At 69.3% G+C, this 111,425-nt stretch carries 102 protein-coding genes, 2 tRNA genes and 1 pseudogene (1 of these 105 running past the window's edge); 54 read left to right on the top strand and 51 right to left on the bottom strand.

The genetic code is table 11. The annotated features are described in order from the left end of the window. From NBY65_RS27840 to NBY65_RS27810, 7 genes are all read left to right on the top strand, one after another. Positions 1–921 carry a hypothetical protein gene (locus NBY65_RS27840; RefSeq protein ID WP_150038843.1) on the top strand — a complete coding sequence of 307 codons (921 nt, stop codon included), beginning with the start codon at positions 1–3 and terminating at the stop codon, positions 919–921. 125 nt (positions 922–1,046) lie between these two features. Next, positions 1,047–1,172 carry a type B 50S ribosomal protein L36 gene (ykgO, locus tag NBY65_RS27835; RefSeq protein WP_150038842.1) on the top strand — a complete coding sequence of 42 codons (126 nt, stop codon included), beginning with the start codon at positions 1,047–1,049 and terminating at the stop codon, positions 1,170–1,172. Between the two features lie 148 nt (positions 1,173–1,320). Then, on the top strand, positions 1,321–2,754 hold the full coding sequence (locus NBY65_RS27830; RefSeq protein WP_150038841.1) for an FAD-linked oxidase C-terminal domain-containing protein: 1,434 nt from the start codon (positions 1,321–1,323) through the stop codon (positions 2,752–2,754). After that, a complete protein-coding gene (locus NBY65_RS27825; RefSeq protein ID WP_150038840.1) occupies positions 2,751–4,016 on the top strand; it encodes an FAD-binding protein in 1,266 nt (421 codons plus the stop codon). The genes NBY65_RS27830 and NBY65_RS27825 overlap by 4 nt, the downstream gene beginning before the upstream one ends. A 136-nt stretch (positions 4,017–4,152) precedes the next feature. Next, complete coding sequence (locus NBY65_RS27820) at positions 4,153–4,419, top strand: hypothetical protein (protein WP_150038839.1); 267 nt, start codon at positions 4,153–4,155, stop codon at positions 4,417–4,419. Positions 4,420–4,423: 4 nt separating this feature from the next. Further along, entirely contained in the window at positions 4,424–5,725 is a 1,302-nt protein-coding gene (gene glcF, locus NBY65_RS27815; RefSeq protein WP_150038838.1) for a glycolate oxidase subunit GlcF, read from the top strand. Positions 5,726–5,989: 264 nt separating this feature from the next. Further along, positions 5,990–6,541, top strand: coding sequence for a tetratricopeptide repeat protein (locus NBY65_RS27810; protein ID WP_150038837.1), 552 nt, complete (start codon positions 5,990–5,992; stop codon positions 6,539–6,541). Between the two features lie 11 nt (positions 6,542–6,552). Here the strand turns inward: NBY65_RS27810 and NBY65_RS27805 are convergent, their stop codons facing one another. Next, a complete protein-coding gene (locus NBY65_RS27805) occupies positions 6,553–6,816 on the bottom strand; it encodes an acyl carrier protein (protein WP_150038836.1) in 264 nt (87 codons plus the stop codon). Between the two features lie 305 nt (positions 6,817–7,121). Between NBY65_RS27805 and NBY65_RS27800 the strand changes: the two genes are divergently transcribed. After that, positions 7,122–8,381 carry a glycosyltransferase family 4 protein gene (locus NBY65_RS27800; protein ID WP_150038835.1) on the top strand — a complete coding sequence of 420 codons (1,260 nt, stop codon included), beginning with the start codon at positions 7,122–7,124 and terminating at the stop codon, positions 8,379–8,381. Between the two features lie 10 nt (positions 8,382–8,391). Further along, positions 8,392–9,489 carry a glycosyltransferase gene (locus NBY65_RS27795; protein ID WP_150038834.1) on the top strand — a complete coding sequence of 366 codons (1,098 nt, stop codon included), beginning with the start codon at positions 8,392–8,394 and terminating at the stop codon, positions 9,487–9,489. Between the two features lie 99 nt (positions 9,490–9,588). Here the strand turns inward: NBY65_RS27795 and hpf are convergent, their stop codons facing one another. The 10 genes from hpf to NBY65_RS27745 all read right to left on the bottom strand — a co-directional run bounded on the left by hpf (position 9,589) and on the right by NBY65_RS27745 (position 16,988). After that, on the bottom strand, positions 9,589–10,191 hold the full coding sequence (hpf, locus tag NBY65_RS27790) for a ribosome hibernation-promoting factor, HPF/YfiA family (protein ID WP_150038833.1): 603 nt from the start codon (positions 10,189–10,191) through the stop codon (positions 9,589–9,591). Between the two features lie 84 nt (positions 10,192–10,275). Continuing rightward, positions 10,276–11,754 carry an RNA polymerase factor sigma-54 gene (rpoN, locus tag NBY65_RS27785; protein WP_150038920.1) on the bottom strand — a complete coding sequence of 493 codons (1,479 nt, stop codon included), beginning with the start codon at positions 11,752–11,754 and terminating at the stop codon, positions 10,276–10,278. 175 nt (positions 11,755–11,929) lie between these two features. Beyond that, positions 11,930–12,679: an LPS export ABC transporter ATP-binding protein gene (gene lptB, locus NBY65_RS27780; protein WP_150038832.1), complete on the bottom strand. Its 750-nt coding sequence runs from the start codon at positions 12,677–12,679 to the stop codon at positions 11,930–11,932. Then, on the bottom strand, positions 12,676–13,611 hold the full coding sequence (locus NBY65_RS27775) for an LptA/OstA family protein (RefSeq protein WP_150038831.1): 936 nt from the start codon (positions 13,609–13,611) through the stop codon (positions 12,676–12,678). Before NBY65_RS27775 ends, lptB begins: the two co-directional genes overlap by 4 nt. After that, positions 13,608–14,276 (bottom strand): LPS export ABC transporter periplasmic protein LptC, encoded by a 669-nt coding sequence (gene lptC, locus NBY65_RS27770; protein ID WP_150038830.1) that lies wholly within the window; start codon positions 14,274–14,276, stop codon positions 13,608–13,610. The genes NBY65_RS27775 and lptC overlap by 4 nt, the downstream gene beginning before the upstream one ends. A 10-nt stretch (positions 14,277–14,286) precedes the next feature. Continuing rightward, positions 14,287–15,312: a KpsF/GutQ family sugar-phosphate isomerase gene (locus NBY65_RS27765; protein WP_150038829.1), complete on the bottom strand. Its 1,026-nt coding sequence runs from the start codon at positions 15,310–15,312 to the stop codon at positions 14,287–14,289. 155 nt (positions 15,313–15,467) lie between these two features. Beyond that, a complete protein-coding gene (locus tag NBY65_RS27760; protein ID WP_150038828.1) occupies positions 15,468–16,124 on the bottom strand; it encodes a ribonuclease D in 657 nt (218 codons plus the stop codon). A 192-nt stretch (positions 16,125–16,316) separates the two neighbouring features. Then, the gene (locus NBY65_RS27755) at positions 16,317–16,580 is read right to left on the bottom strand and encodes a GlsB/YeaQ/YmgE family stress response membrane protein (protein ID WP_150038827.1); all 264 of its coding nucleotides are present in this window, start codon (positions 16,578–16,580) and stop codon (positions 16,317–16,319) included. 101 nt (positions 16,581–16,681) lie between these two features. Then, a tRNA-Leu gene (locus tag NBY65_RS27750) sits at positions 16,682–16,768 on the bottom strand. Positions 16,769–16,901: 133 nt separating this feature from the next. Further along, a tRNA-Leu gene (locus tag NBY65_RS27745) sits at positions 16,902–16,988 on the bottom strand. Positions 16,989–17,180: 192 nt separating this feature from the next. On the opposite strand from NBY65_RS27745, the gene NBY65_RS27740 reads away from it, so the two are divergent. The 5 genes from NBY65_RS27740 to NBY65_RS27720 all read left to right on the top strand — a co-directional run bounded on the left by NBY65_RS27740 (position 17,181) and on the right by NBY65_RS27720 (position 26,180). Then, on the top strand, positions 17,181–18,128 hold the full coding sequence (locus NBY65_RS27740) for a complex I NDUFA9 subunit family protein (RefSeq protein ID WP_150038919.1): 948 nt from the start codon (positions 17,181–17,183) through the stop codon (positions 18,126–18,128). A gap of 395 nt (positions 18,129–18,523) precedes the next feature. Further along, positions 18,524–19,975 carry an NAD(P)-dependent oxidoreductase gene (locus NBY65_RS27735; protein WP_150038826.1) on the top strand — a complete coding sequence of 484 codons (1,452 nt, stop codon included), beginning with the start codon at positions 18,524–18,526 and terminating at the stop codon, positions 19,973–19,975. 200 nt (positions 19,976–20,175) lie between these two features. Beyond that, positions 20,176–20,700 (top strand): DUF2059 domain-containing protein, encoded by a 525-nt coding sequence (locus NBY65_RS27730; RefSeq protein WP_150038825.1) that lies wholly within the window; start codon positions 20,176–20,178, stop codon positions 20,698–20,700. A 50-nt stretch (positions 20,701–20,750) separates the two neighbouring features. Next, positions 20,751–25,289, top strand: a complete 4,539-nt coding sequence (gltB, locus tag NBY65_RS27725; protein ID WP_150038824.1) for a glutamate synthase large subunit — start codon at positions 20,751–20,753, stop codon at positions 25,287–25,289. Positions 25,290–25,511: 222 nt separating this feature from the next. Further along, the gene (locus NBY65_RS27720) at positions 25,512–26,180 is read left to right on the top strand and encodes a glutathione S-transferase family protein (protein WP_150038823.1); all 669 of its coding nucleotides are present in this window, start codon (positions 25,512–25,514) and stop codon (positions 26,178–26,180) included. A gap of 37 nt (positions 26,181–26,217) precedes the next feature. Here the strand turns inward: NBY65_RS27720 and NBY65_RS34150 are convergent, their stop codons facing one another. Beyond that, positions 26,218–26,649, bottom strand: coding sequence for a tetratricopeptide repeat protein (locus tag NBY65_RS34150; RefSeq protein ID WP_408894702.1), 432 nt, complete (start codon positions 26,647–26,649; stop codon positions 26,218–26,220). 286 nt (positions 26,650–26,935) lie between these two features. Further along, positions 26,936–27,091, bottom strand: a pseudogene (locus NBY65_RS34145) (hypothetical protein); the annotation flags it as partial. On the opposite strand from NBY65_RS34145, the gene NBY65_RS27710 reads away from it, so the two are divergent. Further along, positions 27,090–27,965 carry an SDR family oxidoreductase gene (locus NBY65_RS27710; protein WP_150038821.1) on the top strand — a complete coding sequence of 292 codons (876 nt, stop codon included), beginning with the start codon at positions 27,090–27,092 and terminating at the stop codon, positions 27,963–27,965. The pseudogene NBY65_RS34145 and the gene NBY65_RS27710 overlap by 2 nt on opposite strands. A gap of 257 nt (positions 27,966–28,222) precedes the next feature. Here NBY65_RS27710 and NBY65_RS27705 read toward each other — a convergent pair whose 3' ends face one another. Then, positions 28,223–28,987 carry an alpha/beta fold hydrolase gene (locus NBY65_RS27705; RefSeq protein WP_150038820.1) on the bottom strand — a complete coding sequence of 255 codons (765 nt, stop codon included), beginning with the start codon at positions 28,985–28,987 and terminating at the stop codon, positions 28,223–28,225. A 44-nt stretch (positions 28,988–29,031) separates the two neighbouring features. On the opposite strand from NBY65_RS27705, the gene NBY65_RS27700 reads away from it, so the two are divergent. From NBY65_RS27700 to pdxY, 6 genes are all read left to right on the top strand, one after another. Next, positions 29,032–30,198 (top strand): glycosyltransferase family 4 protein, encoded by a 1,167-nt coding sequence (locus tag NBY65_RS27700; RefSeq protein ID WP_150038819.1) that lies wholly within the window; start codon positions 29,032–29,034, stop codon positions 30,196–30,198. Then, on the top strand, positions 30,195–31,112 hold the full coding sequence (locus NBY65_RS27695) for a glycosyltransferase family 9 protein (RefSeq protein ID WP_150038818.1): 918 nt from the start codon (positions 30,195–30,197) through the stop codon (positions 31,110–31,112). The genes NBY65_RS27700 and NBY65_RS27695 overlap by 4 nt, the downstream gene beginning before the upstream one ends. Before the next feature lie 149 nt (positions 31,113–31,261). Further along, positions 31,262–31,945, top strand: a complete 684-nt coding sequence (locus NBY65_RS27690) for a class I SAM-dependent methyltransferase (protein WP_239002631.1) — start codon at positions 31,262–31,264, stop codon at positions 31,943–31,945. Between the two features lie 114 nt (positions 31,946–32,059). After that, complete coding sequence (gene thrS, locus NBY65_RS27685) at positions 32,060–33,994, top strand: threonine--tRNA ligase (RefSeq protein WP_150038815.1); 1,935 nt, start codon at positions 32,060–32,062, stop codon at positions 33,992–33,994. Between the two features lie 140 nt (positions 33,995–34,134). Further along, complete coding sequence (gene infC, locus NBY65_RS27680; RefSeq protein ID WP_150038918.1) at positions 34,135–34,656, top strand: translation initiation factor IF-3; 522 nt, start codon at positions 34,135–34,137, stop codon at positions 34,654–34,656. A gap of 316 nt (positions 34,657–34,972) precedes the next feature. Then, positions 34,973–35,833: a pyridoxal kinase PdxY gene (gene pdxY, locus NBY65_RS27675; protein WP_150038813.1), complete on the top strand. Its 861-nt coding sequence runs from the start codon at positions 34,973–34,975 to the stop codon at positions 35,831–35,833. A gap of 55 nt (positions 35,834–35,888) precedes the next feature. Here pdxY and NBY65_RS27670 read toward each other — a convergent pair whose 3' ends face one another. Next, a complete protein-coding gene (locus NBY65_RS27670; protein ID WP_203330345.1) occupies positions 35,889–36,410 on the bottom strand; it encodes a hypothetical protein in 522 nt (173 codons plus the stop codon). A 343-nt stretch (positions 36,411–36,753) separates the two neighbouring features. Continuing rightward, positions 36,754–37,500 carry a gamma-glutamylcyclotransferase gene (locus tag NBY65_RS27665; RefSeq protein WP_162530362.1) on the bottom strand — a complete coding sequence of 249 codons (747 nt, stop codon included), beginning with the start codon at positions 37,498–37,500 and terminating at the stop codon, positions 36,754–36,756. A 181-nt stretch (positions 37,501–37,681) separates the two neighbouring features. Here NBY65_RS27665 and NBY65_RS27660 point away from each other — a divergent pair, with 181 nt between their 5' ends. Next, on the top strand, positions 37,682–37,999 hold the full coding sequence (locus tag NBY65_RS27660; RefSeq protein ID WP_239002630.1) for a hypothetical protein: 318 nt from the start codon (positions 37,682–37,684) through the stop codon (positions 37,997–37,999). A 65-nt stretch (positions 38,000–38,064) separates the two neighbouring features. On the opposite strand, the gene NBY65_RS27655 is transcribed toward NBY65_RS27660, so the two are convergent. From NBY65_RS27655 to NBY65_RS27640, 4 genes are all read right to left on the bottom strand, one after another. Continuing rightward, positions 38,065–38,499, bottom strand: coding sequence for a CBS domain-containing protein (locus NBY65_RS27655; protein ID WP_150038808.1), 435 nt, complete (start codon positions 38,497–38,499; stop codon positions 38,065–38,067). A gap of 200 nt (positions 38,500–38,699) precedes the next feature. Beyond that, positions 38,700–40,487 (bottom strand): glucan ABC transporter ATP-binding protein/ permease, encoded by a 1,788-nt coding sequence (locus NBY65_RS27650; protein WP_150038806.1) that lies wholly within the window; start codon positions 40,485–40,487, stop codon positions 38,700–38,702. A gap of 227 nt (positions 40,488–40,714) precedes the next feature. After that, complete coding sequence (locus NBY65_RS27645) at positions 40,715–41,887, bottom strand: glycosyltransferase family 4 protein (RefSeq protein WP_150038804.1); 1,173 nt, start codon at positions 41,885–41,887, stop codon at positions 40,715–40,717. 2 nt (positions 41,888–41,889) lie between these two features. Next, positions 41,890–42,627: a polysaccharide deacetylase family protein gene (locus NBY65_RS27640; RefSeq protein WP_150038802.1), complete on the bottom strand. Its 738-nt coding sequence runs from the start codon at positions 42,625–42,627 to the stop codon at positions 41,890–41,892. A 333-nt stretch (positions 42,628–42,960) separates the two neighbouring features. On the opposite strand from NBY65_RS27640, the gene NBY65_RS27635 reads away from it, so the two are divergent. The 3 genes from NBY65_RS27635 to NBY65_RS27625 all read left to right on the top strand — a co-directional run bounded on the left by NBY65_RS27635 (position 42,961) and on the right by NBY65_RS27625 (position 45,622). Further along, positions 42,961–43,530: a TRAP transporter small permease subunit gene (locus NBY65_RS27635; protein WP_150038800.1), complete on the top strand. Its 570-nt coding sequence runs from the start codon at positions 42,961–42,963 to the stop codon at positions 43,528–43,530. Further along, positions 43,527–44,984 (top strand): TRAP transporter large permease, encoded by a 1,458-nt coding sequence (locus NBY65_RS27630; RefSeq protein ID WP_150038798.1) that lies wholly within the window; start codon positions 43,527–43,529, stop codon positions 44,982–44,984. Before NBY65_RS27635 ends, NBY65_RS27630 begins: the two co-directional genes overlap by 4 nt. 80 nt (positions 44,985–45,064) lie before the next feature. Continuing rightward, the gene (locus tag NBY65_RS27625; RefSeq protein ID WP_239002629.1) at positions 45,065–45,622 is read left to right on the top strand and encodes a hypothetical protein; all 558 of its coding nucleotides are present in this window, start codon (positions 45,065–45,067) and stop codon (positions 45,620–45,622) included. A 62-nt stretch (positions 45,623–45,684) separates the two neighbouring features. On the opposite strand, the gene NBY65_RS27620 is transcribed toward NBY65_RS27625, so the two are convergent. From NBY65_RS27620 to NBY65_RS27605, 4 genes are all read right to left on the bottom strand, one after another. Continuing rightward, positions 45,685–46,803: a TRAP transporter substrate-binding protein gene (locus tag NBY65_RS27620; protein WP_150038796.1), complete on the bottom strand. Its 1,119-nt coding sequence runs from the start codon at positions 46,801–46,803 to the stop codon at positions 45,685–45,687. 135 nt (positions 46,804–46,938) lie between these two features. Continuing rightward, complete coding sequence (locus tag NBY65_RS27615) at positions 46,939–48,252, bottom strand: ArsB/NhaD family transporter (protein ID WP_150038794.1); 1,314 nt, start codon at positions 48,250–48,252, stop codon at positions 46,939–46,941. A gap of 63 nt (positions 48,253–48,315) precedes the next feature. Continuing rightward, positions 48,316–49,293 carry a glycosyltransferase family 2 protein gene (locus NBY65_RS27610; RefSeq protein ID WP_150038792.1) on the bottom strand — a complete coding sequence of 326 codons (978 nt, stop codon included), beginning with the start codon at positions 49,291–49,293 and terminating at the stop codon, positions 48,316–48,318. After that, positions 49,290–49,661, bottom strand: a complete 372-nt coding sequence (locus NBY65_RS27605; RefSeq protein ID WP_162530361.1) for a hypothetical protein — start codon at positions 49,659–49,661, stop codon at positions 49,290–49,292. The genes NBY65_RS27610 and NBY65_RS27605 overlap by 4 nt, the downstream gene beginning before the upstream one ends. An 18-nt stretch (positions 49,662–49,679) precedes the next feature. Here NBY65_RS27605 and NBY65_RS27600 point away from each other — a divergent pair, with 18 nt between their 5' ends. Continuing rightward, complete coding sequence (locus NBY65_RS27600) at positions 49,680–50,786, top strand: acyltransferase family protein (protein WP_162530360.1); 1,107 nt, start codon at positions 49,680–49,682, stop codon at positions 50,784–50,786. A 91-nt stretch (positions 50,787–50,877) separates the two neighbouring features. On the opposite strand, the gene NBY65_RS27595 is transcribed toward NBY65_RS27600, so the two are convergent. The 4 genes from NBY65_RS27595 to NBY65_RS27580 form a co-directional block, all read right to left on the bottom strand. Continuing rightward, positions 50,878–52,524 (bottom strand): serine aminopeptidase domain-containing protein, encoded by a 1,647-nt coding sequence (locus NBY65_RS27595; protein ID WP_150038788.1) that lies wholly within the window; start codon positions 52,522–52,524, stop codon positions 50,878–50,880. Positions 52,525–52,951: 427 nt separating this feature from the next. Continuing rightward, a complete protein-coding gene (locus NBY65_RS27590; protein WP_150038786.1) occupies positions 52,952–53,392 on the bottom strand; it encodes a VOC family protein in 441 nt (146 codons plus the stop codon). Between the two features lie 34 nt (positions 53,393–53,426). After that, positions 53,427–53,618 carry a hypothetical protein gene (locus NBY65_RS27585; protein ID WP_150038784.1) on the bottom strand — a complete coding sequence of 64 codons (192 nt, stop codon included), beginning with the start codon at positions 53,616–53,618 and terminating at the stop codon, positions 53,427–53,429. Positions 53,619–53,721: 103 nt separating this feature from the next. Then, positions 53,722–54,594: an SMP-30/gluconolactonase/LRE family protein gene (locus tag NBY65_RS27580; protein WP_150038782.1), complete on the bottom strand. Its 873-nt coding sequence runs from the start codon at positions 54,592–54,594 to the stop codon at positions 53,722–53,724. Positions 54,595–54,789: 195 nt separating this feature from the next. Here NBY65_RS27580 and NBY65_RS27575 point away from each other — a divergent pair, with 195 nt between their 5' ends. Both NBY65_RS27575 and NBY65_RS27570 read left to right on the top strand, forming a co-directional pair. Then, positions 54,790–56,043 (top strand): NupC/NupG family nucleoside CNT transporter, encoded by a 1,254-nt coding sequence (locus tag NBY65_RS27575; RefSeq protein ID WP_203330343.1) that lies wholly within the window; start codon positions 54,790–54,792, stop codon positions 56,041–56,043. Between the two features lie 6 nt (positions 56,044–56,049). Beyond that, on the top strand, positions 56,050–56,526 hold the full coding sequence (locus NBY65_RS27570) for a hypothetical protein (RefSeq protein WP_150038780.1): 477 nt from the start codon (positions 56,050–56,052) through the stop codon (positions 56,524–56,526). Between the two features lie 88 nt (positions 56,527–56,614). Here NBY65_RS27570 and rpsD read toward each other — a convergent pair whose 3' ends face one another. Beyond that, entirely contained in the window at positions 56,615–57,232 is a 618-nt protein-coding gene (gene rpsD, locus NBY65_RS27565; RefSeq protein WP_150038778.1) for a 30S ribosomal protein S4, read from the bottom strand. A 207-nt stretch (positions 57,233–57,439) separates the two neighbouring features. Here rpsD and NBY65_RS27560 point away from each other — a divergent pair, with 207 nt between their 5' ends. Genes NBY65_RS27560 through NBY65_RS27550 form a run of 3 tightly spaced genes read left to right on the top strand, consistent with a single transcriptional unit; the run spans position 57,440 to position 60,055 of the window. After that, on the top strand, positions 57,440–57,649 hold the full coding sequence (locus NBY65_RS27560) for a hypothetical protein (RefSeq protein ID WP_150038776.1): 210 nt from the start codon (positions 57,440–57,442) through the stop codon (positions 57,647–57,649). 54 nt (positions 57,650–57,703) lie between these two features. Next, entirely contained in the window at positions 57,704–58,471 is a 768-nt protein-coding gene (locus tag NBY65_RS27555) for an enoyl-CoA hydratase (RefSeq protein ID WP_150038774.1), read from the top strand. A gap of 48 nt (positions 58,472–58,519) precedes the next feature. Beyond that, complete coding sequence (locus NBY65_RS27550; RefSeq protein ID WP_239002628.1) at positions 58,520–60,055, top strand: peptide chain release factor 3; 1,536 nt, start codon at positions 58,520–58,522, stop codon at positions 60,053–60,055. 19 nt (positions 60,056–60,074) lie between these two features. On the opposite strand, the gene NBY65_RS27545 is transcribed toward NBY65_RS27550, so the two are convergent. The 11 genes from NBY65_RS27545 to NBY65_RS27495 form a co-directional block, all read right to left on the bottom strand. Further along, entirely contained in the window at positions 60,075–60,875 is an 801-nt protein-coding gene (locus NBY65_RS27545) for a bestrophin-like domain (RefSeq protein ID WP_150038770.1), read from the bottom strand. Positions 60,876–61,319: 444 nt separating this feature from the next. Then, positions 61,320–62,324, bottom strand: coding sequence for an ABC transporter ATP-binding protein (locus NBY65_RS27540; RefSeq protein WP_150038768.1), 1,005 nt, complete (start codon positions 62,322–62,324; stop codon positions 61,320–61,322). Next, positions 62,321–63,292 carry an ABC transporter ATP-binding protein gene (locus NBY65_RS27535; RefSeq protein ID WP_150038765.1) on the bottom strand — a complete coding sequence of 324 codons (972 nt, stop codon included), beginning with the start codon at positions 63,290–63,292 and terminating at the stop codon, positions 62,321–62,323. Before NBY65_RS27535 ends, NBY65_RS27540 begins: the two co-directional genes overlap by 4 nt. Positions 63,293–63,295: 3 nt before the next feature. Beyond that, entirely contained in the window at positions 63,296–64,177 is an 882-nt protein-coding gene (locus tag NBY65_RS27530; protein WP_239002627.1) for an ABC transporter permease, read from the bottom strand. Then, positions 64,174–65,115, bottom strand: coding sequence for an ABC transporter permease (locus NBY65_RS27525; RefSeq protein ID WP_150038763.1), 942 nt, complete (start codon positions 65,113–65,115; stop codon positions 64,174–64,176). The genes NBY65_RS27530 and NBY65_RS27525 overlap by 4 nt, the downstream gene beginning before the upstream one ends. Positions 65,116–65,121: 6 nt before the next feature. Beyond that, the gene (locus tag NBY65_RS27520; RefSeq protein WP_150038761.1) at positions 65,122–66,507 is read right to left on the bottom strand and encodes an amidohydrolase family protein; all 1,386 of its coding nucleotides are present in this window, start codon (positions 66,505–66,507) and stop codon (positions 65,122–65,124) included. Then, the gene (locus tag NBY65_RS27515; protein WP_150038759.1) at positions 66,504–68,087 is read right to left on the bottom strand and encodes an ABC transporter substrate-binding protein; all 1,584 of its coding nucleotides are present in this window, start codon (positions 68,085–68,087) and stop codon (positions 66,504–66,506) included. Before NBY65_RS27515 ends, NBY65_RS27520 begins: the two co-directional genes overlap by 4 nt. Before the next feature lie 69 nt (positions 68,088–68,156). Then, on the bottom strand, positions 68,157–69,029 hold the full coding sequence (locus tag NBY65_RS27510; protein ID WP_239002626.1) for a polysaccharide deacetylase family protein: 873 nt from the start codon (positions 69,027–69,029) through the stop codon (positions 68,157–68,159). Between the two features lie 7 nt (positions 69,030–69,036). Continuing rightward, on the bottom strand, positions 69,037–69,864 hold the full coding sequence (locus NBY65_RS27505) for an ABC transporter substrate-binding protein (protein WP_150038756.1): 828 nt from the start codon (positions 69,862–69,864) through the stop codon (positions 69,037–69,039). 15 nt (positions 69,865–69,879) lie between these two features. Next, positions 69,880–70,650, bottom strand: a complete 771-nt coding sequence (locus NBY65_RS27500) for an amino acid ABC transporter ATP-binding protein (RefSeq protein WP_150038754.1) — start codon at positions 70,648–70,650, stop codon at positions 69,880–69,882. Then, positions 70,647–71,498 carry an amino acid ABC transporter permease gene (locus NBY65_RS27495; RefSeq protein WP_150038752.1) on the bottom strand — a complete coding sequence of 284 codons (852 nt, stop codon included), beginning with the start codon at positions 71,496–71,498 and terminating at the stop codon, positions 70,647–70,649. The genes NBY65_RS27500 and NBY65_RS27495 overlap by 4 nt, the downstream gene beginning before the upstream one ends. Before the next feature lie 362 nt (positions 71,499–71,860). On the opposite strand from NBY65_RS27495, the gene NBY65_RS27490 reads away from it, so the two are divergent. Next, a complete protein-coding gene (locus NBY65_RS27490; RefSeq protein ID WP_150038750.1) occupies positions 71,861–72,358 on the top strand; it encodes a YgjV family protein in 498 nt (165 codons plus the stop codon). On the opposite strand, the gene NBY65_RS27485 is transcribed toward NBY65_RS27490, so the two are convergent. Both NBY65_RS27485 and NBY65_RS27480 read right to left on the bottom strand, forming a co-directional pair. Beyond that, positions 72,355–73,803 carry a cytochrome P450 gene (locus tag NBY65_RS27485; RefSeq protein ID WP_150038748.1) on the bottom strand — a complete coding sequence of 483 codons (1,449 nt, stop codon included), beginning with the start codon at positions 73,801–73,803 and terminating at the stop codon, positions 72,355–72,357. The two genes, NBY65_RS27490 and NBY65_RS27485, sit on opposite strands and share 4 nt — an antisense overlap. Positions 73,804–73,959: 156 nt before the next feature. Then, on the bottom strand, positions 73,960–75,642 hold the full coding sequence (locus NBY65_RS27480; RefSeq protein ID WP_338110372.1) for an ABC transporter ATP-binding protein: 1,683 nt from the start codon (positions 75,640–75,642) through the stop codon (positions 73,960–73,962). A gap of 411 nt (positions 75,643–76,053) precedes the next feature. Here NBY65_RS27480 and NBY65_RS27475 point away from each other — a divergent pair, with 411 nt between their 5' ends. Next, positions 76,054–77,106, top strand: a complete 1,053-nt coding sequence (locus NBY65_RS27475; protein ID WP_150038744.1) for a glycosyltransferase family 4 protein — start codon at positions 76,054–76,056, stop codon at positions 77,104–77,106. A 133-nt stretch (positions 77,107–77,239) separates the two neighbouring features. Then, positions 77,240–78,298: a glycosyltransferase family 4 protein gene (locus NBY65_RS27470; RefSeq protein WP_150038742.1), complete on the top strand. Its 1,059-nt coding sequence runs from the start codon at positions 77,240–77,242 to the stop codon at positions 78,296–78,298. 93 nt (positions 78,299–78,391) lie between these two features. Here NBY65_RS27470 and NBY65_RS27465 read toward each other — a convergent pair whose 3' ends face one another. Continuing rightward, positions 78,392–79,795: an aspartate aminotransferase family protein gene (locus NBY65_RS27465; RefSeq protein WP_150038740.1), complete on the bottom strand. Its 1,404-nt coding sequence runs from the start codon at positions 79,793–79,795 to the stop codon at positions 78,392–78,394. Positions 79,796–79,918: 123 nt separating this feature from the next. Here NBY65_RS27465 and NBY65_RS27460 point away from each other — a divergent pair, with 123 nt between their 5' ends. After that, the gene (locus NBY65_RS27460; protein WP_150038738.1) at positions 79,919–82,225 is read left to right on the top strand and encodes a molybdopterin-dependent oxidoreductase; all 2,307 of its coding nucleotides are present in this window, start codon (positions 79,919–79,921) and stop codon (positions 82,223–82,225) included. A gap of 153 nt (positions 82,226–82,378) precedes the next feature. Here NBY65_RS27460 and NBY65_RS27455 read toward each other — a convergent pair whose 3' ends face one another. Continuing rightward, on the bottom strand, positions 82,379–83,734 hold the full coding sequence (locus NBY65_RS27455) for an FAD/NAD(P)-binding protein (RefSeq protein WP_203330342.1): 1,356 nt from the start codon (positions 83,732–83,734) through the stop codon (positions 82,379–82,381). Between the two features lie 34 nt (positions 83,735–83,768). Then, positions 83,769–84,494: an orotate phosphoribosyltransferase gene (locus NBY65_RS27450; RefSeq protein WP_150038734.1), complete on the bottom strand. Its 726-nt coding sequence runs from the start codon at positions 84,492–84,494 to the stop codon at positions 83,769–83,771. 57 nt (positions 84,495–84,551) lie between these two features. On the opposite strand from NBY65_RS27450, the gene NBY65_RS27445 reads away from it, so the two are divergent. From NBY65_RS27445 to NBY65_RS27430, 4 genes are all read left to right on the top strand, one after another. Beyond that, positions 84,552–85,601, top strand: a complete 1,050-nt coding sequence (locus NBY65_RS27445) for a mitochondrial fission ELM1 family protein (RefSeq protein WP_239002624.1) — start codon at positions 84,552–84,554, stop codon at positions 85,599–85,601. 148 nt (positions 85,602–85,749) lie between these two features. Next, a complete protein-coding gene (locus NBY65_RS27440; RefSeq protein WP_150038732.1) occupies positions 85,750–86,820 on the top strand; it encodes a tartrate dehydrogenase in 1,071 nt (356 codons plus the stop codon). Positions 86,821–86,890: 70 nt separating this feature from the next. Then, entirely contained in the window at positions 86,891–87,130 is a 240-nt protein-coding gene (locus NBY65_RS27435) for a hypothetical protein (RefSeq protein WP_150038912.1), read from the top strand. Beyond that, positions 87,115–87,597 carry a DUF2147 domain-containing protein gene (locus tag NBY65_RS27430; RefSeq protein WP_150038730.1) on the top strand — a complete coding sequence of 161 codons (483 nt, stop codon included), beginning with the start codon at positions 87,115–87,117 and terminating at the stop codon, positions 87,595–87,597. The genes NBY65_RS27435 and NBY65_RS27430 overlap by 16 nt, the downstream gene beginning before the upstream one ends. Positions 87,598–87,678: 81 nt before the next feature. On the opposite strand, the gene NBY65_RS27425 is transcribed toward NBY65_RS27430, so the two are convergent. Then, a complete protein-coding gene (locus NBY65_RS27425; protein ID WP_162530358.1) occupies positions 87,679–88,137 on the bottom strand; it encodes a response regulator in 459 nt (152 codons plus the stop codon). Positions 88,138–88,724: 587 nt separating this feature from the next. Then, complete coding sequence (locus NBY65_RS27420) at positions 88,725–89,174, bottom strand: GIY-YIG nuclease family protein (RefSeq protein ID WP_150038726.1); 450 nt, start codon at positions 89,172–89,174, stop codon at positions 88,725–88,727. 206 nt (positions 89,175–89,380) lie between these two features. Between NBY65_RS27420 and NBY65_RS27415 the strand changes: the two genes are divergently transcribed. After that, positions 89,381–90,085 carry a peptidoglycan DD-metalloendopeptidase family protein gene (locus NBY65_RS27415; protein WP_250265748.1) on the top strand — a complete coding sequence of 235 codons (705 nt, stop codon included), beginning with the start codon at positions 89,381–89,383 and terminating at the stop codon, positions 90,083–90,085. Between the two features lie 86 nt (positions 90,086–90,171). Here NBY65_RS27415 and NBY65_RS27410 read toward each other — a convergent pair whose 3' ends face one another. Next, complete coding sequence (locus tag NBY65_RS27410; protein WP_162530356.1) at positions 90,172–90,663, bottom strand: GNAT family N-acetyltransferase; 492 nt, start codon at positions 90,661–90,663, stop codon at positions 90,172–90,174. A 270-nt stretch (positions 90,664–90,933) separates the two neighbouring features. Between NBY65_RS27410 and NBY65_RS27405 the strand changes: the two genes are divergently transcribed. The 3 genes from NBY65_RS27405 to hydF are packed head-to-tail and all read left to right on the top strand — an operon-like array spanning position 90,934 to position 95,286. Further along, complete coding sequence (locus tag NBY65_RS27405) at positions 90,934–92,646, top strand: glutamine--tRNA ligase/YqeY domain fusion protein (RefSeq protein WP_150038719.1); 1,713 nt, start codon at positions 90,934–90,936, stop codon at positions 92,644–92,646. A gap of 14 nt (positions 92,647–92,660) precedes the next feature. Beyond that, positions 92,661–94,049, top strand: coding sequence for an aspartate ammonia-lyase (locus tag NBY65_RS27400; RefSeq protein ID WP_150038717.1), 1,389 nt, complete (start codon positions 92,661–92,663; stop codon positions 94,047–94,049). A 4-nt stretch (positions 94,050–94,053) separates the two neighbouring features. Continuing rightward, positions 94,054–95,286, top strand: coding sequence for a [FeFe] hydrogenase H-cluster maturation GTPase HydF (hydF, locus tag NBY65_RS27395; protein WP_150038715.1), 1,233 nt, complete (start codon positions 94,054–94,056; stop codon positions 95,284–95,286). Positions 95,287–95,369: 83 nt separating this feature from the next. On the opposite strand, the gene NBY65_RS27390 is transcribed toward hydF, so the two are convergent. Further along, the gene (locus tag NBY65_RS27390; protein ID WP_150038713.1) at positions 95,370–95,567 is read right to left on the bottom strand and encodes a hypothetical protein; all 198 of its coding nucleotides are present in this window, start codon (positions 95,565–95,567) and stop codon (positions 95,370–95,372) included. 134 nt (positions 95,568–95,701) lie between these two features. Here NBY65_RS27390 and NBY65_RS27385 point away from each other — a divergent pair, with 134 nt between their 5' ends. From NBY65_RS27385 to NBY65_RS27375, 3 genes are all read left to right on the top strand, one after another. Continuing rightward, a complete protein-coding gene (locus tag NBY65_RS27385) occupies positions 95,702–96,493 on the top strand; it encodes an enoyl-CoA hydratase (protein ID WP_150038711.1) in 792 nt (263 codons plus the stop codon). 20 nt (positions 96,494–96,513) lie between these two features. Next, positions 96,514–97,368, top strand: coding sequence for a VOC family protein (locus NBY65_RS27380; RefSeq protein ID WP_150038709.1), 855 nt, complete (start codon positions 96,514–96,516; stop codon positions 97,366–97,368). Positions 97,369–97,546: 178 nt separating this feature from the next. After that, positions 97,547–98,965, top strand: a complete 1,419-nt coding sequence (locus NBY65_RS27375) for a glycosyltransferase family 4 protein (RefSeq protein ID WP_239002639.1) — start codon at positions 97,547–97,549, stop codon at positions 98,963–98,965. A gap of 65 nt (positions 98,966–99,030) precedes the next feature. Here NBY65_RS27375 and NBY65_RS27370 read toward each other — a convergent pair whose 3' ends face one another. Beyond that, on the bottom strand, positions 99,031–100,278 hold the full coding sequence (locus tag NBY65_RS27370) for a polyhydroxyalkanoate depolymerase (protein ID WP_150038705.1): 1,248 nt from the start codon (positions 100,276–100,278) through the stop codon (positions 99,031–99,033). Between the two features lie 541 nt (positions 100,279–100,819). Between NBY65_RS27370 and NBY65_RS27365 the strand changes: the two genes are divergently transcribed. The 6 genes from NBY65_RS27365 (at position 100,820) to NBY65_RS27340 (ending at position 108,827) form a co-directional block, all read left to right on the top strand. Continuing rightward, positions 100,820–101,998, top strand: coding sequence for an acetyl-CoA C-acyltransferase family protein (locus NBY65_RS27365; RefSeq protein WP_150038703.1), 1,179 nt, complete (start codon positions 100,820–100,822; stop codon positions 101,996–101,998). A gap of 114 nt (positions 101,999–102,112) precedes the next feature. After that, positions 102,113–102,517: a hypothetical protein gene (locus NBY65_RS27360; RefSeq protein ID WP_150038701.1), complete on the top strand. Its 405-nt coding sequence runs from the start codon at positions 102,113–102,115 to the stop codon at positions 102,515–102,517. A gap of 110 nt (positions 102,518–102,627) precedes the next feature. Then, complete coding sequence (locus NBY65_RS27355; protein ID WP_162530355.1) at positions 102,628–103,014, top strand: FixH family protein; 387 nt, start codon at positions 102,628–102,630, stop codon at positions 103,012–103,014. Between the two features lies 1 nt (position 103,015). Further along, on the top strand, positions 103,016–104,278 hold the full coding sequence (locus NBY65_RS27350; RefSeq protein WP_150038697.1) for a TolC family protein: 1,263 nt from the start codon (positions 103,016–103,018) through the stop codon (positions 104,276–104,278). Next, complete coding sequence (locus NBY65_RS27345; protein WP_150038695.1) at positions 104,275–105,642, top strand: efflux RND transporter periplasmic adaptor subunit; 1,368 nt, start codon at positions 104,275–104,277, stop codon at positions 105,640–105,642. Before NBY65_RS27350 ends, NBY65_RS27345 begins: the two co-directional genes overlap by 4 nt. Beyond that, positions 105,639–108,827: an efflux RND transporter permease subunit gene (locus NBY65_RS27340; protein WP_150038693.1), complete on the top strand. Its 3,189-nt coding sequence runs from the start codon at positions 105,639–105,641 to the stop codon at positions 108,825–108,827. The genes NBY65_RS27345 and NBY65_RS27340 overlap by 4 nt, the downstream gene beginning before the upstream one ends. A 78-nt stretch (positions 108,828–108,905) precedes the next feature. On the opposite strand, the gene NBY65_RS27335 is transcribed toward NBY65_RS27340, so the two are convergent. After that, positions 108,906–110,441 (bottom strand): TSCPD domain-containing protein, encoded by a 1,536-nt coding sequence (locus tag NBY65_RS27335; protein ID WP_150038692.1) that lies wholly within the window; start codon positions 110,439–110,441, stop codon positions 108,906–108,908. A gap of 153 nt (positions 110,442–110,594) precedes the next feature. On the opposite strand from NBY65_RS27335, the gene NBY65_RS27330 reads away from it, so the two are divergent. Both NBY65_RS27330 and mlaD read left to right on the top strand, forming a co-directional pair. Beyond that, positions 110,595–110,951: an NADH:ubiquinone oxidoreductase subunit NDUFA12 gene (locus NBY65_RS27330; protein WP_150038911.1), complete on the top strand. Its 357-nt coding sequence runs from the start codon at positions 110,595–110,597 to the stop codon at positions 110,949–110,951. A gap of 14 nt (positions 110,952–110,965) precedes the next feature. Next, a protein-coding gene (gene mlaD, locus NBY65_RS27325; protein WP_150038690.1) for an outer membrane lipid asymmetry maintenance protein MlaD crosses the window boundary here: on the top strand, positions 110,966–111,425 show its 5' portion. 38 nt of this gene lie beyond the right edge of the window; 460 of the gene's 498 nt are visible here — the first part of the coding sequence; the start codon lies at positions 110,966–110,968; the stop codon falls past the right edge of the window.

The raw sequence follows: 111,425 nt of genomic DNA, 5'->3' as shown, positions 1-111,425 counted from the left end.
ATGTCCTTCGTTGCAGTCCGATCCTGGCTTCGCCGGCTCTCTCCGCCACCGGTGATGATGGCCCTGTCGTCGCTGCCGGAACCGGCTCCGGTGCCGGTGTTGGCGGAGCCGGATCCGCCGGATCCGCCGGAGCCACGCTGGACGAAGCCGCGCATCGCGGTGGCCGATTCGTTGTGGGGGGACGGGTTCGGCCTGCCCGGGGGCGAAGACGAGATCCTGCGCCTCGCCGCGCCGCTCGGCCTGTCCAGGGCCGCCACGTTGCTGCTGCTCGGCGCGGGTGCCGGCGGACCGGCCCGCGTGCTGGCGGGAACGCTGGGGGCCTGGGTTTCCGGCCACGAGGCCGATCCGGCCCTGGTCGGGGTCGCCGCCCGCAAGCTGTCCCAGGCCGGGGCCGACATCGCCCGCCGCGCCGAGGTGGCGCCCTGGGATCCGGCGGCGCCGGCCTTGCGCCGCCGGGGGTTCCATCATGCCCTGACCCTGGAGGCCTTGCGCGGCACGCCCGACCGGCCGGTGGTCCTGCAGGCGCTGCTGGCGGACCTTGCCGGGGCGCTGCGCCCGGGCGGCCAACTGGTGCTGGTGGAGCTGGTGGCGGGGGAAAGGCGTGATCCGGCCGATTCCCGGCTGGCCGAGTGGGCCCGGTCGGAAGGGCGCTCGCCCGGGCTGGTCACGGCTGCCGGGCTGACCACGGCGCTGGCCGGGGTGGGCTTCGATGTGCGCGTTGTCGAGGACATCTCGGTGCGCCACCGGCGCCTGGCGATCGAGGGCTGGGTGAGCCTGCTGCGCGGGCTTGCGCAGGATCGGCCGGCGCCGGCGCGGGCCGCCGCCACCGTCGCCGAGGCCGAGATCTGGCTGCAGCGGCTGCGGCTGATGCAGGCGGGGCATCTGCGCCTGATGCGCTGGCACGCGCTCGGCCCCCGCTGAGGGCCGGCATCCAGGCCCGGACACCGCCGGGATCGTGCCGCCGCGGGTCCGACGGGCTTGACAGGAAAGGGGGCGGCCCCCTATTGCGCCGCGCTTGAATTCCTTCGTGAACAAGGCTTCCACCCATGCGCATCCGCAACAGCCTGCGATCGGCCAAGACCCGCGACAAGAACTGCCGCGTCGTGCGTCGCCATGGTCGCGTCTATGTCATCAACAAGAAGAACCCGCGCATGAAGGCCCGCCAGGGCTGAGTGCCGCTGCCGGGCGCACCGCCCGGCACCCTGCTGCGTTGGACGCAACGCCCCGGAGCCCCCTCCGGGGCGTGCGTCGTCTTGCCCGGCGCTCACCTTGCCTTCACATTCGGGGAATAAAAAGCCGGCAGACAGGAGGATCGCTGTCATGATCGCCCAGCCCCCGCCCAAGCAGGATGTGCTCGCCCGCCGCGACGCCATCGTCGCCGGTCTGCGCAAGTTGCTGCCCTCCGCCGATGCGGTGATCGCCGAACCGATCCGGCTCAGGCCGTACGAGACGGACGGGCTCACCGCCTATCGCCAGGTGCCGCTCGCGGTGGTGCTGCCGGAAACCACCGAACAGGTGGCCGCGGTCATGGCCTATCTGCACAAGGAAGGCGTGCGCGTGATCCCGCGCGGCGCCGGCACCTCGCTCTCGGGCGGGGCGTTGCCGATGGCGGATGCGGTGGTGCTCGGCATGATGCGGCTCAATCGCATCATCGAGGTCGATTTCGCCGACCGGCTCGCGGTGGTGCAACCGGGCGTGACCAATATCGGCATCACCCAGGCGGTGGCCGGGCAGGGGTTCTTCTATGCGCCCGACCCGTCGAGCCAGCTCGCCTGCATGATCGGCGGCAATGTCGGCATGAACTCCGGCGGCGCGCATTGCCTGCGCTACGGCGTCACCGCCAACAACCTGCTCGGCCTGAAGCTGGTCACCGTCGAGGGCCAGGTGATCGAGGTCGGCGGTGGCCATCTCGATGCCGCCGGGTACGACTGGCTCGGCCTGCTCACCGGCAGCGAGGGCCAGCTCGCGGTGATCACCGAAGTCACCGTGCGCATCCTGCGCGGGCCGGAAGGGGCGCGCGCCATGCTGGCGGCATTCCGTTCCAACGAGGTCGCCGGCGCCTGCGTCGATTCGATCATTTCCTCCGGCATCATCCCGGTGGCGCTGGAATTCATGGACCGTCCGGCGATCCATGCCTGCGAGGCCTTCGCCCATGCCGGCTATCCGCTCGACGCCGAGGCGCTGCTGATCATCGAGGTGGAGGGCAGCCCCGCCGAGCAGGACGATCTGCTCGGCCGCATCAAGGAGATCTGCGGCCGCCACGATCCGATCAGCCTGAAGGTCTCGTCCTCGGTCGAGGAGAGCGCGGCGATCTGGAAGGGCCGCAAGGGGGCTTTCGGCGCGGTGGGGCGGATCAGCCCGGATTACCTCTGCATGGACGGCACCATCCCGACCAGCCGCCTGCCCGAGGTGCTGCGCCGCATCGGCGAAATGAGCGAAAGCTACGGCCTGCAGGTGGCCAATATCTTTCATGCCGGCGACGGCAACCTGCACCCGCTGATCATGTTCGATGCCAATGATCCCGAGAGCTTCCGCAAGGCCGAGCAGTTTGGCGCCGATATCCTGACGCTTTGCGTCGAGGTGGGCGGCTGTCTGACCGGCGAGCATGGCGTCGGCGTGGAGAAACGCGACCTGATGGGCGTGCAGTTCACCGCCACCGAACTCGACCAGCAGCGGCGGGTGAAATCCGCCTTCGATCCGGGATGGCTGCTCAATCCCGCGAAGGTGTTCCCGTTGCAGGCAGCGGCCGAATGAGCGCCGGGGCCTCCTTCACAACCGATCCGCCTCGCGGCGCGGCCGTGGCGGCAACGGGCGCTTTCGACGCGCCCATCGACGAGGCCGGCGTGGCCGCGGCGCTGCGCGCCGCCCATGACGCGGCGGAGCCGGTGCTGGTGCGCGGGGCCGGAACCAAGCTTGGCATGCTGCGCCCGGTGCAGGCGGCGCGCACGCTTTCGACCACTGGCCTGACCGGCATCACCCTCTATTCGCCGCAGGAGCTGGTGCTCTCGGCCCGCGCCGGCACGCCGATCGCCGAGCTGGAAGCCGCCGTCGCGGCGAAAGGCCAGCAGATCACCGCCGAGCCACCCGATTTCTCCGCCCTGCTGGGCAGCACGGGCGCCCAGACCCTGGGCGGGGTGGTCGCCGCCAATCTCTCCGGGCCGCGGCGCGTGGCCTGGGGGGCGATGCGCGACCACGTGCTGGGCCTGCGTGCGGTCAACGGCATGGGCGAGGTGATCCGCTCCGGCGGGCGCGTGCTCAAGAACGTCACCGGGCTCGATCTCGCCAAGCTGCTGACCGGCAGCCACGGCACGCTCGGGGTGATCACCGAGGTCACCTTCAAGGTGCTGCCGGTGGCCGAGCAGCGGGCGACGCTGCTGCTGCCGGGGCTCGATCCGGTGCGTGGCGTGGCGGCCTTGTCGGCGGCGCTGGGCTCGCCCTATGGCATTTCCGCCGCTGCCTACCTGCCTGCCGGGATGGCGGCACGGATTCCGGCCCTGGCCGGGATCGGCCAGCCGGTGGCGCTGGTGCGGCTCGAGGATTTCGCCTCCTTCGTCGCCTATCGCTCCGAGCGCCTGCGCAGTGATCTCGCGGAATTCGGTGCCGCCGAGATGCTGGACGATGCCACCACACGGGCGGTCTGGACGGCGGTGCGCGACGCGACGCCGCTGGTCGCGGAGCCCGGGGCTATCTGGCGTGTCTCCGTGCGGCCCTCGCAGGGGCCGCGGGTGGCAGCGGTGCTGGAGCGGATGTTCGGCGCGCGCTGGTTCCTTGACTGGGGCGGCGGCCTGGTCTGGGTCAGCGGCCCCGCCACCGCGGCGGCGCACCAGGCGGTGGTCACCGCGGTGCAGGAGGCCGGTGGCACCTGGACGCTGCTGCGCGCCCCGGAGGCGCTGCGCACCGCGGTCGAGGTGATTCCGCCGGAACCGCCGGCCCTGGCGGCGATCGCACGGCGGGTGAAGGCGGCTTTCGACCCGAAGGGCATCCTCAATCCCGGCCGGATGCGCGCGGGGTTCTGAACGGGACGGCGCGGGCGGGGACGGCTCCGTTTCGCTTCCGCCACGGGCATAAAACTGGCAAAGCTCCGCCCGGCCAGGAACGTTCCGGCGATCATGCCCGGGACCGGCCCGGGCACGACGGACAGGGACGGCGACAATGACACCGTGGGGTGAGATCGGGTTGCTGGGCATCAGCATGGGGGCGCTGACGGTGCTGTTGCGCACCACCCCTGGCACATTGGCCCAACGCCTGCTGCGCATCGCCCCGGTGGTGATCGGCCTGTTCCTGGCCGGTCTCGCCCTCGGCAGGCTTGCCGGCGTGCCGGGCTTCACCCCATCGCAAGGATTGCCGGAATACATCATGGCGGGCATCGGCCTGCTCTGCTGGGCCGGCGGCCTCGTGCGCATGCTGGCCAGGAACTGACGCCATGCAGACTTCCTTCACCGCCGAACAGCTTCGTGATCCCGGCACCGCCGCCGCCAACCAGGTGCTGCGTACCTGCGTGCATTGCGGCTTCTGCACCGCGACCTGCCCGACCTTCGTCCTGCTTGGCGACGAGCTCGACAGTCCGCGCGGCCGCATCTACCTGATCAAGGACATGCTGGAATCCGGCCGCCCCGCCACCGAGGAGGTGGTGCGGCACGTCGATCGCTGCCTCTCCTGCCTGTCCTGCATGACCACCTGTCCCTCGGGCGTGCATTACATGCACCTCGTCGACCACGCCCGGACCTACATCGAACAGACCTATCGCCGTCCCTGGCACGAACGCTGGCTGCGTGCCCTGATCGCCGCCCTGCTGCCCCATCCGCGCCGTTTCCGCGCCGCGCTGTCGGCCGCCCGTCTGGCCCGGCCCTTCGCCGGGCTGCTGCCGGCCCGGGGCCGCCTGTTCAAGCGGCTGCGCGCCATGCTGGGCATGGTGCCAGCCGCGCTGCCGAAGGAAGGGCCGATCGCCGCCGGGGTACGCCCCGCCGAAGGGCAGAAGCGCGCCCGCGTCGCCCTGCTCGCCGGCTGCGCCCAGCAGGTGCTCGACCCCGCCATCAACGACGCCACCATCCGCCTGCTCACGCGCATGGGCATCGAGGTGGTGGTGCCCGAGGGCGCAGGCTGCTGCGGCAGCCTGACCCACCACATGGGCCGCCACGACGACGCCATGGCCTCGGCCCGCGCCAATCTCGCCGCCTGGAGCCGCGAGCTGGACGGCGCCGGCCTCGACGGCATCATCATCAACGCCTCGGGCTGCGGCACCACGGTGAAGGATTACGGCTTCATGTTCCGCACCGAGCCGGAAGCGGCGCAGGCGGAGCGGATCGCCGCCCTGGCCATGGACATCACCGAAGCACTGCTGCGGTTCGGCTACGCGCCGACACGGCAGCCCCCGGGCCTGACCGTCGCCTACCACGCCGCCTGCAGCCTGCAGCACGGCCAGAAGATCACCGATGCTCCCCGCACCCTGCTGCGCAAGGCCGGGTTCCGCGTGGTCGAGCCGATCGAGCCACATCTCTGCTGCGGCTCGGCCGGCACCTACAACCTGCTGCAGCCGGACATCGCCACCCGGCTGCGCGCGCGCAAGCTGGAAAACCTGAAGGCCACCCGCCCCGACCTGGTGGCGAGCGGCAATATCGGCTGCCTGACCCAGCTCGCCGATGGCGGCCTCCCAATGGTGCATACCGTGGAACTGCTGGACTGGATGGCCGGCGGCCCCCGGCCGGAGGGCGTGCCGGTCCGCTGATCCCCGGCACCGCGCCCCAGAGGCCAGGAAAAGGCCAGGGCTCCGCCCTGGACCTGCCAAGGGCCACAAGGCCCTTGGATCCCATAAGCGCTGCGCGGCACAGAATCCTGGGTTCCAAGGGCGAAGCCCTTGGTGGGTCAAGGGCAAAGCCCTTGTGGGGTGCGGGGCGAAGCCCCGCCAAAAGGCTTGTCCCAACACCTATGGGGCAGAGGCTCCGTATCGTCTGACTTGCACGACCGCCCCGATCACGCGCAGCATCGGGGCATGCGCCTGTTGCTTGTTGCGATGCTGTTGTTGCTCGCCCTGCCGGCGGGGGCACAGCGCCCGGATGCCCGCAAGGCCGAGCTGGACCAATTGTTCACCGCGCTGAAGGCGGCGCCGACCGAGGCCGCGGGTGCGGCGATCGAGGGCCGCATCCGGCAGATCTGGCAGCAGCAGGGATCGCCGGCGGTGATGTTGCTGCTCAATCGTGGCAGCCGGGACCTCTCGCAGGGTGAGGCCGACGTGGCGCTCGATGCGCTGGACGATGCCCTGGTGCTGGCGCCCGATTATCCCGAAGCCTGGTTGCGGCGGGCGTTGGCCCGGTTTCACCGCGGCGACTATGCCGGGGCGATTCGCGACATCGAGGCCACGCTCTCGCGTGAGCCGCGTTATTTCCCGGCCCTGCAGACGCTGTCACGCATCGCCGAGGCGCAGGGCAACTGGAAAGGGGCGTTGGCGGCCTGGGAGAAGGTGCTGGAGATCACGCCACGCACCGCGGAGGCCCAGGACCGTCTGGAGATGCTCAGGCGCAAGGTCTTCGGCGAATCCACCTGACGGGCGGGCCGTCAGGCGGCGACGGGTTGGATCCGGCTGCGCAGGAACGCCACGAGGTTGCCCACCGTGCGGAAGCGGAGCGTGGCGTCGGGCGGGAATTCCACGCCGAAATCCGTCTCAAGGTCGATCAGGGCTTCCATCAGATCGATGCTGTCCACGTCGAGGTCCTCGACCAGGCGGGTGTGCCGTTCGATCGGCACGTTGGGCATGAACAGGCTCTCGCGGATCACATGGACCACTTTGTTGGCGATGGCAGTGTTCGGGTCGATGTGCATGGTGTCCTCCAAATCACGTAGCTGTGATACTGACCAATGGTTGGGAAGAATTCAAACAAATATCCGTGCTTGCTGGCCATTTGCCGAGGAAATTTGTCGCAATCATCTTCATTCGATTATTTGAACAAGATTCATCAACTTAAAGGCGAATAATTTGATGGTGCCGGCCGGGTCACGCTTTCACCCGGGGGTCATGCTCATTGAGCAGTTGTGACGTTGGGGTGGCGTGACATTGGCGACGAATATGACTACTTGGCCCGCCTTGATCGGTGGTTCGCTCCCGATCGGGCCCGTTGGACCCCCCAATGCTCCATCATAAGGTATCCCTGCCGTTGCGCGCGTTGCACCGGTTCTGGCGCCTGTTGCCGGTCACGCAGCGTCGCCGCGTCTTTTCCAGCGCCGCCGCGTTTCTGGCGCCGCGGCCCGACCGCTCGCCGCCTCCGCCGCGGGAGGGGGTGGTGGTTGCCGGGGAACTCAGCCGTCCCTCCGGTCTTGGCGAGGCCGCCCGGCTGATGCAGGCGGCGATTGCGAACTGTGGCATTGCCACCTGGGGGGCTGATTTCGGTGACCCGCTGCTGGGGGGGGGGCGGGGGCCATGGCCACGGGACGTGCCGGACGGTGCCCCGCTGCTGCTGCACGCCAATGGCCCGGTGCTGCCGGGGGCTCTCCTGCGCCTGCCCCGTCGCCTGATCCGTCGTCGCCGGGTGATCGGCTACTGGGCGTGGGAGTTGCCGGTGGTGCCGGAGTCCTGGCGGATCGCCCTGTCGTTCGTGCACGAGATCTGGGCCTTGTCGCATTTCACCGGCGCCGCGTTTCAGGCCTGGTTGCCGGAAGACAGCGGGATTCCGGTGCGCATCGTGCCGATTCCGCTCGCGGTGACGCCGCCGCGTCCGGCCGCGCTCGACCGTGCCGCCTTCGGCCTGCCGGCCGATGCCGTGGTGGTGCTGGTCTCGTTCAGCCTGGCATCGAGCAATGCCCGCAAGAATCCTCTTGGCGCCATCGCTGCGTTCCGGCAAGCGTTCGGAACTCGTCACGATCGGTTGCTGGTGTTGAAGGTTCGCAGTCCCGAGCATTTTCCCGAGGAAGCCGCCGCCCTGCAGGCGGCCATCGCCGATGCGCCGAACATTCGAATGGAGACCCGTACGTTTCCCGATGCTGATCGCCACGCGCTGACCGCCTGCGCCGATATCGTGTTGTCCTTGCACCGCAGTGAAGGATTCGGGCTGGTGCCGGCCGAGGCCATGCTGCTCGGCCGGCCGGTGGTTGCCACCGGCTGGTCGGGAAATATGGATTTCATGGACACCGGCTGCGCGGCGCTGGTCGGCTACCGGCTGGTGCCGGCGCAGGATCCGCGGGGCGTGTTCGAGGCGCCCGGCGCGGTCTGGGCGGAACCGGATCTGGGGGAGGCGGCCGCGCAGTTGCGGCGACTCGCCGATGATCCGCTCGCCCGTGCGACTCTGGGCGCGCGGGGGCGCGAGGCGGCGCTGGCCCGGCTGGGGCCCGCGCCGGTGGCGGCGGCGCTGGCCGGGCTTGGCCTGGCCGTTCCTGGCCCGGTTGCCGCGTGAGCGCCCGGGAATGAGGGTTTTGGTCTGGCATTGGGGGCGTCGCGGGGCGGGGCCGCGCTTCGCCGCGGAACTGGCGGCCACGATGCGTGACCTGCCGGGGCATGAGGCGTTGTTGTCGCTCTCCGCCCAGGCCGAGTTGCTCGCGGGGCCGGCCGCGCCTGTCTGCGAACTGCCGTTTCCCACATATTCGGGCCTGTTCAGCCTGTTGCGGCGCCTGCCGGCCGTGCCGTTCGACGTGCCGGGCCTCGCTGCCCGCATCCAGGCCCTGGACCCCGATATCGCCATCTGCGGCATGCCCGCGGTGCTCGATCTGGCGATGGCGGCGGCGTTGCGCCGGGCCGGCGTGCCGTTCCTGGTGGTGGTGCATGATGCCGATGTCCATCCGGGCGACGGGGTGCCGCTGCAGATGTGGTTGCAGCGGGCCCTGGTGCGTCGTGCCGACGGGCTGATTGCGCTCACCGGGCACGTGGCGCAGCGGCTGCGCGAACAGGGGCTGGTGGCGGGCAAGCCTCTGCTGATGGCCTCGCTGCCGCCCTTCGCCTTCGGGCCACCGCCGCCGCCGCCGCGCGCGCATGGCGGGCGACTGCGCCTGCTCTCCTTCGGGCGGTTGCTGCCCTACAAGGGGCTCGACCTGCTGGCCGCGGCCCTCACCCGGCTGGGGCCGCGCCCTGATGTGGAACTGCGCGTGGTCGGCAGCGGCCCCGAATCGGAGGCGCTGGACACGCTGCGTCACCTGCCGGGGGTGGCGGTGGAGAATCGCTGGGTTCCCGAGCAGGAGGTGGGGCATCTGCTCGCCTGGTCGGATGCGCTGGTGCTCTCGCACACCGAGGCGAGCCAGAGTGGTGTCGCCGCTGCCGCCGTCGCCGCCCGTCGCTGGGTCGTCGCCACCAATGTTGGCGGCATCCGCGAGCAACTCGGCAACGAACCCCTGGCCCGGCTGTGCGAGCCGACGCCTGACAGCCTCGCCGCTGCCCTGGCCGGCCTGATCGAGGATCCGCCGCGGTCGCTGCCCGCATCGGGGGATCCATCCGGCGATCCCGGGGCGGCGTGGCACGCCACCACCGCGTCCGTCATGGACCAGATCGCCGGTGCCTTCGCCCGGCGATGACAAGGAGACCAGGGGCCTTGCGGCCCCTGATGAAAAGAAGACCAGGGGCCCTGCGGCCCCTGGCGTTTCCAGGGGGAAACCCTGGTGGTGTGGCCCGGGTCAGTTCGTTCCGCCAGCCGCCGGATCGATCCAGCCGATATGGCCGTCGCTGCGGCGATAGACCACGTTCAGTTCGCCGGTGGCACTGTTGCGGAACATCATCACGGGCTGGTCGGCGAGATCCATGCGCATCACCGCGTCGCTCACCGACAGCAGCGCGATTTCGGTCGGCTGCTCGGCGATGACGGTGGCGTAGGCGGTGGCCGGCGGCAGGCCGTCGAGCTGATGCGCCGCCTGCTCGGTCTCGTCTTCCTGGCGGAGGATGTATTGCCGGGCCGCCTGCGGGCGCTCGCGGTTGGCGACGTCGCGGGCGTGCTCGTTCACCCGGCGTCGATAGCGGCGCAGACGTTTGGCGATATGTTCCGCGGCATCATCAAAAGCGCTGTTGGCGTCGGCGGCCTCGCCCTCGCCCCGCAGCGTCAGCCCGCGACCGGCATGCACGTTGATGTCGCAGGTGAAAAAGCTGCGCGCCCGTCCAAAGGTGACGTTCGCTTCCAGGGCGTGGTCGAAGTACTTTGCTGCGATCGTGTCGAGCTGCTGGGCCACCCGCGTCCTGAGTGCGTCGGACAAATCGACCTGTTTCCCAGAGACCGTGATCTGCATGCGTTGATCCTCACACACAAGTTCGGGACCGCCATTTTTGACCTGACTCCCCGACTCCGATCCGTTGCGGAGCCGCATGCGGCGTCAGGCGGGTATGGCCTTCTCCCGTTTGCGCTGCACCGAGCTTGGGATGCGCAGCGCTTCCCGGTATTTGGCCACGGTCCGCCGGGCGATGTCCACGCCCTCCCGTCGCAGGATGAGGACGATCGCGTCGTCGGAGAGGATTTCGTCGGGCTTCTCGGCGTCAACCATGGCGCGGATGCGGTGGCGCACTGCCTCGGCGCTGTGGCTTTCGCCGCCGGTACCGGCGATTGCAGTCGTAAAGAAGTATTTCAGCTCGAAAATACCGCGCGGGGTAGCGATGTATTTGTGCGCGGTCACACGACTGACCGTGCTCTCGTGCATCTCCACCGCCGCGGCGATGTCGCGCAGGATCAGGGGGCGCAGATGCCCGACGCCGTGGCGGAAGAACGCATCCTGCTGCCGGACGATTTCGGATGCAACCTTCAGGATGGTCTGTGCCCGTTGCTGCAGCGATTTCACCAGCCAGTTCGCCGTCTGCAGCTTTTCGGTCAGGAAGGCGCGATCCTCGCGCTTGGCGCGGGTCAGGGCCTGGGCGGAAAAACCCTGGTTGACCAGAACGCGCGGCATGGTCTCCGGGTTCAGCTCCAGCAGCCAGCCGCCTTCGGGATCAGGCCGCATCAGCACGTCCGGCATCACCGGCTGCGGCGGCGTCGCGTCGAAGGACGCCCCTGGCTTGGGGTCGAGGCGGCGGATCTCGGCGATCATGTCGGCAAGGTCGGCGGCATCGACGCCGCAGGCCGCCATCAGCCGCTTGTGGTCGTGCCTTGCAAGCAGTTCAAGGTTGTCCAGCATCGCCTGCATGGCCGGATCGAGCCGGTTCTTCTCGGCCAACTGCACCGCGAGGCATTCCCGCAGGTCATGCGCGAACATGCCGGTCGGGTCGAATCGCAGCATGCGCTGGCGCACCCGCTCGATCTTCTCCGGATCGGTGCCCATGGCCGCGGCCAGGGTATCGTTGCCGACCAGCAACCGGCCGGAGGGCTCCAGCAGCGCCACCAGATGCGCCGCGATCAGCCGCTCGGTTGGGTCGTCGAAGGACAGGCGGAGCTGTTCGCCGAGATGCTCGCGCAGGGTGCGGCCCGGCGCGGCGTAATCCTCGATGGTGCGGTCGTCGTCCTCGAAGCTGGCGCTGCCGCCGCGGCCGGGCATGACGCCGTCGCCGGCGCCGCCGGGATCATAGGTTTCGGCGTAGTCCGGGGCTTCCAGCGGGGCCTCGGTCGGCAGGCAGTCGGAGTTGACCGCCTCCGCGGCGTCGGCGGGGGCGGGCAGGGGGGCGACCTGGTCGGGAGCGGGGCGTTCCGGCGGGCCCGATTCGGGCGACTCGTCACGCTCGAGCAGCGGGTTGCGCTCCAGTTCCTCCTCGACGAACGCCGCGACCTCCATGTTGGAGAATTGCAGCAGCTTGATCGCCTGCCGCAACTGGGGGGTCATGACCAGAGACTGGGTCTGGCGCAGGTCGAGGCGGGGGCCGAGTGTGATCGACACGGGTCCGGTTACCAGGGATGGAGGCGCGGTTGCCGGCCTCCTTCACGTTGCGCAGTGCAGCGCGACACCGGATCACTTGCAAGCAAGAATCGTGCTGCGGCACGAGAATGCCGGCGCGGCCCCGCCAGGACCTCGTCCCGGCCAGGGCGGACGTCAGCCGGGAAATGCCTTAAAGGCTGAACCTTTCGCCGAGATAGACGCGCCGGACGTCCTCGTGCGCCACCACTTCCTGCGGCCGGCCTTCCATCAGCAACTGGCCGTCATGCATGATGTAGGCGCGGTCGATGATCTCCAGCGTCTCGCGGACATTGTGGTCGGTGATCAGCACGCCGATGCCGCGATCCTTCAGATGTCCGACCAGGTCGCGGATCTCGCCCACCGCGATCGGGTCGATGCCGGCGAGCGGCTCGTCGAGCAGGATGTAGCTGGGCTGGGTGGCGAGCGCCCGGGCGATCTCCACGCGCCGGCGTTCGCCGCCCGAGAGCGCGAGCGCCGGGGTGCGGCGCAGATGGCCGATGCCGAATTCGCCGAGCAGCTCGTCGAGCATCTGCTCGCGCCGGTCCGGGTCCGGCTCCACCACTTCCAGCGCCGCCATCACGTTCTGCTCGACATTGAGCCCGCGGAACACGCTGGCTTCCTGCGGCAGGTAGCCGATGCCCAGGCGGGCCCGCCGGTACATCGGCAACACGGTGATGTCGTGCCCGTCGAGCGTGATCGAGCCGGTATCGGGCCGCACCAGTCCCACGATCATGTAGAAGGTCGTGGTCTTGCCGGCGCCGTTCGGCCCGAGCAGGCCGACGGCCTCGCCCCGGCGCACCGAGACCGAGACGTTCCGCACCACCGGCCGCTTCTTGTAGACCTTGCCCACGCCAATGGCGGAAAGTCCGGCTCCGCCGGGAACCACGCGCAGATCCGTCATCGGGCCGCTCCGGGGGCACGCGGCGCGGGCTGGGCGCGGCCGGGCTGCTGGGCTTCGTTGGGCATGATCAATCCCTGCACCCGCGCGCCCGGGTCGCTGATCACGTGGGCGATGCCGGTCTTCATGTTCACGTCGGCGGCGGCCCCCGTCATCTGGTTCTGCCCGTGGGTGATGCGCACATGCCCGAGCACCCGGGCCATCCCGCTGTCCGGGACATAGACGCCGCGGTCGCCGCGGACGATATCGGTCTGGGTGCGGACTTCGACATTGCCGTAGGCTTCCACGCGCTCGAGCTTGCCTGAGGACTCGGCGGGGGCGGGCGCCGGGCCGGTGCGCGCCGGGGTCGCCGGCTTGCCTGACGCGGCGCCTTCGCTGGTGTAGCCGACCAGGACGTCGCCGGAGAGGCGGCGCCCATCGGTCGCCACCACCAGCGCATTGCCCCGCCCCACCGCCATGTGCTGCTGCGACCAGTATTCCATGCTGTCCCGCGCGGTCATGACGTATTGCGGGGTGGTCAGCTTCAGCCCCTGGCCGGTCATCACCAGCACGGCCTGGTCGATGTCGTAGACGGCCTTGTCGCCCACCGCCTCGTCGCTCGGGGTGACGATGCGCACATGGCCGACCGCTTCCAGGCGGTAGATCTCGTTCTCGCCGCCCTCGATGCCGGCGGCGCCGGGGGCGGCGGCGGGCCGTTGCCCGGCCGGGTCTTTGTTACGGTAATAGGCCATCAGCCGGTCGGCCAGCACGGTGACGTTGCCGCGCACCGCGCGGGCCTCGCCGGTGGCGATCACCACCCGCTCGGCTTCCCGCCACTCGAACCCGTCGCGGGCGGTGACCTCGACCGGACCGCCGCTCGAGAGATCGATCTGCTGGGCCCGCGCGAGCGGGGTGGTTGTCAGCAGCAGCAGCAGGATCCAGGGCAGCCGTCTCATTTGCCGTGTCCGTTCAGCACCAGCCGCCCCGGCCCGGTGAACTGCACCACCGCGCCGCGGTCAAGCAGCGCGAATCCCTGGGCGTCGAGCACGCCGAAGGGACCCTCGGCATGCACCTGCACCGCCCCGGCCGCGGCACCCGCCTTCAGGTCCAGGGTCGCTGCCTCGGTGACCAGGGTCAGCCCGTCGTCGCGATACAGCACGACCTCGCCCGCGAGGTCGAGTTGTCCGACATGCTGGGTGTAGACGCCCTGCTGCGCGCGCGACATCAGCCAGGTGCCGTTGTCGAGGCTGATGTCGCCCTTGGGATCGGTCAGGTTGATGCGCTCGCTGCTGATCTGGTGGGCGGTGGACGCCGTCATGGTGTAGGGGCGGCCGTGATCGTCGACGCCGTTATAGCGCACATCCGTCAGTTGGCCGGCCTGCGGGGCGATGCCGCGGGTGCGGTAGCTGAAGCGGCTGCGCTCCTCCTGTCCCAGCTCGGGCCACAGCGCCACGATCGTCAGCAGCGCCAGCGCCACCAGCGGCAGCAGCCGCTTGGTCACGCCGACGGCCAGGTGCCGTCGGGCGATGCCGGTGGGCGCGGTGGCGGGGCGGCTGGCGACCAGCCGGTCGCCGCGGCGCGGATTTTCGCGGCGCGGCAGGGGCAGGGGGGCGATGCTCATGGCGCCCGCGTCACGCCACGCCGGCGCGCAGCAGATCCTGGACATGCAGCACGCCGATCGGGTGGCGCTCGGCGTCCACCACGAACAGCACGTTGACCGGCCGCCCGCCGGCATTCATCTGGTGCAGCGCCTCCGCCGCCAGGGCGTCCGGCCCGATGGTGCGGGGGGTGGTGGTCATGATCTCGCCGACGCGGCGCTGCAGCAGGTCCGGCCCCATGGCGCGGCGCAGGTCGCCATCGGTGACGATGCCGATCAGCCGTCCGTCCGGCCCGACCACGCCGAGGCAGCCGACCCGCTTGTCGGTGATCAGCAGCAAGGCCCGGTCCATGGGCGTGTCCGGCGCGGCCAGCGGCACCTCGGCATCGCGGTGCATCAGCTCGCCCACCCGCCGCAGCCGCGCGCCGAGGCGGCCGCCAGGATGGAAGTTCTGGAAATCCGAGGGGCTGAAGCCCCGGCGCGTGAGCAGGGCGACCGCCAGCGCGTCGCCGAGGGCGAGCTGCATGGTGGTGCTGGTGGTGGGGGCGAGCCCGAGCGGGCAGGCCTCGCGCGCCGCCGGCAGCACCAGCGCCACGTCGGCGGAGCGGGCGAGCGTGGAGGTGGCGCGTCCGGTGATCGCCACCAGCGGCAGCGCGAAGCGGCGCGTATGCGCGATCAGGTCGGCCAGTTCGGCGGTCTCGCCGGAATTCGACAGTGCCAGCACGGCGTCACCCGGCACGACCATGCCGAGATCGCCATGCGATGCCTCGCCCGGGTGCACGAACAAGGCCGGCGTCCCGGTGGAGGCAAGAGTGGCCGCGATCTTGCGCGCCACATGGCCTGACTTGCCCATGCCGGAGACGACGACGCGGCCGCTGGCCTGGTCCAGCAGCGCCACGGCGCGGGCGAAGCCGTGGTCCAGCGCCGAGGCCAGGGCGCGCAGCCCCGCCGCCTCGGTGGTCAGGACCGTCCGCGCGACCGAGAGATCGGCATCCGCGGCGGGATCGGGGGTTTCCGGCGCCCGGGCCAGGGATCCGGCGGTGAGAAGGGGCGCAGTCATGCCGGCAAGCGGGCTCCATGTTGCATGGATGGGGGCAGGCTCTAGGCAGAGGTGGGGTGTCGGTCAATGATTGCCGAGAGGCACCGGCACACCTCCTTCACCCTGGGCGCGTATGGCGCCCCGAGAATGCGGCATGAAAATGGTCGGCGAAGTATTTAGTGCGCAAACAGATCTGGAGTCTCATACCCCAGCAGATCGAGTCGCGTACGGGCCGGAAGGAAGGCAAAACAGGCCTCGGCCAGTTCCAGTCGCTGCTCGCGCCGCAACAACTCCTCCAGCCGCCGCCAGAGTGCATGCAGATGCAGCACGTCGGATGCCGCATAGGTGAGTTGCTCGGGGGTGAGACTGGCCGCGCCCCAGTCGCTGGTCTGCTGCTGCTTGGACAGTTCCACCGAGAGCAATTCCCGGCACAGATCCTTCAGCCCGTGACGCTCGGTGAAGGTGCGGACCAGCTTCGCCGCGATCTTGGTGCATTTCACCGGGGCGACGGTGATGTCGAAGGTATGTTGCAATATCGCGACATCGAAACGGGCGAAATGCATCAGCTTGACCACGCCGGGATCGGCGAGCACCCGCTTGAGATTGGGGCAGTCGGTGCCACGCCCGCCCAGGCGCTCCGGGATGATCTGCACCAGATGGGCGACGCCGTCGCCGGCCGAGAGCTGCACCAGGCACAGCCGGTCGCGATGTGGATTGAGGCCCATCGTCTCGGTGTCCACCGCGACCATGGGGCCGAGCACCAGGTCATCCGGCAGGTCGTCGCGATGCAGGTGGATGGTGGCGCCGGGGGTGAACAGGGTGGTCTCGGGCATGGCCAGGTCTCGGTTCGGCCGCCGGGGCTCCGCTGCCCCGTGCCCGGGCGTGCCGCGAGGCCGGCCTCGTCGCGCCCGATGGCACCTGGACGGTCAGGGATTTTCCGTCGCCGGCGGGCGCGCGATGTATCAGGCAGGGGCCGCCCAGGCAAGACAGGCAGGGCGGCCCGGCCCGGTCAGGCCAACGGCAGGTCAGGCCAACGGCAGTGCCCGGCGGCGCAGGAACAGGCGGTACACCGCCAGGATCAGGATGGCGCCGAGAATGCTGGCGATCCAGCCGGCCGCCTGGCCGGGGCCGTACCAGCCGATGCGCTGGCCAAGCCAGGTAGCGACCATCGAGCCGCCGATGCCGAGCAGGATGGTGATGATGAAGCCCCCTGGGTCACGGCCGGGCATCAGCAGCTTGGCGATCGCGCCGACAACCAGGCCGACGACGATCGCGGACAGGATCCACATGGATGGTGCTCTCCCCCGGTTTTGCCGGCCTTAACCGGCAAAGGACGGCCACGTTCCCGGCCGTGTTGCGGCCCGGCGCGACGGTGCGTTCCGTGAGGAGATGGTGCCCAGGAGAAGACTCGAACTTCCACGACCTTGCGGCCACAGGTACCTGAAACCTGCGCGTCTACCAATTCCGCCACCTGGGCAGGTGCGCCCCGGCAAGGGGCCGGAGCTGCGGGCAATCCCGATATCACACCGCCATCAGGCGAAACACGGTAACGCGACCCGGTCCCGCTTTCACGAGGACGATGGGAGGCGCGTGTCGCGTCTCGTCAGAGATGGTGCCCAGGAGAAGACTCGAACTTCCACGACCTTGCGGCCACAGGTACCTGAAACCTGCGCGTCTACCAATTCCGCCACCTGGGCAGGTGCGCCCCGGCGCGGGGCCGGAGCAGCGGGAGGCCGGCGATGTAGCCTCCGGCCGGCGGGCCGTCAACTGTGATTGTGCAAGAATTTGCGGGAGAGGCCGGCGGGCGCCGCCGGCGCTTGAGGCCGCGCCGGGCCCCGCTTATTGAAGATGGGGCACAGCTTTGGTCGAACGGGGGTTTCATGGCGGTCATGACGCGCAAGGTCGCGACGGTGTTCGGCGGATCGGGCTTCATTGGCCGCTACGTGGTCAAGCGGCTCGCCAACCTGGGCTACGTGGTGCGCGTCGCCGTCCTCGACCCCGAGGCCGCGCTGTTCCTCAAGCCCATGGGGGCGGTGGGGCAGGTGGTGGCGCTGCGGGCGCCGGTGACCAGCCCGGAAGCGGTGGCGCGGGCGGTCGCGGGCGCGGAGCTGGTGGTCAACCTCGTGGGCATCCTCGCCGAGCGCCTGCCGGGCGACTTCCAGCGCATCATGGCCGAGGGCGCCGGCACGGTGGCCCGGGCCGCGGCCGAGGCCGGGGTCGAGCGGTTGGTGCATGTCTCGGCCATCGGTGCCGATCCCAGCAGTCCTTCCGGCTATGGCCGGGCCAAGGCCGCGGGCGAGGCCGCCGTGCGTGCCGCCTTCCCGCGGGCGACCATCCTGCGGCCTTCCATCGTGTTCGGGCCGGAGGACCAGTTCTTCAACCGCTTCGCCGCCATGGCGCAGTTCTCGCCGGTGCTGCCGGTGATCGCGGGCGAGACGAAATTCCAGCCGGTCTATGTCGGCGACGTCGCCGATGCGGTGATCGCCGGCCTGACGGACGAGGATGCCGCCGGCGGCCTTTACGAGCTGGGCGGGCCGCAGGTGCTGACGTTCCGCCAGCTCCTGGCCTGGATCTGCCAGGCCGTGCGGCGGCATCGCTGGCTGGTGGACGTGCCTCCCGCCGTGGCGCAATGGCAGGCCCGGGTGATGGAGTGGCTTCCCGGCAAGCCGTTGACGCGTGACCAGTTGGCCATGCTCGGCCGTGACAATGTGGTGGCCTCGGGGACGCCTGGCCTGTCCGCGCTGGGCATCATCCCCACCCCGATCGATCTGGTGGTACCGGACTACCTGCGTCGTTTCCGCCCCGGTGGCGGGCGCGCCGAAGTCCGGGGCGCCTGACCCCACAGCGGGGTCCGAAGGCGTAGCCCGTCACCGGGAGGCGTGCCTGGGTGTCAGGCCGATCCCGGTTGCCATGCATTTCGCGCATGGGAGTGCATCCATATATCTCAGGTCTGTCGCCCCGTGCCGGGATCCCGGGCGGGGCGTCGGTTTTGTGGGAAGGTGGGCAAAATCGCGGAATTGGTTGGGTTTGGGAATTAGGGCCGTTTCGGCCATTCTTGGGCGGGGAACGGTCAAAGGGATCTGCCAAGATCCTCGTCTGGCCTCTTAAAATGGCAGTAATGCTGTCCTTTAATCGTGTTTTTTCTCGCATCCTTCCCCGCCCTGCCGTATAGGCGATCCCGGCGGGCCGGTGCCTCTCCGGCCGCACAGCCGCGCCAGGGAGACACCGCCGCATGGCCGATCGCATGCTCCAGTTCGTCCGCGTTCCCCAAGCGATGCCCGACAAGCGCGACGCCGCGGCGCGGCGCGGCGACTTCCACGAGATCTATGCCGATTTCGACGTGCCGCGGGCGCGCGAGCAGTCGGGGCGCTGCAGCCAGTGCGGCGTGCCGTTCTGTCAGGTTCACTGCCCGCTCGGGAACAACATCCCGGACTGGCTGAAGCTGACCGCCGAAGGCCGGCTGGAAGAGGCGTACGAGGTTTCCTCGGCCACCAACACCTTCCCCGAGATCTGCGGCCGCATCTGCCCGCAGGACCGGCTGTGCGAGGGCAACTGCGTCATCGAGAAGGGTTTCGACAGCGTCACCATCGGCGCGGTCGAGCGCTTCATCACCGACACCGCCTTCGCGCAGGGCTGGGTGCAGGCGCCGGTGCCGCGCGCCGAGAACGGGATGTCGGTGGGCATCGTCGGGGCCGGGCCGGGCGGCCTCGCCGCCGCCGAGCAACTGCGGCTGAAGGGCTATGCCGTCCACGTCTACGACCGCCACGACCGCGTCGGCGGGCTGATGATCTACGGCATCCCCAACTTCAAGCTGGAAAAGGAAGTGGTGCTGCGCCGCCACCGCCTGTTCGAGCAGGCCGGCATCGTCTTCCATCTCGGCTGCGAGATCGGTCGCGACATCGGGTTGGACGAGCTGCGCACCCGCCATGACGCGGTGCTGCTGGCCACCGGCGTCTACCGTGCCCGTGAGCTTGGTGGCCCCGGCGCGGGCCTCGCCGGCATCGTGCCCGCGCTCGATTACCTGATCGCCTCCAACCGCACGGGACTCGGCGACGCGGTGCCCGAATTCGACTCGGGCACGCTGGATGCCGCCGGCCGGGACGTGGTGGTGATCGGCGGCGGCGACACCGCCATGGACTGCGTGCGCACCGCCATCCGCCAGGGAGCCAAGTCGGTGCGCTGCCTCTATCGCCGCGACCGCGCCAACATGCCGGGCTCGCTGCGCGAGGTGAAGAACGCCGAGGAGGAGGGCGTCGAGTTCGTCTGGCTTTCCGCCCCGGAAGCCTTCCTCGGCGACGACCATGTCACCGGGGTGCGCGCGGTGCGCATGCATCTCGGCCTGCCCGATGCCTCGGGCCGGCAGAGCGTGGAGCCGATCGAGGGCAGCCATTTCACCATTCCCGCCACCCTGGTGATCAAGGCGCTCGGCTTCGATCCCGAGGACCTGCCGGCGACCTTCGCCGAGCCTGCGCTGGCGGTGTCGCGCTGGGGCACGCTGAAGATCGACCATCGCAGCTTCATGACCAGCATTCCCGGCGTGTTCGCCGCCGGCGACATCGTGCGCGGCGCCTCGCTGGTGGTCTGGGCCATCCGCGACGGGCGCGACGCCGCCGCGCAGATGCACGCCTGGCTGCAGCACACCGCCGCCGAGGACGGCAGGTCGTCCCCGCTCGCCGCCGACTGAGTGGGAGCATGGGACCAAACGGTCTCCTTGCTCGCGGCGTCGCCATCCCATCTCTCCCGCGGGCTGGCGATGCGAACCAGGACTGTGCAGGAGAAAAGCGGTTCCGGTCGTTTCCCGACGCCCGGAGCGACCCGCGACGGAACGGCATCGCCGGCACGGCCAATCCCCGTGTGGCGTGACGTTCTGAGGAGAGTTCGCCGATGCCCCATCCCTCGTTTCTGCTCATGCTCGCGCTGCTGCTGCCCGTCGCGGCCGCCGCGCAGGCCCCCGCGGCCCCCCCCGCCGCCGGTTCCACGATCCCGGTGACCGCGGAGGGGCTGCGCGAGGCGCGCGCCCTCGGCGAGCTGCTCAGCATTCCTGCCCAGGCGCAGAATTTCGTCGGCCAGATCCGCAACGCGGTGGTCAATGCCGCCATTCGGGCGAGCGGCAAGAGCGCCGAGGACGCCGCGCGCATCGTCGACGAGATCATACTGCCGGATTTCCGTGCCAAGCTGCCGGAAGTGGAAGCCATGCTGGTCGAGAATCTCGCCGCGCACTACACCGTCGATGATCTGCGCGGGATGCGGGAGTTCTTTTCCACGCCGCTCGGCCAGCGCTGGCTGCGCGGCATGCCCGCGGTCGGCCGCGACGAGACCCAGCGGCTCCAGCAGCTTGCCCAGAAACTGATCCGCGAATCGACCGCACGGCATGCCGATGCCCTGCGCGCCCGCGGCGTGAAGTTCTGATCCGCCCGTCCACCTCCCGCTTTTCCCCACGCCCCCACCGGAGGCTTCGCATGTCGCATCAGGAGTCCGCCACCCGCTTCCTCGCCGCGTGGGACGCCAACACCAAGGCGCTCGCCGACACCTACGTCCCGGCCCAGGAACACGATGCCTGCGGGGTCGGCATCATCGCCGCCCTCGACGGGCGCCGGCGCCGCGACGTGGTGGAGGCGGGCATCGCCGCGCTGAAGGCGGTGTGGCATCGGGGCGCGGTCGATGCCGACGGCAAGACCGGCGACGGCGCGGGCATCCATGTCGAGATCCCGCAGGACTTCTTCGCCGAGGCGGTGGAACGCGGCGGCGACAAGCTGCGCCCCGGCCCGATTGCGGTCGGTCAGGTGTTCCTGCCCAAGACCGACCTCAGCGCGCAGGAACGCTGCCGGCAGATCGTCGAGACCGAGATCCTGAACTTCGGCTACCAGATCTATGGCTGGCGGCAGGTGCCGATCAACGTCGAGTGCATCGGCGAAAAGGCCAATGCCACGCGCCCGGAGATCGAGCAGATCATGATCTGGAACGCGAAGGGCACCGACGAGGCGGCCTTCGAGCGCGATCTCTATGTCATCCGCCGCCGCATCGAGAAGCAGTCGATCGCGGCGCAGATCCCTGAGCTGTATTTCTGCTCCCTCTCGTGCCGGTCGATCATCTACAAGGGGATGTTCCTGGCCGAGAACCTGACCGATTTCTATCCCGACCTGACCGACCCGCGCTTCGTCAGCCGCTTCGCCATCTACCACCAGCGCTATTCGACCAACACCTTCCCGACCTGGCGGCTGGCGCAGCCCTTCCGCATGCTCGCCCATAACGGCGAGATCAACACGGTCAGCGGCAACATCAACTGGATGAAGAGCCACGAGACCCGGCTCGCCGATCCCGCGCTCGATCCCTTCATGGAGGACATCAAGCCGGTGATCCAGGCGGGCGGGTCCGACACCGCCACGCTCGACAACGTCTTCGAGGTGCTGGTGCGCGCCGGCCGTGACGCGCCGATGGCCAAGGCGCTGATGATCCCGGCCTCGGTCGGCCAGGACGCGACCATGCCGCAGGCGCATCGCGACATGTTCCTTTACTGCAATGCGGTGATGGAGCCCTGGGACGGCCCCGCCGCGATCGCCGCCACCGACGGGCGCTGGGCGATCGCCGGGCTCGACCGCAACGGCCTGCGCCCGCTGCGCTACACCATCACCCGGGGCGACCTGCTGATCGTCGGCTCCGAGACCGGCATGGTGAAGTTCGACGAGGCGGACATCATCGAGAAGGGGCGGGTCGGCCCCGGCCAGACCATCGCCGTCGATCTCGAGACCACGCGCTTCTACCGTGACGAGGAGCTGAAGGACATGCTGGCCGCCCGCCATCCCTATGGCGAGTGGTCCAAGCGCATCCGCCAGATCGACCATATCGTCAAGACCGACGCGCCCGAGCCGGTGCTGTGGCAGGGCCAGGAACTGCGCCGGCGCCAGCTTTCCATGGGCGTCACCATGGAAGAGCTTGAGGCGATCCTGCACCCGATGGTCGATGGCGCGCAGGAAGCGGTCGGCAGCATGGGCGACGACACGCCGATCGCGGTGCTGTCGGCGCAGTATCGCGGCCTGCACCATTTCTTCCGGCAGAATTTCAGCCAGGTCACCAACCCGCCGATCGACAGCCTGCGCGAGACGCGGGTGATGACGCTGAAGACCCGGCTCGGCAATCTCGGCAACGTGCTGGACGAGGATTCCAGCCAGTGCGACCTGCTGCAGCTGGAAAGCCCGGTGCTCTCCACCGCCGAGTTCGAGGCGATGCGCATCACCATGGGCCGCAGCGCCTGCGTGGTGGACTGCACCTTCCCCGCCGCCGAGGGTGAGGCCGGGCTGCGGGCGGCGCTCGCGCGCATCCGCCGCGAGGCGGAAGAGGGTGTGCGGGCCGGCTGCACCCATGTCATCCTCACCGACGAGGCGATCGGGCCGGAGCGGGTGGTGATCCCGATGATCCTGGCCACCGGCGGCGTGCACACCCATTTGGTGCGCCAGTCGCTGCGCACCTTCACCAGCCTCAATGTCCGCTCGGCCGAGTGCCTGGACGTGCATTACTTCGCGGTGCTGATCGGCGTCGGCGCCACCACGGTGAACGCCTATCTCGCGCAGGAGAGCATCGCCGACCGGCACCGCCGCGGCCTGTTCGGCGACCTGACGCTGAAGGAGGCGGTCGGCCGCTACAAGAAGGCGGTGGACAAGGGGCTTTTGAAGGTGATGTCCAAGATGGGCATCTCCGTCATCTCCTCCTATCGCGGCGGCTGCAATTTCGAGGCGATCGGCCTGTCACGCCAGCTGGTGGCGGAGTTCTTCCCCGGCACGCATTCGCGCATCTCCGGCATCGGCCTGCCCGGCATCGCCCGCAAGGTGCTGGAGCAGCACCGGCAGGCCTGGACCTCCGATCTCGCGACCCTGCCGGTTGGTGGCATCTACAAGCTGCGCCGCAGCGGCGAGACGCATGCCTTCGACGGGGCGCTGATCCACTTGCTGCAGGAAGCGGTCTCCACCGATAGCTTCTCGCTCTATCGCCGCTACGCCGAGGCGGCGCGGCGCATGCCGCCGATCGCGCTGCGCGACCTGCTCGATTTCCGCAACGACCAGGTGAGGCCGATCTCGGTCGACGAGGTCGAGAGCATCACCGAAATCCGCAAGCGGCTGGTGTCCCCCGGCATCTCGCTCGGCGCGCTCAGCCCGGAGGCGCACGAGACGCTGTCGATCGCGATGAACCGTATCGGTGCGCGCTCGGATTCAGGTGAAGGTGGGGAGGATCCCGCGCGGGCGACGCCGCGGGGCAACGGCGACAATGCCTCCTCGGCGATCAAGCAGATCGCCTCGGGCCGCTTCGGCGTGACCGCGGAATACCTGAACGCCTGCCGCGAGATCGAGATCAAGGTCGCCCAGGGCGCCAAGCCCGGCGAGGGCGGCCAGTTGCCCGGCTTCAAGGTCACCGGCCTGATCGCCCGGCTGCGCCACTCCACCCCGGGGGTGACGCTGATCAGCCCGCCGCCGCATCACGACATCTACTCGATCGAGGACCTCGCGCAGCTCATCTACGACCTCAAGCAGATCAACCCGGACGCCACGGTCTGCGTGAAGCTGGTCGCGCGCAGCGGCATCGGCACGGTCGCGGCCGGGGTCGCCAAGGCGCGCGCCGACGCCATCCTGATCTCGGGCCATTCCGGCGGCACCGGCGCATCCCCGCAAAGCAGCATCAAATATGCCGGCCTGCCCTGGGAGATGGGGCTATCGGAGGCGCATCAGGTGCTGATGCTCAACCGCTTGCGCCACCGGGTGAAGCTGCGCACCGATGGCGGCATCAAGACCGGGCGCGACGTGGTGATCGCGGCCATGCTCGGCGCCGAGGAATTCGGCATCGGCACCGCGAGCCTGGTCGCCATGGGCTGCATCATGGTGCGGCAGTGCCACTCCAACACCTGCCCGGTCGGCGTCTGCACCCAGGACGAGAAGCTGCGGGAGAAGTTCGAGGGCAGCGCGGAGAAGGTGATCAACCTGTTCAGCTTCATCGCCGAGGACGTGCGCCACATCCTCGCCTCCCTCGGCGCGCGCAGCCTTGCCGAGGTGATCGGGCGCACCGACCTGCTGCGCCAGGTCAGCCGCGGCGCCGAGTTCCTCGACGACCTCGACCTCAATCCGTTGCTGGTGCAGGCCGACCCGGGGCCGTATCCGCGCTACTGCACGCTGCAGGGGCGCAACGAAGTGCCGGAGACGCTGGACGCGCAGATGATCGCCGACGCCGCCGCCCTGTTCGAGCGCGGCGAGAAGATGCAGTTGCAGTACAACGTCCGCAACACCCACCGCGCCATCGGCACCAAGCTGTCCAGCCGCATCGTGCGGAAATTCGGCATGACCGGGCTGCAGCCGAACCACGTGACGGTGCGGCTGCGCGGCTCGGCCGGGCAGTCGCTCGGCGCCTTCGCCGTGCAGGGGCTGAAGCTCGAGGTGTTCGGCGACGCCAACGACTATGTCGGCAAGGGGCTGTCGGGGGCGACCATCGTGGTGCGGCCGGGACCGTCCTCGACGCTGGTGAGCCAGCAGAACACCATCATTGGCAACACCGTGCTCTATGGCGCGACCGCGGGGGCGCTGTTCGCCGCGGGACAGGCGGGTGAACGCTTCGCCGTGCGCAACTCCGGCGCGGTGGCGGTGGTCGAGGGCTGCGGCTCCAACGGCTGCGAATACATGACCGGCGGCACCGTCGTCGTGCTCGGCCCGATCGGCGATAATTTCGGGGCGGGCTTCACCGGCGGCATGGCCTTCGTCTACGACCCGGAGAACCGCTTCCATCTGCGGGTGAACGCCGACACGCTGACCTGGCAACGCGTGGCACATCCCTACTGGGAGGCGATCCTGCGCGACCTGGTGGCGCGCCACGTGGCCGAAACCAACAGCCGCTATGCCCGCATGCTGCTGCACGACTGGACCCGCGAACTGCCGCATGTCTGGCAGGTGGTGCCGAAGGAATACGTGAAGTACCTGGCGCACCCGCTGAAGGAGGAAACTACCGAAGCGTTGCGCGCCTGATCCGGGGCGCTGCCCCGGCCCCGGCAGGAGGCTCCGCCTCCTGCACCTCCGCCAAGGGCCAAAGGCCCTTGGATCCCGCCGCGCAGCGCTTTTGGGGTGCAGGGGTCTCTGACCCCTGCCGGAGTCCAGAGGCGGAGCCTCTGGTCGGGTGCGGGGCGAAGCCCCGCCACGCAGCCACGGCATGTGGCGTGTTCACGGAATCGGTGCGATAACCACCACGCAATGCGAACCCTCTACCATCTCCCGCTCTGCCCTTATTCCCGCAAGGTGCGGCTGGTCCTGGCCGAGAAGCGACTGCCCTTCGACCTGCAGGTGGAGAAGGTGTGGGAACGCCGGCCGGAATATCTGCTGCTCAATCCCGCGGCGACAACGCCGACGCTCGAGGAGGACAACGGCCTGGCCGTGCCCGATTCGGGGGTGATCTGCGAGTACCTGGAAGAAGCCTATCCGGACAATCCGCTTTTGGGCGAGACGCTCGGCGAGCGGGTCGAGGTGCGTCGCCTGCGCGCCTGGTTCGACGGCAAGTTCGCCGACGAGGTCACCCGCAACCTCAACGGCGAGAAATACCTCAAGCGCATCTCCGGCATCGGCCATCCCGACGCCTCGGCGCTGCGGGCGGGCTATGCCAATCTGCGCGAGCACCTGCATTACCTCGGCTGGCTGGCCGAGACGCGCAAATGGCTGGCGGGCAGCCACATCTCGCTGGCGGATTTCGCCGCCGCGGCGCATCTGTCGGTGCTGGATTTCCAGGGTGACGTGGACTGGTCGGTCAGCCCGGCGGCGCGCGACTGGTATGCGCGCATGAAGTCGCGCCCGAGTTTCCGGCCGCTGCTGGCCGACCGGGTGCCAGGCATGATGCCGCCCGAGCATTACGCCGACCTGGATTTCTGAGCCGCCCCCCTTCGGGGCCTGTAGGCCGGTCCGGCTGCTACCGGGCCGGTCCCGCCGCCAGCAGCGCCAGATTCTGTTCCGCCAGGTCCGCCGTGGTGGTGTCTGGCGCGAGTTCGATCACGTGCTCCCAGTCGGCCTGCGCCCCGGCCAGATCGGCATGCAACTGGCGCAGGATGCCGCGCTCCAGCAACGCTTCGGCGCTGTCCGGGTCCAGTGCCACCGCCTGGCGGATATCCGCCTCCGCCTCTTCCAGCCGCCCGAGCTGCCGCAACGCCGCGGCGCGCAGCACCAGCGCTTCCGGCCGGCGCGGATCCGTTGCCAGCGCCCGGGTCAGGTCGCCCGCCGCGAGATCGAAGCGTTCCAGCGCGCTGGCCGCGCGGGCGTGGCCGACCAGCAGGTCCGGGTCGTCCGGGCTGAGCGCCAGTCCGCGCGTGGCCGCCTCGAAGGCCCGCGCCGGGCTGCCGGCCATCAGCCAGGCTTCCTCGGCCTGCCCGAACACCGCCGCCCGCGGTCCCGCCGGGGCCTTGCTGGCATCGGCCACCTCCTGCAGCAGGGCTGCTCCGGTCGCGGCGTTGCCGAGCGCCACTTCCGCCATCGCCCGGCAATGCGCCGCCGCCTCGCCGCCATCGGTCCAGGCTTCGGCGAGCGAAAGCGCGCCGCTCGGGTCTTCGGCCAGCATGGCCAGGCACTGGCCGTAGCGCTCGCCCTCGGCGAGCATCGGCGGCACCGGGGGAAGCGGCAGCGGGGCAGTGGCGTCCACGTCCGGTTCCGGGGCCGGCGGCGTGGCATACCACCACCACGCCGCGCCCCCCGTACCGGCGAGCAGGAGCAGCACAAGGGCGGTTGCGACCGTTCGGCTCTTCATGACGGTGCAGTGTAGTCTGGGATGAGCCAATGGGAAATGCAGCCATGACCGACCGCTTCCTGCTGATCTTCGGCCTCGGCTATACCGGCGCCGCCATCGCCCGGCATGCGGTGGCGTCGGGCTGGCGCGTCGCCGGCGCCAGCCGTGACCCGGACGGCATCGCCGCGCCGGCGGGCGTGGAAGTGGTCGGCTTCGACCGGGCCGCCGAGGCGCTGGTGGAGGCGACCCATCTCGTCGCCACCGCCCCGCCCGCGGAAACGGGCGATCCGGTGCTGGCGGCGCACGAGGCGGCCATCGCCGCGGCGCCGCGCCTCGCCTGGGCCGGTTATCTCTCCACCACCGGCGTGTTCGGCGACCGCAACGGCGACTGGGTAGACGAGGACACCCCGCCGGCGCCCGCCTCCGAGCGCACCCGGCGCCGGGTGGAAGCCGAACGGCACTGGGCGACGCTGGCCGGGCGCATCGCCGTGGATGTGTTCCGGGTCGGCGGCATCTACGGTCCCGGCCGCTCGGCGATTGAGGAGGTGCGGGCGGGCACGGCGCGCCGCATCCTCAGGCCCGGTCACCAGTTCGGCCGCATCCATCGCGACGACATCGCCCGGGCGGTGGTGGCGGCGGCGGGGCAGGAGCGGGGAGAAGGGCTGAGATACCTCAACCTGGTCGACGACGTGCCGGCCGAAAGCGCGCTGGTGCTGGAGGAAGCGGCGCGCCTGCTTGGCGTCGACGCGCCGCCGGCCATTGCCTTCGAACAGGCCCATGCCGCCATGAGCCCGATGGCACGGAGCTTCTGGGCGGAGAACCGCAAAGTATCCAGCGTCAGGACCAAGGCGGCGCTGGGTCTCGAATGGCTGTACCCGAGCTATCGGGAGGGGCTGGCGGCAATTCTGCGCGGGCCGGACGGCAAGGCGGAGAGTGTGTGACGTCCCGCCATCCAGGCCCGCAAACTGGTCGAACGGAGATTACTTTCCGCTGTCTTGCTGACGCCGGGGCAGGTTCGTGCTGCCATCAAACGGCCAAGTTCCAGTATAGTAAGCACCACCAACGAGCGCAGCGAGAATCAAAAGGAGGAGCAGCATTTCGGTCTCCTGGGGTGTTGCTGTGTGACGTATTGCGCGCTGAACAATTACGCGCCACGCTATTACGCACGCTGTTCCCCCGGGCTACAGAGGCATTACGATCACAAATCCGTGATGTTGCTTTCGGCCAGCAACGAACCAACCGTCCGGACCAGCAGCCCGAGATCCTGTTCGCGTGAGAGACGGTGATCGCCATCCTTCACCAGCACCACCTGCACGTCCCCTCCGGTGATCCGCCCGGCCAGCCGCAGGGCGGTCTCCCAGGGCACGTCGGCGTCCCGCTGGCCCTGCAGCAGCCGCACCGGGCAGGTGAGGGGGACGGGGGCGCGCAGCAGCAGGTGCCGCCGCCCGTCCTCGATCAATCCGCGGGTGATCAGGGTCGGTGCGCCATACTCGCTCGGCACCTGCAACGCGCCCTCGCGCAGCAGGCGCTCCCGCTCGGGTGGTGCCATGGCCGCCCACATCAGGTCCTCGGTGAAATCGGGGGCGGCGGCAATGCCCACCAGCGCCGCGATTCGCTCCGGCATGGCGAGCGCCGTGAGCAATGCGATCCAGCCCCCCATGGAGGAGCCGACCAGCAGCAGGGGGCCCTCGGTCAGCCGTTCGATCACCAGCCGGGCATCCGCCGTCCAGGTGCCGATGCTGCCGGCAGCGAAGCTGCCGCCCGAGGCGCCGTGCCCGGAATAGTCGAGTCGCAGCAGCGCCCGCCCCTCGGCCGCGCACCATGAGGCCAGCGTGGTCGCCTTCGATCCGGTCATGTCGCTGGCGAAGCCGGGCAGGAACACGACTGTCGGACCCTTGCCCGGCAGCAGCGCGTAGGCCAGTTCCACGCCGTCGCCCCGGTCCAGCCGCCCCGTCCGTTCCATCCGCCCATCCTTTCCTTCACGCGCCTGCGTGATATAGCCGCGCGATGGATCACGGAACCCCACCCGGCCGTCCGCCGGTGGTGCTGCAGGTGGTGCCGTCGCTGGAAAGCGGCGGCGTGGAGCGCGGCACCGTCGAGATCGCCGACGCCATCGTCCGCGCCGGCGGAATATCCCTGGTCGCCAGTGCCGGCGGACGCCTGGTTCCGCTGCTCATCCGTGCCGGCGCCCGGCACATCGACATGCCGCTGGCGACCCGCAACCCCTGGGCGATCTGGCGCAATGCCGGCCGGCTGGCGCGTCTGATCCGCGCCGTGGGAGTCGACATCGTGCATGCGCGCTCGCGCGCGCCCGCCTGGTCCGCCTGGCTGGCGGCGCGGCGCACCGGCGCGCATTTCATCACCACTTACCACGCTCCCTATGGCGAGAAGCCGGCGATCAAGCGCCGCTACAACGCCGTGATGGCCCGCGGTGAGCGGGTCATCGCCATCAGCCACTACGTCGCCAGGCTGGTTGCCGCGCGCCACGGCGTCGATCCCGCCCGCATCCGCGTCATTCCCCGCGGCGTCGATCCCGCCGTCTTCGATCCCGCCGCGGTCAAGGGCGAGCGCATCGCCCGACTCGCCTTGTCGTGGCGGCTGCCCGACGACGGTTCGCCGGTGATCCTGCTGCCGGGCCGGCTGACCCGCTGGAAGGGCCAGGAGGTGCTGATCGCCGCCCTCGCGCGCATGCGCCACCACAATGCCGTGGCGGTGATGGTCGGCGGCGACCAGGGCCGCCGCCAGTACACGGCCGGCCTGCTGCAACTCGCCGACAGCCTGGGCGTGAGCGAGCGCGTCCGCCTGGTCGGCCATGCCGACGACATGGCCGCCGCGCTGATGCTGGGCGACGTGGTGGTCAGTGCTTCCACCGAGCCCGAGGGATTCGGCCGCGTCGTCATCGAGGCGCAGGCGATGGCGCGGCTGGTGGTCGCCTCCGACCATGGCGGCGCCGCCGAGACGGTGGAGGAGGGGGTCTCCGGCTGGCGGGTGCCGCCGGGCGATGCCGAGGCGCTCGCCGCCGCGCTGGACACCGCGCTCGACCTCTCGCCCGAACAGCGGGCGCAGGCGGGCGCCCGCGCGCGCGCCGCGGTGCAGGCCCGCTACACCGTTGCCGACATGCAGCGCGCGACACTGGCGGTCTACCGCGAGGTGCTGGCGATTCCGTCCCGATGAGCCGCATCCTGGTCATCCGGCTCGGGGCGCTCGGCGATTTCGTGCTGTCCTTCGGCCCCTTCGCCGCGATCCGCGCCCGCCACGCGCGCGACGAGATCACCCTGCTCACCACCGCTCCCTTCGCGTCGCTGGCCCGCCGGGCGCCGTGGTTCGACCGGGTGGAGGTGGATGCGCGCCCGTCCTGGTGGAACCTGCCCGGCCTGGCACGGCTGCGCCACCAGCTCGCCGGCTTCGACATGGTCTACGACCTGCAGACCTCCGGCCGTTCGTCCTGGTATTTCCTGCCGGCCGGCCGGCCGTCCTGGTCGGGCATCGCCCGTGGCTGTTCGCATCCGCATGCCAATCCGCGCCGCGATTTCATGCACACGCTGGAGCGCCAGCGCGAGCAGCTCGAAGCCGCCGGGGTCACCGCCTTCCCGCGGCCGGAGCTGGGTTGGCTGACCCGCAAGCCGGCGCTTGATCTGCCGGAGCGTTTCGCCCTGCTGGTGCCCGGTGCCGCGCCCAGCCGCCCGCGCAAGCGCTGGCCCGCGGAGTGCTACGGGGCGGTGGCGGCAGGGGTGGCGGAAGCCGGCCTCGTGCCCGTGGTGGTCGGCACGGCGGCCGAGGCACCGCTGGCCGCGACGATTCGCGCCTCCTGTCCGGCGGCGCTGGACCTGACCGGCGGCACCACCATCGCCGATATCGCCGGCCTCGCCGCGCGGGCCGTGCTGGCGGTGGGCAACGACACCGGGCCGATGCACCTCGCCGCCGCGGTCGGCTGCCGCTGCGTGGTGCTGTTCTCCGCCGACAGCGATCCCGTGCTGACGGCGCCGCGCGGGCCGGACGGCGCGTGGCCGGTGGTGCTGCGGGCGCCGGATCTGGCGGATCTGCCGGCCGGCGAGGTGATCCAGGCGGTGGCCTCGCTGCTGTCCTGAGCGTCAACGCAGGGGCATGGCTACTCACGCAAACATGTCGTCGCGAGGGCAGGACTGTTTTTTTGCCCTGAAGGACAAACATTGATATTTGGTGAATATTATCCTTTTCAGTGATTGGATGCGCCTCCAACGAAGCCTGGATGGAGTTCATGAATTCCTCCCGAATCTGGCTGGAGCGTGAGATGGCTGCTTTCGCCGGTGGGCTTCCTGCTGGCGCCGTCGTGCTGGATGCGGGGGCGGGCGATCAGCCGTACCGGCACCTGTTCGCCCATTGCACCTACGAGTCCGCCGATTTCGAAAAGGTGGACAAGCCCTATGCCCGCAGCACCTATGTCTGCGATCTCGCGCATATTCCCGTCGAGGACGCCCGCTACGATGCCGTCGTTTTCTCGCAGGTGATGGAGCATCTGCCCGATCCGGCAGCGGTGCTGGCCGAACTGGCGCGCGTGCTCAGGCCGGGCGGGCGGCTGTTCTATTCCGGGCCGCTGTTCTACGAAGAGCACGAACAACCGTACGACTACTACAGGTACACCCAGTTCGCCGTCCGCCTGCTGTTGCAGCGCGGTGGGTTCACGGTCGTGCAGTTGCGCTGGCTCGAGGGCTATCTCGGCACCTGTGCCTACCAGCTTGAGCGGATGTCGTCCCATTTGCCGCGCCGGCCGGCGGATTTCGGCGGCGGCCTGACGGGTGTGGCGGCGGCGGTGGCGGCGAGGGCTGCGCGCCCGCTGTGCAAGCTCTGCGCCAAGGTGCTGTACTGGCTGGATGCACGGCATCGCTTCACCCAGGCGGGATATCCGAAGAACTGGCTGGCGCTTGCCGACAAGCCGGCCTGACCAGGGGCGGCGCGCTTCTCCCTTCTGGCAGATCTCCGGCCATCAGGGGTTGCAGTCATGCCCCTGCGACGCCATAGAACCGAATCCCGCAATCGGACCAGGAGAGCCTGTCCCATGCCCGCCATCACTTTGCCCGACGGATCCGTGCGCCGTTTCGACGGGCCGGTCACGGGCACCGAGGTGGCAGCCGCCATCGGTCCGGGGCTGGCCCGTGCGGCGCTGGCCATGAAGATCGACGGCAGGCTGGTCGATCTGGCGACGCCGATCGTGGCGGATGCCGCCCTGGTCTTCGTCACGCGCAAGGATCCCGAGGCGCTGGAGCTGATCCGCCACGACGCCGCCCATGTGCTGGCCGAGGCGGTGCAGGCGCTCTGGCCCGGCACGCAGGTCACGATCGGCCCGGCGATCGAGAACGGCTTCTACTACGACTTCGCCCGCAACGAGCCGTTCACGCCCGAGGATTTTCCGGCGATCGAGGCGAAGATGCGCGAGATCGTCGCCGCCAACGCGCCCTTCGTGCGCCAGGAAGTCGACCGTGACGAAGCCATCCGCTTCTTCACCGACAAGGGCGAGAAGTACAAGGCCGAGCTGATCCGCGACCTGCCCGCCGACCAGACGATCAGTCTCTACCGGCAGGGCGAGTGGCTCGATCTCTGTCGCGGCCCGCACATGCGTTCGACCGGGGATGTCGGCGGCGCCTTCAAGCTGATGAAGGTGGCCGGCGCCTATTGGCGCGGCGATCACCGCAACGCCATGCTCAGCCGCATCTACGGCACCGCCTGGCGCGACCAGAAGGAACTGGATGCCCATCTGCACATGCTGGAGGAGGCGGAGAAGCGCGACCACCGCCGCATCGGCAAGGAGATGGGCCTGTTCCATCTGCAGGAAGAGGCGGTCGGCAGCATCTTCTGGCATCCCAAGGGCTGGAAGCTGTACCGCACGGCCGAGTCCTACATGCGCCGTCGGCTGGATGCCGCCGGCTACCAGGAAGTCCGCACGCCCCAGCTGATCGACCGCGCCCTGTGGGAGGCGTCCGGGCACTGGGAGAAGTTCCGCGACAACATGTTCATCGCCCGCGTCGAGGACGAGGACAAGGTGCTCGCGCTCAAGCCGATGAACTGCCCGGGGCATGTGCAGATCTTCCGCCAGGGCGTGCGCAGCTATCGCGAACTGCCGCTGCGCATGGCCGAATTCGGCGCCTGCCACCGCTACGAGCCCTCGGGCGCGCTGCACGGCATCATGCGGGTGCGCTCGTTCACGCAGGACGACGCGCACATCTTCTGCATGGAGTCGCAGATCGCCGACGAGACGGTGCGCTTCGTCGACCTGCTGTCCTCGGTCTATCGTGACCTCGGCTTCCCGGAATTCCGGGTGAAGTTCTCCGACCGCCCGGCCGTGCGCGCCGGGTCCGACGAAACCTGGGACCGGGCCGAGACGGCGCTGAAGGAGGCCTGCGCCACCGCCGGCGTCGAGTACACGCTGAATCCGGGGGAGGGGGCGTTCTACGGCCCCAAGCTGGAATTCGTGCTGCGCGACGCGATCGGCCGTGACTGGCAGTGCGGCACGCTGCAGGTCGATTTCGTGCTGCCCGAGCGGCTGGATGCGGAATACGTGGCCGAGGACGGCAGCCGCCGCCGCCCGGTGATGCTGCACCGCGCCATCCTCGGCAGCTTCGAGCGCTTCCTCGGCATCCTGATCGAGCAATATGCCGGCCGCTTCCCGCTCTGGCTCGCGCCGGTGCAGGTGGTGGTGGCGCCGATCGTCTCGGATGCCGATGCCTACGCGCAGGAGGTGGCCGAAGCGCTGCGGGCCGCTGGCCTGGCCGCGAAGACCGACCTTTCCAACCAGAAGATCAATGCCAAGGTACGCGAGCACAGCCTGCAGCGCGTGCCGGTGATCGCGGTGGTCGGCCGCCGCGAGGCGGAGGAGCGCACCGTGGCATTGCGCCGCCTGGGCGGCGAGGCGCAGGATGTGGTGCCGCTCGATCAGGCGGTGGCGCGGCTTGCCGCCGAGGCGACTCCGCCCGATCTGCAACGCGCCGGCGGCTGATCCCCGGGGATGCCGGGACCGCTTGATCGACGGGCGCCGTTTGGCGAAACTCCGGCGTGTTGCCCCTGCCGGGTCCGGATCGGACCCGGCTGGACGCATTTTTGAAACTTCCACAGGAGACGACCATAGCCAGAGGACCCCTGCCCGCCCCGCCGACCCGCGACGGGCCCCGCGTGAACGAGGAGATCCGCGTCCCACAGGTTCGCCTGATCGACCAGGACGGCGAGATGCAGGGCGTGATGACTGCGCGCGAAGCGCTGCACCGCGCCTTCGCCGTCGGCCTCGATCTGCTCGAGATCAGTCCGAACGCCGACCCGCCCGTGGTCAAGATTCTTGATTACGGCAAATACAAGTACGAGCAGCAGAAGAAGAAAAACGAAGCCAAGAAGAAACAAAAAGTCATCGAGATCAAAGAGATCAAGGTTCGTCCGAACATCGATGAGAACGACTATCAGGTCAAGCTCAAGGCCATGAAGTCGTTCATCGAGGACGGCGACAAGGTGAAGGTGACGTTGCGCTTCCGCGGCCGCGAGATGGCGCACCAGGACATCGGCATCAAGGTTCTCGAGCGCATCCGTTCCGACATGGATCTGACGACCAAGGTCGAGCAGATGCCGCGCATGGAGAACCGTCAGATGATCATGGTTCTCACCCCGCGCTGAGGTTTCCGCGCAGGGCGGATGCAACGGCCCTGCGGCCGTCGCGCGGCGGCGCGCGAAGGAATGTGCGCAACGGCGCGCATCCGGGCGTCACGCGATGGCATGCATCGAGCTGGTATCCGAAGGCCGGGGGGCAGAGCCCCTGGCCTTCATGGGCCAATTTTCGCGTGCGCCGGCTCTTGGGCCGGCGCAAGCCGCGTGCCGGAGCACCATCGGCCGCGCTGGCGACAGCCCGCCGATACAGGGGGCCGCCAAAACAAAGAGCCTGAGCGCACGGACCGTTTACGGTCAGCCTGAAAGCGCTCTAGACAGCCAGCTCATGAATATTCTCTCAATCCAGTCCTGGGTGGCCTATGGCCACGTCGGCAATGCCTCCGCCACCTTTCCCCTGCAGCGGCTCGGCGCCGAGGTGTGGGCGGTCAACACCGTCCAGTTCTCCAATCACACCGGGTATGGGTCCTGGACCGGCCAGGTCTTCACCGGCGAGCAGATCTCGACGGTGATCGACGGCATCGCCGCCCGCGGCGCCTTGCCGGGCTGCGACGCGGTGCTGTCGGGCTACATGGGGGATGCGGGCATCGGCGCGGCCATCCTCGATGCCGTCGGACGCGTGCGCGCGGCGCATGGCGGGGCTGTCTATTGTTGTGACCCGGTGATCGGCGACGAGGGCCGTGGCGTGTTCGTGCGCCCGGGCATTCCCGAGTTCATGCGCGATCGCGCCATTCCCCAGGCGGATCTCACTACCCCGAACCTGTTCGAGCTGGAGCACCTGACGGGCCAGTCCGCGCGCACGCTGGAAGGGGCGAAGCAGGCGGTGGCCAGCCTGCAAGCGCGCATGCGCGGCGAGGGGCCGCGTGCGGTGCTGGTGACCAGCCTGCGTACCGATGAGACGCCGGCGGATGCGATTGACATGCTCGCGGCCGAGGGCGGGACGTATCACCTGCTGCGCACGCCCCTGCTGCCGCTGTCGATCAATGGTGCCGGGGATGCGCTCGCGGCGCTGTTCCTGTTCCACCGGCTTTCGACCGGCAGCGCCGCCGCGGCGCTCGCGGCGGCGGGGTCGTCGATCCATGGCCTGCTGCGCCGCACCGCCGAGGCGGGATCGCGCGAGATCCTGACCGTGGCGGCCCAGGACGAGTTCGTCCGGCCTTCGGTCAGCTTCGACGCCGTGCCCTGCTGATCGCCAGGACGGCACTGCGGGGCGGCGATCCTGCCGCCCCGCATCGGGCGCCGCTTTAGCTCCAGCCGCCACCCCAGCCGCCACGATGGACGACATCCGCGACCACGCGGTACCGGCCGCCATCGCGGTCGAAGTCGATGTTGAAGTAGCCGCCCCGGTCCTGCCAGGCACTCACCCTGTAGGAACCAAGATAGTCATCCCGTCCCGGGTCGCGTTCGTACAGGCTGAGTGTGCCTGACCGTTCGAACCTCAGCGGCTGGATATAGCCGAGCCAATTGGTGTCGCCGCGGTTGACGTCGTTGCCCGACCAGATCCTCTGCCCGTTCCAGGTCAGATACGGTTCGTCGCCGCCTCTTTCGGTCGGTCGGATGCAGGTGATGGACCGAAGCTTGAGAGCATAGGAGGAGACGGGGGTATGGTCTCCACCGCCGCCCGGACCGCCGCCACCCGGACCACCACCACCCGGACCGCCGCCGCCCGGACCACCACCGCCCGGACCACCGCCGCCCGGACCGCCGCCACCCGGACCACCACCACCCGGACCACCGCCTGGGGGAAGAGTTGTCGTTGTTGCCATTTGTCCCTCCGTTTTTGTGAAACCGGGCATTTTCAGTCGCTACGAAAGCGTATTCTTGCTGTTAATGTCTTCGTGAATTCCTGTACTTGGTCCTGGATGGGTGGAATACGAAGATTTTCCCTGGAATATAGGCTGCATGAATATGCATTCATTATTCTGAAATTTTAGACAGATATGTGTGGTGTCTGATGCCAATACATGCGGGCGGGACGGTTAAAAATACAAGTAGGCTAAAAGGTACCGACGCATCGGAAGGTGAAAGTAGACTGAAAGGTACAAGCCGGCGGCTATGCTGTGCTGCCGGCGCCCTGTTTGCCCCGGACGCTTTCGGCCGAGCGGGACGTCAGTCGGCGTTGTGGTCGCCAGTCTCCGGCGTCCGTGTCCGTGAAGCCGCATCCAGCGCCGCCCGAACCTTGTCCGCGAGCTGCTCGATGAACGGGTCGATGATGCCCAGGTCGCGCAGGCCGTCCTGTGTGTGGAAGAGGTACTCGGCGCAACTGCCGATCGGTCCGCAGGCGGTGGCGATCCGCCGCACCACCTCGGCTTCCGGCAGCTCGCCCGCATAGGCCGGCGACCCGGGGTTCATGGTGAAGGCGATAGCCTGGCCGAATGTCTTGCCGTCGGGCGCTTCCACCGCGATCCAGTGCGGAATGTAGGCGCCCGTCACCATCTCCCGCCGCCACAGCAGATCGAGCTCGTGCAGAAGGTCGTCCTCGGCGACGCGGAACACTGCCCCGGTGCAGGAGCCGCCCGACAACAGGCCCAGCAGCATCGCCGGGTTTTCCGGTGTGCCGCGTCCGCCGCGGGAGGCCAGGCAGAAGGCACGATGCCAGCCGGCGATGGAGGCAACCCGGCGGGCCCGGTAATGAAAGGTCGGATTCCAGATCAGCGAGCCATAGGCGAACACCCACAGGCCGTCGCCATGTTCCGGCCGTGCGTCCAGCACCGCCTGCAACGAGGCAGTCCGTTCCGCATCGGTCAGGATGTGCGTGTTCGGGGAGGTGCGGCGGATCAGCTCGGCGAAGCCCGGGCCGAGCAGGAAGTCGCGGGTCAGGCGGTGGCGCGGTGGATCTGGGGCATCGGCAGGCATGGCCGTGATGCTACCGGGCGGGCGCCCGCAGCTCCAGCCTTCGGCGCGAGGTGTTGCCCGTACACCGTTGCACGATCCCGTTGCCCCAACGAAGCCGCGGCCGCGTTTCGGTGGTGGAACCTCGGCGCGTGGCGGGCGTTCGCGGCGAGACATGCGACAACGGATGAAGAGGACAGACGCAATGAACGTCATGTTGCGCGTCGCCGCGGTCGGGGCTGTGGCCCTGCTGGCGGCATGCGGAACCCAGACGCGCGAACGCACGACCGGCGGCGCGGCGGCGGGTGCCGCCACCGGGGCCGGCGTCGGCGCACTCGGTGGTCCGGTGGGGGCGCTCGTGGGCGCGGGGGTCGGCGCCGGGGCCGGGGCGGTCACGGGGGCGACGACCAACCCCTCCGATGTCAATCTCGGCCGGCCGCCCTGGAGCAATCCGCAGGCCCGCGTCCCGGGACCGGAGGGCGTGGTGGCGCCGGCGACCGGGGAGACGACGAAAAGTTACTGAACTGATCAGGGGATTTGCCGATGCCGTGGCGCAACATCCCGTTGCGCCACGGCATCGGTCGCGGATCAGGCGGCGCCGGCGACGTAGGCACGCAGGGTATCGACCTCGGCCTCCTGCTGCATGATGCGCGCCTTGACCACGTCGCCGATGCTGATCAGGCCGACCATGACATCCCGCTCGATCACCGGAAGGTGACGGAAGCGGCCCGCGGTCATCATCGCCATCGCCTCGCCCACCGTGGTGTGCGGCGTGGCGGTGCGCAGGGCGCGGGTCATCAGTTGGCCCGCCGTCATCTCCAGCGCATGCGCGCCATTGCTTGCCAGGGCCTGGACGATGTCGCGCTCGCTGATGATCCCCAGCAATTGTTCGGCCTGGTCCGTCACCACCACCGCCCCGATGCTGCGGTGGGTGAGCAGGTGGCAGATCTCGGCGATGGTGTCGGTGGGACGGGCGGCAACGATATCGTGGCCCTTGTGCTTGAGGATCGCGGCAACGGTCATAGGGGTGGTCCTCCCAGAATGCGGCGAAGGCGCACCACGGTTCAGGCGGCGACGCTCTGCCTGCACGACCGGTCGGATTTATCTGCTCCCCAGGCGACCCGCCGGTCCAAGAGCTGCATGGTGCCTGAAGGCGGGGCAGCCATGCAAAGGCAACCGGCGGGGCGCGCCATCACGAACCAGCCAACCGAATCAACGATTCTTCACTGGGCTGTGTGAGTGATCGCTGGGGCGGGCGCCAACTGGGTCGCGACCAGCTCGGCGAAGCGTCCCTGTTGCCCGAGCAGATCGTCGAAGCTTCCGCGCTCGACGATGCGGCCGGCCTCGAAGACAAGGATCTCGTCGGCGTCGCGCACGGTGGAAAGACGGTGGGCGATGATGAAGGTCGTGCGCCCGGACATCAGGGTGCGCAGCGCCCGCGACACCCGGGCCTCGGTTGCGGCATCGAGCGCGCTGGTGGCCTCGTCCAGGATCAGCAGCGGCGGATCCTTGAGCAGGGCGCGCGCGATCGACAGGCGCTGCCGCTGGCCACCCGAGAGCGTGGTGCCGCGTTCGCCGATCATGGTGTCGTAGCCTTGCGGCTGGCGGATGATGAACTCATGCGCATCGGCAAGCTGGCAGGCGCGCTCGATCTCCGCCTGGGTGGCGTCGGGCCGGCCGATCAGCAGGTTGTCGCGGATCGAGCGGTTCAGCAGCATGCTTTCCTGGAACACCACGCCGATGTTGCGGCGCACAGATTCCAACGTGACGTCCCGCAGGTCCTGGCCGTCGATCAGCACGCGCCCCCCGGTCGGATCCCACAGGCGCTGCAGCAGGTTCATGACGGTGGACTTGCCGGCCCCGGTCTGCCCGACCAGCGCCACCGCCATGCCGGGCCGTGCCCGGAAGGACACGCCCGAGAGGATCGGCGGGCCACCCGGATAGGCAAAGGAGACATCCTCGAACGCCACTTCGCCCATCGTGCCGTCGGCGGCGGGCTGCAGCGGCTTCGCGTTGGGACGTTCCGGCACCGAGGACTTCGTGTCCAGGATGGCAAAGAATTCGGCGAGGTTGGGCACTTCGAAGAACAGGCGCGAGAAGAAGCTCATGGCGGCATCGAGGCGCCCGATCAGCATGGTGGCGATGCCCATGAAGCTGACGATCTCGCCCACGCTCGCCTGCCCGCGCACATGCAGAACGGTGCCAAGGACAACGATGCTGAGCACCGCGATGGTGCTGGCGGCGCGGGTCATGACATTCAGTACCGCCCACCAGTTGAGCACGGGGAACTGATGCGCGATGACCTGGGTAACAATGTCACCGAACAGGCGTGCCTCGGCGGCGAGCCGGGTATAGGCCTGCATCAGCACCACATTGGCCAGCGCGTCCTGCGCGGTCGCGGAAAGCTGGATCTGGTAGCGCTGGGCGCGCAACTGGCCGGCCTCGGTGCGGCGGATGACCAGGATGGTCATCACGCAGTACAGCGCCACCAGCACCACCAACGCCAGCGCAAGCCGCCAGTTCAGCAGCAAGGTCAGCGGCAGCAGCACCAGCACGGCCACGAAGGTCGAGAGATTCTCGCGAAAGAAGGTCAGGCACACCCAGAAGATCGCATCCGCGCCGGACAGCATCACCTTCATCATGCGGCCGGAATGCGCCTCGCCATGGAACGCGAGCGGCAGGCCGAGCACGTGGCCGTAGAAACGGCTCATGGCGGCGAGGCGGTTGCGGTGCGCGAGTCGCTCGGAATAAAGCGCCGCCCCCATGTTGGCGAGGATGCCGCCGAGCCCGACCGCGGTCCACAGGCCGAGCAGCGTGGTGGCCTCGTGCCAGAGCCGGTCCGGCGCCATGCGGTCGGAACCGGCGAGCATCTGGACGACGGAGCCGAACAACACCGGCTCGAGAAACTGCAGCCCGGCCACCACCACGTTGGCGATGCCGAGCATCAGCGCCAGGCGCTGGTCCCGCCCGAGCAAAGCCAGCACGCGGGCGTAAAGTCTGACAATGCGCATGCATCCTCCCAGTGAGTCGCGGCGGAGGATGGCGCGTTGGCGGGGACATCGGAAGGCACAAGGAAGGCGAGGGCTCTGCCCTCGACCCGGCAGGGGTCAGGGGACCCCCTTGGTCCGCTTCGCGGCCCAAGCCCAGGTGCGCTGCGCGGCGGGGTTCCAAGGGCGAAGCCCTTGGCGAGGTCCAGGGGCAGAGCCCCTGGCGGGGGCGGGGCAGCGCCCCGCGCGTGTCAGTCCGCGGCGGCCCACCCCAGGCGGGCCCGTTCCCGCCGGCGCCCGAACAGGCTTCCCGCAGCGCGAGCCACCGCGCTGTCGTAGGTTTCCAGGTATTCGCTCATCCGGGCGTTGATGTGCAGGCTTCGCCGCGCCAGGTCTCCGCCCTGGTCGGACACGGCCTGTGTTGTCGCCGGTTCGGTCCGCATCCGCACGAGGCAGGCGGCGAGGGCGTCGGCGTCGCCAGGCGGGACCAGCCACCCTGTCTTGCCGTGCACGACGAGTTCGGAGATCCCGCCGACGTCGCTCGCGGCGACCGGGCGGCAGCCGGCCAGGGCTTCCGGGATCACCCGGCTCTGGGCTTCCGACAGCGAGGGCACGGCGACGGCATCGAAGGCTTGCAGGATGCCGGCGACGTCGTCGCAATAGCCCGCGAACACGACGTTGCCGGCGATGCCAAGCGACTGCGCGAGCAATTGCAGTTGCCGCCCGTATGCCGTGTTTTCCCGCGGCGCTTCCCCGGCGATGACGGCGACCGTGTCCGGATGGGTCGCGCGCATCCGGGCGAGCGCATGCAGCACGGTCTCGAAGCCCTTGTCGGGGCGCAGCATGCCGATGGCCCCGACCACGAAGCCTGCATCGGCGATGCCCAGGCGGGCGCGCCAGTCATGGCGTTGCCGGGACCGGTGCGCGGCGTCGAAGAACCGGCTTTCGACCCATTCGCCGATGATGCTGATGCGGTCGGGGGCGGCCAACCGGGTGCGGACCATGTCGTCGCGGATCACCCGTGCCGTCGCCACTGTCCAGTCCCAGCCCCAGCGGCCCCGCAACGATCGCGACAGCGACGGTCGCAGCGTGTGCGTGGTGTGGCGGGTGCGGATCAGCGTGCAGCGGTCGCGCGCCGCCAGGATGACATTGGCGCAACGTCCGGTATGGGCCTCGATGACGTCGCAGTCGAGATGCCTGAGCAGGCGCCGCAGCTTCCAGATGGTTGCGGGCAGGAACGGTTCGGCGAAATCCAGTCCGAGCACGGGAACGCCGAATTGCCCGGCCCGTCGCGCCACTTCGCTGTCGGCCGGACAGGCCAGCCAGGACTCGTGGCCGTGGCTGTTGAGCCAGCCGATCTGCTCGACGGTCCGGTAGGCGATGCCGCCCCATTCGCGCGCGGCCACCGTGTGCAGGATGCGCATGGCTATTTCTCCAGCACGAAGCGCGACAGCAGCGTCGGCGATGGCAGCGGGCGCAGCGGCACCAGGGCGTAGCCTCCGGCGACCAGGGCCTCGATCAGCTTGCGCAACAGCGTGACGGTGGCGGGTGCGAGGAAAGGGCTGTCGACGTCGTGCGGGATGTCGTGCAGCAGGATGACCGACCCGTTCAGATGCGGGCTGGCCATCATCCTGGCGACGGTTTCATCGCAGATACGATCCACGTCGGCGATGCCGGTGCATCGCCCGGCAATGGTGTGGTCTTCCGCCGAGAGGGACCAGTGCGCGATCTGCGCGTCGCGCCTCCAGGCCCGGATGGCGCTGTGGACATGCGGCAGGCGCCGGCCGGCGGCATAGGGCAGGCGGACCAGATAGGGGGATGGCGTCGGCCGGAACCGTGCCAGCATGGTTTCGCAGGCGGTCATGTCGGCGTGCAGCCGGACGCGGCCGAAGCCGTCCAGGCGGACATGCTCGAAGCCATGCGCATAGACCTGGTGGCCGCCGGCGAGGATGGCATCCACTGCCTCCGGCCGGGGGGCGAGGCGGGCGCCGCTGAGGAAGAAGGCGGCCTGGGCGCCGGCCCGGGCCAGGATGTCGAGGAGTTGCGGCGTGACCTCGGTCGGGCCGTCGTCGATGGTCAGGGCGACCGCCTTCTGCCCCGCTGGCGGGGCAGGCAGCCGGTGGATCACCGGCAACCAGGCGCCGGTCCAGGAAAATTTCGCCATGCCTATGCCGCCCCTCGATCCGGCCTGGCCGGGCGGCGCCGCCTCTCCGCCCCGTGCTTTCCGGACCTTGCCTCCCGGCCTTGATAGCGGGCGTGGACAATCTTGCGCAACATATCTTATTCGAAAGGAATTTGGTTTATAATCGACACGAAATGGTCCGTTTCCGCTGCCCCCGGGGAACGGGACGCCACGTCAGGGGCGGCGGTGCGACGGGTGCAGCGGACGCATCCGCGCCCTCCCTGATTCGCATGCGGTCCGAAACGGACCTTGATCTTCCCAGGCCCGGGCTTTACCGACGCCGCTTCGCGCTTGGGAGCGGGGCAGGGGATAGGCATGCGGGCAGTGCTGGCCATCAGCCGGGGGATCGACGCGCTCAACGCGGCCATCGGCCGCAGCGTGAAATGGCTGATTCTCGTCGCCGTCCTGCTCAGTGCCGGCAATGCGGTCGTACGCTACAGCTTCAATGTCAGCTCCAACGCCTGGCTGGAAGCACAATGGTACTTGTTCTCCGCCGTGTTCCTGCTTTGCGCCGGCTATGCCCTGCTGCGTGACGAGCACATCCGCATCGACATCCTCACGGCCAGGTTGTCGGGGCGCACGCGGGCCTGGATCGACATCTTCGGCACGCTGCTGTTCCTGCTGCCCTGCGCGGTCCTGATCACGCTGCTGTCCTGGCCGGTGTTCGTCGACAGCTACCTGCGCGGGGAGATGTCGAGCGATGCCGGCGGCCTGCTGCGCTGGCCGGCCAAGCTGCTGATTCCCGTGGCCTTTGGCTTGCTGGCGCTGCAGGGCGTGTCGGAGATCCTCAAGCGCATCGCCTTCCTCGCCGGCCACGCGCCGGATCCGCGCCGGCATGTCCCGCACGGGGCGGACGGCGCCGCCCCCGTGGAGCAGGTGTCGTGACCCATCTGATCGTCGCCAACATGGCGCCGCTGATGTTCTGCGGCCTCGTGGTGATGCTGCTGATCGGCTACCCGGTGGCGTTTTCGCTCGCCGCCGTGGGGCTGGGCTTCGGCGCGCTCGGCATGGAGCTCGGCCTGCTGCAGCCCGAGCTGTTGCGGGCGCTGCCGGAGCGCGTCTTCGGCATCATGCGCAACGACACGCTGCTGGCGATCCCGTTCTTCACCTTCATGGGGCTGATCCTGGAACGCAGCGGCATGGCCGAGGACCTGCTCGACACCATCGGCCAGTTGTTCGGGCCGGTGCGCGGCGGGCTCGCCTATGCGGTGATCTTCGTCGGTGCCCTGCTCGCCGCCACCACCGGGGTGATCGCCGCCTCGGTGATCTCGATGGGGCTGATCTCGCTGCCGATCATGCTGCGCTACGGCTATGACCGGCGCATCGCCTCGGGCGTGATCGCGGCCTCCGGCACGCTGGCGCAGATCATCCCGCCGAGCCTGGTGCTGATCGTGCTGGCCGACCAGCTCGGCCGCTCGGTGGGCGACATGTACGAAGGCGCGCTCTTTCCGGGCCTGACGCTGACGGCGCTGTATGCGGGGTTCATCCTGCTGGTCTCGCTGATCCGGCCCTCGGCGGTGCCCGCCCTGCCGCCGGAGGCGCGGGCGCTGCGCGGCCTGCGGCTGCTGCGCCGCGTGGTGCTGTCGCTGGTGCCGCCGCTGCTGCTGATCTTCCTGGTGCTGGGGACCATCTTCCTGGGCATCGCCACCCCCACCGAGGGCGGCGCCATGGGGGCGACCGGCGCCCTGCTGCTGGCGCTGGCGCGGCGGCGGCTGAGCTGGAAGCTGCTGCACCAGGCCATGGACACCACCGCCAAGCTGTCGGCCTTCGTGGTGTTCATCCTGGTCGGCTCGACGGTGTTCAGCCTGATCTTCCGCGCGGTCGACGGCGATCTGTGGGTGGAGCACCTGCTGACCGGCCTGCCGGGCGGGGCGGTCGGCTTCCTGGTGGTGGTCAACCTGCTGGTCTTCGTGCTGGCCTTCTTCCTCGATTTCTTCGAGCTGGCCTTCATCATCGTGCCGTTGCTGGCGCCGGCGGCGGAGAAGCTCGGCATCGACCTGATCTGGTTCGGCGTGCTGCTGGGCGTGAACATGCAGACATCGTTCATGCACCCGCCCTTCGGCTTCGCGCTGTTCTTCCTGCGCAGCGTCGCCCCGCGCGAGGAATACACCGACCGCATCACCAACCGCCGCCTTGCCGGCATCACCACCGGCCAGATCTACATGGGCGCCATTCCCTTCGTCGGCCTGCAGATCATCATGGTGGCGCTGGTGCTGGCCTTCCCAGGCCTGGTCACCGGCGGCATCACGCATGGCGAGGCGCATGATCCGACCAAGGTGCAGATCACCATTCCCGCGCCCTCCACGGAGGAGGAGCCGGGCGTCATGATCGAGCAATAAGGCGGCAACGCCCCGGATGGCCGCTTGAGGCGGCCGGGCAAAGGTTCCACAGTCCCTCCGTTCCGCGACGGGAAGGAGGGATGATGAAGATCCTGCTGGCTTTCGCGCCATTCATCGTCTTCGCGGTCGTCGATCGGGTGGTGGGGTCCCTTGCCGGGCTGGCGGCCGGTGCGGTGACCGCCGCGATCATGCTGGCCCGTGACCTGTTCGGCCGGGGCCGGAGCGTCAAGGTGCTGGATGTCGGCACCCTGGTCCTGTTCGGGGGGCTGGCGGGCTGGGCCGCGCTCGCGGGGGCGGAATGGCCGGTCTTCGGGGTGCGGCTGCGGGTGGACCTGGGCCTGCTGCTGATCGTGCTGGTGTCGATCGCCCTGCGCCGGCCCTTCACGCTGCAGTATGCGCGGGAACGGGCGCCGCGGGAAAGCTGGGACAGCCCGGCCTTCATCCGCTCCAACGACGTCATCACGGCGGCCTGGGCGGTGGCCTTCCTGGTCATGGTGGCGGCGGACCTGGCCGTGCTGCTGCGTCCGGACCTGCCGGTGCGCTATGCCGTCATCGCCACCGTCATGGCGCTGGTCAGCGCCGTGCACTTCTCCGCCTGGTATCCGCGGCATCTGCGGGCGCGGGCGCAGCAAGGCTGACGCCACCGCGCCGGGGCAGGTGACGCTGCCGGCCGGCCGGGGAAACGGCCGGCCGGTTCATCCTACTTCTTCGCGCGCACCTCGGCCGTGCGCTGGGAATAGACGAAGGACTCGAAGCTGTGTTCCGCGACCTGGAACCACAGGTACTCGGTGTCGCGGAACGCCTTCCAGGATTCGTAGGTCTTCTTGAACAGCGCGTTCTTGGCGGCGAATTCGTCATAGACCTCGAAGCTGGCCTTGTAGGCCGCCTGCAGGATCTCGCGCGAGAACGGCCGTAGCTGCGCCCCGTTGGCCACCAGCCGGCGCAGCGCCAGCGGGTTCTCGGTGTCGTATTTCGACAGGACCCAGGAATAGGCGTCGTAGCTGGCCGTCTCCAGCGCGGCCTGATAGCTCGGCGGCAGCTCGTTCCACTTGTCGCGGTTGACGTTGGTCCAGATCATGGCGTTGCCTTCCCACCACCCGGGATAGTAGTAGTACTTGGCAACCTTGTAGAATCCGAGCTTCTCGTCGTCGTAGGGGCCGACCCATTCGGTGGCGTCGATCGTGCCCTTCTCCAGGGCGGGGTAGATGTCGCTGCCGCCGATCTGCTGCGGCACGCCGCCGAGCTTGGCGAGCACGTTGCCGGCGATGCCGGCGATGCGCATCTTCAGCCCCTTGAGGTCTTCCGGCGTCTTGATTTCCTTGCGGAACCAGCCGCCCATCTGCGCGCCGGTGTTGCCGGCTGGGAAACCGAGCGTGTTGTAGCCCTTGAGCAGCTCGTTGTGCAGTTCGAGCCCGCCGCCCTGGCGCATCCACGCCATCTGCTGGCGTTCATTGAAGCCGAAGGGCATGGTGGAGCCGAAGCCGAAGGTCGGGTCCTTGCCCACGTAGTAGTACGGCGTGCTGTGGCCGAGCTCGACGGTGCCGTTCTGCACCGCATCCAGCACGGCGAGCGGCGGCACGATCTCGCCGCCGGCGAAGGGGCGGATCTGGAAGCGGTTGTCGGTCAGCGCGGCGACCCGCTGGCACAGGAAGTCGGCGCCGCCGAACAGCGCAGGCAGGCTCTTGGGGAAGCTGGATGCCATGCGCCATTTGATTTCGGGCAGGCCCTGCGCGATCGCGGGCTTCGGCAGGACGGAGGCGACCGCGCCTAGCGCGGCGCCGCCGAGTGCCGCCGACGTGACGAAGCGGCGACGTTCCATGTGCTGGTCTCCTTGCGGACATGCCACCCGGCAGGCTGCATGCCGCCGGGCCAGCGGGCCCTCTGGCCCGTCATGGCTGGTAGATCGCATGGAACGGCGGCGCCTCGCCACCCCCCGTGGGCAGGGGGGTGCCGCTCAGAAGTAGCGCAGCCACAGATAGGCTTGCGCGATCACCACGCTCAGCAGGGTCAGCGGCAGGGCGGCGCGGGTGTAGCGGCCAAAGCCGAAGGGGATGCCCTCGCGCTGGGCGATGCCCGCCACGGTCAGGTTGGCCGAGGCGCCGACCAGCGTGCCGTTGCCGCCGAAACAGGCCCCAAGCGAGAGCGCCACCCACAGCGGCAGCAGCGCCGCATCGCCGCCCAGCCCCGGGGCCATCGCCTGCAGCACCGGGATCATGGCGGCAACGAAAGGAATGTTGTCGATGACCGCCGAGAGGATCGCGGCACTCCACAACACCACGCTCGCGGTCAGGAGCGGATTGCCCGCGGTCGCCGCGGTGATCTGCCCGGCGATCCAGGCCAACGCGCCGGTCACCTCGACGCCGCGCACCACGATGAAGAGGCCGACGAAGAAGAAGATGGTGATCCAGTCGATCTCGCCATAGGTGGCCATGATGCGGCTGAACTGGGCGTCCCGCCGGTGGCCCAGGTTGTCCAGCAGCAGCAGCGCCGCGCCCCCGGTCAGCGCGATCGCGCCGGGTTCCAGCCCGGTGGCGCGGGCGGTGCAGAAGCCCAGCAGCACCAGGCCGAACACCGTCCCCGCGTGCCGCAGCCCCCGCGCATCCACGATCGCCTCGCGCGCCCGCATGGCCATCACCGCCGTGCGCGCCGCCGCGCCCGCGGCCATGGTGCGTCCCTGCAGGACGTGCAGCACCAGGACCTGCGTCAGCAATGCCAGCAGCGCCGCCGGGGCCATGTGCAGCAGGAAATCGTTGAAGCTGAGATCCGCCGCCGAGCCGATCAGGATGTTCGGCGGATCGCCCACCAGCGTCGCGGTGCCGCCGAGATTGGAGGCGGTGACTTCCGCGACCAGGAACACGAAGGGCGCCACCCCCAGCCGGCGCGCGATCGCGATCGTCACCGGGGCGACCAGCAGCACGGTGGTAACGTTGTCGAGCAGCGAGGACAGCAGCGCCGTCACCAGCGTCAGCGAGACCAGCAGCCCGGACGGCGAGCCCCGCACCAGTTGCGCCGCGCGGATCGCCAGGTACTCGAACACGCCCGAGCGGCGGGAGATGGCCACCAGCAGCATCATGCCGGTCAACAGACCGATCGTGTTGAAGTCGATGCCGGCGATCGCCTCGTCCTGGGTCAGCACGCCCAGCAGGATCATCGTGCCGCCACCGAGCAGGGCGATGACGGAGCGGTCGAACCGGTCGGCGATGATCAGGGCATAGGTTACGACAAGAACCGGCACTGCGATCAGCACCGGCGGCAAGGCAGCGAACATGCGGCACGTCCAGTTACTTCGACGTGCCGGCACTTTCTCCGATCCGGCTTCGCTGCACCAGCGTCACGGTCGTGCTGGCAGTGCTCCACTGCCAGCCGGGGGACAGCCCCGGCCGACCTCGTACCAGCTCCAGGCCAGCCCGGCGGCGCCGCGCAGATAGCCCATGGCAAAGCGCAGGCTGCAGCGCAGGCGCATGCCCTCGACCCCGTTGCGCCGCACCGCCAGCAGGGGCGTGCGCAGCGCCAGCAAGGCAGCCATGCGGAAAGCCTTGCGCCGTACCGCCGCGGCCTCGCCGAGCGACCCGGCCATCACCGCTTCCGACAGGCCGCTCCAGTACTGGCGGGCCAGCAGCCAGTCGCGGCTCAGTCGCACCGCCTGGATGCTGTGCCGCACGGCCAAGGCAGGGTGGTAATGCACCGAGTGCCCGTTCCGCAGCAGCCGGCGGATCACCCAAGCTTCCTCGGCGGAGAGCAGCCTGGTGCCGACCCGGCCGAGCGACTCGGGGAAGCCGCCCAGGTCGCGCAGGGAGGCGGTGCGGAAGGCCATGTTGGCGCCATAGGGCTCGACATGAGCGGGCAGCTCGCCGTCGCCCAGCCGCCCCGGCCGGTCCCATTCCAGCACGGTCAGCGCCGGCACCAGCTCGGGCGGCCACCAGTCCGGGCAGGGCGCTTCCCACAGCGGCAGGATTCGCCCGCCGAGTCCGGCGGCCGAATCGGGCAGGGTGGCGATCGCCTCCGCCAGTGCCACGGCCCAGCCCGGCTCGGCGCGGGCATCATCGTCGAGGAAGGCGATCCACCCGGTCTCCACCGCGGCCAGCGCGGCATTGCGGGCGCGGCTGAGGCCGGGCCGGTCGAGGCGCAGCAGCCGTGCCCCGGCGGCCCGCGCGAGCGCGGCGATGCGCGTCGCCGCCTCCGGCGGGGAAGCGCTGTCGACCACGAGCACCGGCAGGGCGGCGGATTGCGCGCCGAGGCTGTCGAGGCAGGTGCGCAGGTAGTCGGGCCGGTCGTGCGTGCACACGACCACGGTCGCCGGTGCGCTCATCGGGGCGAGCGTCCCTGGGCCGGGCCGGGTGGCCGGGTGTCGGGCGGTGGGGGCGGGGCCGGGGGGGGATTGCGTACGAAACCCTGCGGATGTTGCCCCTCGTAAAAATGGCCCTGGAACTTCGGCCGGCGCTTCGGTTCGTAATGCGGCGGCACGAAGGCACCGGTCCGGTCGAAGCTTTGTGGCACGAACCTGTCATTGGAGCCGCCAGGCGCCGGCGCGTAGCTGTGCTGGGGCGCCGTGGCCGAGGGTGGGGTGTAGCGCCGCGGCGAATAGCCCGTCGCCTCTGCCGCCGCGGGTCCGGCGGTGCCGATCACGAGTCCCGCTCCCATGACCATGCCGGCGATGCGTCCTGTCCGCCTCGCCATGGCCCTGCCGGAGAAGACATGAAACAGATCCCCGATCTCACTGCGTGCCGTGCCCTGTTCGCGGGTTGGGTGTTCGCCTACCATGTTAACCTCCAGGCACATTTCGATCCCCTGCTGGGCCCGCTCGGGGGCGTGGTTCGCTCGGGGGCGATGGGGGTGGACGGGTTCTTCATCCTCTCCGGCATGATCCTGGCCTACGCGCATCCGGACCTCGGTCCGACGCTGCAGCGGGCCGGGGCGTTCTGGGTGAAGCGGCTGGTACGTATTTATCCACTGCATCTGCTGATGATCACCCTGATGGCGGCGATGCTGGGCTCGGCCTGGATGGTCGGGCTGCAGCCGCGCGAGCCCGGCCGGTTCGGCCCGGATGAGTTGCTGAGCCACCTGTTGCTGGTGCAGGCCTGGGGTTTCTCCGACCGCTGGGCCTGGAACTACCCGTCCTGGTCGATCAGCGCGGAATGGGCGGGGTACCTGGTGTTCCCGCTGCTGCTGCCGCTGCTGCGCCCGGCGCGCGGGGCGATGCTGGCGGGGCTGATCGCCGCCTGCCTGGCCGCGCTGGGGGCGGCCCAGCTTTATGCGATCTCCGCCGGGCTGAGCCTGACCTATGACGGCGGCCTGCTGCGCTTCTTCCCCGAATTCATCGCCGGCGTGCTGGCGCTGCGTTGGACGCAGGCCCCCCGCTGGCCCTTGCCGGGCCACGTCGTTGCCTGGACGGGCGGGGCGATCGTACTCGGCGGCGCCCTGGTCCATAGCGAGCTCGTGACTGTGGCCGGGCTGTTCCTGGCCCTCGCCGGGATGATGCGCACCAACCTGCAGGGCCGGCCTGGCCTGCTCGGCCGGATCCCCGGCATGGTGTGGCTCGGCGAGATTTCCTACGCCTATTACATGAGCTTCGCTCTGATCGAGACGTTGCAGGCGACGCTGTGGCGCGGCCTCGGCCTCGATCCGGCCGGGCACAAGCTGCTGTATGGCCTCGGCATGACCGTGCCGACGCTGGTGCTGGCCGCGCTCGCCTGGGCGCTGGTGGAGCGCCCGGCCATGCGGGCCCATGCCGCCTGGCGCCGCCGCCGGCATGCCGGCGTCAGCGTGGCGCCGGTGCTGCAAGGTTCGCCGCAGGAGCAGTGACGTACAGGGGCCGTGACAGGGGGATCCCTCCTCAGCCGGGTTTCCAGGCTGTTGTTCCGTGTTCCGACCAGCGGCGCCGCCGCGTCCAGGATCAGTGATTGCGGGCACTTTCCTTCGGCGCGGTGGCGGCCTGGAAGGGGGCGGGGCCGCGGACGCCACGCGGCATGGGCAGGGTGGGCGGCGCGAGGGCTGCCCGCAGCAGCGCCAGCAGGCGGGCCCGGGCGGCGGGGCGGGTGAGCGCGCGGTCCCCGCCCTCCAGCACCGTCCACAGCGCGCCGGAGCGGCGATGCAGCAGATGGCCGTTCGGCCCGAACTGCCGGATGAAGGCGGCATAGGCCGGGCTGCCGGGCGCATAAACCAGCATGGTGCGCACGCCGCGCGCCTGCAGCAGCCGCAACGCTTCCTGCACGCGGCCATGATCGGGGCGCGCATTCGCCCCCAGCTTCGCCCAGCCCTCCCGCAGCGCGCGCAGCAGCCGCCGCAGCGGTGATTCCCCCACGGCCGCTTCCGGCACCGTCGTTTCCGGCCAGTCCAGCCGTTCGGGATTGACCAGGACCTGGGAGATCACGCGCGGATCGGCGAGCGTGGCCTGCCAGGCCATCTCCGCGCCCGCGCCGATGCCGACCAAAGCGAGCCGGTCGCGCTCCGGTGTCTGCAGCAGGCCGAGCGTGGCCAGCAGCTCGGCGATCCAGGTATCGCCTTCGGGCGCGGTGGCGTCCGGGATGGCATCGTCGGAATCGCCGGTGCCCGGCGCATCCAGCCGCAGCGAGGTGATGCCCGCTGCTGCCAGGGCGCGGGCAGCGGTGACGGCGAACCGGCCCGGCCCGATCCGGCGCACCGATCCGGCATTGAGGAACACGGCGAGCGGGGTGGCCGGGACCGGTTCGGCCGGCTCGCACAGCACCGCCGCGAGCGCCGGCATGGTCCCGCCCTGCAGCAGCAATCCGGTTTCGCTGAAGCCGTCGCTGGCCAGGATGGCCGGCGGCGGCGACGGCCAGTCGGCCGAGGGTTCCGCCGGGGTCAACCAGTCCGCCACCGTTTCCCAGGCGACATCGGGGGTGCGGGCGAGCCGGGCGTCCTGCAGCAGGTCAGGCAATTCATCGAAGGGCAGGGAGGTGATCTCGGCGCCGCCTTTGCGCAGCCGGGCGCGCACCGTTCGCGCAGTGGCGCCCTGCGGGTCGCGGTCGAGCACCAGCACCCGCCGCGCCCCGACCGCGGGGAAGGGATCGACGGCGGTGAGCTCGCGCTGCAGGGCGGGGGTCAGGGCGAAGCCGGCATGGCGCAGCGTGCCGTCAGGGTCCTGCTCCGCTTCCTCCGACAGCAGCGCGGTGGCGCGGGTCTCGCGCAGGAAGGACGGGCCGGAGCCCGGTGGGGCGAGCAGCACCACTTCATCGGCGGCGCAACGCGGGGCGGCGGCGGCGGCAAGCATGGCCCCGAGCCGCAGCCCGAGCACGGCGACGTGCCGCACCCCCGCCTGGGCGCGCAGGAAGGATGCCGCGCCGACGATGCCGTCCACCCAGCCCGGCAACGTGCCGTCCTCGCCGAGCGAATCGCCGGTGCCGCGGTGATCGAAGCGCAGCACGGCAAAGCCGCGCGCGGCGAGATGGATCGCCAGCGCGCGCAAGGCCCGATGGGTGCACAACGCCTCCTCGCCCCAGGGCGAGCAGATCACCACCCCGCGTTTGCCGACCGGCCCGTGCAGCCAGCCGGCATGGCCATGGAATGCGACCGGGATCATGCCGCGCTCATGCCGTCGCGGCACGGAAACCGGCGCTCACGCCGGGCGGTCGGATGCTGCAGCTCGGTTCGCGCCATACCCTCCCTCTGCGCAAAAGACGGATGATACCCGCCGGACTCCAGGCCAGCGAGCACCGACGCAGCGCTAGAGCCTGGGGAACGTGAGGCGAAAGTCACAAGCCCGGCACCGGTCGGCGCCGTGGAACGCGGCAGGGGGGCGGGCTTGACCGGCCGCAATCGTGTCAGCGTTACGGGGCCTCAATGGTTGCCGACGGTGAATCATTGTCCGGCGCCGGACTTCCCCGGCCGCTTCGCGTGCGATCTCATGCCGCCGCGGCGGCAGGTTGGCGCCCGGGCGCGGTGGTCACGGCCCGTTGGCGCGCCACCAACTTCCCGTGCCCGATGGCGCATCGCGGCGCCTGCCCGGATCAGCCCGGGCGATCCTGGTCGTTCGGCCACAGTCCCGGGGTGACGATCTCCAGGGAATGTTCGTCGGGATCACGGAAATACACGCTGGTTGCCCCCTGCGGCCAATCCAGCCGGCTTTCGATGAGAATATCCATGGCGGCGAGATGCGCGAGCCAGGACTCCAGGCTGCCCGCCGGAATGGCGAAGGCCAGGTGCAGGGCGCCATGCCCGTCATGCGCGGGAATCTCGCCGAAGGGCGTGGTCCCGGGCTCTACCGAGCCACCGCGCTGGAACAGCAGCAGCACGCCTCGCCCGGGCACCGAGAGGGCACGCATGCGATCGTCGCCCGTCATGGTCCGGAAGCCGAACACCTGTCCGTAGAACGCTTCTGACCGTGCAAGGTCGGCCACGTACAGCGCCGTCTCGAGAATGCGGGCGACAGGGGGCGGGCCAGGGGTCATGCAGCTTTCCGTCATGGGCCGGATCAGGGGCCGATCAGGGGGAGGACCCGACCGGCCGGGCAGGGCGGCGATGCAGCAGATCGCCCATCGCTTCGCGGGTCGCGCCGAGTTCGGCACGGACGCAGTCGAAAATCAGCGCGGCCTCGGCCGCGACCAGGGCGACACCATCCTGGTCATCGGCGAGATCGGTCAGGTCGAGATGAAGATGCAGCGGATCTGTGGTCATCAGAATCACCATCTTCCACTTCCGGAACGCGCCGGAACCGGTGAGGTTGCGGTGCGCTCCGGCATGAGACCACAGCCGTGTTACGGAGATGTGACAGGGGAGCTCACCCCGCGTAGCGCGGTTCCGCCAGGCCGCGCACCCCCGTCGCGACGGCCAGCACCGCGCCGGCCAAAGGCTGGGCGGCCAGGGCGGCGGCGTCCAGACCCTCGCGGGCCGAGGTGATGAACAGGGTGGCGAGGTCCGGGCCGCCGAAGGCGCAACTGGTCGGCTGGCTCACCGGCAGCTCCAGCCGCCGGTCAACGCGTCCGTCCGGGGCGTAGCGGGTGATGCGGCCGCCGCCATGCTCGGCGGACCAGAGATAGCCCCCGGCGTCCACGGTCGCGCCGTCCGGTACGCCGGGCGGCTCGATCCTGGCGAAGCAGGCTGCCGGGCCGATCTCGCCAGTCGCGGGATCGTAGGGAAAGGCCTGGATGGTGCGGGTCGGGCTGTCGGCCAGGTAGAAGATACGCCCGTCCGGGGACCAGCAGGGACCGTTCGGGATGGTCAGCCCCTCCAGCACCGGCTGCGCGCCGGTCTGCGGCTGCAGGCGGAACAGCCGGCCGCGCGGCGTGCGGCGGGTTTCCCCCATGGTGCCGGCCCAGAACCGCCCCTGCCGGTCGCATTTGCCGTCGTTGAAGCGCAGGTCGGCATCGCCGCCATGCGGCTCGGCGGCGGGGGAGAGGGCGCCGGTGGCCGGATCGAAGAACGCAAGCCCGCGCGCCAGCGCCAGCAGCAGCCCGTCCCCGTCCCCCCGCAGGGCCAGCGCGCCGACCGCTTCGGGCAGGGACCAGCTTTGCGTGGTGTCGCGGGCGGCATCCCAGCGCCGGACCGCCGGTCCCTTGATGTCCACCCACCACAAAGCCTGTGCCCGGGGGCACCAGACGGGGCCTTCCCCGAGGATGTCGGTGGTGGTGCCGATGCGGCGTGGCGTGTCCATGCGACCGGTCCTTTCCGCGGTTGCCTGCGCCGCCAACGTGCCACATCGCGACAAAATGCGCCGGCGCGCCGCAAAATCTGGACATGGACCGTTCCGGGTCGCAATAAACCGCCCCGTCATTGTCATCCACCGGACGAGGCGAGGCCGCCGCATGATCCTCTTTCCTGCAACACGAGGCTTCCGGTGGCCGGGGGCATGATGGAGACGCTGCGGCCGGTGCTCGGCATCGGCGCGTTGTTGCTGCTGGCCTGGATCCTGAGCGAGAACCGCCGCGATGTCCGGCTGCGTCCGGTGCTCGGCGGGCTGGCGCTGCAGGTGGCGCTGGCCGTGCTGCTGCTGTTCCTGCCTCCGGTGCAGCAGGCGATGCTGGCGGTCAACGATGCCGCCGAGGCGCTGAACCGGGCCACCAATGCCGGCACCCGCTTCGTGTTCGGCTATCTCGCCGGCCCGCCGCTGCCCTTCGCCGAGGCGCAGCCCGGGGGCGCCTTCATCCTGGCCTTCCAAGCGCTGCCGCTGGTGCTGACGATCAGCGCGCTGGCGACGCTGTTGTTCCATTGGGGGGTGCTGCAGGCGGTGATGCGGGGCTTCGCCTGGCTGCTGCGGCGCACGCTGGGCGTCGGCGGGGCGCTGGCGCTGGGGGCGGCGGTGCATGTCTTCGTCGGCATGGTGGAGGCGCCGCTGCTGGTGCGCCCGTGGCTGGCGCGCATGGCGCGGGGCGAGTTGTTCGCGCTGATGACCTGCGGCATGGCCGGGATCGCCGGCACGGTGATGATCATCTACGGCACGGTGCTGGGGGCGGTGATCCCGAATGCGCTGGGCAACGTGATCTCCGCCGCGATCATCAGCACGCCGGCGGCGATCGCGGTGGCGGCGCTGATGATTCCCTTCGATGCCGGGCGCGAGGACCGGGCCGAGCTGGTGCTGCCCGATCCGCCGCATGATTCGCTCGATGCCATCCTGAAGGGCATCGCCGCGGGCATTCCGATCCTGGTGTCGATCCTGGCGGTGCTGCTGGTGACGGTGGCGCTGGTGACGCTGGCCAACATGGTGCTTGGCCTGTTGCCGGCGATCGACGGCGCCCCGGTGACGTTGCAGCGCATCCTGGCGCTGCCGTTCCGTCCGGTGGTCTGGCTGATCGGCATACCGTGGGCGGAAAGTGGTGTCGCCGCGCAGCTCATGGCGACCAAGACGGTGCTGAACGAATTCGTGGCGTATCTGGGTCTGGCAGGCCTGCCGCCGGATGCATTGTCGCCGCAATCACGGCTGATCCTGACTTATGCGATGTGTGGCTTTGCCAATTTCGGGAGTGTCGGGATCATGGTGGGCGGCATTTCGGCAATGGTGCCGGAGCGGCGCGAGGAGGTGGTGCGGCTGGGGCTGCGATCGCTGGTCTCCGGCACGATCGCCACATGCACCAGCGGCGCGCTGGCGGGATTGCTGGCCGGTTGACCCGCGATGAAGCTGACCTTCCTTGTTGCCCTGATCCTGCTGCCATCGGCAGCGATCGCGCAGGTCCCCCCCGGCTATCGCGATCCCTCCGGCCAACTGACCGGACGGTCCGTCGAACAGGACGGCACCACCCGTTACTATGACTCGTCGGGGCGCAACACCGGGCGGTCCGTCGAACAGGACGGCACCACCCGTTACTACGACTCATCGGGGCGCAACACGGGACGGTCAGTCGAGAACAACGATACAAGCCGGTTCTATGATTCGGCAGGTCGTTTGCAGGGACGGGCCCAGACTGGCGGGGATACGACCCGGTTCTATGATTCCTCGGGTCGTCTGACGGGGCGGGCCGTCCAGCAAGGGGACACCACGCGCTACTATGATTCGTCAGGTCGTTCGATCGGCCGCAGCGTGCGCCGTGGGGACACAACGCAAACCTATGACCCGGCTGGCCGGCTGACCGGTCGGACCACGACGCGCTGAAAGAGGGATCCAAGGGCCTTGCGGCCCTTGGTGGAGGTCCAGGAGGCAAAGCCTCCTGGCAGGGTCCGGGGCAGCGCCCCGGAACAGGTCAGCGCGAGTAGAACTCGACCACGAGGTTCGGTTCCATCTGCACCGGGTACGGCACGTCGGAAAGCTTCGGCGAGCGCACGAACCGCCCCTTCATGGCGCGGTGGTCGACCTCGATATATTCCGGCACGTCGCGTTCGGAGCTCTGGGCGGCGTCGAGCACCACGGCGAGCTGCTTGGACTTCTCGCGGACCTCGATCACGTCGTTGTCGCGAACGCTGTAGCTCGGGATGTTCAGCCGACGGCCATTGACCAGGATGTGGCCATGGTTGACGAACTGCCGGGCCGCGAACGGGGTGATGGCGAACTTCATCCGGTAGACCACGGCGTCGAGCCGGCGCTCCAGCAGGTCGATCAGGTTCTCCGAGGTGTCGCCCTTGCGGCGGACCGCCTCGAAATAGTACTTCCGGAACTGCTTCTCGCCGATATTGCCGTAGTAGCCCTTCAGCTTCTGCTTGGCCATCAGCTGGACGCCGAAGTCGGTGGGCTTGCCCTTGCGGCGCTGGCCGTGCTGGCCGGGGCCGTAATCGCGCTTGGCGAGCGGGGACTTGGGCCGGCCCCACAGGTTGACGCCGAGGCGGCGGTTAATCTTGTACTTACTCTCGACGCGCTTGGTCATTGCGCGCGGCCCTTTCTTCGCGGCGCCGCTCGTTCCCCGTTTTGCGGGATCGTGGCGGCTTGTTGCACCGGTAGTCCCGCGCCCGATGGCATGGGCACGGGCGGGCGCACGCCCGGACGGCGTGTCCTCTTTCCCGGCAGGAGGCGGGGCGTATAGGCCGGGGGTCCCCGGCTTGTCAAACGCCGCGCGACAGGTTACCTGCCGGGCATGATCTCCCGTGGCGACATTCTCATGCTCGGCATCTCCGCCGGGGTGTCCGGTGCCCTGATCGGCGGGCTGATGCTGTTCGCCGGCATGGTCCTGATCACCAGCGGCGCCAATGTCGGCTGGCTGCTGCTGTTGCCGGCGGCGCCCTGCGGCGCGGTGATCGGCTGGCTGATGGGGCGGCGGCTGGCCGCGCAATTGCCGCCGCAATAGGTGACGCGCGCCGCAAGCTGGCCGAGAATGGCGGGCCAGCAGCGGAGGCGTGCCATGGCCCATATCGCCGTCGAGCAGCACGACGCGGTCCTGGAGATCGTCCTGGACCGTCCGGACAAGCGCAACGCCATCACCACTGCGATGTACACTGCCCTGGCGGATGCGCTGCAGGCGGCCGAGGCCGATCCGGCGGTGCGGGTGGTGCTGTTCCGGGGCAATGGCGGGGTGTTCACCGCCGGCAACGACCTCAAGGATTTCCTGCAGGAACCGCCGGCGGATGGCGCGGACTGGCCGGCGTTCCGGTTCCTGCGCGCCGTGGCCGGCGCCGCCAAGGTGCTGGTCGCGGCGGTGGAGGGGCCGGCGGTCGGCATCGGCACCACGCTGCTGCTGCATTGCGACCTGGTGGTCGCCGCGGCCAATGCCCGGTTCCAGTTGCCTTTCGTCAAGCTCGGCCTGGTGCCGGAGGCGGCGAGCTCGCTGCTGCTGCCGCGGCTGGCCGGCTATCACCGGGCCGCCGAGCTGCTGTTGCTGGGCGAGCCTTTCGACGCCGCCGCCGCCCAGGCCATGGGGCTGGTCAACCGGGTGGTACCGGTGGCCGAGCTGCTGCCGGCCGCGCGGGCGCTGACCGTCGCGCTGGCGGCGCGGGCGCCGGAGGCGGTGCGGGCGACCAAGGCGCTGCTGAAATCGGACAGTGCCACCCCGGCGGCGCGGCTGGAGGAGGAGGCGGCGCTGTTCGCCGCCCGGCTGCGCTCGGCCGAGATCCGGGAGGCGGTGGCCGCCTTCTTCGAGAAGCGTCCGCCGGATTTCTCGCATCCGACCTGATGCGGGCGACCTGACGGGGGCGCCCTGGGTCGCTATATGTCCGCCCTCATGAGCGACTCCATCTCCGAGATTTCCCGCCGCCGCACGTTTGCGATCATCTCGCACCCCGATGCCGGCAAGACCACGCTGACCGAGCGCCTGCTGCGCACCGGCGGGGCGATCCAGCTCGCCGGCAATGTTCGCGCCAAGCGCGAGCAGCGCAAGACGCGCTCCGACTGGATGGCGATCGAGCGCGACCGCGGGATCTCCGTGGTGACCTCGGTGATGACCTTCGAGCACGCGGGTTGCGTGTTCAACCTGCTGGACACGCCCGGCCACGAGGATTTCTCGGAAGACACCTACCGCACCCTGACCGCGGTCGACGCCGCGGTGATGGTGATCGACGCGGCCAAGGGCATCGAGGCGCGCACCCGCAAGCTGTTCGAGATCTGCCGCCTGCGCGACATCCCGATCCTGACCTTCATCAACAAGATGGACCGCGAGAGCCAGGATCCCTTTGCCCTGCTCGACGAGGTGTCGTCTTCCCTGGCGCTGGACACCGCGCCGGTGACCTGGCCGGTGGGGCGGGCGGCCGAGTTCGTCGGCACCTATGACCTGCGCAAGCGCGAGTACCACCTGACCGCCGAGCTGGCGCAGTCCGACCCGCGCTTCGCCCAACTGGACGAAGAGATCGAGCTGGTGCGCGCGGCGCTGCCGGAGTTCGATGTGGCGTCGTTCATGGAGGGGCACCTGACGCCGGTTTATTTCGGCAGCGCCATCAAGGAGATCGGGGTCGCTGACCTGCTGAACGGGCTGGCCGAGTACGGGCCGCGCCCGCGCGCCCAGCCGGCCGATACCCGCGTGGTCGAGGCCACCGAGGAGGGGCTGACCGCGCTGGTGTTCAAGATCCAGGCCAACATGGACCCCAACCACCGCGACCGTATCGCCTTCGCGCGCGTCTGCTCCGGGCGGCTGGCGCGGGGGATGCGGCTGAAGCAGGTGCGTACCGGCAAGCTGATCCCGCTGCATGCGCCGCAGTTCTTCTTCGCCCGCGACCGCGCCCTGGCCGAGGAAGCCTTCGCCGGCGACGTGGTGGGCATTCCCAACCACGGCACGTTGCGCATCGGCGACACGCTGAGTGAGAACGAGGACCTGAACTTCGTGGGCGTGCCCTATTTCGCGCCGGAGATCCTGCGCCGGGTGCGGCTCGATGACGCGATGAAGGCCAAGAAGCTGCGCCAGGCGCTGCAGGAGCTGGCCGAGGAGGGGGTGGTGCAGTTGTTCCGCCCGATGGATGGCAGCCCGGCCATCGTCGGCGTGGTCGGCACGCTGCAGCTCGATGTGCTGCAGGCGCGGCTGGGGGCGGAGTACGGCGTGAAGATCGGCTACGAGGCGCCGCCATTCCAACTGGCGCGCTGGATCTCCGGGGAGAAGGCGGTGCTGGAGAAGTTCCTGGCCGAGCAGCGCAGCTCGATGGCCGAGGATGTGGACGGCGACCCGGTGTACCTGGCCAGTTCGGCCTTCATGATGCGCCGCACCGCCGATCTGAACCCCGACCTGACCTTCCGCGACATCAAGGATTTCCGCGCGGTGGCGGCGGCCTGAGCGCCGCCGTGGCGGGAATTCAGGGAGATTTCTGCGCGAACCCCGGCGCGCCGGGGACGAAGTCCAGCACCTGCTCGATCGCCGTCGCCGGCACCTGCAGGGGCGATTCGTAGGGGTTCTCCTGGATCGCGATCAGGCCGAGCGCCACGAAGGCGGCGGCCGAGAACACCGACAGGGCGGCGAGCTGGGCGCGTGACTTCTCCAGGTGCACCAGCGCGATCGCGAGCTGGGTCAGCACCGAGAGCGCCAGCACGACCGCCCATTTCAGTTCCTCGGTGCGGGCGGCACTCAGCGCCAGGCGTTCCGAGCGCAGCGCGTGCTCCTTGAGCACGAGGTCGACGGCGGTGCGCTGCACCAGCGGGCCGGCGGCGGCGAAGCGGGGATCGAGGGTTTCCCGCAGCAGCGCCTGCAGCGTCGGGCTCGGCTCGGGGGAGCCGTTGCCCTCGGCCATGCGCGGCCATTCCTCGTCGACGACCGATTGCGCGTAGTCGCGGATGCGGATCCGCAACGCCGCATCGGCCAGGCCGGCGGCCTGGGCGACGTCGTACAAGGAAACCAGGGCGTGATGCTCGCCGGCCACCAGCTTGGCGGCGTCGGCATTCCGCTTCCAGACGTCGCGGGCGACGAAGCCGGTCAGCAGGGCGAACAGGACCGCGACGCTGCCGAAGAACGGCGCGACGACGCCGCGAAAGCTGACGACCCAGGCATGAATGGGGCCATGAAATGAGATCCAGTGGAAGAATGCCGCCGAGGCGACGTAGCCAAACGCCAGGATGAAAAGGATGGCGCGGGGTTCCAGGCTCAGCCAGGTATCGATCACGGCAGTGCGTCCACAGAATGTCGCTTTATTCCGGCGCCGATCGAATGCTCACCCCTGCTCGGAGTGATTGCCCGACGCGTCGCCGACATCGCGGAGATGTTGCGTATTTGTGATGAACTGGGTGTCGTGATCAAGCCATGGACAAGGTGGATGATGCCCTCATCGCCCGCTGCCGGATGACGACCCGACCCCACTGATGGCGGTCAGGCGGCCGTTCATTCGCACCGTCATGCTGAGTGCTCCCGGTTGCGGCCTGGGCGGCGCGGGCGCGACCACAGTTCCGGTGACGGACGGGAACGCCGGCACCGGCCGGACGGAGGAGGGGGTGGGGGCGGGGGCCTGGGCGACGGCCCGTGTCGCCCCGCCGGCCATGGCCAGCGCCAGAACCACTCCAGGCAGACAGGACAGCCGCATCCAGGACTCCCGCGAAGGCGTTGAGGCGTTTTACCCGGCCGGGGCGTCGTCTGCCCCTGCCAGATGACAGGCGACCAGATGCCCCGCCGGACCGGCCGGGCGCAAGACCGGGTCCTCGGTCGCGCAGCGCGCGATGGCCTGCGGGCAGCGGCCACGGAAGCGGCAGCCGGCGGGCAGGTCGATCGGGCTCGGCACGTCGCCCGACAGCACGACCCGCCGGCGCGCGGCCAGCGGGTCCGGCACCGGCACGGCCGACAGCAATGCCCGGGTGTAGGGATGGCGGGGCGTTGCGAACAGGGTGTCGCGGCTCGCCATCTCGACAATCCGGCCCAGATACATCACCGCCACCCGGTGGGTGAGGTGCTCCACCACCGCGAGGTCGTGGCTGATGAACAGCAGCGACAGGCCCAGCTCGTCCTGCAGGTCGCGGAGCAGGTTGACGATCTGCGCCTTGACCGAAACGTCGAGCGCGGAGACGGCTTCGTCGCAGACAATCAGTTCCGCCCCCGGGGCGAGGGCGCGGGCGATGCCGATGCGCTGGCGCTGGCCGCCGGAGAATTCGTGCGGCCGCCGCTCGGCCGCGTCGCGCGGCAGGCGCACCGTGTCGAGCAGCCGCGCCACCCGCTCGTCCAGCTCGCCGCGATGGCGCGCGAGGCCGAAATTGACGATCGGCTCGGCAATGATGTCGCGCACCGTCAGGCGCGGATTGAGGCTGCTGAACGGGTCCTGGAACACCATCTGCATGCGCCGGCGCAAGGGGCGCAGGCGGGCGGCGGAAAGATGGTCGATGCGCTCGCCGTCCAGCCGCACCTCGCCGCCGGTGGGGGGCGTCAGCCGCAGGATGCTGCGTCCCACCGTGGACTTGCCGCAGCCGCTTTCGCCGACGATGGACAGGGTCTCGCCGCGGTCGAGCGAGAAGCTGACGCCGTCCACCGCGTGGACATGGCAGGCCGGCCCCCACAGCGAACGGCGCCCGGCCGGGAAGTATTTCCGCAGCCCGGTGACCTGCAGCAACGGAGCCTGGGGGGCGCTCATGCCGCCACCTGCGCCGCATGATGGCAGGCGACGAAATGACCGGTTGCCTCCTCCACGCAGGCCGGAGCCACCTGGCGGCAGACATCGCTGGCCCGGGAGCAGCGCCCGGCAAAGGCGCACCCGTCGATCCGCTGGCGCAGCGAAGGCACCTGCCCGGGAATTTCCGCCAGCCGGTCCTGCCCGGCGCCCGGACGCGGCAGCGCCGCCAGCAGCCCCTGCGTATAAGGGTGCAGCGGTCGGGCGAAGATGGCGCGCACATCCGCCTCCTCCACCTTGCGCCCGGCGTACATGACGACGACGCGCTGGGCCATGTCGGCCACCACGCCCAGGTCATGCGTGATCAGCACGATCGCCGAGCCGAGCCGGGTCTTCAGGTCGCGCATCAGGTCGAGGATCTGCGCCTGGATGGTCACGTCCAGCGCCGTGGTCGGCTCGTCGGCGATCAGCAGCCGTGGGCCGCAGGCCAGCGCCATGGCGATCATCACCCGCTGGCGCATTCCCCCCGACAACTGGTGCGGATAGGCGCCGGCGCGGCGCTGCGGCTCCGGGATGCCGACCAGCGCCAGCATCTCCAGCGTGCGCGCCGCCACCGCCGTGCGCGACAGGCGCTGATGCACGCGCAGCGTCTCGCCGATCTGCCGGCCGATGGTCATCACCGGGTTCAGGCTGGTCATCGGTTCCTGGAAGATCATGCTGATGTCGTTGCCGCGCAGTCGCCGCATCTCGGCTTCCGAGGCCGCCAGCAGATCACGCCCGTCGAAGCGGATCGCGCCCGCCATGCGGGCCAGCGGCTCCGGCAGCAGCCGCAGCACCGCCAGCGAAGTCACGGACTTGCCGCAGCCGGATTCGCCCACCACGGCCACGGTCTCGCCGGCATCGACCTGGAAGGACAGACCCGAGACCGCGCGCACGATGCCCCCCGGCGTCCGGAACTGCACCTGCACCTGGTCGAGTTCGAGCAAGGCCATGGCTCAGAGCTTCTGCGCGAGGCGGGGGTCGAGGGCGTCGCGCAGCCCGTCGCCCAGCAGGTTGACGGCCAGCACGGCGACGCTGAGGAACACCGCCGGGAAGAACACGATATAGGGCTTCACCTGCCAGAGCCCGCGGCCCTCGGCCATGATGTTGCCCCAGGAGGGCACGGTCGGTGGCGTGCCGGCGCCGATGAAGCTGAGTGTCGCCTCGATCAGCATGGCGGCGGCGCAGACATAGGTCATCTGCACCATCAGCGGTGCCAGCGTGTTGGGCAGGATGTGGCGGTACATGATCACCAGCGGGCGGGTGCCGGCGGCGACCGCCGCCTCGACATAGGCGCGCTCGCGCAATGACAGCACCACGCCGCGCACCAGCCGGGCGACGCGCGGCACCTCGGTCACGGTGATGGCGAGGATCACGTTCTCCACCGAGGCCCGGGTCAGCGCCATCAGCGCCACTGCCAGCAGGATCGAGGGGATGGACATCAGCCCGTCCATGAAGCGCATGACCACGGCGTCGAGCTGGCGCACGAAGCCTGAAACCAGCCCGAGGGCGAGGCCGATGACCGAGGAGAGGATCGCCACGGAGAAACCGACGACCAGTGACACCCGCGTGCCGTAGATCACCCGCGAATAGAGGTCGCGGCCGAGCATGTCGGTGCCGAACCAGAAATCCGCCGAGGGCGGGCGGGTGCGCCGCGCCGGCGACAGCTTCGTCGGATCGATGGTGCCGAGATATGGCGCGAAGACGGCGATCGTCCCCAGCAGCGCCAACAGGGCAAGCCCCAGCACGATGGTAGGATGGCGCCGCACGAAGGTCAGCACCGGCCCGCGCCGGCGCACCGGCGGCCAGAGATCCGGCAGCGTGTCAGAGGCGCTCAATAGCGGATCCTCGGATCAAACACGGTGTAGAGCAGGTCCACCACGAGGTTGATCAGCACATAGGCGAAGCTGAACAGCAGCACGATGCCCTGGATCACCGGATAATCGCGCGCCATGATCGCATCGACGGTGAGCCGGCCCAGGCCGGGAATGGCGAAGACGCTCTCGGTGACCACCGCGCCGCCGATCAGCGAGGCGAAGCCGATGCCGACGATGGTGACGATGGGCACGGCGGCGTTCTTCAGCGCATGCAGGAACAGCACCCGGCCCTGCGCCAGCCCCTTGGCCCGCGCGGTGCGGATGAAGTCCTGGCCGAGCACGTCCAGCATGGTGGCCCGGGTGATGCGGGCGATCAGGGCGACGTAGACCAGACCCAGCGTCGCCGCCGGCAGGATCAGCCGGTGCAGGAACGGCCCCACGCCCTCGCGGATCGGGGTGAAGCCCTGCACCGGCACCCAGTCGAGTTCCAGCGCGAAGACATAGGACAGCACATAGCCGACCACGAAGACCGGCACCGAGAAGCCCAGCACGGAAACCGCCATGGCGCCGCGGTCGAGCAGCGAGCCGTGCTTCCAGGCCGCCATCACGCCGAGCGGGATGGCGACGGCCAGGGCGATCAGCAGGGTCAGCACCAGCAGCGAAACCGTCGGTTCCAGCCGCTGGCCGATCAGGTGCAGCACCGGCTGGTTGGTGAAGATCGAGGTGCCGAGGTCCCCGTGGCAGACCTGCCAGCTCCATTCCAGGAAGCGCAGCAGGAAGGGCCGGTCGAGCCCGAGGCTGGCGCGGATGCGCGCGACGTCCTCCGGCCCCGCATGCTCGCCGGCGATGATCGCCGCCGGGTCGCCGGGCGCCAGGTAGAGCAGGCTGAACACCACGAAGGCGACGATCGCCATGATCGGGATGGTGGCGAGCAGCCGCCGGAGGACGTAGGCAAACATCCTGGCTCAGGCTCCGGGCTGGCCGAAGGCGGCGCGGGCTTCCGGCAGGTCCCAGATTTTCTTCACCGCGGCGACGCCGGCACCGGTGATGTCCGCCTCGTCGGCATGCAGATAGCGTCCGCCGCCGACCAGCACGCGCCCGTCCACCACCACCATGTCGACATTGGCGCGGTTGGCCAGCGACACCAACGCACGGCGCGGATCGAACAGCGGCTGCAGGTGCGGATGGGTCAGATCGACCACGGTCAGGTCGGCGGTCGCGCCGGCCGCCACCACGCCAAGATCGGGCCGCCGGATCGCCGCCGCCGCCGAGGTCGTCACCGCGTCGATCAATTCGGGCGCGGTGGCGACATCCGAGCGCGCCGCCGTCACCTTGGAGATGATGGCGGCGGCGTTGATCTCGCCGAGCAGGTCCATGTTGTAGCCATCGGTTGCCACCAGCGTGCGCACGCCATGGCCGGCGAAACGGGCGAAGGCGGCGGTGCGGCCGGTGCGGGTGAAGACGCGCGGGCAATTCAGCACCGTGGCATCGCGCGCGGCCATCAGTCGCAAATCGTCATCGGTCGAGGCGACGCAATGCGCCGCCAGCAGATCGGGCGCCAGCAGGCCGAGCCAGTCCAGATATTCCGCCGGGGTGCGCCCATCGTACCGGGCCTTGATGGTGGCGACCTCGGCGTCGCTCTGGGCGAGGTGGATGGTGATCGGCACCCCCAGTTCCCGCGCCCGCGCGGCACAGGCGCGCAGCAGGTCGGGGCCGCAGGTGTCGGTGGCGTGCGGGCTCATGGCGACGCCGATGCGTCCGTCGCCCTTTCCGTGCCAGCGCGCGTGCAACGCGTTCCAGGCGGCCAGATCGGCCGCGCCGTCATCGCCCGCGTAGCGCACCACCCCGTCCGTGCCGGCCTTGGCATCGGCGGTGGAGAACAGGTAGGGCGCGCCGTAGAAGCGCAGCCCCATTTCCTCGGCGGCGGCGAACATTTCCGGGATGCCGTTGCGGAACGGCTCCATCACCGTGGTGGCGCCGCCCTTCAGCAGTTGCAGCACGCCGAGCCGGGCGATGGCGAGCCGCTCTTCTTCAGTCAGGAGAGCAATGCCTGACCGGGTGAGCGGCAGCAGCACGGTATAGATGATGCTGCGATTGGCGCTGCGCCCGGCGCCGTCCTCGGCATGACTGCGCGCCACCGCCTCGCTGAAGCAGTGATTGTGCAGGTTGAGCAGGCCGGGCAACACGAACCGGCCTGGCTGGTCGAAGACCTGGTCCGCCGCCGGGCGCCCGCTCGTCACCGCGGCGATGCGGTTGCCTTCCAGCAGCACCCAGCGATCGGCCAAAACCTCCTGCCGGCCGGCAGCATCGCGCCCGAGCACGTAGCTGCCGAAGATGGCGGTGCTGGTCATGCCGGCCGCACGTTCCAGAACACGGCGGTGCCGTTCATGATGCCGGTGATGGCGCTGCGATGGGCGGTTGGCTGCTTGTAGAGGCCGATCGGGTAGTAGGGCACTTCCTCGAAGGCCAGCTTCTGGACCTCGCGGCAGACGCGCTGCTGCTCGGCGAGGGTGGGGGCGGCCAGCCATTGCGCCCGCAACTCGCCCATCTTCTCGCTGCGGTACCAGCCCGGGGAATTGCCGTCGCCGCGCAGATTGGCGTTGCCGGCCGGGTTGAGCCAGTCGATGCCCTGCCAGTTGCCGACGCCGGCGCTCCAGCCGCCTTCGCTCACCGGCCCCTGCTTCTGCTGGCGCTGCTGCACGCTGCCGAAATCCATGGCGGCGTATTCGACATTCATGCCCGCCTGCTGCAGCAGGTCGAAGGCGACGTCGCCGAGCGGCTTCTGTGCCAGCGAATTGGCCGGCACCAGCAGCACCACCTTCTCGCCGGCATAGCCGGCTGCCTGCAGCGCCGCCTTCACCTTGGTCAGGTCGCGCCGGCCGCGGAAGACCTCGAGCCCGACATCGTTCGCCATCGGCGTGCCGGGGCCGAAATAGCCGATCGGCGTGGTCTGGTAGACGGGATCGTCGCCGGCCACGGCGGTCATGAAGGCGCTCTGGTCGATGGCGCCGAACAGGGCGCGGCGGATGGCCGGGTTGTTGAAGGGCGGCTGCAGGTGGTTCACCCGCATCATGCAGGCGAAGCCACGCGGGTCGAGCACCCGGGTGCTGACGCCCTTCGCCTTCTTCAGGATGGGCAGCAGGTCGTGCGGCGTGGTTTCCTGCCAGTCCTGCTCGCCGGTCTGCACCGCGGCGGCGCCGGTAGCGGCATCCGGCATGGTGGTCCAGACGACACGGTCGTAATGAACCAGCTTCGGCCCTGCCGTCCAGTCGGGCTTGCCGGTCGGGCGCGGGCGGTAGCGGTCGAAGCGGGCATAGACGTTGCGCGCGCCCTGCACGCGCTCATCGGCGACGAAGCGGAACGGGCCGCTGCCGACGACCTCGGTCAGCGGCTTGTAGGGATCCTGCGCGGCCAGGCGCTCGGGCATCATGAACGCCGCCTGGATGGCGGCCTTGCCGAGCGCCATCGGCAGCAGCGGGAAGGGCCGCTTCAGGCGGAAGCGGATGGTGCGGTCGTCGGGGGCGGACAATTCGTCGGTGGCGGCCAGCAGCTCGGCGCCGAAGCCGTCGCGCCTGCCCCAGCGTCGGATGCTGGCGACGCAATCGCGCGCCAGCACCTTCTCGCCGTCATGCCAGAGCAACCCCTCGCGCAAAGTGAGGTCCCATTGCCTGCCGTCATTGCTGACGACATGCCCCTCCACCATCTGCGGGGACACCTCCAGCGCGGAGTTCATGCCGTACAGCGTGTCGTAGACCATGTAGCCATGGTTCCGCGACACCTGCGCCGTCGAGTAGATCGGATCGAGGAAGGTCAGGTCGATCACCGGAATGAACCGCAATGTCGTCTGCGACTGCGCGCGGGCGATGCCGGGCAGGGAGAGCAGCGGCGCCGCCGAGGCGGCACGCAGCAGCGAACGTCGGGAGAGAGACATTCCGGGATCCTTCAGCAAACAAGTGGCCCCTGCGGGCGGGACACCCGCAGGGCCTGTGACAGCAATGATTCAGCCCGCCTTTGCCTCGCAGGTGGCGAAATGCGCCGCGATCTCCTGGCCGGTGGCGATCCAGACGTCACCGTATTCGCGGGTGTGCCGCAGGAACGACCGCAGCAGCCGCAGCCGCATCGGCCGGCCGCTGACCTGCGGGTGCAGCACCGTGGTCACCATGCCGCCCCAGTCGCGGGTTTCCGCCAGCTCGTCCTGCCAGAGCGAGAGCACGTGTTCGCGCGGGAACATCGGCCGCGGGCTGTAGCGATGCGACAGGCCATAGAGCCAGTCGTCATAGGTCATCGTCACCGGCAGCTCGATCAGCCCGGGCGTGCCGTCATCCAGCAAATGCCGGTAGGGCCGCACGTCGTCGCGCCAGGACGAGGAATAGATCAGGCCGCGCTGCTTCAGCAGCACCCGCAATTCCTCGCAGCTTTCGCCGAGCGGCGCGCGGTAGCCGACCGGCACCACGCCGAGCCGGCGCTTCAGCACCTCCAGGCCGCGGTCGATCTCCTCGACCAGCATCGGGTCGCCCGGCTGCGGCATCAGGTGGTGGAAGCCGTGATGGGCGATCTCGTGGCCGTCGCGCAGGATCGCCTCGGCCATGGCGGGATGCGCCTCGACCGACCAGCCGGTGACGAAGAAGGTGGCGCGCAGCGATTCCTGGCGCAGCAGTTCCAGCAGCTTCGGCACGCCGACGCGCGCCTCGTAGCCGCCGAAGGACATTGTCACCAGTTCGCTGAACCGGGCCGGGTCCTTGCAGGTCCAGGCGGTCTCGGCATCGACGTCGACCGAGAGGAACATCGCCGCCTTGTGGCCCTCCGGCCAGGGGAACTCGGGCGCCAGCGGTGCCCGGTTGGCGGGATGCAGCGGCACGCGTTCGATGGTCATCGCCGCCTCACTTGCCGCCATTGATGCTGACGTCCGGGATCGCGCTCGGGGTCAGCGACCATTTCGCCAGCAGCTTCGCGTAGGTGCCGTCGGCCATCAGCGCGCGCACGCCATCGGCCAGGGCCTCCTGCAATCCGGTGGCCTCGCGGGCGACGGCGATGCCCATCAACGTATAGCGCACCGGTTCGCCGACCAGGGCGTAGGTGTTGGGCTCCTGCGTCATGATGTAGGGCAGGGTCTCGCCGCCCTGCATGGCCGCGTCGATGCGCTGCTGGCGCAACTGGGTGCGCGCATCCGCCGATCCCTCGGTGCCGACCACGCGGATCGGCGGCAGCCCCTTGGCGACGCAGTTCGCATCGCTGAAGGCGGTGACGTCGCCGGGCAGGGCGGTGCGCCGGCTGGCCCCGACCGACTTGCCACACAGCGCCGTCGGCGTGGCGAACTCGGCGGCGCGGCTGGCCTGGGTGAAGAACTGCGAGCCGGAGCGGAGGTAATCGATGAAGGTGGCGTTGTCCTGGCGGGCGGGCAGGTCGCTCATTCCCGACAGGACGATGTCGACGCGCCCGGTGCGCACGGCCGAGAGCATCTGCTCGAAGCTGGTTTCCTGCCAGACCATGCGCACCCCGAGCCGGGCGGCGAGCGCATTGCCGAGTTCGACGTCGAAGCCGCTGAGCTGGCCGGTCGCCGGGTCACGCAGGTCGAGCGGCGGATAGTTTGGCACGATCGCGGCCACGATGGTGCCGCGCTCGCGGATCGTCGCCGGCAGGTCCGCGGCCACGGCCGCCCCCAGCGTGGAGGTGGCGAGCAGGGAGGCCAGGAGAAGGGATCTGAGCATGAACGAAGGGGCTCCTCAGGACAGGACGGCGGCGAGAAAGGCCTGGGTGCGCGGCTCACGGGGGGCGCCGAGCACCTGCCGCGCCGGACCGGATTCGACGATGCTGCCGTGGTCCATGAACACGACGCGGTCCGCCACCTCGCGGGCGAAGCCCAGCTCGTGCGTCACCACGATCATGGTCATGCCGGAGGCGGCGAGTTCCTTCATCGCCGTCAGCACCTCACCGACCAGTTCCGGATCCAGCGCGCTGGTGGGTTCGTCGAACAGCATCAGCCGTGGCCGCATCGCCAGCGCCCGGGCAATGGCGACGCGCTGCTGCTGGCCGCCGGAGAGCTGGGCGGGATAGGCCCCCGCCTTGTCGGCCAGCCCCACCCGGGCCAGCAATTCGCGGGCCTCGCGGATCGCGTCGGCGCGCGGCCGGCGCTGCACCTGTACCGGGCCCTCGATGACGTTCTCCAGCGCGGTCATGTGCGGAAACAGGTTGAAGCGCTGGAACACCATGCCGGTCGCGAGACGCTGCCGCGCGATCTCGCGTTCGCCCAGGTGGTGCAGCCGGCCGTTGCGGATGCGGAAACCGGCCAGCTCGCCATCCACCCAGATCGCCCCGGCATCCGGCTCCACCAGTTGGTTGACGCACCGCAACAGCGTGGTCTTGCCCGAGCCGGAGGCACCGATGATGCACAGCACCTCGCCCTCCGCGACATCGAGCGATACCCCGCGCAGGGCATGGAAGGTGCCGAAATGCTTATGCAGGTCGACGATCGAGACCAGCGGTGTCCGGCTCATCGCCCGCCTCCCACGCCGCGGGCGAAGCGGCGTTCCAGCAGGGCCTGCAACGGTGTCAGCACCGAGATCACCACCAGGTACCAGAAGCCCGCGACCAGCAGCAGCTCGATGACGCGCGAATTGGCGTAGTAGACGTTCTGGGCGTTGTGCAGCAGTTCCGAGTACTGCACCACGCTGGCCAGGGACGTGGCCTTCACCATGCTGATGAACTCGTTGCCGAGCGGGGGCAGGATCACCCGCATGGCCTGCGGGAAGACGATCCGCCGCAGTGCCCGCAGCCGGGTCATGCCGATCGCCTTGGCCGCCTCGTACTGGCCGGCATCGACCGAGAGCATGCCGGCCCGGATGACTTCCGAGGTATAGGCCCCCTGGTTGATGCCGAGCCCGAGCAGCGCGGCGATGGCCGGGGTGATCACGTCGACGGTGCGCACCGACCACAGTCCGGGCAGGCCGAGCACCGGGAAGATCAGGGCCAGGTTGAACCAGAGCAGCAATTGCAGGATCAGCGGCGTGCCGCGGAACAGCCAGGAATAGCCGATCGCCACCCCCTGCAGCACCGGATTGTCCGACATCCGCATCACCGCGGCGACGACCCCGAGCACGATGCCCAGCGCCATGGCGGCGACCGACATCGTCACCGTGTTGAACAATCCCTGCAGGATCACCGGGGCGGTCAGGAAATTGCCCACATAGGGCCACTCGATCTGGCCCAGGGCGAAGGCGCGCACCAGCAGGGCCAGCAGCACCAGCATCAGCACCACCGCGGTCCAGCGGCCCCAGTGCCGTTCGGGAACGATCGTGTAGCCGGAGATATCGGGCGGAAATGGCGGCGGGGCGGCAGCGCTCATGCAGGGCTCCACGGAGGTCTAGGTCGGTCCCATCGGGACGGTGGCGAAACGTCTGAAGCGGCTCATGCGATGTGCTCTTTCCTGCGGAACGCTGCGACGTGCCGGGAGACGAGGCGAAGGATCAGCCTTCCAATTAGGCTGATCAATGCCTGCGTTTATGATAAATCACCTTATACAATTCGTAAGGGTTATAGAGTGCCTAAATCTGACGCTGTCGCATGGGCGCAATGCTTCGTTGCCATGCGGCCATGACTTTGGCCGGGCGGACCGAGGATAACCCGGTTCCGGCCACGCGACACCCGAAAGGGAAGGTTGAGAAATCGGTTACATCGGAGCGCCGCCCTGGATGATAGAACGCACCCATGGACGGTTTTCAGCCTTTCTCGACCACGCAATGTGTCGGCTATGTCGCGCTCGCACTCGGCGTGGCGGCGTTCCTGCAGAAGCGCGATGTCTCGCTCAAGCTGCTGAATGGCACGCAGAACATTGCGTATGCGCTCCATTTCGTGCTGCTGGGCAACATGGCCGCCGGCACCAGCGCCTTCGTCTCCGCCGCGCGCAGCCTGCTGGCGGCGCGATTCCGCGCGCCCTGGCTCGCCGGCGTGTTCATCGCGCTCAACCTCGCCCTCGGCCTGCCAGTGCTGCAGAGCCCGTTCGGGCTGGTGCCGATCATCGCCGGATGCAGCGCGACCGCCGCCGTCTTCCTGCTTCAGGGCGTGAAGCTGCGGCTGGTCCTGCTTGGCTGCACCATGGCCTGGCTGGTCAACAATATCGTCAGCGGATCGATCGGCGGCACCGTGCTGGAAGCCTTCGTTGCGGTTGCCAATACGACAACCATCATCCGCCTGCTGCGCGGCTAGGGTGCCGGGGCGCTGCCCCGGACCCCGGCAGGAGGCTTTGCCTCCTGCACCTCCACCAAGGGCCGAAGGCCCTTGGATCCCGAATCGAGGGGATGCAGGCGAAACCAGGGCTCGATACTCGGTCTGGTCGTCAGCACCGCTTCGGGCAGCACAGGGCGGTCATCGTCCAACGATACCTCGAAGTGCGACAACAGCGTTCCCAGCAGGATCATGGCCTCGGCCTGGGCAAAGGCCGCGCCCAGGCAGATCCGTGGCCCCGCGCCGAAGGGCAGGAAGTGATTGCCGGTCTGCTCTTCGCGCCCGATCCAGCGGGCCGGGATGAAGGCGTCCGGGGCGTCCCAGAACCGGCGATGCCGGTGGATGGTCCAGGGACACACAAACACGATCGCGCCGCGGTCGATGGCGATGTCGCCCAGCCGATCCGGGCCGCATGCCGCCCGGGCAATGAAGGGCACGGTCGGATAGAGTCGCAACGCTTCCAGGAAAGCGCGGCGCAAGGCGGGCCAGCGTCCCAGATCGGCGAGTTCGCTGACCTGCCCGGGCGGGAAAGCATCCAGTTCGGCACGGATCCCGTCCTGGGCGGCGCGGTCGAAGGAAAGCAAATAGAGGGTCCAGAACATCGCTTGCGCGGTGGTCTCGAAGCCGGCCGCCAGCAACGTCGCGACCTGGTCCAGGATCTCTTCTTCCGTCAGCCTGCTGCCGTCTTCAGGATCGCGTGCATCCAGCAACAATTGCAGCAAGTCGCGCCCAACCGCTTCCTGAGGCAGGTCGCGCCGGGCAGTGATCACGGCGTCAACCGCCTGGCGCCAGCGCCCGGCGAAGGCGAACCGATCCCGCATGAACCAGGCGAAGTCACCGTCACTCCGGGCAAGAACGTCCCAGACTCTGATGCGGCCGACACCCTTCAGGAACTCCTGCAGCAGCCCGGGCAACCCGGTGGCTCTGGCACCCTCTGCGGACAGGGAGAACAGGGCACGACAAATCGCGTCCACTGCCGCCTTTTGCAACAGGTCGGACAGGTTGAAGCATCCGTCTCCGAGACTGTGCAACAGGTCATTGCCGGCTGCCATGAAATGCGTCAGCAGGCGGCCGACATGCTGGGGGGTGAATAGGGGCGCCAGCATCCGCCGCTGGCGCCGCCAATCGGTTCCATCGGCCAGCAGCACGCCGTTGCCCAAAGCCGGCCGCAGCGGACGTCGTGTCCGAACTGGCCGCTTGTAGTTTGCGGCGTTCGTCGTGAGCACGTGCCGCACCAGGCCGGGCTCGTTGACGATCAGCGTGTCAATGCCGAACAGCCGGCGACGGAGCACCATCTCCTCGTAGGCCGCGCGCGGCCAGGTGGGGATGATGGTGCGCCGCATGTAGCGGAAGACCTCCCAGGCCGGCAGCTCGCGCGCCGGCGGGGAGGGAACGGCGGGGACGAATGGGGCTGCCGGTTCCTGCATGCCCGCATCCTGGCGGTGTGCGGGCCGGAACGGCGAACACGATAGCAAACCGGCCGGTCAACTCTCGTTGCCCGGCCGGGATCCAAGGGCTTCGCCCTTGGTGGAGGTGCAGGAGGCAAAGCCTCCTGCCGGGGCCGGGGCAGCGCCCCGGAACGGTTACGCCACCCTGAGCACCGGCCGGGTTTCCTCGGCAACCGGCGCCTGCTTGCGCAGCAGGTCGCGGTATGGCCCGGGGCGGTTGGCCAGTCCTTCCGGGGTGCCGTCGTCGATCACCTGGCCGGCCTTCATCACCACGATGCGGTCGAAGTTCTGCAGGGTGGAGAGCCGGTGGGCGATGGCGATGACGGTGCGGCCTTCCATCAGGGTGTCGAGGGCCGCCTGGATGGCCTGTTCGCTTTCCGTATCAAGTGCCGAGGTGGCCTCGTCGAGCAGCAGGATCGGCGCGTTCTTCAGCAGGGCGCGGGCGATGGCGAGGCGCTGGCGCTGGCCGCCCGAGAGCTTCACGCCGCGGTTGCCGACCATGGTGTTGAAGCCGTCGGGCAGTGCTTCAATGAAGTCGCGGCAGCGGGCGATCTCGGTGGCCTTGAGCACTTCCTCTTCCGTCGCGTCCGGCCGGGCGTAGCGCAGGTTCTCCATCACGGTGCGGTGGAACAACGAGATATCCTGAGGCACCACGGCGATCATGTCGCGCAGGCTGGCCTGGGTGACCTGGCTGATATCTTGCCCGTCGATCATCACGCGGCCGCCCTGCACGTCGTGGAAGCGCTGCAGCAGCGACAGCACGGTGGACTTGCCGGCACCCGAGGCGCCCACCAGCCCGACCCGCTGGCCCGGCTGGATGTCCAGCGTCAGGTCGTTCAGCACGGCCGGCCGGCTCGGGTAGGCGAAGTGGACGTTCTCGAAGGTCACGTGGCCGGGGCCGGCCTTCAGGGCGGAGGCGTTGGCGTGGTCGGGCAGGTCGTGTTCGACCAGCAGGCTGTCCAGGGCCTCGCCCAGGCGGGCGACGTGCTGGGTCAGGTCAACCAGCGCCACCGCGAGGTCGCGGGTGCCGTGCAGGATGGTGAAGCCGAGCGAGCAGATCAGCACCATGTCGCCCGGGGTGGCGAGCCCGTGCTGCCACATCACCACGCCCCAGGCGAGCAGGCCGGCGGTGATAAAGGCGGTGAGCACGGCGTGCAGCAGGCGCAGCTTTTCCAGGTAGATCAGGCTGCGCCGGCGGGCGGTCATTTCCTCGCCGATGGCGCCGGTGACGCGCTGGTGTTCACGCATGGTGGCGCCGAAGGCCCGCACCACCGACATGTTGGAGATGATGTCGACCAGCTCGCCGTCGACGCCGGCGGCGCGGGTGGCGAATTCGCGGTGGATCGGCGTGCCGTTGCGGGCGAGGCGGAAGATCAGCGCCGCCATGGCCAGGCTGACCGCCATGACCGCGCCGGCCATCACCGGGTTGACGGTGGTCAGCAGCACCACCGCGACGCAGACCGCGACGATCGGCGGGATGACGTTCCAGGTCGAGGTGTTCTCGGTCTGGAAGATGGCGTTGGAGGTGGCGGTGATGCGGCTCGCCAGCGTGCCGGGCAGGCGCTCGGAGAAATAGGTCGGGGAGTGGCCGGCCAGGTGCAGGAACAGATCGCTGCGCACATCGCCGGTGACGCGCACGAAGGCGCGGGCGGCGACCCAGCCGCCGACACGCCACAGCATGTTGTCCGCGGCGATCAGGCCGCACAGCACGGCGAAGGCAGCCCAGACGCCCTGCGCCGCCGGGCCCTGGGAGATCACGTCGATCAATCCCTTCAGCCCGTACTGGGTGCAGACCGAGCAGATGACGGCCAATAACACCGAACCAAGGATCACAAGATGTGCTGTCCGGTGCCGCCTGACGTAATGCAGGAGGAAGGCGAGGGGGCGTTTCCGGTAGTTGGTTATCTGCCCCAAGTGCTCAGTGCTGTTCACGGTCTCAGGACTCTCATCTGAGGTGCGGTCACCGGAGCCGCGGCCCCCGAAATCTGGTGAATCCGGTACGACTGGGTGCCTCTGGTGCCCCCGGCCGCCGCGGGTCCGGTCTGCCCGCTTTCGAAAGGCAGCATGCCTGTGCATTGCGGCGTGATTTTGACGGCGTCGCACCAAAAGAAGGCGGCGCCGGCCCGAAGGCGCCGGCATTTCGCCATATTCGCCTCCTAGAACGACGATGCCGGTGGGGATCCGAACCGTTCCCCCGGTCCCCTCTTTCCCGCAAAGGGCGCCTTATCCATGCGCATCGCCCAGATCGCGCCGCTGTTCGAATCCGTTCCTCCCCGGCGCTATGGCGGCACCGAACGGGTGGTCCACTGGCTGACCGAGGAACTGGTGGCCATGGGCCACGACGTGACCCTGTTTGCCACCGGCGACTCCGTGACGTCGGCCGAGCTGGTTCCGGTGCGGGAGCGGGCGGCGCGCTTCGTGCCGAATTTCGAGCGCAACAATGCCCCTTATGCGCGCATGCTGGAGATGGTGCGCCGCCGTGCGCACGAATTCGACGTGCTGCACTTCCACATCGATTTCCATCCCTTCGCCCTGTTCAGCCGCCAGTCCACGCCGTTCCTGACCACGTTGCACGGACGGCTCGACCAGGACTGGGTGCCCGAGATCTACGACCTGTATCCGGATGTGCCGCTGGTCTCGATCTCCGACAGCCAGCGCCGGCCGATGCCGCACCTGCACTGGGCCGGCACCGTGCTGCACGGCATGCCCGCCCACCTGCTGACCCCCCAGCCGGTCGGGGAGCGCGACTACTTCGCCTTCCTCGGCCGCATCTCCCCGGAGAAGGGCATCGAGAGCGCGATCCGCATCGCCGAGGCTGCCGGGGTGAAGCTGAAGGTGGCGGCCAAGATCGGCGAGGAAGACGCGCAGTACTATCGTGACGTGGTCGCCCCGCTGCTGCAGACCGGCAACGTCGAGTTCATCGGCGAGATCGGCGATGCCGAGAAGCCCGATTTTCTCTCCGGCGCGAAGGCGTTGCTGTTCCCGATCGACTGGCCGGAGCCGTTCGGCCTGGTGATGATCGAGGCCATGGCCTGCGGTTGCCCGGTGATCGCCTTCCGTCGCGGCTCGGTGCCCGAGGTGGTCGAGGACGGGCTGACCGGTTTCGTTGTCGATACGGTCGACCAGGCCGTCGCCGCCTGCGCGCAGGTCGAGGCGCTGGACCGCGCCGCGGTGCGCCGGCGTTTCGAGCAGCGCTGGACCTCGTGGCGGATGGCTCGCGACTATCTCGGCCTCTATGACCGGCTGGCGCAACGTGCCGCGCTCAAGCTGGCCAGCGATTAACGAAATCGTGTGGGAACGGCCGCGTTTTCGCCACTTTGACTGCGTAACACATCCTGGAACCGATCCGGCGCCGGAACCTCCGCGCCAGGGTCCCCGCTTAGCACACTGACCCCGACTGAAAGGTCTCACGGCCATGCGTATCGCCCAGATCGCGCCCCTCTTCGAGGCAGTGCCGCCGAAGCTCTATGGCGGCACGGAGCGCGTCGTCTCTAACCTGACCGAGGAACTGGTCGCGTTGGGCCACGACGTCACGCTGTTCGCCTCCGGGGATTCCGTTACCTCGGCGAAGCTCGATGCCCCCTGGCCGCGCGCCCTGCGGCTCGACCCGGATATCCGTGACTGGGTCTCCACCTACGCCATCCTGATCGAGCACGTCCGCCATCGCGCCCATGAATTCGACGTGCTGCACTTCCATATCGACTACTGGCCGAACTCGGTGTTCAGCCGCCAGCACGTGCCGTTCCTGACCACGCTGCACGGCCGCCTCGACCTGCCGGAATTCGCCGCGGTCTACCGCATGTTCCCGAACGTGCCGCTGATCTCGATCTCCAACAGCCAGCGCAAGCCGCTGCCCGATGTCGGCTGGGTCGACACCGTCTACCATGGCATCCCCGCCCAGCTGCTGACGCCGCAGCCGGCAGGGGAGCGCGACTACTTCGCCTTCCTCGGCCGCATCTCGCCGGAGAAGGGCATCGAGCGCGCCATCCAGATCGCCGGCCGTTGCGGCGTGAAGCTGAAGGTCGCGGCCAAGGTCGACAAGGCCGACGCCGAATACTTCAAGAACAACGTTGAGCCGCTGCTGGCCAACGCCAATGTCGAGTTCATCGGCGAGATCAACGACGCGCAGAAGCCGGCTTTCCTTTCCGGTGCCAAGGCGTTGCTGTTCCCGATCGACTGGCCGGAGCCGTTCGGCCTGGTGATGATCGAGGCGATGGCCTGCGGCTGCCCGGTGATCGCCATGCGCCGCGGCTCGGTGCCCGAGGTGATGGATGACGGCCTCACCGGCTTCGTGGTCGAGAACGTGGACGAGGCGGTGGCCGCCTGCGGCCGCCTGGACCAGATCGACCGCCAGAAGGTGCGCGCCCAGTTCGACAAGCGCTTCACCGCCCGGCGCATGGCCGAGGACTACGTCGCCGTCTACGAGCGGCTGATCGAGGCCGGCCGGCCGCAGCTGCGCGCGGTGGGCGACTGAGCCGCCCATCCCATAAATAAGGAAGGCCAGGGGCGCGCCGCCCCTGGATCCGGGCGGCAAGGGTCGTAAAGCCCTTGCCGCCCGAAGTCTTTGTTACGCGGCCTTTTCCTGCTTCAGTTCGGCGGCCAACTGGTCGAGGGCGCGGCCGAAATTGTCCAGCATCTCGTCGATTTCGGCCTCGGTGATGATCAGCGGCGGGCTGAAGGCCAGCACGTCCACCATCGCCCGGCTGATCACGCCGTTCGCCTCGCTCAGCTTCGCCAGCCGCGGCCCGATCTTGCGGGCGGGGTCGAAGGGCTTGTGGGTGGCCTTGTCCTCGGCCAGCTCGATCGCTCCGATCAGGCCGGTGCCGCGCACCTCGCCGACCAGCTCGTGGTCGGCGAAGCGACGGCGCAGCCCGTCCTGCATGTAGGGGCCGACCCGGCGCACATGCTCGCCGATCCCCAGCTCGTCGTACAGCTTCAGCGTCTCGACCGCGACCGCCGCCGGCACCGGATGGCCGGAATAGGTGAAGCCATGGCCGAAGGTGCCGATGCGGTGGCTCTCCTGCGCCAGCCCCTGGAACACCCGGTCGTTCACCAGCACCGCCGAGATCGGCAGGTAGGAGGCGGAAAGCGCCTTGGCGCAGGTCAGGATGTCGGGCTGGATGCCGTAGGTCTGGCTGCCCCAGTAATTGCCGGTGCGCCAGAAGCCGCAGATTACCTCGTCGGCGACCAGCAGCACGTCGTATTTGCGCAGCACCGGCTGGATCTTCTCGAAATAGGTCGCCGGCGGCACGATGACCCCGCCTGCGCCCATGATCGGCTCGGCCCACATCGCCGCCACCGTCTCCGGCCCTTCGGCGAGGATCAGCTTCTCCAGTTCCTCGGCGCAGCGGGTGGCGAACGCTTCCTCGCTCTCGCCCGCCTCGCCGAAGCGGTAATGATGCGGGCAGAGCGTGTGGATGAAGCCGGCCAGCGGCACGTCGAAGCTGCGATGGTTGGTCGGGATGCCGGTCAGGCTGGCCGAGGCGGTGGTGATGCCGTGATAGCCCTTCACCCGGCCGATCAGCTTCTTCTTCTGCGGCCGGCCGAGCGCGTTGTTGAAGTACCAGACCATCTTGACGACGCTGTCATTGGCCTCGGAGCCGGAGTTCGCGAAGAACACCTTGCTCATCGGCACCGGCGCCCGGGCGAGCAGCATCTCCGCCAGTTCGATCAGTGGCTCGTGCGACTTGGCGGAGAAGGAATGATAGAAGGGCAGCCGGCGCATCTGCGCCACCGCGGCCTCGACCAGCCGCTGGTTGGAGAAGCCGAGGCTGGCGCACCACAGCCCCGCCATGGCCTCGATATAGGACTTCCCGGCATCGTCCCAGACCCGCACGCCCTCGCCACGGGTGATGACCACCGGCCCGATCTGCTGGTGGGCAACCAGGTCGGTATAGGGATGCAGCGCGGCCGCGATGTCCCGGGCGGCGTTGGAGTTGGGACGGATCGCGCTGGGGGTGGGCGGGTTCATGCAATGCCTCATGCGGAAACCGGCGAGAGGGGAACATCCTAGATCCGCCGCCCCGGGCGCGGAACCCCGTGGGGTTGCCGCGGGCGTATCCGGCTGCCACCTTCCGGTGAGGGGGATTTCCGCATGACGCAGTTCCGGCCGCATTCCGCCCATTGGGGCGCCTTCACCGCCGTCGTCGAGGACGGCAGGGTCGTGGAGGCGCGGCCCTTTCCGGGCGACCCCGCTCCGCCGGCACTGCTGGCCGCCATTCCCGATGCCGTGCATTCACCCGTACGTATAGACCGTCCCCATATCCGGCGCGGCTGGCTGCGCGGCGACCGCGGCGGCGGCACGTTGCGCGGTGCCGAGCCTTTCGTCCCGGTGGACTGGGACACCGCCATCCGGCTGGTGGCCGAGGAGGTCGCCCGGGTGCGCGACACCCATGGCCCGGCCAGTATCTTCGGTGGCAGCTATGGCTGGTCCTCGGCCGGGCGCTTCCACCATGCCAAGACCCAGTTGCAGCGGCTGCTGGCCTGCGCCGGCGGCTATACCGGGCAGGTCACCAATTATTCGTACGCCACCGGCATGACGCTGATGCCGCGCATCGTCGGCACCAATGCTCCGGTCGAGGGACCGGTGCCGGAATGGCGCGACATCGTCGCCCATACGAAGCTGATGCTTTGCTTCGGCGGCATCACCCTGCGCAACGGCCAGATCACCTCGGGCGGCGGCGCGCGGCACGAGATGGCGCTGCACCTGCGGCTCGCGGTCGAGGCGGGGCTGCGGCTGGTCAATATCTCGCCGGTGCGCTCGGACATGCCGGACTGGGCGCGGGCGGAATGGATCCCGATCCGGCCGGGCACCGACGTGGCGCTGATGCTGGCGATGGCGCATGTGCTGTTCAGCGAAGGGCTGGCCGATACCGGCTTCCTGCAGCGCTGCACCACCGGCCACGAGCCGTTGCGCGCCTATGTGCTCGGGCAGGCAGATGGTGTGGCGAAAACGCCTGCCTGGGCCGAAGCGATCACCGCCGTTCCGGCCGCTACCATCGCGGCGCTGGCCCGTGACTGTGCCCGTGCCCCCAGCCTGCTCGCCGCCGCCTGGTCGTTGCAGCGCGCCGAGCGGGGCGAGCAGCCGTTCTGGATGCTGCCCGCGCTCGCCGCCATGCTGGGGGGCATCGGCAAGCCGGGCCAGGGCTTCGCCTTCGGCTATGGCAGCATGGGCGGCATGGGCATCACCCGCGAACGGGTGCCCAGCGTGTCCCTGCCGGCGATGACCAACCCGGCGCGGTCCGTGATCCCGGTCGCGCGGCTGACCGAGATGCTGGAACGTCCCGGCGGCGCCTATGATTACAACGGCCAGGCCCGTAGCTATCCCGATATCCGGCTGATCTGGTGGGCCGGCGGCAATCCGTTCCACCACCACCAGGACCTCAACCGCCTGCTGCGGGCCTGGGCGCGCACCGAGACCATCATCGTCAGCGAGCCGTGGTGGACCTCGCCGGCGCGCCACGCCGACATCGTGCTGCCGGCCACCACCACGCTGGAGCGCGACGACATCGGTTCATCCTCCGCGGACCGGTTCGTCCTCGCCATGAAGCAGGCGATCGCCCCGCAGGCGCAGGCACGCAACGAATTCGATTACCTTGCTGATGTCGCCGATGCGCTGGGGGTGCGGGAGCGCTTCACCGGGCAACGCGACGTGGGGGCCTGGCTGCGTGCGCTCTATGCGACCTGGTCGGAGGGGTGCGCCCGGCGCGGCATCGAGGTGCCCGATTTCGACTCGTTCTGGGAGCAGGGCCATGTCGAGATCCCCGAGCCGCCGCGGACGGACGTTCCCTTCGCCGCCTTCGCGCGCGATCCGGTCGCGGCGCCGTTGCACACGCCGTCCGGCCGCATCGAGATCTATTCCGAAACGATCGCCGGCTTCGGTTATGACGACTGCCCTGGCCATCCGGTCTGGCTGGAGCCGCGGGAATGGCTTGGCGGCGTGGCGGCGGCGACCTGGCCGTTGCACCTGCTGACCAGCCAGCCGGCGACGCGGCTGCATGGCCAGCTCGACCAGGGCCGCGTCGCCGCGGCCGACAAGATCGCCGGCCGCGAGCCGATCCTGATGCATCCCGCCGATGCTGCCGCGCGGGGGCTCGGGGAGGGGGACATCGTCCGGGTGTTCAACGATCGCGGCGCCTGTCTCGCCGGGCTGCGGCTATCGGACGCGCCGATGCCGGGGGTGGTGGTAATGGCGACCGGCGCCTGGTTCGATCCGCTGGAGCCGGGCCGTCCCGGCAGCCTGTGCGTGCATGGCAATCCGAACATCCTGACCCAGGATGTCGGCACTTCCAGGCTGGGGCAGGGGCCATCGGCGCAGTCCTGCCTGGTGGAGGTGGAACGCTGGCAAGGGCCGTTGCCCGAGGTGACGGTACACCGGCCGCCGCCGATCGAAGCCCCGTAAGCCGCGCAGCGAGAATGGGGTGCAGGGGCCTTGTGGCCCCTGCCTGGTCAAGGGCGGAGCCCTTGCCTTTCTGCGGGGCGCTGCCCCGCCCCCGCCAGGAGGCTTCACCTCCTGGACCTCCACCAAGGGCCGAAGGCCCTTGGATCCCATTTTTTATTCCAGCGTTTCCGCCACCGCCCGGGCCACCTGCACCGCCTGCGCCCGGATGTCCGGCACCGCCGTGCATTCCCAGAACACCCCGCGCACGATCGGCCCGAGCGCCCACAACCCATCCACGGGTCGCCCACGGGCGTTGAGCAGCCGCAGCTCGGCGGTGACATCCAGCCCCATGCCGAGCACATCGAGTCGCGCCACGCCAAGGTCGAGCAACCCGCGCAGCAGGCGGTCGGAGGTGCGCACCGCCTTTTCCACCCCGGTCGCCACGATCACCCTTTGCACGATCAGGCTGCGGGAGGTGGCGGCGCGGCGCGGCTGCCACGACACCTCGGCCAGTTCGCCATCCTCGGCGATGTCGAGCACGCGGCCGCGCAGGACCTGCAGGAAGCCGCTCTGGCGCATGCTCTCGACCATGGCGGCGACCGAGGGGGCCATGCGGTGGCGATGGATGTCCCAGAAGGTGCGCAGGTGGCGCAGGAACCGGGTGCGCTCGGGCAGGGGCATGTCCTGCCACAGCGTCTGAGTCATCGGCCGGATCGCGTCGACGACGCCGCGCCAGTTGCCGTCCTGGGCAGCCACCTCCGCGCGCAGGCGCGTCAGCAGGGCCAGCGCCGAGCGGCGCTCGGTGTCCGAGAAGGCGATGGGGGGACAGGCGGGGGCGGGGGCATGCGCATGCGGCAGCAGGCCGTGCCGGGACAGCGCGACCACCGGCCCTGGCACGCCACGGGCGAAGATCTCGACCGCGAGATCGATCATGGTCAGGCCGGTGCCGATGATCAGGACCGGAATGTCGGGCCGCAGGCCGGTGGTGGTGGTGGTGGCCCAGGGATCGTAGCGCACCAGCGGCGTGCAGGTGCCGGCCGCCGGCAGGTTGCCGATCGCCAGCACGCAGGCGGTGGCGAATCGGGTCGAGCCATCGGCGAAATCCAGCGCGAATCCGCCCTCGGCCGGGCGCAGGCAGGTCACCTGGGCGTGGATCCGCTGCAGCCGCCCCGGGCAGGCGGCGACCTCGGCCTCGAGCAACTCGCCCAGGTAGCGGCCGTACAGCGCGCGCGAGGCAAAGCTGCCCGGCGCGGCCAGGTGGCGCTGCCCGGCTTCCCCGGCGGGCTGGCGGTCCAGCCAGTCCTGGAAATGCGACGGCGCCTCCGGGAACGGGCTCATGTTGGCGGCGCGCACGTTCAGCAGGTGGTCCGGGTGGCCGCTGGTATAGGCCAGACCCGGGCCGAAGGCGCCGCTGCGCTCGCACAATAGTATTGGGCGGTGCGGTGGCAGGTGCCGCGCGAGCTGCAACGCCACCAGTGTGCCGGAAAACCCGGCGCCGATCACGGCGACCGGCGCAGCCTCGCCGGTCACCGCCCTTGCGTTCCCGACCGGGCGCGCGCGGGGATCAGGCCTTGCGCGCCTTTCGGGCCGCCGCTTCCTCGGCCGAGGCAACGCCGCCATGGGCGGCCGACCACGCCACCGGATTTTCCAGGAAGCGCCGGACCTCGGCGAGGGCGTCGTTGCTGAAATACGGCCGGTCGCGGCAGGCCTCCAGCACGTCCCACCAGGTGCAGAGGTGGTGCAACTGGATGTCCATCTTGCCCAGCGTCTCGAAGCTGCCAGGGAACACGCCGTAGAAGAAGACCACGAAGGTATGGTTGACGATGGCGCCGGCGTCGCGCAGGGCCTGGCAGAACTGGATCTTGCTGGCGCCGTCGGTGGTCAGGTCTTCGACCAGCAGGGTACGCTTGCCTTCGGGGACGTCGCCCTCGATCAGCGCGTTGCGGCCGAATCCCTTGGGTTGCTTGCGCACATAGGCCATCGGCGCGAGCATGCGGTCGGCGAGCCAGGCGGCGTAGGGGATGCCGGCGGTTTCCCCGCCCGCGACCACGTCGATGCTTTCGAAGCCGACATGGCGGCCGATCTTCTCGACGCCCAGCTCGCAGATCTTGGCGCGGGCGCGGGGAAAGTAGATGATCCGCCGGCAATCGATGTAGACCGGTGACTTCCAACCGGACGTGAAGGTGTAGGGTTCCTCGGGGCGGAAATTGACGGCCTTGATCTCCAGCAGGATGCGCGCTGTCGTGAGCGCGGCATCCCGATCCCAGTCCGTCATGTGCAGTTTCGTCATCACGCCCTCCGTCTCGTGCCGTTCCATTAGCCGTCCCATCCGCGGGCGTCCATCGGCGTGAGTATCCATCCGTCCCGCGATCTCGAGACTGCCGCCCTGCCCGCCGAGCGGGTCTGGGTGCTGGACGACCCGCGCGCCGGCACCGCGGCCCAGGCAATCGGCATCGCCGAGCGACTCGGCGTGCCGTTCCGCCGCATCCCGCTGACCTGGAACTGGATGGCGCACCTGGCCGGGTTGGCGCGGCATGGCTCGCTGCTCGGACTGGCCGGGCCGGCCCGCGCCACCCTGGCCCGCGGCATAGCCGCCCCATCCACCGCTTCGGGAGAGCCGGGCGTCCTGCCCACGCTGGCGATTTCCGCCGGCAGCCGGTCCAGCGCGGTGGCGCTCTGGCTGAAGCAGCAGACCGGTTGCCGCATCGTGCATTGCATGCGGCCGGGAATCGGCGGCCTGTTCCGCGCCGGGCATTTCGACCTGCTGGTGATCCCCGAGCACGACCATCCCGACAAGGCGGCCAATGTCATGCCGGTGCTCGGGGCGCCGCACCGGCTCTCGCCACTGATCCTGCGACAGGCCGCCGCCGCGTGGCAGGAGCGGCTGGCGCATCTGCCGCATCCGCGGGTGGCGCTGCTGGTCGGCGGCCCGGTCCGTGGCACCGGCCTGCCGCCCGTCCTGGCCCATCGGCTCGGGGTCGCGGTGGCGCGCCTGGCCGCGGAACGGGGCGGGGCGGTGCTCGCCACCACCAGCCGCCGTACCGGGGCGGAGGCGACGGCGGCGCTGTCGGTCGGCCTCTCGCGCGCGCTGCACCTGCTCTATCGCTGGGGCGAGCCGGGCGAGAATCCGTATCACGGCTTCCTGGCCGGCGCCGACGCGATCGTGGTGACCGCCGATTCGGTCTCGATGATCAGCGAGGCCTGCGCCACCACCGTCCCGGTCTTCGTGGCCCTGCCCGAACTGGCCGGCCCGCGACACCTGCGGCTGATCGACAGCCTGCGGCAGGCCGGGCAGGTGCACCCGCTCGAAGACACTCTCTCACCCTGGCCGCGTCCGCCGCTCGACGAGGCCGGACGGGTGGCGGGGGAAATCATCCGGCGGTTTCCGGTGGAATGAACCGGGCTCCGGCCACGGGCGTCGCGGCATTGACCCCTGCCGGAGGCGGCCGCAGGCTGGCGCGGGCCGCGACTCCGGTCGGTTGCCGCACGCGGCAACCGGATGGGGCTTCCAGTGGTTGACCTGAGGGGAACGAAGGAGACGCGGCATGGCCAGGAATTATCGGATCGCCGTGATCCCGGGCGACGGGATCGGCAAGGAAACGGTGCCGGAAGGCCTGCGCGTGCTCGACGCCGCCGCCACCCGCTTCGGCTTCTCCTTGAAGCTCGATCATTACGACTGGTCCTGCGAGACTTACCAGAAGACCGGCGCGATGATGCCGCCCGACGGGCTGGACCGCCTGCGCGAGAGCGACAGCATCTTCCTCGGCGCGGTCGGCTGGCCCGGCGTGCCCGACCATGTCTCGTTGTGGGGCCTGCTGATCCCGATCCGCCGCAGCTTCGACCAGTACGTGAATCTGCGGCCATGCCGGCTGATGCCCGGGGCGCGCACGCCGCTCGCCGGCCGCACCGAGGCCGATATCGACTTCTACGTCGTCCGTGAGAACACCGAGGGCGAATATTCCAGCTCCGGCGGCCGCCATTTCGAAGGCACCGAGCGTGAGTTCGTCTCCCAGCTCACGGTGATGACTCGCCACGGCGTCGATCGCATCCTGCGCTATGCCTTCGAACTCGCCCGCACCCGCCCGCGCCGGCATGTCACCTCGGCCACCAAGTCCAACGGCATCACCTTCACCATGCCGTACTGGGACGAGCGTTTCGCGCTGATGGCGCAGCAATACCCCGACGTGAGCACCGCACAGTACCATATCGACATCCTGTGCGCCCATTTCGTCCAGCACCCGGACTGGTTCGACGTGGTGGTGGGGTCCAACCTGTTCGGCGACATCCTGTCTGATCTCGGGCCCGCGGTCGCCGGTTCGATCGGCATCGCGCCCTCGGCCAACATCAATCCCGAACGCGTGCATCCCAGCATGTTCGAGCCGGTGCACGGCTCGGCCCCCGACATCGCCGGGCGGCATGTCTGCAACCCGATCGGGCAGGTCTGGTCGGGGGCGATGATGCTCGAGCATCTCGGGGAGAAAGCCGCCGCCGACGCCATCGTGGCAGCGATCGAGACCCTTCTGCGCGAGGGCGGCCCGCGCACGCGCGACATGGGCGGGCAGGCCGGCACCGCGGAGGTGGGGCGGGCGCTGGCCGAAATCGTCGCACGAGCATGATTGCTCCGGGACAACCGCCTGCCCTAATCTGACCGGCGGGGGCAGTCCGCCCATGGAGACCGACCGCGCAATGGGACATCACACCAGCCAGATCGCCCGCCGCTGCGAGCGGGCGGTGGTCGCCGCCTATCGCGACCTGCGCGCCCATGGCACCGGCGATCTTGATGCATTCCGGGCCTGCACGACCTTGTACCGCATCCATCATCCCGAGGCGTCGCTGAACGAGGCGCGTCGGCTGGTGGCCGAGTGGATCGACCACCATGTCATCCGCAACCAGTCCGGCCCGACCCCGGGATGCGAATGCCATTGAACGGACGGCGACGCTTCGCCTCCGCTCTGCTCTTTTTTCTCCTTGCTGTTTCCGTGGCTTTTCCCGCCTGGGCCAGCAGCCTCCAAGGTGAGTGGCTGACCCAGGACCGGGACGGGGTCATCGCCATTTCGGCCTGTCCCCAGGGTTGGTGCGGGCGCATCGTCGGCATGGCCGAGACTGTGCGTCCGGATGGCAGCCTTCCCGCCGATCCGCAGGGACGGCCGATGTGCGGCCTGACCATCCTGGTGGTTTCGCGCGCCGGGTCCGATGCCTGGGAAGGGCGCATCACCGATCCCGAGACCGGCACGGCCTGGAGTTGCCGGCTCTGGCTCGACGAGATGGGACAACTGCACGTGCGGGGGTACGTGCTGGTTCCACTGCTTGGCCAGACCCAGATCTGGACGCGCTCCACGATGCTGCTGCGCCCGGATTGCGCGATGCCCGGAGCGCCTGCCCGCGGATCGTGAGGACTGGCTGGTCCACCACGGCTGCGGGACGTCACGCGACAAGGGGATTGTCCGGTGCGGTCCGCCTTGCCGTTGCGGGGATTACGGTGCCGGCTGTTGCACGGTGGCGAGCACGGTTTCAATCGCGCTGAGCAATTCCCGCGCGCGGTACGGTTTGCGCAGCAACGGCAGGTTGGCAAGCCCGGCGTCGTGGGCCGGCGGGGTGTGGGCGAAGGCGCTTACCAGCAGCACGCCGATGCGGCGTGACGAGACGGCGGCACAGCGGGCCAGCCCATAGCCGTCCATCGTGCCGGGCATGATGACGTCGCTGAGCAGCAGGTCCACCGGTGCCTCGGATTCGAGGATACGGATCGCCTCGTCCGCACTTGCCGCAGTCACGACATGGTAGCCCGCCATGCCGAGCAGACGGGCCGTGACGTCGCGCAGTGGCCCGTTGTCATCGACGAGAAGAATAGTCACGCTTTTGTCGCCATGGTCGTGCATTTGCCGCAAAAACCGCTCCCGCGGTGGTGCCTGCGCCTCGGCTGTGGTGGCGATCATGGAACTCCCCCACATTTTACAAGGAATATCCTGTCGTTCAGCATGGGTCTGGGCCTTCCCGAGCGCAAGTAACGTTAAAATTATGCTGAGATGACGCAAAGCCAACGGCGCTGTCGACAACATCGTCCCGGAAGCCAGGATCCCCTGCATTCATGCCCGGCCGGTTTGGATCGCGATGGGCCGGGCACGTAGGACGGTGCTGACGGCAAGATCAGCGCAAAAATAACCCGCCAATAACGGTATTCAAAGCCATAGCTGCACACGTTCCGCTCCGTTGGCGATCCGATTGCCCCGGACCGGATTCCGGCATGTTGGAAGATCGGTTGCGGGCATCGGCCTGCCGTGATGATTCAGAATACCTTTGATGCTTCCTATGATACGAAAATATTGTAAATAAGCATCTGATAATTTGTTTTCAGGATTTCTTTACTGCCGGGGCGTGCGGCGGATAAGTGGCCGGTGACGCCTCCGTGGCGCCAATGTTACCGGGAATATACTTGTATCGACCGGTTAATATTTGTGCTGTGTCCCTGGTCGTCTCATGGCGAAAGCCGCACCCGGTTTCGCCATCGCCGTGCGGGGGGGCTTCAGCGTGCGCGCGCCGGCCAGTGGAGCAGGTGGCTGCGGCAAATGGCGCAATCGCTGCTGCCGAAGCCCGGCAGCGGCACCGGCAGGTGGGACAGGGCGGCGACCAGGGCGCACTCGTTGCCGCCAGGCAGCACCCAGGCGCCGGTGACCCGCCCGGCCTCGGTCAGGTGGTCGATGTGCCAGCGCACGGATTTGCCATGGCGCATGTGCCGGCCCAGCCGCGCCCGTAGCCCGCCGGCCCCGTAGGCGGAGCCGCAATAAAGGTAGCGTCCGGCGGGCAGCACCACGCCCTCGTGGCCCGGAATGGTCAGCGTCAGCCGCCGGCGCAGCACCACTACCAGGACATAGGCGCCCGGCCCGGCCGGGGCGCGCTCTGCCTTGCGCACGAACGGCGCGGTGAAGCCGGCTCCGGGGGGCAGGGTGCCGCGGCGCGGCGCGGTGGTGGTCATGAACGGCCTTGCTGCGGGGGGCGGGGGCTGTCGGGCATTGACAGTGTCATGCACCAGGAAGTTGAAACTTTACAGTTCCGCGCCAAGATGCCAAGGCAGGCGCATGGGTCCGCGGGCCGGCGTGCCGAAGGTGAAAGGACAGGGGGACTGTCCTGGACAGCGGGCAGGGCGCGAGCCCTGGGCGTCAATCCTGGAGGACCATGACCATGCAGAATGCACCTTGGATCTTTCCGGGGCTGGGGAACCGGCGATGGGTCGAACTCCGGCTTGATGCGCTCGCGCGGGCCGATTTCCCGGACATAACGGTCGAGAACCCACTGAACGACCCGGAATTCTGTGATCGCTGGATCACTGCGCTGACGGCGCGGCTGGGCGCGGACCATAGCTGGGGCGGCTGGCTCGAGGACCGTACCCATCTATGGCGGGGCCACTACCTGCCGGAAGGCTGCTTCATCCACCTGGGCATCGACCTGAACGTGCCGGCGGGGACGACGGTGCTGGCGCCGGTGACGGGGGAGGTGGTGCATGCCATCCCATGCGGCTTGTTGGGGGGCGGCTGGGGGGGCTGGATCGTGCTGCGTGCCGACACGCCGCAGGACGGGGCGGCATTCGTGGTGCTGGGCCATCTGGCGCATGAAGGACTGCCGCCGCCGGGCACGCGGCTTGTGCGCGGCGCGGTCGCCGGCATGATCGGCACGCCGCAGGAGAACGGCGGCTGGTATCCGCATCTGCACCTGCAGTCGATGTCCGAGGCGGCCTGGGAGATGGTGCAGCACGCGCCCGATACGCTGCTCGACGGCTATGCCCCTGCCGATGCGGCGCTGCCGCATCTGTTTCCTGATCCCGCTCCGCTGGTCGGACTGCGCCCCCGCTCCGCGAGTCACGAGAGAAGCATCGACTCCGCCGCCTGACCGGGCCCCTTACCGCGGAGCCGCATGCGCGATCACGCTGGCCGTTGCCGGCCAGCGTGATCCATGTTCCTGGTTTTGCAGGTCTCTCAGGCGGCGAGCTGCATGGCCTCGTCGCTGAGCTGCTTGACCACGGGGATTTCGGTGGGGTTATGCGTGCAGCCGTCCCAGCGCGTCGGCGTAAAGCCGTGGCGGGAGTAGAAGCGGAACGCATCCGCCACCGAGTTCAGGCAGATCGTGGTTGCGCCGCACTCGCGGGCGTAATTCTCCGCCATGTAAAGCATGGTGGTGCCGAGGCCGCGTCCCTGCCAGGGGTCGTCAATGGCCACGAGGCGGAAGATGGCCCGACCGTCGGGTTTGATGTCGATGCGGATGGTGCCGATGACACGTCCGTCGCAGAGGAAAACCAGCGGATGGTTCGCCGGGTCACGCTCGTCGGGGTGGTTGGGATCGTATTCGAAGTAGTACGGCGTACCCTTGCCGTTATACTTTTCGAAGAGGCACCGCTTTCGAATGTCGTGATAGCGGGCCCATTCACGCGAGCTCCGCGGGGCGCGGAGCTGAAGACTTCGAGGGCGCACAGGGCGGCCCTTCTGCTGTTTCGTGAGGGGAGCTTCCGGCGCCCCTCTTGTCGCAACCAGGAGTGTAGGCTTCCCGCTGTGGCCGAACTATGAAAATTCAGCGGCAATTTTCGAGGCGGTCCCGTGCGGAGGTGGCATGGCTGGCACGGCCCTTCCCGCGTCCCGGAGTCTGCCGTCTTTCCGCCCTGCCTCCGCGGATGCGTGCCACGATCCGTGCCGCGGTGTAGGTTGCTCCACTTGATCCGACGCTTGCTGATGGAATCGACACCCATGGCCATTCCGACCGAGACCGAGACGCCAACCGAGGGGGGGCGCGACTTCATCCGCGACATCATCCAGGATGATCTCCAGGCGGGTCGGGTCGCGGGCGTGGTCACGCGCTTTCCGCCCGAGCCGAACGGCTACCTGCATATCGGCCACGCCAAGTCGATCTGCCTGAATTTCGGGGTGGCGCAGGAGTTCGGGGGGCGGTGCCACCTGCGCTTCGACGACACCAACCCGGTGAAGGAAGAGCAGGAATTCATCGACTCGATCCAGCAGGACGTGCGCTGGCTCGGGTTCGACTGGGGCGTGCACCTCTACCACGCATCAGATTACTTCGAGCAATTGTACCAGTGGGCGGTGCACCTGATCCGCGCCGGGCTCGCCTATGTCGACGACACCGCCCCGGAGGCGATGCGGGCGATGCGCGGCACCCTGACCGAGCCGGGCCAGCCCTCGCCCTACCGGGACCGGACGGTGGCCGAGAATCTCGACCTGTTCGAGCGCATGCGGGCCGGGGAATTCCCCAACGGCGCGCGGGTGCTGCGGGCGAAGATCGACATGGCGTCCGGCAACATGAACCTGCGTGATCCGGTGCTGTACCGCATCCTGCATGCCGAGCACCCGCGCACCGGCAAGAAATGGTGCATCTACCCCACCTACGACTTCGCCCATGGCCAGTCCGATGCGATCGAGGCGGTGACGCATTCGATCTGCACGCTGGAATTCGAGGATCACCGCCCGCTCTATGACTGGCTGATCGAGCACCTGCCGGTGCCGGCGCGGCCGCGCCAGTATGAATTCGCGCGGTTGAACATCGCCTATACCGTGCTGTCCAAGCGCATCCTGACCCAACTGGTTTCGGGCGGTACGGTGCGGGGCTGGGACGACCCGCGTATGCCGACGCTCGCGGGCATGCGCCGGCGCGGTGTGCCGGCGGCGGCGCTGCGCGAATTCGTGCGCCGCGTCGGCGTGGCGCGTGCCTACAGCGTGGTGGACCCGGCGCTGCTCGACCACTGCATCCGCGAGCACCTGAACGCGGCCGCACCGCGGCGCATGGGGGTGCTGCGCCCGCTGAAACTGGTGATCGAGAACTGGCCGGAGGGCCACACCGAGGAACTGGAGGCAGTCAATAACCCCGAGGATCCCTCGGCCGGCACCCGGCTGGTGCGCTTCGGGCGCGAGCTTTTCGTCGAGCGCGACGATTTCATGGAGAACCCGCCCAACAAGTTCTACCGCCTCTCGCCCGGCCGCGAGGTGCGGCTGCGCTACGGCTATCTCGTCACCTGCCGCACGGCGGTGAAGGACGCTTCGGGCGAGGTGGTGGAACTGCGCTGCACCTATGACCCGGCCACCCGCGGCGGCAACGCCCCGGATGGGCGCAAGGTGCAGGGCACCATCCACTGGGTCTCCGCCGCCGATGCGCTGCCGGCCGAGGTGCGGATCTACAATCCGCTGTTCACCCGCCCCGATCCGGGGGCGGAGGGCGACGTGATGGCCGATCTCAATCCGAACTCGCTGGAGGTGCTGGCCGGCTGCCTGGTGGAGCCGGCCCTGGCCAGGGCCGCCACCGGCGAGGCGGTGCAGTTCGAACGCCAGGGCTATTTCTGCCCTGACCCCGAGTCCAGGCCGGGGGCGCTGGTGTTCAACCGCACCATCGGCCTGCGCGACAGCTGGGCCAAGGAGCAGGGCGGCAAGGGCAAGCCGGCCGGCAAGCGCTAGGGGAGACCGGCGGCATGCGCACCGAGCACGATCTGCTGGGCGCGCATGCCGTGCCCGACTCCGCCTATTGGGGCGTGCATACCGCCCGGGCGGTGGAGAATTTCCCGCTGCTCGGGCAACCGCCGGCGGCCGCGCTGGTGCGGGCGATGGCGGTGGTGAAGCGCGCCTGCGCCCGCACCAACCGCGAACTTGGCTTCCTCGATCCCGCGGTGGCCGATGCCATCGTGCAGGCCAGCCACGAGCTGGCCGAAGGCAGGCTGGCCGGAGAGATCGTCGTCGACGCGCTGCAGGGTGGGGCCGGCACCTCGCTCAACATGAACGTCAACGAAGTGCTGGCCAACCGCGCCGGGGAACTGCTCGGCGATGCGCGGGGAAGCTACCGGCGCGTGCATCCGCTGGATCACGTGAACCTGCACCAATCGACCAACGACGTGTTCCCGACCGCGCTGAAGGTGGCGGCGATCGCGCTGCTGCGGTCCCTGGAAAAATCCATCGCCGCGCTGCAGGCTGCCTTCCAGGCGAAGGAGCGGGCCTTCGCCGACGTGGTGAAGATCGGGCGCACCCAGTTGCAGGATGCCTGCCCGATGAGTTTCGGCGCCGAATTCTCGGCCTGGGCAGAAGCACTGTCGCGCGATCGCTGGCGGGTGTTCAAGTGCGAGGAGCGGCTGCGGGTGGTCAATCTCGGCGGCACCGCCATCGGCACCGGCCTGACTGCGCCGCAGGACTACATCTTCCTGGTGGTGGAGCGGCTGCGCGAGGAAACCGGCTTCGGCCTCGCCCGCGCCGAGAACCTGGTGGACGCCACCCAGAACGCCGACGCCTTCGTCGAGGTCTCCGGTATCCTCAAGGCGCATGCGGTCAACCTGTTCAAGATCTCCTCCGACCTGCGGCTGCTGGCCTCCGGGCCGCGCGCGGGCCTGGGCGAGTTGCGCCTGCCGGCGCGGCAGGCGGGGTCGTCGATCATGCCGGGCAAGGTCAACCCGGTGATCTGCGAGGCGGTGGCGCAGGCGGCGATGCTGACCATCGGCCACGACGCCATGGTGACGATGGCGGCGCAATCGGGGCAGTTGGAATTGAATGCGTTTTTGCCGCTGCTGGCCCATGCGCTGCTGCAGAGCCTGTCGGTGCTGGACGGCGCCTGCCGGACCTTTCGCGCGAACTGCGTCGAGGGCATCACCGTGAATCGCGAGGTTTGCGCCGAGGACCTGCGCCGCTCCTGGGCGACGGTGACGGCGCTGCTGCCGAAGATCGGCTATGAACGCGCAACCGAACTGGCGCAGGCGGCGCAGGCGACCGGGCGGCCGGTCGCCGAACTGGCGATCGAGGCCGGGCTGCTGGATGCCGACACCATCACCGCGCTGCTCTCGCCGGAGGCGATGACGCGGCTCGGCTATCGGGGATAGGGCGATGCTGGAGACTCCCGCGGGGCTGCGACTGCATATCGGCGTCTTCGGCCGCCGCAATGTCGGCAAGTCGAGCCTGGTGAACGCGCTGACCGGGCAGAGCGTGTCGATCGTCTCGGACACGCCCGGCACCACCACCGACCCGGTGAGCAAGGCGCTGGAGATGGCACCGGTCGGCCCGGTGGTGTTCGTCGACACCGCCGGGTTCGACGATGTCGGCGACCTTGGCACGCTGCGCCGGCAACGCACCGAGGCGGTGCTGGAACGCGTCGATGTCGCGCTGCTGGTCTGCGGCCCGGAAGGCTACGGCGCCGACGATGCCGCCATCGTCGCGGCGTTGCGCGCACACGACACGCCGGTGCTGGTGGTCTTCAACAAATCCGACCTTGCCGCGCCATCCGCCACCGTTCTGGAGCTGCTGGCGGGCGAGGGGCTGGAAACGATCGCCGTCTCCGCCGCCACCGGCAGCAATATCGGCCTGCTGCGCGAGGCGATCACCCGGCTGGTGCCGGACGAGCGGCTGGAGGAACCGCGGCTGGTGGGTGACCTGGTGCCGGCGGGGGACCTCGCGGTGCTGGTGGTGCCGATCGACCTTGGGGCGCCGAAGGGGCGGCTGATCCTGCCGCAGGTGCAGGTGATCCGGGAGATCCTCGATTCCGACGCCATGTGCATGGTGGTGAAGGAACGCGAGCTGCGCGACGCACTGGCCCGGCTCGATCGCCCGCCGCGCCTGGTGATCTGCGATTCCCAGGTGGTGCTGAAGGCAGCCGCCGATACGCCGCCGGAAGTGCCGCTGACCACCTTCTCGATCCTGATGGCGCGCTTCAAGGGCGACCTGGTGAAGCTCGCGCGCGGCGCGGCGGCGATCCACGCGCTGAAGGCCGGCGACCGCGTGCTGATCGCCGAAAGCTGCACGCATTGCCCGCTCGCCGACGATATCGGGCGGGTGAAGATCCCGCGCTGGCTGCGGCAATTCGTCGGCGGGGGGATCGAGGTCGACGTGGTCGCCGAGCCCGACCTGCCGCAGGACCTGACGCCCTATGCCATCGTCATCCATTGCGGCGCCTGCATGCTGACGCGCAAGCACATGCTGGCGCGGCTCTACCGGGCGGAACGGCAGGGCGTGCCGATGACGAATTACGGCGTGGCGATCTCGCTGCTGCAAGGCGTGCTGCCGCGGGCTCTGGGTTGCTTTCCGGGGGCGCGCGCGGCGTACGAGGCGGCGCGGCGGGGATAGCTTGAGGCGCTGCCCCAAACCCCGGCAGGAGGCTCTGCCTCCTGCACCTCCGCCAAGGGCAAAGCCCTTGGATCCCGATGAACTCAGGGGGCCTTGATCTGCGTGCTGGGATCGCGCGGGAACAGCGCCCCGTTGCAGAAAGGCGGGCGGTTGTTATTGCCACAGCCGTTCTTGGGGCCGCTGAATACGTCTTGGCCGCGAGCCAGCACATCATCGGCAGTGCAGGCGACCAGCCCGAGAGCCATCATCAGCAGCACGGCTCGGAGAATGGCGATCGGCATCCGCTGTTCGCACCGTTTGGTTACGTTCCCCATTTTATCAGTATCCAACTTGGGGTGAAACCCCGGCCTTGTTCTTCATCCTGGCACAATCCGCCAGAGTGACGGAACATGGTGCCAGGGTGGAGGAAAACGCCATGGATACGGGTCCCGTGCAGGAGAAGCTGCTGCGTCGTGACGAGGCCGGGGTCGCCTGGTTGACGCTGAACCGGCCGCAGGCGCGCAACGCCCTGTCGGTTGCCTTGCTCGAGGCATTGTACGCGACCCTGGATGAGGTTGCCGCTGACCCGTCGGTACAGGTCATCGTCATCGGCGGAGCCGGCCCGGCCTTCTGCGCCGGCCACGATCTGCGGGAGATGCGCGCCACTCCCGGCCGCCCGGCCTATGAGGCACTGTTCGCCCTTTGCGCGGACGTGATGATGCGACTGGTGCGCCTGCCCAAGCCGGTGATCGCGCGGGTGCACGGCATCGCCACCGCGGCGGGATGCCAGTTGGTGGCGAGCTGCGACCTGGCCGTGGCCGCCGACACCGCCCGGTTCGCGACCCCGGGCGTGAATATCGGCCTGTTCTGCTCGACGCCGATGGTGGCGCTGTCGCGGGCAGTGGGGCGCAAGGCGGCGATGGAAATGCTGCTGACCGGCGAGCCGATCGACGCCGCGCGCGCCCGCGAGATCGGGCTGGTCAACCGGGTCGTGCCCGAAGCGGCGCTGGACGCGGAAGTCGCCGCGCTGGCGGCTCAGCTCGCGGCCAAGAGCCCGCTCACGCTCGCCATCGGCAAGGAGGCGTTCTACCGCCAGGCCGAGATGACGCTGCACGATGCCTACCGCTTCACCGCCGAGGCGATGACGCGGAACATGCTGGCGCGCGATGCCGCCGAGGGGATCGACGCATTCCTGGAAAAACGGACGCCGCACTGGAGCGGGAGCTGATCCGACAGGGGGAGGGAAGGATGCCGCAGCACGTGTTCGACCGCAGCGCCGGGGATGTCGGCAACATCGTCGAATTCGGCCATGTCAATGTCCGGGTGCCGGACCAGCGGACGGCGACGCTGTTCTACGTGGTGGGGCTTGGATTGACGCGCGACCCGCATCTGATGGTGGGCGTGGACAATATGTGGGTCAATGTCGGGCGCTCGCAGTTCCATCTGCCGGCCGGAGCGCCGCAACTGCTGCGTGGCACGGTGGGGCTGGTGCTGCCTGATCTGGCGGCGCTGCGCGAGCGCCTCGTTGCAGTGGCGCCGCGGTTGGAGGGCACGCAGTTCGCGTGGCGCGACGCCGGCGAAGATGTGGAGGTGACCTGTCCCTGGGGCAACCACTTCCGTTGCCATGCGCCGCAGCCGTGTTTCGGACGGATCACGCTGGGCCTGCCTTATGTCGAGATCGACGTCCCCCCGGACAGCGCCGGCGCGATTGCCGGCTTCTACCGCGAGGTGCTGCATGCCGCGGCGCGCACCGGTGAGGATGCCCAGGGCCGCTTCGCCCGCGTCGTTGCCGGCGTGTCGGAAGCCATCCTGTTCCGTGAAACCACCCGGGCGCAACCCGAATACGACGGCCACCATATCCAGGTCACGCTGGCGGATTTCTCCGGGCCGCATCGCCGCCTGCTGGCACGCGGGCTGGTTACCGAGGAAAGCAGCCTGCACCAGTATCGTTTCCAGGATGTGGTGGATCCTGACAGCGGCGAGGTGCTGGTGACGATCGAGCACGAGGTGCGCAGCATGCGGCACCCGCAATACGGGCGTGTGCTGGTGAACCGCGATGCGGCGCCGGCCAGCGAGCCGCAGGGCACGCCGGCAAAAGAGTAGGGCGCCGGGCCGTGGCGCCGCCCCTTGCGGGAGCGGTGCCGCGCTGGCCGATGTCCCAGGCTGAAAGGAACCACGGTACGGCCGCATTCGTTTTAGCGTGATAATGAATCCCCCTGGTTCCATGCCATCGAATTGGCAGGGGGGAATGAATTTTCACGTTTCGGAGTTGGTCGTGTCGATGCGCGTCTGGCTGGATGTCGAGGATCTGTTGCAATACGGCCGGAGCGGCGTGCGGCCGAGCGGCATTCAGCGTCTGGCGTTCGAACTCTACCGGGCTCTGGGCGAGGTCGATGGAAACGGGCAGCAGATCCGTTTCCTGCGGCATGACAGCACCGGCCAGGGATTCGTGACGGTGCCCTGGAGTGACCTGGTCCGGTTGTTCGACCGCATCACTGCGACGAAACCGGGCGTCCAGGACGCCGCCCCGACCCCGACTCCCGTGCCGGCGCGTGCCTCACTGGCATGGCGCGTAGCGCGTGGTGCCGCGTCCTGCCTGCCCGTTCCGGTGCGCCAGAGCCTGGGGCGCGCGGTCTATCTGCAGCGCCAGGCCGTCAGGGAACTGAGTGGTGCGGCGCGGGGCGTGCTGGGCGCGTTGCTGCGGCATCGGCGCCGTCCGGACCGCGGGGACGAGGCCGGAACGATGACCGGCATGAAGCTGGAGGAACTGGCACGTCCGGGGGACGTGCTGGCGGTGATGGGATCGCCCTGGTTCTGTGCCGGCCACGATGCGATGTTGCGCTCCGCCAGGGAGGATCTCGGCCTGCGGGTGGTGGTGATGATCTACGACATCATCCCGCTGCGGCGCCCGGAATGGTGTGACGCCGTGCTGGCCGCCACCTTCCGCCGCTGGTTCCACGCGGTTGTGCCGCTGGCGGATGTGGTGTTCACGATTTCCCGTGCGTCCGCCGAGGATATTCGTGCCTATGCGCAGGGCACCGGCCTGAAGCTGGCGGGGCCGGTCGTTGCCGTGCCGATCGGCACCGGCTTCGGTGCCCCGCCGGCGGTTCCGGCGACGCTGGATCGTTCGCGGCTGCCGGAGCCGGGCAGCTACGCGCTGTTCGTGTCTACCATCGAGGCGCGCAAGAACCACGCCTTGCTGTTCCGGGTCTGGCGCAATCTGCTGGAGAGTCTGCCGCCGGGCGAGGTGCCGACCCTGGTGTTTGCCGGGCGGATCGGCTGGATGGTCGCGGACCTGCTGCAGCAGATCCGGAATTCCGGCCATCTCGATGGCAAGCTGCTGATCATCGAGAGCCCGAGCGATGCCGAATTGCAGGCATTGTACGAAGGCTGTCGGTTCACGCTGTTTCCCTCGCTGTACGAGGGCTGGGGCTTGCCGGTGACCGAGAGCCTGGCTTTCGGCAAGCCCTGCCTGGTTGCGGCCACGACGTCCCTGCCGGAGGCAGGGGGAAAACTGGCGCGTTATTTCGATCCGGAAAATGTCGCCGATGCGACGCGGATGATCCGCTCGGCCATCATCGACAAGGATGGGCTGCGGGCCTGGGAAGCGCAGGTGCGCCAGGAGTTCCGCCCGGTGCCGTGGACCGAGACCGCTTATGCCGTGCTCGCGGCGATGGCGCTGGAGCGTGCCGCCGCCTGATCCTGGGCAGAGTGGTGGGGGCCCGTCCCACCGGTGAGTGCCGGTGGGACGGGTAATCGCTTAGGTCAGGCGGCGCGGTCGCGATAGGCGACGTCGTGGTGGGCGCGGATGAAGGCCTTGATGCGCGGGGCGATCTCGGCCCGGAAGCGCTGCCCGTTGAACAGGCCGTAATGGCCCACGCCCGGCTGTTCCCAGTGCTCGCGCATTTCGGATGCGAGGTTCGGGGTCATGGTGTGGGTCGCCTTGGTCTGGCCGATGCCGGAAATGTCGTCGCGTTCCCCCTCGATGGTCTGGATCGCCGTGCGCTCGATCGCCGAGGGATCGACCCGGTGGCCGCGATAGAGCAGCAGGCCGCGCGGCAGCAGGTGTTCCTGGAACACGGAGTGGATGGTCTGCAGGTAGAAATCTGCGGACATGTCCATCACCGCCCGGTACTCCTCGTAGAAGCGGCGCTTGGACGTCAGCGTCTCGCCGTCGCCCTCCACCAGATGCAGGAACATCTGCCAGTGCGCTTCCATGTGGCGGTCGATGTTCATCGCCATGAAGCCGGCGAGCTGCAGGAAGCCCGGATAGACGCGGCGGAACGACCCGGGATAGCCGATCGGCACGCGATGGATGACGTGGCGGCGGAACCAGTCGATGCTGTGCTTCTTGGCGAAATCGTTGACCGAGGTGATGCCCACGCGGGTGTCGATCGGGCCGCCGATCAGGCTGACGCTTTGCGGCGCCGACGGGTCCTTCGCCTCGTTCATCAGCGAGATCGCCGCCACCACCGGCACCGAAGGCTGGCAGACCGCGATCACGTGGGTGTCGCGGCCAAGCAGGTGCAGGTAGCGGATGACGTAGTCGATGTAGTCGTTGAGGTCGAAATCGGGGCCTGCCAGCGGCACCTCGCGGGCATCGCGCCAATCGGTGATGTAGACGTCATGGTCCGGCAGGAAGGCCTTCACGGTGCCACGCAGCAGCGTGGCGTAATGGCCTGACATCGGCGCCACGATCAGCAATTTCGGATCATGAGGCCGCTCGACGGCACGGCGGAAGCGCAGCAGGTCGCACCAGGGATCGGTGACGACGATCTCCTCCGTGATCTCCACCGGTTCACCGTTGATGATGGTGCGCTTGTGCCCGAACTCGGGTTTGCCGAAACGGCGTGTACTGTGCTCGAAACTGTCAAGCGCGGCGTGTGTCAGCCGGCCGACCATGGTCGGACGCCAGGGATTGAAGGGCGTATCCAGCAACGTCAACGCATGATTCGCCAGCATCCGCATGGGGGCGAGAGTGACGCGCTGCATTTCATAGACGTGATAGAGCACTTCGTTTCCTTTACGTTTCCTGGGCCACGACGACACACAAGCCCTCTGGCACGCCGGTCGGCAGGAAGGCCGACGTGGAAGCGGAGGAGGGACGTGCGGGACGACGTGGCGTTTGTGTAACCGCCAATACACGCAAGTACACGGCTGTCCGCGTGATGGGGCCGTCACGCAGGGTCCGATTCTTGGTTCGTAATACGATGCTCCACAAGAACCGTGCCAAATGCAAGATAATCATTCATATAACCGTGTGAAAGGAACCGGCCGGCCGGTTGCCCCCCGGTAGCGGCAAGAACGGGGTTTCACGTGCCGCAGTTCCGGCACGTTATGTTGCGTCGCGGTATATCCTGTTGAATGAACTGGCCCGGACCTGCACCGTACGGAGTTAATTCCCGTGCGATGACGTTCCCACTCGCCTCCGACCGGCCCGTTGCGCCATGATGCACCCACTGCCGACGATCGCGCGGTTGAGCAAAGCATTGCGATGTTCGCCCACCTCGTTGCAGCAGGAGACGCAAAGTCGTTCGTATGTGGGAGGAGCTTCATGACCGACATCTACATCGTGTCTGGCGTGCGCACCGCGATCGGTGATTTCGGCGGCGCGCTGAAGGACGTATCGCCCAGCACGCTGGTCGCCTCCGTGACCAGGGAAGCGGTCAGCCGGGCGGGCGTGGCGCCGGACGCGATCGGCCTGGGCGTGTTCGGCCAGGTCATCCATACCGAGCCGCGCGACATGTATATTTCGCGGGTGGCGGTGATCGAAGGCGGCCTGCCACAGGAGACCCCGGCATTCACCCTCAACCGCCTGTGCGGCAGCGGGCTGCAGGCGATCCTGGCTGCTGCCAATGCCATCCGCGCCGGCGAGGCCGAGGTTGCGGTGGCGGGCGGCGTCGAGAACATGAGCCGCGCCCCGTATCACCTGCCGGCGCTGCGCTGGGGCCAGAAGATGGGGGACGTCACCGCGACCGATGTCATGGTCGGCTCGCTGACCGACCCGTTCCACCGCGTGCACATGGGCATCACCGCCGAGAATGTCGCCGCGCGCTATGAGATCAGCCGCGAGCAGCAGGACGCGCTGGCCGTGGAAAGCCATCGCCGCGCCAGCCGGGCGATCAAGGAGGGACGCTTCAAGGATCAGATTCTCGGCATCGAGCTGAAGACCCGCAAGGGAACGACCGTGTTCGATACTGACGAACACGTGCGCCACGAGATCAAACCCGAGGACGTCACCGGGCTGCGGCCGGCCTTCAAGAAGGACGGCTCCATCACTGCCGGCAATGCCAGCGGCATCAACGACGGCGCCGGGGCGGTGGTGGTGGCGAGCGGGGAAGCGGTGAAGCGGCTGAACCTGCGGCCGCTGGCACGACTTGTCGCCACCGGCCATTCCGGCGTCGATCCTGCCTATATGGGCATCGGGCCGGTGCCGGCGACCCAGCAGGCGCTGCAGCGCGCGGGCTTGAAGGTCAATGATTTCGACGTGATCGAAGCGAATGAAGCCTTCGCCGCCCAGGCCTGCGCCGTGGCCAAGGAACTTGCTTTCGATCCCGAGCGGCTCAACCCCAACGGCAGCGGCATCTCGCTCGGCCATCCGATCGGGGCGACCGGCGCGATCATCACGGTGAAGGCGTTGTACGAACTGCGTCGCACCGAGGGACGTCGCGCGCTGGTGACGATGTGCATCGGCGGCGGCCAGGGCATCGCGGCGATCTTCGAACGGGCCTGAGCCGGGCGCGAACCAGGCAGGCTTGCGCCGGCACCACCCGGCGCAAGCCTGCCCCTTGCGACCCATGCAGCCTTCCATCTTTGCGCGCGTCACGTGATCGCCTAGATTGATCCCATGCGTGCAGGTCTGCTCAGGCGTCTTGGGCTGATCCTGGTGGCCATCGCCTTCCTCGGCGGTGCCGCCCCGCGCATCAACGCGCAGGACATGAACGCGCAGGGCCGGGACATGGCCGGGGCCGCGACGATGGACATGGCCATGATGGATATGGCCTGCCACGCCTTCGCCGGCCCTGGCCAGGACAGCCATGAAGGCCATGGGCAGGCGCCATCCGGCTGCGACAAGCGGTCGCATGATTGCGTCCTGGCCTGTGCGGCCGCCTGCTCCATCGTCCTCGATCACCGTTCGCCGGCGGGCGAACCGGTCCGCTACGCCGTGCTGCTCAGGCACATCATTCCCGCCAGCACGCCGGCGCGGGGCATTTCCCACAAGCCGCCGCTCTTTCCGCCGATCGCTGCCTGACTGCCGACGCGCCAACGCGCGTCGCCGGACGGCCCGGCCGCCGTCCGTCCTCCAGCCACAGCAGCGTTCCATGACCGCGCGCAGCGGTCCCCGGAAAGAGAATGCGTATCATGAAGTTTGTCTCCGTCGCGGTCGCCGCGGCCGCGTTTGCCGTCGCCTCCCACGCCGCCCTGGCCGCTCCCGCCGATTACCGCTTCGAGGTGGTCGGCCAGGTGCGCCAGGATGATGGCACCGACACCATCCGCGTGCGCCTCGTCCACATCCCGGACGGCAAGCCGGTCCAGGGTGCCGTCGTGTTCGGCCCGAAGGCATCGATGGGGGGACATGGAATGGCGATGACCGCGCCGGCCAAGGCCCTGCCGCCAATGCCGGACGGGGTCACGCCCATCCAGGTCACGCCCTCGATGGATGGCCCCTGGACCGTGTCGCTGTCGGCCCGCGTGAACGGCGAACCCGCGGTGATCCGCGGCGCCGTGGACGTTCGCTTAGGCAAGTGACATGCCCTCCCTGTGGAGACGGAACCGGGGCGCCTCGCGCGCCCCGGTGCTGGTGGCGCTCGGCCTTGCGCTGACGCTTGCCGGCACGGTTTTCACCCCTGGCCACGCGGCCGAGCCCGGCCTCGGGGCAACACTGGAAAGCCTGATCGAAGCCGGCCACCGGCTCAGCCCGGAGTTGCGCACCGCCGCGCTGGAATCCGAGGCTGCCGCCGCCCGTGCCGATGGGGCCGGGGCGCTGCCGGACCCGATGTTCAGCGTCGGCGTGCTCAAGTCCCAGGGCATGACCTCGTTCATGCTGCAGCAGACCATTCCCCTGTGGGGCAAGCTCGGCCTGCAGAAGACGGTGGCGCTGCAGGCGCTCGAAGCCGTGCGGGGACGCGAACGCGCCGCCCGCAACGAACTGGACGAGCGCATCAAGATCGCCTTCGCACGCTATGTCGCTGTCTCCGGCGAGATCGCGCTCAATCGCGCCGTCATCGCCCTGTCGCGTCAGGCGACCGACGCCGTGCGCACGCGCTACGGCCAGGGCGAGGGGGACGCCGCCGGTGTCATCATGGCCGATACCGAAACCATCCGCGCCGAGGCGTCCGCGGCCCGGCTGGAGGGGGACCGCCGCGCCGTCATTGCCCGCATCAATGCCCTGCTGGCGCGCCCGGCCGATGCGCCGCTGGCCGCCCCCGCGCGGGCCCGCCGGCTGCCGGTCGCGCTGCCGCCGCTTCCGGATCTCGTTGACCGCGCCATCGGCGCCAACCCGGCCGTGGGCGTGGCCGATGCCGGGGTGCGGGAAGCGCAGGCGCAGCGCGAACTTGCCCGTCGCGCCTGGTATCCCGACGTGACCGTCGCGGCCGGCCCGGTGCAGCGCTACGGCAACTCGCCCAGCTTCGACGCCACGGTGTCGATCACCCTGCCGTTCCAGACCGGTCCGAAGCTCGCCGGGGAACGCGAGGCCGCCGCCAATGCCTCGGCCGCGCGCAGCCGGGTGGAGACAGAGATCGCGCGCATCCGCGGCGAACTCGGCGAACAGGTGGCGGCCTTCACCGCCGCGAAGCAGATCGAGGACATCCTCGGCAGCCGGCTGGTGCCGCGCACCGGCGCCGCCCGGAACGCCGCCGCCGTCCGCTACGCCGAAGGCAAGGGCGGGCTCGATGGCGCCATCCTCGGCGACCGGCGCCTGCGCGAGGCACGCATCGAGTTGCTGCGGGCACAGATGGACGGCGCCATCGCCCTCGCGGCGATTGAACGCCTGATCGGAGGCGAGCTGTGACACGTTCCCATGCTCTGGCCAGGGTTTGTCTCCTGGCCATCGCCCTCGCGGCTGCGGCGCCGGTCGCGGCGCGGACGCCGGTCTATTTCCAGGATCCGGACGGCAAGGCCGAGTTCTCGCCGACGCCGAAGCAGACCCCGGACGGCCGCGCCTACGTGCCCGTCTATGACGATGACGCGGCCGAGCCGGCGCCGGCGCCGCCGCCGAAACCGGCCGCCGCCTCGCAGGGCCGCGGCAGGATCCTCTATTACCGCAATCCGATGGGCCTCGATGACACCTCGCCCGTGCCGAAGAAGGACGGCATGGGCATGGACTACGTGCCCGTCTACGAGAACGACGCCGCCGACAGCGCCGCGGGGCTCGTCTCCATCGCCCCTGGCCGCCTGCAACTGCTGGGCGTGCGCACCGCGCCGGTGGCAAGCCGTGCGGCGCCGGTGCGCAGCGTGCGCGCCGCCGGCACGCTCGCTTTCGACGAGCGCGGCCTGTCGGTGGTGGTGTCGCGCACCGAGGGCTGGGCCGAGACGCTCGCCGTCGCCTCCACCGGCGAGGCGGTGCGGAAAGGCCAGGTGCTGGCGGAGATCTATTCGCCCGAACTGGCCGCCACCGAACGCGAATACGCGGTGGCTGGTCGCGTCGGTGGCGGGCTCGGCGCGGCGGTGCTGGACCGGATGAAGGCCCTGGGCGCGCCCGAGGACGAGATCGCCCGGTTGCGGCGCGGCGGCCGTCCCGCCCGGACCATCCCCGTGCGCGCCCCGGCCGACGGCGTCGTCATCGAGAAGATGGTGACGGCCGGCATGAAGGTCGGACCGGACCAGCCGCTCTATCGCCTGGCCGACACCGCCGCGATGTGGATGCTGGCGCAGGTGCAGGAACGCGATCTCGGCATGGTCGCGCCCGGCGGCAAGGCACAGGCGACCCTGACCGCCTATCCCGGCCGCAGCTTCGCGGGCAGCGTCGAGCTGATCGCGCCGAGCCTCTCGGCGCAGACCCGCACCGCCGCCGTGCGCATCGCGCTGCCCAATCCCGGCGGCATGCTGCGGGCGGGCATGTACGCCGCCGTCGACATCGCCCCTGTGGCCGATTCCGTCCCGGCGGCGTCGCTGGTGGTGCCGGACTCCGCGGTGCTCGACGACGGCGTCCGGCAGGTCGTGCTGGTCGAACGCGGCGAGGGCAGGTTCGAGCCCAGGACCGTCCGCATCGGCACGCGCGGCGATGGCGAGGCGCAGGTGCTGGACGGGTTGGCTTCCGGTGAGCGCGTCGTGGTGGGCGCCAACTTCCTCATCGATTCCGAAAGCAACCTGCGTGCCGCGCTCAAGGGTTTCAGCGCCGGCGCCGCGGGTCATGCAGGAGGCGCGCAGCCATGATCGGTCGTGTCATCGCGCTCTCGGCGCGCAACCCGGTCCTGGTGATCCTCTCCACCCTGGCGCTGGTCGCCGCCGGGGTCTGGGCCATCCTGGCCACGCCGCTCGATGCCATCCCGGACCTCTCCGACACCCAGGTGATCGTCTACACCGAGTATCCCGGGCAGGCGCCGCAGGTGGTCGAGGACCAGGTCACCTATCCGCTGACCTCGGCGCTGCTGTCGGTGCCGCATTCCAAGGTGGTGCGCGGCACCTCGGCCTTCGGCGCCTCCTACGTCTATGTCGTGTTCGAGGACGGCACCGATCTCTACTGGGCGCGCTCGCGGGTGCTGGAATACCTGAACTTCGCGCAGAAGCGATTGCCGGCGGGGGTCACGCCCTCGCTCGGCCCGGATGCGACCGGGGTGGGCTGGGTCTACCAGTATGCCGTCGTTGGAGCCCAGCGCACCCTCGCCGAGTTGCGCAGCATCCAGGACTGGATCATCCGCTTCGCCCTGGCAAAAGGCGAGGGCGTGTCGGAGGTCGCCTCGGTCGGCGGCTTCCAGCGGCAATACCAGGTGATCGTCGACCCGCGCCGGCTGCAGGCGCTCGGCATTCCGCTGGCCCGCGTGGCCGAGGCGGTGCGGGCCAGCAACCGCGATGTCGGCGGCCGCTCGATCGAAATGACCGAGACCGAGTACATGGTCCGTGGCCGCGGCTATATCCGCGACAGCGGCGACATCGAGCGGGTCGTGTTGCGGACGGATGAATCTGGCACGCCGGTGCTGCTGCGCGACGTGGCACGGGTGGAGCTTGGCCCCGACGAGCGCCGCGGCATCGCCGAGCTGAACGGCACCGGCGAGGCGGTGGGCGGCATTGTGCTCAAGCGCGACGGCGCCGATGCGCTGGCGACCATCCGTTCCATCCGCCAGCGCCTGGCCGATCTCGCGCCCAGCCTGCCGGAAGGCGTTTCCATCCAGGCGGTCTATGACCGCTCGGAGCTGATCCTGCGCGCCATCGCCACGCTGCGCTGGACCCTGTTCGAAGAAAGTCTGATCGTCTCGGCGGTCTGCGTCGTCTTCCTGCTGCACGTACGCAGCGCGCTGGTCGCCATCCTGACCCTGCCGGTCGGGGTGCTGATCGCCTTCCTGGCCATGCACGCGATCGGCGTGGGGTCCAACATCATGAGCCTGGGCGGCATCGCCATCGCGCTCGGCGCCATGGTGGACGCCGCCATCGTCATGATCGAGAACGCGCACAAGCGGCTGGAGCGGCTGGCGCCGGGCGAGAAGCGCGGCCCCGCCTTGCTGCAGGCCGCCACCGAGGTCGGGCCGGCGCTGTTCTTCAGCCTGCTGGTGATCACGGTATCCTTCCTGCCGGTGTTCGCGCTGGAAGGGCAGGAGGGGCGGCTGTTCCATCCGCTCGCCTATACCAAGACCTTCGCCATGGCCGGCGGGGCGCTGCTGTCGGTGACGCTGGTGCCGGTGCTGATGCTGGCCTTCGTGCGCGGCCGCATCATCCCGGAGGCGCGCAACCCGATCAACCGCCTGCTGATCGCGCTCTATCGGCCGGTCATCCGTCTCGTGCTGCGCGCCCGCTGGCTGACCCTGGCGCTGGCGGTGGCGATCCTGGGGGCGGCCTGGTACCCGGCGTCACGGCTGGGCAGCGAGTTCATGCCCTCGCTCAACGAGGGCTCGCTGCTCTACATGCCGGTGACGCCGCCGGGCCTGTCGGTCACCAAGGCCGCGGAACTGCTGCAGACCCAGGACCGCATCATCCGCAGCTTCCCCGAAGTGGCGACTGTGTTCGGCAAGGCGGGCCGTGCCGACACCGCGACCGATCCCGCCCCCATCGAGATGTTCGAGACCATCATCACGCTGAAGCCCGAGCAGGAGTGGCGCCCCGGCATGACGGTGGATCGGCTGGTGGCGGAAATGAACGAGGCGCTGGCCTTCCCCGGTGTCAGCAATGCCTGGACCATGCCGATCCGGGCACGCACCGACATGCTGGCGACCGGTATTCGCACGCCTGTGGGTGTCAAGGTGTTCGGCCCCGACCTCGGGCAGCTCGCCGGCATCGCCGCGCAGGTCGAGCGGGTAGTGAAGACGGTTCCCGGCACCACCAGCGCCTTCGCCGAACGCCTGCTCGGCGGGCGCTACATCGAGATCACACCCGACCGCGACGCCATCGCCCGCTACGGCCTGAATGTCGGTGACGTGCAGGAGGTAGTCGCGGTGGCGCTCGGCGGCGAGCCGGTCACCACCACGGTCGAGGGCCGCGAACGCTACAGCGTGAACATCCGCCTGCCGCGCGCCACGCGCGAAAGCCCGCAGGCGATCACGGCGGATATCCTGGTGCCGACCCCCGACGGCGCCATGGTGCCGCTCGGGCAGCTCGCCCGCGTGGCGATCACGCAGGGGCCGCCCGGCATCCGCACCGAGAACGCCCAGCCGGTCGCCTACATTTATGTCGACATGCAGGGGCGCGACCTCGGCAGCTATGTCGACGAGGCGGCCCGCGCGGTGCGCGAGCGGATCACGCTGCCGCCCGGCTACCGGCTCGAATGGAGCGGCCAGTTCGAATACATGGAGCACGCCAAGGCGCGGCTGCGGCTGGTGATCCCGGTGACGCTCGCCGCGATCTTCCTGCTGCTCTACCTGAATTTCGGCCGCCTCGCCGAGACGCTCATCGTCATGCTGTCGGTGCCCTTCGCGCTGGTCGGCGGGATCTGGCTGATGTGGTGGCTGGGCTACCATCTCAGTGTCGCCGTCGCGGTCGGCTTCATCGCGCTCGCCGGCGTGGCCGCCGAGACCGGCGTGGTCATGCTGATCTATCTCGACCACGCCTATCGGGACCTCGCGGAACGGCGTCGGCAGGAAGGCCGGGCGATGACCCGTGCCGACGTGCTGGCCGCGATCATGGAAGGCGCGGTCGAGCGGGTGCGGCCGAAGATGATGACGGTGACCGCCATCATGGCCGGGCTGCTGCCGATCTTCTGGAGCACCGGCACCGGCTCGGAAGTGATGCGCCGGATCGCGGTGCCGATGGTGGGCGGGATGGTGTCGTCCACCGTGCTGACGCTGGTGGTGATTCCGGTGCTCTACGCGCTGCTGAAAGGGGGCGTCAGGGAAGGCCAGGGCTCCGCCCTGGACCTGCCAAGGGCCACAAGGCCCTTGGATCCCAGGAGCGCTGCGCGGCACAGAGAATAAGGGGTTCCAAGGGCCAAGGCCCTTGGTGGAGGTGCAGGAGGCGAAGCCTCCTGCCGGGGCCGGGGCAGCGCCCCGGGCTTACTTCCCCACCAGCCGCAATCCGCGCCGCCGGATTCGCGGCCCCTCCGCCTGCGGCAAATCAAGCGGCAGCAGCGGCGCGCGCTCCCGTGCCCCCGCGCCCAGGGTGCCGGTATCCTCCTCGTCTTCCTCCTCCGGCTCGGCCAGTTCGGTCTGTCCCAGGTAGTTCGCGGCGAGGTTCCGGAACACGTAGTCGAGCAGCGAGGTGGCGCGGCTCACCGCCGGGTCGCCCTCGACGGGTCCGGCCGGGCCGAAGCGTGTGAAGGTGAACGCTTCGACGAAGGCTTCCAGGGGCACGCCGTGTTGCAGGCCGAGGCTGACGGCGATGGCGAAATTGTCCATCAGGCTGCGGAAGGCGGGGCCTTCCTTGTGCAGGCCGATAAACACCTCGCCGAGCCGGCCGTCGGCGTATTCGCCAGTGCGCAGGAACAGCTTGTGGCCCCCGATGCTGGCCTTTTGCGTGTAGCCGCTGCGCCGGGCCGGCAGGTCCCGGCGCAGCGCCGGGGCCGGGGCGAGTGCCGGCCGGTTCTGCGGCCGGCGCGGCATGGTGTGCAGGAACGGGGCGATCGCGTCATGCATGGCGGCATGCGCCTCGGCCGTGGCGACGGCGAACAGGGGCAGGCCGGCCAGCAGCGTGGCCAGTGCCGCTTCCCCGCTCAGGCCGCGCGCGGCGAGGGTGGCGCGGGCGGTGCGGGTCAGTCGTCCGGCATCGTCGATCGGGGCGAAGGCGGGGGCGATGCCGCCGGTCTCGACCCCGAGCAACGCCTCGGCGGCGCCGGGGGAGGACACCACGGCCAGCACGTGCGATCGCGGGGCTGGTGCCGCGGCGGCGGCATCGAGGGCGGCGCGGGCGGCCTCGGCCAGGCCGGGGATCGCGGGCGCCTCGGGCACGGTGGTGCCGATCCGGGTTCCCGATCCGGGCAGGCCGAGCCCGCCGGGCAGGGCGGCGGCGGTGGCCTCGACCTGGCCGCGCAGCAGCGCGGCCAGCGCGGCGCCGACGGCACGGCCGGCGGCGCTGTCGTATTCTACATGCAGGGCGGCCAGCAGCCCGGCGAGGTCGGCCAGGGCCACCGCGGGGTGCTGCGTCGGCGGCGGCGTCCACAGCGCGAGTGCCAGCACGGTGGTACCCACTGCCGTGATGAAGCCGGGCAGGTCGAAGCCGGAATCCGGCAGGTGGAAGGCGGCGAGGTTCAGCACGAAGCCCGGTGTTTCCGATGCCTGTTCCGGGCGTGGGGCGCCGTGCCACAGCGCCGCGGTGGGGGCGGCGCGGCGGGCGAGCAGCAGGCCATGCAACCGGGGGCCGAGGGTCTCGTCCAACCCGGCGCGGCGCGCGGCGGCGGCGAGCGGCTCGATCCAGGCTTCCGCCGCCGTGGCCAGGGCAAGCGGGCCCTGGCCCGGAACCAACGCGGCCAGCGCGGCCGCGGCGCGGTCGTCCCAGGCGGCCGGGAGGGTGACGGCGCGCCGGTCGGAATCGGGGTCCGGCGCGGCGGGAGTGGTGCGCATCCGCACGCCCCGCCAGGGCTTGCTGATCTTCATGGCGTGATGCTAGGGCCGCCGGGCGCGACTCCGAAAGCGCATCTGGATGGCAGTTCCGGGGATAACCACAAAATCTTGTGGGAAAGCCTGTGGATATCGAGTCGCGCCGCCCTGGCATGGACCGCTGCGCCGTGGCGGCCTATATGCGTGAGCATGACCATCGGCACCCGCATATTCACCTTGCTGAAGGGCCGCCAAGTCGGCACGGACGCATCCGGCAACGTCTATTACGAGGAGCGTCGGGTCCGCACCGGCAGGCGCACGCGGCGCTGGGTGCTGTATCGCGGCGGCCCCGTCGATGCCTCGCGGGTGCCGCCGGAATGGCATGCCTGGCTGCACTACACCACGGACGCGCCGTTGCCGGTGCAGAACCGGCGCCCCTGGCAGAAGCCGCATCTGGCCAACCTGACCGGCACCGCCGGCAGCTACCGTCCCGCCGGGCACGACTACATGGGCGGCCAGCGCGCCCGTGCCACGGGCGACTACGAAGCCTGGACCCCGGGCACCTGAGGCGGGCGACGAACGTGGCGCAACGCAGCCTGACCGAGACGCTGGCCGGTGCCGTCGTGCTCGTGGTGGCCCTGGGATTCCTCGGCTACGCCGTCGCCAACACCGGTCGCACGCCGGTGGCCGGCTATACCCTGCAGGCCCGGTTCGACCGCATCGACGGGTTGAACATCGGCTCCGACGTGCGAGTGGCGGGGGTGAAGGTGGGCAGCGTGACCGCCGCCCGCATCGACCCGCAGACCTACCAGGCGATGGTGTCCTTCACCGTGCAGGACGGGGTGAAGCTGCCCACCGATTCCAGCGCGGAGGTCACCAGCGACGGCCTGCTCGGCGGGAAATACCTCTCGCTGGTGCCGGGCGGGGAGGAGAAGATGCTTCCTCCGGGCGGCGCGGTGCAGATTACCCAGTCCTCGGTGAGCCTGGAGCAATTGCTCGGCAAGTTCATCTTCAGCGTCAGCAACCTGTCCAGCCAGGGCG

It is taken from the genome of Rhodovastum atsumiense, from assembly GCF_937425535.1.
GTDB lineage: Bacteria > Pseudomonadota > Alphaproteobacteria > Acetobacterales > Acetobacteraceae > Rhodovastum > Rhodovastum atsumiense.
The sequence above is the reverse complement of the archived record's forward strand: the minus strand, read 5'-3'. Positions and strand labels throughout refer to the sequence as shown.

What these genes read in the sequence shown, in the direction of transcription:
- NBY65_RS27620 (WP_150038796.1), bottom strand. Translation starts at nt 46,803, where the DNA reads ATGGAACGTCGCCGCTTCGTCACGTCGGCGGCACTCGGCGGCGCCGCG.
- NBY65_RS27820 (WP_150038839.1), top strand. Translation starts at nt 4,153, where the DNA reads ATGACACCGTGGGGTGAGATCGGGTTGCTGGGCATCAGCATGGGGGCG.
- NBY65_RS27430 (WP_150038730.1), top strand. Translation starts at nt 87,115, where the DNA reads ATGCGAATGCCATTGAACGGACGGCGACGCTTCGCCTCCGCTCTGCTC.
- NBY65_RS27665 (WP_162530362.1), bottom strand. Translation starts at nt 37,500, where the DNA reads ATGCCTGCCGATGCCCCAGATCCACCGCGCCACCGCCTGACCCGCGAC.
- NBY65_RS27540 (WP_150038768.1), bottom strand. Translation starts at nt 62,324, where the DNA reads ATGAGCGCCCCCCAGGCTCCGTTGCTGCAGGTCACCGGGCTGCGGAAA.
- hydF (WP_150038715.1), top strand. Translation starts at nt 94,054, where the DNA reads ATGCTGGAGACTCCCGCGGGGCTGCGACTGCATATCGGCGTCTTCGGC.
- NBY65_RS27360 (WP_150038701.1), top strand. Translation starts at nt 102,113, where the DNA reads ATGCGTGCAGGTCTGCTCAGGCGTCTTGGGCTGATCCTGGTGGCCATC.
- NBY65_RS27800 (WP_150038835.1), top strand. Translation starts at nt 7,122, where the DNA reads ATGCTCCATCATAAGGTATCCCTGCCGTTGCGCGCGTTGCACCGGTTC.
- NBY65_RS27705 (WP_150038820.1), bottom strand. Translation starts at nt 28,987, where the DNA reads ATGGAACGGACGGGGCGGCTGGACCGGGGCGACGGCGTGGAACTGGCC.
- NBY65_RS27635 (WP_150038800.1), top strand. Translation starts at nt 42,961, where the DNA reads ATGCGGGCAGTGCTGGCCATCAGCCGGGGGATCGACGCGCTCAACGCG.
- rpsD (WP_150038778.1), bottom strand. Translation starts at nt 57,232, where the DNA reads ATGACCAAGCGCGTCGAGAGTAAGTACAAGATTAACCGCCGCCTCGGC.
- NBY65_RS27420 (WP_150038726.1), bottom strand. Translation starts at nt 89,174, where the DNA reads ATGACCACCACCGCGCCGCGCCGCGGCACCCTGCCCCCCGGAGCCGGC.
- NBY65_RS34150 (WP_408894702.1), bottom strand. Translation starts at nt 26,649, where the DNA reads ATGGCCGGCAGCCCGGCGCGGGCCTTCGAGGCGGCCACGCGCGGACTG.
- NBY65_RS27600 (WP_162530360.1), top strand. Translation starts at nt 49,680, where the DNA reads ATGAAACAGATCCCCGATCTCACTGCGTGCCGTGCCCTGTTCGCGGGT.
- NBY65_RS27440 (WP_150038732.1), top strand. Translation starts at nt 85,750, where the DNA reads ATGGCCAGGAATTATCGGATCGCCGTGATCCCGGGCGACGGGATCGGC.
- NBY65_RS27700 (WP_150038819.1), top strand. Translation starts at nt 29,032, where the DNA reads ATGGATCACGGAACCCCACCCGGCCGTCCGCCGGTGGTGCTGCAGGTG.
- NBY65_RS27425 (WP_162530358.1), bottom strand. Translation starts at nt 88,137, where the DNA reads ATGATCGCCACCACAGCCGAGGCGCAGGCACCACCGCGGGAGCGGTTT.
- NBY65_RS27515 (WP_150038759.1), bottom strand. Translation starts at nt 68,087, where the DNA reads ATGTCTCTCTCCCGACGTTCGCTGCTGCGTGCCGCCTCGGCGGCGCCG.
- NBY65_RS27330 (WP_150038911.1), top strand. Translation starts at nt 110,595, where the DNA reads ATGACCATCGGCACCCGCATATTCACCTTGCTGAAGGGCCGCCAAGTC.
- gltB (WP_150038824.1), top strand. Translation starts at nt 20,751, where the DNA reads ATGTCGCATCAGGAGTCCGCCACCCGCTTCCTCGCCGCGTGGGACGCC.
- NBY65_RS27830 (WP_150038841.1), top strand. Translation starts at nt 1,321, where the DNA reads ATGATCGCCCAGCCCCCGCCCAAGCAGGATGTGCTCGCCCGCCGCGAC.
- NBY65_RS27385 (WP_150038711.1), top strand. Translation starts at nt 95,702, where the DNA reads ATGGATACGGGTCCCGTGCAGGAGAAGCTGCTGCGTCGTGACGAGGCC.
- NBY65_RS27615 (WP_150038794.1), bottom strand. Translation starts at nt 48,252, where the DNA reads ATGTTCGCTGCCTTGCCGCCGGTGCTGATCGCAGTGCCGGTTCTTGTC.
- ykgO (WP_150038842.1), top strand. Translation starts at nt 1,047, where the DNA reads ATGCGCATCCGCAACAGCCTGCGATCGGCCAAGACCCGCGACAAGAAC.
- NBY65_RS27390 (WP_150038713.1), bottom strand. Translation starts at nt 95,567, where the DNA reads ATGCCGATCGCCATTCTCCGAGCCGTGCTGCTGATGATGGCTCTCGGG.
- NBY65_RS27735 (WP_150038826.1), top strand. Translation starts at nt 18,524, where the DNA reads ATGGCCGATCGCATGCTCCAGTTCGTCCGCGTTCCCCAAGCGATGCCC.
- NBY65_RS27470 (WP_150038742.1), top strand. Translation starts at nt 77,240, where the DNA reads ATGCGTATCGCCCAGATCGCGCCCCTCTTCGAGGCAGTGCCGCCGAAG.
- NBY65_RS27825 (WP_150038840.1), top strand. Translation starts at nt 2,751, where the DNA reads ATGAGCGCCGGGGCCTCCTTCACAACCGATCCGCCTCGCGGCGCGGCC.
- NBY65_RS27465 (WP_150038740.1), bottom strand. Translation starts at nt 79,795, where the DNA reads ATGAACCCGCCCACCCCCAGCGCGATCCGTCCCAACTCCAACGCCGCC.
- NBY65_RS27365 (WP_150038703.1), top strand. Translation starts at nt 100,820, where the DNA reads ATGACCGACATCTACATCGTGTCTGGCGTGCGCACCGCGATCGGTGAT.
- NBY65_RS27805 (WP_150038836.1), bottom strand. Translation starts at nt 6,816, where the DNA reads ATGCACATCGACCCGAACACTGCCATCGCCAACAAAGTGGTCCATGTG.
- NBY65_RS27580 (WP_150038782.1), bottom strand. Translation starts at nt 54,594, where the DNA reads ATGGACACGCCACGCCGCATCGGCACCACCACCGACATCCTCGGGGAA.
- NBY65_RS27670 (WP_203330345.1), bottom strand. Translation starts at nt 36,410, where the DNA reads ATGGCAACAACGACAACTCTTCCCCCAGGCGGTGGTCCGGGTGGTGGT.
- NBY65_RS27510 (WP_239002626.1), bottom strand. Translation starts at nt 69,029, where the DNA reads ATGACCATCGAACGCGTGCCGCTGCATCCCGCCAACCGGGCACCGCTG.
- hpf (WP_150038833.1), bottom strand. Translation starts at nt 10,191, where the DNA reads ATGCAGATCACGGTCTCTGGGAAACAGGTCGATTTGTCCGACGCACTC.
- thrS (WP_150038815.1), top strand. Translation starts at nt 32,060, where the DNA reads ATGCCCGCCATCACTTTGCCCGACGGATCCGTGCGCCGTTTCGACGGG.
- NBY65_RS27575 (WP_203330343.1), top strand. Translation starts at nt 54,790, where the DNA reads ATGATGGAGACGCTGCGGCCGGTGCTCGGCATCGGCGCGTTGTTGCTG.
- NBY65_RS27435 (WP_150038912.1), top strand. Translation starts at nt 86,891, where the DNA reads ATGGGACATCACACCAGCCAGATCGCCCGCCGCTGCGAGCGGGCGGTG.
- NBY65_RS27415 (WP_250265748.1), top strand. Translation starts at nt 89,381, where the DNA reads ATGCAGAATGCACCTTGGATCTTTCCGGGGCTGGGGAACCGGCGATGG.
- NBY65_RS27405 (WP_150038719.1), top strand. Translation starts at nt 90,934, where the DNA reads ATGGCCATTCCGACCGAGACCGAGACGCCAACCGAGGGGGGGCGCGAC.
- NBY65_RS27810 (WP_150038837.1), top strand. Translation starts at nt 5,990, where the DNA reads ATGCGCCTGTTGCTTGTTGCGATGCTGTTGTTGCTCGCCCTGCCGGCG.
- NBY65_RS27490 (WP_150038750.1), top strand. Translation starts at nt 71,861, where the DNA reads ATGGACGGTTTTCAGCCTTTCTCGACCACGCAATGTGTCGGCTATGTC.
- NBY65_RS27375 (WP_239002639.1), top strand. Translation starts at nt 97,547, where the DNA reads ATGCGCGTCTGGCTGGATGTCGAGGATCTGTTGCAATACGGCCGGAGC.
- NBY65_RS27640 (WP_150038802.1), bottom strand. Translation starts at nt 42,627, where the DNA reads ATGGCGAAATTTTCCTGGACCGGCGCCTGGTTGCCGGTGATCCACCGG.
- NBY65_RS27355 (WP_162530355.1), top strand. Translation starts at nt 102,628, where the DNA reads ATGAAGTTTGTCTCCGTCGCGGTCGCCGCGGCCGCGTTTGCCGTCGCC.
- NBY65_RS27730 (WP_150038825.1), top strand. Translation starts at nt 20,176, where the DNA reads ATGCCCCATCCCTCGTTTCTGCTCATGCTCGCGCTGCTGCTGCCCGTC.
- NBY65_RS27765 (WP_150038829.1), bottom strand. Translation starts at nt 15,312, where the DNA reads ATGACTGCGCCCCTTCTCACCGCCGGATCCCTGGCCCGGGCGCCGGAA.
- NBY65_RS27625 (WP_239002629.1), top strand. Translation starts at nt 45,065, where the DNA reads ATGATGAAGATCCTGCTGGCTTTCGCGCCATTCATCGTCTTCGCGGTC.
- NBY65_RS27495 (WP_150038752.1), bottom strand. Translation starts at nt 71,498, where the DNA reads ATGAGCGCTGCCGCCCCGCCGCCATTTCCGCCCGATATCTCCGGCTAC.
- NBY65_RS27695 (WP_150038818.1), top strand. Translation starts at nt 30,195, where the DNA reads ATGAGCCGCATCCTGGTCATCCGGCTCGGGGCGCTCGGCGATTTCGTG.
- NBY65_RS27690 (WP_239002631.1), top strand. Translation starts at nt 31,262, where the DNA reads ATGAATTCCTCCCGAATCTGGCTGGAGCGTGAGATGGCTGCTTTCGCC.
- NBY65_RS27840 (WP_150038843.1), top strand. Translation starts at nt 1, where the DNA reads ATGTCCTTCGTTGCAGTCCGATCCTGGCTTCGCCGGCTCTCTCCGCCA.
- NBY65_RS27520 (WP_150038761.1), bottom strand. Translation starts at nt 66,507, where the DNA reads ATGACCAGCACCGCCATCTTCGGCAGCTACGTGCTCGGGCGCGATGCT.
- NBY65_RS27500 (WP_150038754.1), bottom strand. Translation starts at nt 70,650, where the DNA reads ATGAGCCGGACACCGCTGGTCTCGATCGTCGACCTGCATAAGCATTTC.
- NBY65_RS27555 (WP_150038774.1), top strand. Translation starts at nt 57,704, where the DNA reads ATGGCCCATATCGCCGTCGAGCAGCACGACGCGGTCCTGGAGATCGTC.
- NBY65_RS27460 (WP_150038738.1), top strand. Translation starts at nt 79,919, where the DNA reads ATGACGCAGTTCCGGCCGCATTCCGCCCATTGGGGCGCCTTCACCGCC.
- NBY65_RS27570 (WP_150038780.1), top strand. Translation starts at nt 56,050, where the DNA reads ATGAAGCTGACCTTCCTTGTTGCCCTGATCCTGCTGCCATCGGCAGCG.
- NBY65_RS27660 (WP_239002630.1), top strand. Translation starts at nt 37,682, where the DNA reads ATGAACGTCATGTTGCGCGTCGCCGCGGTCGGGGCTGTGGCCCTGCTG.
- NBY65_RS27595 (WP_150038788.1), bottom strand. Translation starts at nt 52,524, where the DNA reads ATGATCCCGGTCGCATTCCATGGCCATGCCGGCTGGCTGCACGGGCCG.
- NBY65_RS27775 (WP_150038831.1), bottom strand. Translation starts at nt 13,611, where the DNA reads ATGAGACGGCTGCCCTGGATCCTGCTGCTGCTGCTGACAACCACCCCG.
- NBY65_RS27795 (WP_150038834.1), top strand. Translation starts at nt 8,392, where the DNA reads ATGAGGGTTTTGGTCTGGCATTGGGGGCGTCGCGGGGCGGGGCCGCGC.
- glcF (WP_150038838.1), top strand. Translation starts at nt 4,424, where the DNA reads ATGCAGACTTCCTTCACCGCCGAACAGCTTCGTGATCCCGGCACCGCC.
- NBY65_RS27755 (WP_150038827.1), bottom strand. Translation starts at nt 16,580, where the DNA reads ATGTGGATCCTGTCCGCGATCGTCGTCGGCCTGGTTGTCGGCGCGATC.
- NBY65_RS27740 (WP_150038919.1), top strand. Translation starts at nt 17,181, where the DNA reads ATGACGCGCAAGGTCGCGACGGTGTTCGGCGGATCGGGCTTCATTGGC.
- NBY65_RS27485 (WP_150038748.1), bottom strand. Translation starts at nt 73,803, where the DNA reads ATGCAGGAACCGGCAGCCCCATTCGTCCCCGCCGTTCCCTCCCCGCCG.
- lptC (WP_150038830.1), bottom strand. Translation starts at nt 14,276, where the DNA reads ATGAGCATCGCCCCCCTGCCCCTGCCGCGCCGCGAAAATCCGCGCCGC.
- NBY65_RS27645 (WP_150038804.1), bottom strand. Translation starts at nt 41,887, where the DNA reads ATGCGCATCCTGCACACGGTGGCCGCGCGCGAATGGGGCGGCATCGCC.
- NBY65_RS27720 (WP_150038823.1), top strand. Translation starts at nt 25,512, where the DNA reads ATGCGAACCCTCTACCATCTCCCGCTCTGCCCTTATTCCCGCAAGGTG.
- NBY65_RS27335 (WP_150038692.1), bottom strand. Translation starts at nt 110,441, where the DNA reads ATGAAGATCAGCAAGCCCTGGCGGGGCGTGCGGATGCGCACCACTCCC.
- NBY65_RS27535 (WP_150038765.1), bottom strand. Translation starts at nt 63,292, where the DNA reads ATGGCCTTGCTCGAACTCGACCAGGTGCAGGTGCAGTTCCGGACGCCG.
- NBY65_RS27605 (WP_162530361.1), bottom strand. Translation starts at nt 49,661, where the DNA reads ATGGCGAGGCGGACAGGACGCATCGCCGGCATGGTCATGGGAGCGGGA.
- NBY65_RS27380 (WP_150038709.1), top strand. Translation starts at nt 96,514, where the DNA reads ATGCCGCAGCACGTGTTCGACCGCAGCGCCGGGGATGTCGGCAACATC.
- NBY65_RS27550 (WP_239002628.1), top strand. Translation starts at nt 58,520, where the DNA reads ATGAGCGACTCCATCTCCGAGATTTCCCGCCGCCGCACGTTTGCGATC.
- NBY65_RS27400 (WP_150038717.1), top strand. Translation starts at nt 92,661, where the DNA reads ATGCGCACCGAGCACGATCTGCTGGGCGCGCATGCCGTGCCCGACTCC.
- NBY65_RS27505 (WP_150038756.1), bottom strand. Translation starts at nt 69,864, where the DNA reads ATGCTCAGATCCCTTCTCCTGGCCTCCCTGCTCGCCACCTCCACGCTG.
- NBY65_RS27525 (WP_150038763.1), bottom strand. Translation starts at nt 65,115, where the DNA reads ATGTTTGCCTACGTCCTCCGGCGGCTGCTCGCCACCATCCCGATCATG.
- NBY65_RS27585 (WP_150038784.1), bottom strand. Translation starts at nt 53,618, where the DNA reads ATGACCACAGATCCGCTGCATCTTCATCTCGACCTGACCGATCTCGCC.
- NBY65_RS27475 (WP_150038744.1), top strand. Translation starts at nt 76,054, where the DNA reads ATGCGCATCGCCCAGATCGCGCCGCTGTTCGAATCCGTTCCTCCCCGG.
- NBY65_RS27590 (WP_150038786.1), bottom strand. Translation starts at nt 53,392, where the DNA reads ATGACCCCTGGCCCGCCCCCTGTCGCCCGCATTCTCGAGACGGCGCTG.
- NBY65_RS27610 (WP_150038792.1), bottom strand. Translation starts at nt 49,293, where the DNA reads ATGAGCGCACCGGCGACCGTGGTCGTGTGCACGCACGACCGGCCCGAC.
- NBY65_RS27710 (WP_150038821.1), top strand. Translation starts at nt 27,090, where the DNA reads ATGACCGACCGCTTCCTGCTGATCTTCGGCCTCGGCTATACCGGCGCC.
- NBY65_RS27340 (WP_150038693.1), top strand. Translation starts at nt 105,639, where the DNA reads ATGATCGGTCGTGTCATCGCGCTCTCGGCGCGCAACCCGGTCCTGGTG.
- NBY65_RS27350 (WP_150038697.1), top strand. Translation starts at nt 103,016, where the DNA reads ATGCCCTCCCTGTGGAGACGGAACCGGGGCGCCTCGCGCGCCCCGGTG.
- NBY65_RS27450 (WP_150038734.1), bottom strand. Translation starts at nt 84,494, where the DNA reads ATGACGAAACTGCACATGACGGACTGGGATCGGGATGCCGCGCTCACG.
- pdxY (WP_150038813.1), top strand. Translation starts at nt 34,973, where the DNA reads ATGAATATTCTCTCAATCCAGTCCTGGGTGGCCTATGGCCACGTCGGC.
- NBY65_RS27560 (WP_150038776.1), top strand. Translation starts at nt 57,440, where the DNA reads ATGATCTCCCGTGGCGACATTCTCATGCTCGGCATCTCCGCCGGGGTG.
- NBY65_RS27760 (WP_150038828.1), bottom strand. Translation starts at nt 16,124, where the DNA reads ATGCCCGAGACCACCCTGTTCACCCCCGGCGCCACCATCCACCTGCAT.
- NBY65_RS27655 (WP_150038808.1), bottom strand. Translation starts at nt 38,499, where the DNA reads ATGACCGTTGCCGCGATCCTCAAGCACAAGGGCCACGATATCGTTGCC.
- lptB (WP_150038832.1), bottom strand. Translation starts at nt 12,679, where the DNA reads ATGACGGATCTGCGCGTGGTTCCCGGCGGAGCCGGACTTTCCGCCATT.
- NBY65_RS27650 (WP_150038806.1), bottom strand. Translation starts at nt 40,487, where the DNA reads ATGCGCATTGTCAGACTTTACGCCCGCGTGCTGGCTTTGCTCGGGCGG.